Annotated in this window: 113 protein-coding genes and 2 tRNA genes (2 of these 115 only partly in view); 58 read left to right on the forward strand and 57 right to left on the reverse strand. The window is 68.8% G+C overall.

Annotated features, from left to right (window positions below):
• The 3 genes from FHX82_RS09010 to FHX82_RS09020 all read right to left on the reverse strand — a co-directional run.
• Positions 1–2,125 carry the 5' portion of a LuxR family transcriptional regulator gene (locus FHX82_RS09010; protein ID WP_145937590.1) on the reverse strand. 530 nt of this gene lie to the left of the window's left edge, so only the first 2,125 of its 2,655 coding nucleotides appear in the window; it begins with the start codon at positions 2,123–2,125; its stop codon lies off the left edge, out of view.
• Positions 2,126–2,310: 185 nt separating this feature from the next.
• Positions 2,311–2,937, reverse strand: a complete 627-nt coding sequence (locus FHX82_RS09015) for an ESX secretion-associated protein EspG (RefSeq protein WP_229880449.1) — start codon at positions 2,935–2,937, stop codon at positions 2,311–2,313.
• A gap of 100 nt (positions 2,938–3,037) precedes the next feature.
• On the reverse strand, positions 3,038–5,281 hold the full coding sequence (locus FHX82_RS09020; protein WP_145937589.1) for an ATP-binding protein: 2,244 nt from the start codon (positions 5,279–5,281) through the stop codon (positions 3,038–3,040).
• Between the two features lie 224 nt (positions 5,282–5,505).
• Between FHX82_RS09020 and FHX82_RS09025 the strand changes: the two genes are divergently transcribed.
• Positions 5,506–6,021 carry a helix-turn-helix transcriptional regulator gene (locus FHX82_RS09025; RefSeq protein WP_229880448.1) on the forward strand — a complete coding sequence of 172 codons (516 nt, stop codon included), beginning with the start codon at positions 5,506–5,508 and terminating at the stop codon, positions 6,019–6,021.
• 91 nt (positions 6,022–6,112) lie between these two features.
• Here FHX82_RS09025 and FHX82_RS09030 read toward each other — a convergent pair whose 3' ends face one another.
• Complete coding sequence (locus tag FHX82_RS09030; RefSeq protein WP_145937587.1) at positions 6,113–6,733, reverse strand: helix-turn-helix transcriptional regulator; 621 nt, start codon at positions 6,731–6,733, stop codon at positions 6,113–6,115.
• 419 nt (positions 6,734–7,152) lie between these two features.
• A complete protein-coding gene (locus tag FHX82_RS09035; protein ID WP_145937586.1) occupies positions 7,153–7,515 on the reverse strand; it encodes a hypothetical protein in 363 nt (120 codons plus the stop codon).
• Positions 7,516–7,722: 207 nt separating this feature from the next.
• Between FHX82_RS09035 and FHX82_RS09040 the strand changes: the two genes are divergently transcribed.
• The 3 genes from FHX82_RS09040 to FHX82_RS09050 are packed head-to-tail and all read left to right on the forward strand — an operon-like array spanning position 7,723 to position 9,583.
• The gene (locus FHX82_RS09040; RefSeq protein ID WP_145937585.1) at positions 7,723–8,412 is read left to right on the forward strand and encodes an arsenate reductase/protein-tyrosine-phosphatase family protein; all 690 of its coding nucleotides are present in this window, start codon (positions 7,723–7,725) and stop codon (positions 8,410–8,412) included.
• Complete coding sequence (locus tag FHX82_RS09045) at positions 8,405–8,827, forward strand: arsenate reductase ArsC (RefSeq protein WP_221215366.1); 423 nt, start codon at positions 8,405–8,407, stop codon at positions 8,825–8,827. The genes FHX82_RS09040 and FHX82_RS09045 overlap by 8 nt, the downstream gene beginning before the upstream one ends.
• Before the next feature lie 33 nt (positions 8,828–8,860).
• Positions 8,861–9,583, forward strand: a complete 723-nt coding sequence (locus tag FHX82_RS09050; protein WP_145937584.1) for an aquaporin — start codon at positions 8,861–8,863, stop codon at positions 9,581–9,583.
• A 14-nt stretch (positions 9,584–9,597) separates the two neighbouring features.
• Here the strand turns inward: FHX82_RS09050 and FHX82_RS09055 are convergent, their stop codons facing one another.
• Positions 9,598–10,437, reverse strand: a complete 840-nt coding sequence (locus tag FHX82_RS09055; RefSeq protein ID WP_229880446.1) for a helix-turn-helix domain-containing GNAT family N-acetyltransferase — start codon at positions 10,435–10,437, stop codon at positions 9,598–9,600.
• A gap of 94 nt (positions 10,438–10,531) precedes the next feature.
• Between FHX82_RS09055 and arsM the strand changes: the two genes are divergently transcribed.
• From arsM to FHX82_RS09070, 3 genes are all read left to right on the forward strand, one after another.
• On the forward strand, positions 10,532–11,296 hold the full coding sequence (gene arsM / locus FHX82_RS09060) for an arsenite methyltransferase (RefSeq protein WP_145937582.1): 765 nt from the start codon (positions 10,532–10,534) through the stop codon (positions 11,294–11,296).
• Positions 11,297–11,436: 140 nt separating this feature from the next.
• Entirely contained in the window at positions 11,437–11,658 is a 222-nt protein-coding gene (locus tag FHX82_RS09065; RefSeq protein ID WP_229880443.1) for a hypothetical protein, read from the forward strand.
• The gene (locus FHX82_RS09070) at positions 11,655–11,942 is read left to right on the forward strand and encodes a hypothetical protein (protein WP_145937581.1); all 288 of its coding nucleotides are present in this window, start codon (positions 11,655–11,657) and stop codon (positions 11,940–11,942) included. The genes FHX82_RS09065 and FHX82_RS09070 overlap by 4 nt, the downstream gene beginning before the upstream one ends.
• 90 nt (positions 11,943–12,032) lie before the next feature.
• On the opposite strand, the gene FHX82_RS09075 is transcribed toward FHX82_RS09070, so the two are convergent.
• From FHX82_RS09075 to FHX82_RS09100, 7 genes are all read right to left on the reverse strand, one after another.
• On the reverse strand, positions 12,033–12,299 hold the full coding sequence (locus FHX82_RS09075; protein WP_145937580.1) for a hypothetical protein: 267 nt from the start codon (positions 12,297–12,299) through the stop codon (positions 12,033–12,035).
• 39 nt (positions 12,300–12,338) lie between these two features.
• On the reverse strand, positions 12,339–12,566 hold the full coding sequence (locus FHX82_RS36875; RefSeq protein WP_145937579.1) for a hypothetical protein: 228 nt from the start codon (positions 12,564–12,566) through the stop codon (positions 12,339–12,341).
• A 210-nt stretch (positions 12,567–12,776) separates the two neighbouring features.
• Positions 12,777–12,849, reverse strand: a tRNA-Ala gene (locus FHX82_RS09080).
• Positions 12,850–12,904: 55 nt separating this feature from the next.
• Positions 12,905–13,711 (reverse strand): divisome protein SepX/GlpR, encoded by an 807-nt coding sequence (gene sepX, locus FHX82_RS09085; protein ID WP_145937578.1) that lies wholly within the window; start codon positions 13,709–13,711, stop codon positions 12,905–12,907.
• Between the two features lie 143 nt (positions 13,712–13,854).
• On the reverse strand, positions 13,855–14,514 hold the full coding sequence (locus tag FHX82_RS09090; protein WP_145937577.1) for a GNAT family N-acetyltransferase: 660 nt from the start codon (positions 14,512–14,514) through the stop codon (positions 13,855–13,857).
• A gap of 15 nt (positions 14,515–14,529) precedes the next feature.
• On the reverse strand, positions 14,530–15,798 hold the full coding sequence (glp, locus tag FHX82_RS09095; protein ID WP_145937576.1) for a molybdotransferase-like divisome protein Glp: 1,269 nt from the start codon (positions 15,796–15,798) through the stop codon (positions 14,530–14,532).
• Positions 15,798–16,700 (reverse strand): UTP--glucose-1-phosphate uridylyltransferase, encoded by a 903-nt coding sequence (locus FHX82_RS09100; protein ID WP_145937575.1) that lies wholly within the window; start codon positions 16,698–16,700, stop codon positions 15,798–15,800. Before FHX82_RS09100 ends, glp begins: the two co-directional genes overlap by 1 nt.
• A 24-nt stretch (positions 16,701–16,724) precedes the next feature.
• Here FHX82_RS09100 and FHX82_RS09105 point away from each other — a divergent pair, with 24 nt between their 5' ends.
• The 4 genes from FHX82_RS09105 (at position 16,725) to mscL (ending at position 18,959) form a co-directional block, all read left to right on the forward strand.
• Positions 16,725–17,318 (forward strand): 5-formyltetrahydrofolate cyclo-ligase, encoded by a 594-nt coding sequence (locus FHX82_RS09105; protein ID WP_145937574.1) that lies wholly within the window; start codon positions 16,725–16,727, stop codon positions 17,316–17,318.
• Positions 17,319–17,541: 223 nt separating this feature from the next.
• A complete protein-coding gene (locus FHX82_RS09110; RefSeq protein ID WP_145937573.1) occupies positions 17,542–17,892 on the forward strand; it encodes an FmdB family zinc ribbon protein in 351 nt (116 codons plus the stop codon).
• A 138-nt stretch (positions 17,893–18,030) separates the two neighbouring features.
• The gene (locus FHX82_RS09115; protein WP_145937572.1) at positions 18,031–18,504 is read left to right on the forward strand and encodes a hypothetical protein; all 474 of its coding nucleotides are present in this window, start codon (positions 18,031–18,033) and stop codon (positions 18,502–18,504) included.
• A 26-nt stretch (positions 18,505–18,530) separates the two neighbouring features.
• Complete coding sequence (gene mscL / locus FHX82_RS09120) at positions 18,531–18,959, forward strand: large-conductance mechanosensitive channel protein MscL (protein WP_145937571.1); 429 nt, start codon at positions 18,531–18,533, stop codon at positions 18,957–18,959.
• Positions 18,960–19,782: 823 nt separating this feature from the next.
• On the opposite strand, the gene FHX82_RS09125 is transcribed toward mscL, so the two are convergent.
• From FHX82_RS09125 to FHX82_RS09160, 8 genes are all read right to left on the reverse strand, one after another.
• Positions 19,783–19,962: a hypothetical protein gene (locus FHX82_RS09125; RefSeq protein ID WP_145937343.1), complete on the reverse strand. Its 180-nt coding sequence runs from the start codon at positions 19,960–19,962 to the stop codon at positions 19,783–19,785.
• A 6-nt stretch (positions 19,963–19,968) separates the two neighbouring features.
• A complete protein-coding gene (locus FHX82_RS09130; protein WP_091510955.1) occupies positions 19,969–20,469 on the reverse strand; it encodes a MogA/MoaB family molybdenum cofactor biosynthesis protein in 501 nt (166 codons plus the stop codon).
• A gap of 250 nt (positions 20,470–20,719) precedes the next feature.
• Positions 20,720–22,165, reverse strand: coding sequence for a S1C family serine protease (locus FHX82_RS09135; protein ID WP_145937344.1), 1,446 nt, complete (start codon positions 22,163–22,165; stop codon positions 20,720–20,722).
• A gap of 76 nt (positions 22,166–22,241) precedes the next feature.
• Positions 22,242–23,324, reverse strand: coding sequence for a galactose-1-phosphate uridylyltransferase (gene galT, locus FHX82_RS09140; RefSeq protein WP_145937345.1), 1,083 nt, complete (start codon positions 23,322–23,324; stop codon positions 22,242–22,244).
• A complete protein-coding gene (locus tag FHX82_RS09145) occupies positions 23,321–24,112 on the reverse strand; it encodes a DeoR/GlpR family DNA-binding transcription regulator (protein WP_145937385.1) in 792 nt (263 codons plus the stop codon). Before FHX82_RS09145 ends, galT begins: the two co-directional genes overlap by 4 nt.
• A 69-nt stretch (positions 24,113–24,181) precedes the next feature.
• A complete protein-coding gene (locus FHX82_RS09150; protein ID WP_183176593.1) occupies positions 24,182–25,591 on the reverse strand; it encodes a sensor histidine kinase in 1,410 nt (469 codons plus the stop codon).
• Positions 25,592–25,599: 8 nt separating this feature from the next.
• Positions 25,600–26,292: a response regulator transcription factor gene (locus FHX82_RS09155; RefSeq protein WP_145937346.1), complete on the reverse strand. Its 693-nt coding sequence runs from the start codon at positions 26,290–26,292 to the stop codon at positions 25,600–25,602.
• A 44-nt stretch (positions 26,293–26,336) separates the two neighbouring features.
• Positions 26,337–26,993: a response regulator gene (locus FHX82_RS09160; RefSeq protein ID WP_145937347.1), complete on the reverse strand. Its 657-nt coding sequence runs from the start codon at positions 26,991–26,993 to the stop codon at positions 26,337–26,339.
• A 162-nt stretch (positions 26,994–27,155) separates the two neighbouring features.
• Here FHX82_RS09160 and FHX82_RS09165 point away from each other — a divergent pair.
• The 4 genes from FHX82_RS09165 to FHX82_RS09180 all read left to right on the forward strand — a co-directional run bounded on the left by FHX82_RS09165 (position 27,156) and on the right by FHX82_RS09180 (position 30,052).
• Positions 27,156–27,228 (forward strand) — tRNA-Arg (locus FHX82_RS09165).
• 80 nt (positions 27,229–27,308) lie between these two features.
• Entirely contained in the window at positions 27,309–28,871 is a 1,563-nt protein-coding gene (locus FHX82_RS09170) for a tyrosine-type recombinase/integrase (protein WP_145937348.1), read from the forward strand.
• A 33-nt stretch (positions 28,872–28,904) separates the two neighbouring features.
• The gene (locus FHX82_RS09175) at positions 28,905–29,477 is read left to right on the forward strand and encodes a hypothetical protein (RefSeq protein ID WP_145937349.1); all 573 of its coding nucleotides are present in this window, start codon (positions 28,905–28,907) and stop codon (positions 29,475–29,477) included.
• On the forward strand, positions 29,474–30,052 hold the full coding sequence (locus FHX82_RS09180) for a hypothetical protein (RefSeq protein ID WP_145937350.1): 579 nt from the start codon (positions 29,474–29,476) through the stop codon (positions 30,050–30,052). Before FHX82_RS09175 ends, FHX82_RS09180 begins: the two co-directional genes overlap by 4 nt.
• A gap of 13 nt (positions 30,053–30,065) precedes the next feature.
• Here FHX82_RS09180 and FHX82_RS36880 read toward each other — a convergent pair whose 3' ends face one another.
• From FHX82_RS36880 to FHX82_RS09190, 3 genes are read right to left on the reverse strand one after another with little or no spacing between them, the layout of a single operon-like run.
• A complete protein-coding gene (locus FHX82_RS36880) occupies positions 30,066–30,359 on the reverse strand; it encodes a signal peptidase I (protein WP_145937387.1) in 294 nt (97 codons plus the stop codon).
• Positions 30,360–30,416: 57 nt separating this feature from the next.
• Positions 30,417–31,991 carry a helix-turn-helix domain-containing protein gene (locus FHX82_RS09185; RefSeq protein WP_145937351.1) on the reverse strand — a complete coding sequence of 525 codons (1,575 nt, stop codon included), beginning with the start codon at positions 31,989–31,991 and terminating at the stop codon, positions 30,417–30,419.
• 3 nt (positions 31,992–31,994) lie between these two features.
• The gene (locus FHX82_RS09190) at positions 31,995–32,363 is read right to left on the reverse strand and encodes an XRE family transcriptional regulator (protein WP_145937352.1); all 369 of its coding nucleotides are present in this window, start codon (positions 32,361–32,363) and stop codon (positions 31,995–31,997) included.
• Between the two features lie 309 nt (positions 32,364–32,672).
• Between FHX82_RS09190 and FHX82_RS09195 the strand changes: the two genes are divergently transcribed.
• Genes FHX82_RS09195 through FHX82_RS09215 form a run of 5 tightly spaced genes read left to right on the forward strand, consistent with a single transcriptional unit; the run spans position 32,673 to position 36,427 of the window.
• Positions 32,673–32,993, forward strand: a complete 321-nt coding sequence (locus tag FHX82_RS09195; protein ID WP_145937353.1) for a helix-turn-helix domain-containing protein — start codon at positions 32,673–32,675, stop codon at positions 32,991–32,993.
• Positions 32,990–33,355 (forward strand): WhiB family transcriptional regulator, encoded by a 366-nt coding sequence (locus tag FHX82_RS09200; protein ID WP_183176530.1) that lies wholly within the window; start codon positions 32,990–32,992, stop codon positions 33,353–33,355. The genes FHX82_RS09195 and FHX82_RS09200 overlap by 4 nt, the downstream gene beginning before the upstream one ends.
• Positions 33,352–33,678 carry a hypothetical protein gene (locus FHX82_RS09205; RefSeq protein ID WP_145937354.1) on the forward strand — a complete coding sequence of 109 codons (327 nt, stop codon included), beginning with the start codon at positions 33,352–33,354 and terminating at the stop codon, positions 33,676–33,678. The genes FHX82_RS09200 and FHX82_RS09205 overlap by 4 nt, the downstream gene beginning before the upstream one ends.
• Positions 33,675–34,355 (forward strand): hypothetical protein, encoded by a 681-nt coding sequence (locus FHX82_RS09210; protein ID WP_145937355.1) that lies wholly within the window; start codon positions 33,675–33,677, stop codon positions 34,353–34,355. The genes FHX82_RS09205 and FHX82_RS09210 overlap by 4 nt, the downstream gene beginning before the upstream one ends.
• Positions 34,352–36,427: an FtsK/SpoIIIE domain-containing protein gene (locus tag FHX82_RS09215; protein ID WP_229880440.1), complete on the forward strand. Its 2,076-nt coding sequence runs from the start codon at positions 34,352–34,354 to the stop codon at positions 36,425–36,427. Before FHX82_RS09210 ends, FHX82_RS09215 begins: the two co-directional genes overlap by 4 nt.
• Positions 36,428–36,618: 191 nt before the next feature.
• Here the strand turns inward: FHX82_RS09215 and FHX82_RS09220 are convergent, their stop codons facing one another.
• The 3 genes from FHX82_RS09220 to FHX82_RS09230 are packed head-to-tail and all read right to left on the reverse strand — an operon-like array spanning position 36,619 to position 37,621.
• A complete protein-coding gene (locus FHX82_RS09220; RefSeq protein WP_145937356.1) occupies positions 36,619–37,050 on the reverse strand; it encodes a hypothetical protein in 432 nt (143 codons plus the stop codon).
• Entirely contained in the window at positions 37,050–37,385 is a 336-nt protein-coding gene (locus tag FHX82_RS09225; RefSeq protein ID WP_145937357.1) for a hypothetical protein, read from the reverse strand. Before FHX82_RS09225 ends, FHX82_RS09220 begins: the two co-directional genes overlap by 1 nt.
• A 14-nt stretch (positions 37,386–37,399) precedes the next feature.
• Positions 37,400–37,621 carry a GntR family transcriptional regulator gene (locus FHX82_RS09230; RefSeq protein ID WP_145937390.1) on the reverse strand — a complete coding sequence of 74 codons (222 nt, stop codon included), beginning with the start codon at positions 37,619–37,621 and terminating at the stop codon, positions 37,400–37,402.
• A gap of 948 nt (positions 37,622–38,569) precedes the next feature.
• Here FHX82_RS09230 and FHX82_RS09235 point away from each other — a divergent pair.
• Positions 38,570–40,027, forward strand: coding sequence for a helix-turn-helix transcriptional regulator (locus tag FHX82_RS09235; RefSeq protein WP_145937358.1), 1,458 nt, complete (start codon positions 38,570–38,572; stop codon positions 40,025–40,027).
• Here the strand turns inward: FHX82_RS09235 and FHX82_RS09240 are convergent.
• Positions 40,000–40,860, reverse strand: a complete 861-nt coding sequence (locus tag FHX82_RS09240; RefSeq protein WP_145937359.1) for a macro domain-containing protein — start codon at positions 40,858–40,860, stop codon at positions 40,000–40,002. The genes FHX82_RS09235 and FHX82_RS09240 overlap by 28 nt on opposite strands.
• 47 nt (positions 40,861–40,907) lie before the next feature.
• A complete protein-coding gene (locus FHX82_RS09245; RefSeq protein WP_145937360.1) occupies positions 40,908–41,807 on the reverse strand; it encodes a TIR domain-containing protein in 900 nt (299 codons plus the stop codon).
• 349 nt (positions 41,808–42,156) lie between these two features.
• Between FHX82_RS09245 and FHX82_RS09250 the strand changes: the two genes are divergently transcribed.
• Complete coding sequence (locus FHX82_RS09250) at positions 42,157–42,918, forward strand: NgoMIV family type II restriction endonuclease (protein ID WP_145937361.1); 762 nt, start codon at positions 42,157–42,159, stop codon at positions 42,916–42,918.
• Positions 42,919–42,992: 74 nt separating this feature from the next.
• Here FHX82_RS09250 and FHX82_RS09255 read toward each other — a convergent pair whose 3' ends face one another.
• Complete coding sequence (locus tag FHX82_RS09255; protein ID WP_145937362.1) at positions 42,993–44,231, reverse strand: DNA cytosine methyltransferase; 1,239 nt, start codon at positions 44,229–44,231, stop codon at positions 42,993–42,995.
• 88 nt (positions 44,232–44,319) lie between these two features.
• Here FHX82_RS09255 and FHX82_RS09260 point away from each other — a divergent pair, with 88 nt between their 5' ends.
• Positions 44,320–44,808, forward strand: a complete 489-nt coding sequence (locus FHX82_RS09260; protein ID WP_373308582.1) for a very short patch repair endonuclease — start codon at positions 44,320–44,322, stop codon at positions 44,806–44,808.
• Between the two features lie 412 nt (positions 44,809–45,220).
• On the opposite strand, the gene FHX82_RS09265 is transcribed toward FHX82_RS09260, so the two are convergent.
• A complete protein-coding gene (locus FHX82_RS09265; protein WP_145937363.1) occupies positions 45,221–45,736 on the reverse strand; it encodes a hypothetical protein in 516 nt (171 codons plus the stop codon).
• Between the two features lie 466 nt (positions 45,737–46,202).
• On the opposite strand from FHX82_RS09265, the gene FHX82_RS09270 reads away from it, so the two are divergent.
• Genes FHX82_RS09270 through FHX82_RS09280 form a run of 3 tightly spaced genes read left to right on the forward strand, consistent with a single transcriptional unit; the run spans position 46,203 to position 50,145 of the window.
• A complete protein-coding gene (locus FHX82_RS09270) occupies positions 46,203–46,901 on the forward strand; it encodes a KpnI family restriction enzyme N-terminal domain-containing protein (RefSeq protein ID WP_229880437.1) in 699 nt (232 codons plus the stop codon).
• 8 nt (positions 46,902–46,909) lie between these two features.
• A complete protein-coding gene (locus FHX82_RS09275; protein ID WP_145937364.1) occupies positions 46,910–48,328 on the forward strand; it encodes a ParB N-terminal domain-containing protein in 1,419 nt (472 codons plus the stop codon).
• A complete protein-coding gene (locus FHX82_RS09280; protein ID WP_145937365.1) occupies positions 48,328–50,145 on the forward strand; it encodes a DEAD/DEAH box helicase in 1,818 nt (605 codons plus the stop codon). Before FHX82_RS09275 ends, FHX82_RS09280 begins: the two co-directional genes overlap by 1 nt.
• 74 nt (positions 50,146–50,219) lie before the next feature.
• Here FHX82_RS09280 and FHX82_RS09285 read toward each other — a convergent pair whose 3' ends face one another.
• The 8 genes from FHX82_RS09285 to valS form a co-directional block, all read right to left on the reverse strand.
• Complete coding sequence (locus FHX82_RS09285) at positions 50,220–50,726, reverse strand: DUF4232 domain-containing protein (RefSeq protein WP_145937366.1); 507 nt, start codon at positions 50,724–50,726, stop codon at positions 50,220–50,222.
• A 107-nt stretch (positions 50,727–50,833) separates the two neighbouring features.
• The gene (locus tag FHX82_RS09290) at positions 50,834–51,769 is read right to left on the reverse strand and encodes a TAXI family TRAP transporter solute-binding subunit (protein ID WP_145937367.1); all 936 of its coding nucleotides are present in this window, start codon (positions 51,767–51,769) and stop codon (positions 50,834–50,836) included.
• Positions 51,770–51,837: 68 nt separating this feature from the next.
• Complete coding sequence (locus FHX82_RS09295) at positions 51,838–53,268, reverse strand: amino acid permease (RefSeq protein ID WP_145937368.1); 1,431 nt, start codon at positions 53,266–53,268, stop codon at positions 51,838–51,840.
• Positions 53,269–53,430: 162 nt separating this feature from the next.
• Complete coding sequence (locus FHX82_RS09300; RefSeq protein ID WP_145937369.1) at positions 53,431–54,513, reverse strand: transglycosylase SLT domain-containing protein; 1,083 nt, start codon at positions 54,511–54,513, stop codon at positions 53,431–53,433.
• Positions 54,510–54,908: a hypothetical protein gene (locus FHX82_RS09305; RefSeq protein WP_145937370.1), complete on the reverse strand. Its 399-nt coding sequence runs from the start codon at positions 54,906–54,908 to the stop codon at positions 54,510–54,512. The genes FHX82_RS09300 and FHX82_RS09305 overlap by 4 nt, the downstream gene beginning before the upstream one ends.
• A 117-nt stretch (positions 54,909–55,025) precedes the next feature.
• Positions 55,026–56,159 (reverse strand): acyltransferase family protein, encoded by a 1,134-nt coding sequence (locus FHX82_RS09310; protein WP_145937371.1) that lies wholly within the window; start codon positions 56,157–56,159, stop codon positions 55,026–55,028.
• Positions 56,160–56,332: 173 nt separating this feature from the next.
• Positions 56,333–57,226 (reverse strand): NADP-dependent oxidoreductase, encoded by an 894-nt coding sequence (locus FHX82_RS09315; protein WP_145937372.1) that lies wholly within the window; start codon positions 57,224–57,226, stop codon positions 56,333–56,335.
• A 27-nt stretch (positions 57,227–57,253) separates the two neighbouring features.
• Positions 57,254–59,797, reverse strand: a complete 2,544-nt coding sequence (gene valS, locus FHX82_RS09320; RefSeq protein ID WP_145937373.1) for a valine--tRNA ligase — start codon at positions 59,795–59,797, stop codon at positions 57,254–57,256.
• A gap of 194 nt (positions 59,798–59,991) precedes the next feature.
• Here valS and FHX82_RS09325 point away from each other — a divergent pair, with 194 nt between their 5' ends.
• The 5 genes from FHX82_RS09325 to hisC are packed head-to-tail and all read left to right on the forward strand — an operon-like array spanning position 59,992 to position 63,915.
• Positions 59,992–60,954 (forward strand): thiamine pyrophosphate-dependent enzyme, encoded by a 963-nt coding sequence (locus FHX82_RS09325; protein ID WP_145937374.1) that lies wholly within the window; start codon positions 59,992–59,994, stop codon positions 60,952–60,954.
• Positions 60,947–61,930 carry an alpha-ketoacid dehydrogenase subunit beta gene (locus FHX82_RS09330; protein WP_145937375.1) on the forward strand — a complete coding sequence of 328 codons (984 nt, stop codon included), beginning with the start codon at positions 60,947–60,949 and terminating at the stop codon, positions 61,928–61,930. The genes FHX82_RS09325 and FHX82_RS09330 overlap by 8 nt, the downstream gene beginning before the upstream one ends.
• Positions 61,923–62,246 (forward strand): biotin/lipoyl-containing protein, encoded by a 324-nt coding sequence (locus tag FHX82_RS09335; RefSeq protein ID WP_145937376.1) that lies wholly within the window; start codon positions 61,923–61,925, stop codon positions 62,244–62,246. The genes FHX82_RS09330 and FHX82_RS09335 overlap by 8 nt, the downstream gene beginning before the upstream one ends.
• Entirely contained in the window at positions 62,246–62,863 is a 618-nt protein-coding gene (locus FHX82_RS09340) for an alpha/beta fold hydrolase (protein ID WP_145937377.1), read from the forward strand. Before FHX82_RS09335 ends, FHX82_RS09340 begins: the two co-directional genes overlap by 1 nt.
• 2 nt (positions 62,864–62,865) lie before the next feature.
• Positions 62,866–63,915, forward strand: coding sequence for a histidinol-phosphate transaminase (gene hisC / locus FHX82_RS09345; RefSeq protein ID WP_145937378.1), 1,050 nt, complete (start codon positions 62,866–62,868; stop codon positions 63,913–63,915).
• On the opposite strand, the gene lysA is transcribed toward hisC, so the two are convergent.
• From lysA to FHX82_RS09365, 4 genes are all read right to left on the reverse strand, one after another.
• A complete protein-coding gene (lysA, locus tag FHX82_RS09350; RefSeq protein WP_145937379.1) occupies positions 63,902–65,200 on the reverse strand; it encodes a diaminopimelate decarboxylase in 1,299 nt (432 codons plus the stop codon). The genes hisC and lysA overlap by 14 nt on opposite strands.
• Before the next feature lie 316 nt (positions 65,201–65,516).
• Complete coding sequence (locus FHX82_RS09355; RefSeq protein WP_145937380.1) at positions 65,517–65,927, reverse strand: VOC family protein; 411 nt, start codon at positions 65,925–65,927, stop codon at positions 65,517–65,519.
• Positions 65,928–65,993: 66 nt separating this feature from the next.
• Positions 65,994–66,611 carry an HNH endonuclease family protein gene (locus FHX82_RS09360; protein ID WP_373308594.1) on the reverse strand — a complete coding sequence of 206 codons (618 nt, stop codon included), beginning with the start codon at positions 66,609–66,611 and terminating at the stop codon, positions 65,994–65,996.
• Positions 66,612–66,616: 5 nt separating this feature from the next.
• Complete coding sequence (locus tag FHX82_RS09365) at positions 66,617–67,897, reverse strand: MFS transporter (RefSeq protein ID WP_229880434.1); 1,281 nt, start codon at positions 67,895–67,897, stop codon at positions 66,617–66,619.
• A gap of 143 nt (positions 67,898–68,040) precedes the next feature.
• On the opposite strand from FHX82_RS09365, the gene FHX82_RS09370 reads away from it, so the two are divergent.
• Positions 68,041–69,048 (forward strand): hypothetical protein, encoded by a 1,008-nt coding sequence (locus FHX82_RS09370; protein WP_145937382.1) that lies wholly within the window; start codon positions 68,041–68,043, stop codon positions 69,046–69,048.
• A gap of 76 nt (positions 69,049–69,124) precedes the next feature.
• On the opposite strand, the gene FHX82_RS09375 is transcribed toward FHX82_RS09370, so the two are convergent.
• Entirely contained in the window at positions 69,125–70,036 is a 912-nt protein-coding gene (locus FHX82_RS09375) for a ribonuclease Z (RefSeq protein ID WP_145937383.1), read from the reverse strand.
• A gap of 62 nt (positions 70,037–70,098) precedes the next feature.
• On the opposite strand from FHX82_RS09375, the gene FHX82_RS09380 reads away from it, so the two are divergent.
• Positions 70,099–71,022: a DUF6454 family protein gene (locus tag FHX82_RS09380; RefSeq protein ID WP_221215369.1), complete on the forward strand. Its 924-nt coding sequence runs from the start codon at positions 70,099–70,101 to the stop codon at positions 71,020–71,022.
• A gap of 117 nt (positions 71,023–71,139) precedes the next feature.
• Positions 71,140–71,694: a cysteine hydrolase family protein gene (locus FHX82_RS09385; RefSeq protein WP_145937384.1), complete on the forward strand. Its 555-nt coding sequence runs from the start codon at positions 71,140–71,142 to the stop codon at positions 71,692–71,694.
• A gap of 352 nt (positions 71,695–72,046) precedes the next feature.
• Here the strand turns inward: FHX82_RS09385 and FHX82_RS09390 are convergent, their stop codons facing one another.
• On the reverse strand, positions 72,047–72,697 hold the full coding sequence (locus FHX82_RS09390) for a rhomboid family intramembrane serine protease (RefSeq protein WP_145939359.1): 651 nt from the start codon (positions 72,695–72,697) through the stop codon (positions 72,047–72,049).
• Positions 72,698–72,790: 93 nt separating this feature from the next.
• Here FHX82_RS09390 and FHX82_RS09395 point away from each other — a divergent pair, with 93 nt between their 5' ends.
• Positions 72,791–74,293, forward strand: a complete 1,503-nt coding sequence (locus FHX82_RS09395; protein ID WP_145939358.1) for an alpha/beta hydrolase — start codon at positions 72,791–72,793, stop codon at positions 74,291–74,293.
• Positions 74,294–74,301: 8 nt separating this feature from the next.
• Here FHX82_RS09395 and FHX82_RS09400 read toward each other — a convergent pair whose 3' ends face one another.
• Entirely contained in the window at positions 74,302–75,336 is a 1,035-nt protein-coding gene (locus FHX82_RS09400) for an ABC transporter permease (RefSeq protein ID WP_145939357.1), read from the reverse strand.
• A 141-nt stretch (positions 75,337–75,477) separates the two neighbouring features.
• On the opposite strand from FHX82_RS09400, the gene FHX82_RS09405 reads away from it, so the two are divergent.
• Positions 75,478–77,157, forward strand: a complete 1,680-nt coding sequence (locus FHX82_RS09405) for an SDR family oxidoreductase (protein ID WP_183176531.1) — start codon at positions 75,478–75,480, stop codon at positions 77,155–77,157.
• Here the strand turns inward: FHX82_RS09405 and FHX82_RS09410 are convergent.
• Positions 77,150–77,614 carry a MarR family winged helix-turn-helix transcriptional regulator gene (locus FHX82_RS09410; RefSeq protein ID WP_145938274.1) on the reverse strand — a complete coding sequence of 155 codons (465 nt, stop codon included), beginning with the start codon at positions 77,612–77,614 and terminating at the stop codon, positions 77,150–77,152. The genes FHX82_RS09405 and FHX82_RS09410 overlap by 8 nt on opposite strands.
• 141 nt (positions 77,615–77,755) lie before the next feature.
• Between FHX82_RS09410 and FHX82_RS09415 the strand changes: the two genes are divergently transcribed.
• A complete protein-coding gene (locus tag FHX82_RS09415) occupies positions 77,756–78,586 on the forward strand; it encodes a phosphoribosylaminoimidazolesuccinocarboxamide synthase (protein ID WP_145938275.1) in 831 nt (276 codons plus the stop codon).
• A 57-nt stretch (positions 78,587–78,643) separates the two neighbouring features.
• Here the strand turns inward: FHX82_RS09415 and FHX82_RS09420 are convergent, their stop codons facing one another.
• Complete coding sequence (locus FHX82_RS09420) at positions 78,644–81,928, reverse strand: choice-of-anchor D domain-containing protein (RefSeq protein ID WP_183176532.1); 3,285 nt, start codon at positions 81,926–81,928, stop codon at positions 78,644–78,646.
• Between the two features lie 168 nt (positions 81,929–82,096).
• Between FHX82_RS09420 and FHX82_RS09425 the strand changes: the two genes are divergently transcribed.
• The 7 genes from FHX82_RS09425 to FHX82_RS09455 all read left to right on the forward strand — a co-directional run bounded on the left by FHX82_RS09425 (position 82,097) and on the right by FHX82_RS09455 (position 90,071).
• Entirely contained in the window at positions 82,097–82,381 is a 285-nt protein-coding gene (locus FHX82_RS09425) for a glutaredoxin family protein (RefSeq protein WP_145938277.1), read from the forward strand.
• Between the two features lie 205 nt (positions 82,382–82,586).
• The gene (locus FHX82_RS09430) at positions 82,587–83,141 is read left to right on the forward strand and encodes a hypothetical protein (RefSeq protein ID WP_145938278.1); all 555 of its coding nucleotides are present in this window, start codon (positions 82,587–82,589) and stop codon (positions 83,139–83,141) included.
• A gap of 133 nt (positions 83,142–83,274) precedes the next feature.
• Entirely contained in the window at positions 83,275–84,414 is a 1,140-nt protein-coding gene (locus FHX82_RS09435) for a CaiB/BaiF CoA transferase family protein (protein ID WP_145938279.1), read from the forward strand.
• Complete coding sequence (locus tag FHX82_RS09440) at positions 84,411–85,151, forward strand: acetoacetate decarboxylase (RefSeq protein WP_145938280.1); 741 nt, start codon at positions 84,411–84,413, stop codon at positions 85,149–85,151. Before FHX82_RS09435 ends, FHX82_RS09440 begins: the two co-directional genes overlap by 4 nt.
• Positions 85,148–86,002, forward strand: coding sequence for a 3-hydroxyacyl-CoA dehydrogenase NAD-binding domain-containing protein (locus FHX82_RS09445; protein WP_145938281.1), 855 nt, complete (start codon positions 85,148–85,150; stop codon positions 86,000–86,002). Before FHX82_RS09440 ends, FHX82_RS09445 begins: the two co-directional genes overlap by 4 nt.
• Complete coding sequence (locus FHX82_RS09450; protein ID WP_145938282.1) at positions 85,999–87,171, forward strand: acyl-CoA dehydrogenase family protein; 1,173 nt, start codon at positions 85,999–86,001, stop codon at positions 87,169–87,171. Before FHX82_RS09445 ends, FHX82_RS09450 begins: the two co-directional genes overlap by 4 nt.
• Positions 87,172–87,251: 80 nt before the next feature.
• On the forward strand, positions 87,252–90,071 hold the full coding sequence (locus FHX82_RS09455; RefSeq protein ID WP_145938283.1) for a PQQ-dependent sugar dehydrogenase: 2,820 nt from the start codon (positions 87,252–87,254) through the stop codon (positions 90,069–90,071).
• A 2-nt stretch (positions 90,072–90,073) separates the two neighbouring features.
• Here FHX82_RS09455 and FHX82_RS09460 read toward each other — a convergent pair whose 3' ends face one another.
• From FHX82_RS09460 to FHX82_RS09485, 6 genes are all read right to left on the reverse strand, one after another.
• A complete protein-coding gene (locus FHX82_RS09460) occupies positions 90,074–90,883 on the reverse strand; it encodes a MurR/RpiR family transcriptional regulator (protein WP_145938284.1) in 810 nt (269 codons plus the stop codon).
• Complete coding sequence (locus tag FHX82_RS09465) at positions 90,880–91,917, reverse strand: zinc-dependent alcohol dehydrogenase family protein (RefSeq protein ID WP_145938285.1); 1,038 nt, start codon at positions 91,915–91,917, stop codon at positions 90,880–90,882. Before FHX82_RS09465 ends, FHX82_RS09460 begins: the two co-directional genes overlap by 4 nt.
• Positions 91,918–92,059: 142 nt before the next feature.
• Positions 92,060–92,842: an LLM class flavin-dependent oxidoreductase gene (locus tag FHX82_RS09470; protein WP_145938286.1), complete on the reverse strand. Its 783-nt coding sequence runs from the start codon at positions 92,840–92,842 to the stop codon at positions 92,060–92,062.
• A 67-nt stretch (positions 92,843–92,909) separates the two neighbouring features.
• On the reverse strand, positions 92,910–93,584 hold the full coding sequence (locus tag FHX82_RS09475; RefSeq protein ID WP_145938287.1) for a metal-dependent transcriptional regulator: 675 nt from the start codon (positions 93,582–93,584) through the stop codon (positions 92,910–92,912).
• A 41-nt stretch (positions 93,585–93,625) separates the two neighbouring features.
• Positions 93,626–94,072 carry a GNAT family N-acetyltransferase gene (locus FHX82_RS09480; RefSeq protein WP_145938288.1) on the reverse strand — a complete coding sequence of 149 codons (447 nt, stop codon included), beginning with the start codon at positions 94,070–94,072 and terminating at the stop codon, positions 93,626–93,628.
• Complete coding sequence (locus tag FHX82_RS09485) at positions 94,059–95,666, reverse strand: amidohydrolase (protein ID WP_145938289.1); 1,608 nt, start codon at positions 95,664–95,666, stop codon at positions 94,059–94,061. The genes FHX82_RS09480 and FHX82_RS09485 overlap by 14 nt, the downstream gene beginning before the upstream one ends.
• A gap of 47 nt (positions 95,667–95,713) precedes the next feature.
• Here FHX82_RS09485 and FHX82_RS09490 point away from each other — a divergent pair, with 47 nt between their 5' ends.
• The 5 genes from FHX82_RS09490 (at position 95,714) to FHX82_RS09510 (ending at position 101,307) form a co-directional block, all read left to right on the forward strand.
• Complete coding sequence (locus FHX82_RS09490; protein WP_145938290.1) at positions 95,714–96,442, forward strand: enoyl-CoA hydratase/isomerase family protein; 729 nt, start codon at positions 95,714–95,716, stop codon at positions 96,440–96,442.
• Positions 96,439–97,965, forward strand: coding sequence for an ATP-dependent acyl-CoA ligase (locus tag FHX82_RS09495; protein WP_145938291.1), 1,527 nt, complete (start codon positions 96,439–96,441; stop codon positions 97,963–97,965). The genes FHX82_RS09490 and FHX82_RS09495 overlap by 4 nt, the downstream gene beginning before the upstream one ends.
• Entirely contained in the window at positions 97,956–98,585 is a 630-nt protein-coding gene (locus FHX82_RS09500; protein WP_229880431.1) for a TetR/AcrR family transcriptional regulator, read from the forward strand. Before FHX82_RS09495 ends, FHX82_RS09500 begins: the two co-directional genes overlap by 10 nt.
• Positions 98,586–98,654: 69 nt before the next feature.
• On the forward strand, positions 98,655–98,978 hold the full coding sequence (locus FHX82_RS09505) for a hypothetical protein (protein WP_145938293.1): 324 nt from the start codon (positions 98,655–98,657) through the stop codon (positions 98,976–98,978).
• A gap of 130 nt (positions 98,979–99,108) precedes the next feature.
• Complete coding sequence (locus FHX82_RS09510) at positions 99,109–101,307, forward strand: hypothetical protein (RefSeq protein WP_145938294.1); 2,199 nt, start codon at positions 99,109–99,111, stop codon at positions 101,305–101,307.
• A 55-nt stretch (positions 101,308–101,362) separates the two neighbouring features.
• Here the strand turns inward: FHX82_RS09510 and FHX82_RS09515 are convergent, their stop codons facing one another.
• Positions 101,363–102,532 carry an acyl-CoA dehydrogenase family protein gene (locus tag FHX82_RS09515; RefSeq protein ID WP_145938295.1) on the reverse strand — a complete coding sequence of 390 codons (1,170 nt, stop codon included), beginning with the start codon at positions 102,530–102,532 and terminating at the stop codon, positions 101,363–101,365.
• Between the two features lie 90 nt (positions 102,533–102,622).
• Here FHX82_RS09515 and FHX82_RS09520 point away from each other — a divergent pair, with 90 nt between their 5' ends.
• The gene (locus tag FHX82_RS09520) at positions 102,623–103,291 is read left to right on the forward strand and encodes a 4'-phosphopantetheinyl transferase family protein (RefSeq protein ID WP_145938296.1); all 669 of its coding nucleotides are present in this window, start codon (positions 102,623–102,625) and stop codon (positions 103,289–103,291) included.
• A 337-nt stretch (positions 103,292–103,628) separates the two neighbouring features.
• On the opposite strand, the gene FHX82_RS09525 is transcribed toward FHX82_RS09520, so the two are convergent.
• Together FHX82_RS09525 and mihF are read right to left on the reverse strand one after the other, a co-directional pair.
• Positions 103,629–104,747: an isochorismate synthase gene (locus FHX82_RS09525; RefSeq protein WP_183176533.1), complete on the reverse strand. Its 1,119-nt coding sequence runs from the start codon at positions 104,745–104,747 to the stop codon at positions 103,629–103,631.
• A 66-nt stretch (positions 104,748–104,813) separates the two neighbouring features.
• The gene (gene mihF / locus FHX82_RS09530) at positions 104,814–105,125 is read right to left on the reverse strand and encodes an integration host factor, actinobacterial type (protein WP_091517208.1); all 312 of its coding nucleotides are present in this window, start codon (positions 105,123–105,125) and stop codon (positions 104,814–104,816) included.
• Positions 105,126–105,387: 262 nt separating this feature from the next.
• Here mihF and FHX82_RS09535 point away from each other — a divergent pair, with 262 nt between their 5' ends.
• The 8 genes from FHX82_RS09535 to FHX82_RS09570 all read left to right on the forward strand — a co-directional run.
• Positions 105,388–107,016 carry a long-chain fatty acid--CoA ligase gene (locus FHX82_RS09535; protein WP_145938298.1) on the forward strand — a complete coding sequence of 543 codons (1,629 nt, stop codon included), beginning with the start codon at positions 105,388–105,390 and terminating at the stop codon, positions 107,014–107,016.
• The gene (locus FHX82_RS09540; RefSeq protein WP_145938302.1) at positions 107,013–107,417 is read left to right on the forward strand and encodes a PaaI family thioesterase; all 405 of its coding nucleotides are present in this window, start codon (positions 107,013–107,015) and stop codon (positions 107,415–107,417) included. Before FHX82_RS09535 ends, FHX82_RS09540 begins: the two co-directional genes overlap by 4 nt.
• A gap of 43 nt (positions 107,418–107,460) precedes the next feature.
• Positions 107,461–108,651 (forward strand): C39 family peptidase, encoded by a 1,191-nt coding sequence (locus FHX82_RS09545; protein WP_145938299.1) that lies wholly within the window; start codon positions 107,461–107,463, stop codon positions 108,649–108,651.
• Positions 108,652–108,709: 58 nt separating this feature from the next.
• A complete protein-coding gene (locus FHX82_RS09550; protein ID WP_145938300.1) occupies positions 108,710–109,810 on the forward strand; it encodes an S-(hydroxymethyl)mycothiol dehydrogenase in 1,101 nt (366 codons plus the stop codon).
• A gap of 236 nt (positions 109,811–110,046) precedes the next feature.
• The gene (locus FHX82_RS09555) at positions 110,047–110,610 is read left to right on the forward strand and encodes a TetR/AcrR family transcriptional regulator (RefSeq protein ID WP_229880425.1); all 564 of its coding nucleotides are present in this window, start codon (positions 110,047–110,049) and stop codon (positions 110,608–110,610) included.
• Between the two features lie 314 nt (positions 110,611–110,924).
• The gene (locus FHX82_RS09560) at positions 110,925–111,194 is read left to right on the forward strand and encodes a helix-turn-helix transcriptional regulator (protein ID WP_145938957.1); all 270 of its coding nucleotides are present in this window, start codon (positions 110,925–110,927) and stop codon (positions 111,192–111,194) included.
• A complete protein-coding gene (locus FHX82_RS09565) occupies positions 111,191–111,724 on the forward strand; it encodes a hypothetical protein (RefSeq protein WP_145938958.1) in 534 nt (177 codons plus the stop codon). The genes FHX82_RS09560 and FHX82_RS09565 overlap by 4 nt, the downstream gene beginning before the upstream one ends.
• A gap of 16 nt (positions 111,725–111,740) precedes the next feature.
• Positions 111,741–112,045, forward strand: the 5' portion of a protein-coding gene (locus tag FHX82_RS09570; protein WP_145938959.1) for an ABC transporter ATP-binding protein. 574 nt of this gene lie beyond the right edge of the window; only the first 305 of its 879 coding nucleotides appear in the window; it begins with the start codon at positions 111,741–111,743; its stop codon lies beyond the right edge, outside the window.

Raw genomic sequence — 112,045 nt, forward strand, 5'->3', positions numbered from 1 at the left:
CGTGGTTCCGGCCGGACTCCATGGCGATCGACGCCAGCCGCACGAGCAGCCGGGCGGCGCCGGGCTCGTCGACGCTTTCGGCGTGCACGCGGTAGGAGTTCCAGCCCTCCTCGAAGGCGCCGTCGACGTCTCCGGTGTGGTAGCGGAACCCGATCGACACCCAGGCCCGCAACGCCGGGAACACCCCGTCGTCCGGCACGGCGTCCAGCCAGTCCCGCGCCTGCCGGTCCTCCCCGCGCCACCAGCACATCTCGGCGGCGAGCAGGCGGGCGCACCGCAGCGCGAGGTCGTCGGCGCCCGGCGTGAGCCCCAGCTCGCGCGCGGCGCTGAGCGCGCTCGCCCAGTCCCCGTCGGTGTAGCCGCGGAACACGCGGTGGTAGATCGCGACGGGTCCTTCGGTGGGCGCGCGGTAGTCGGACCCGAGCACGGACTCGAAGACGGGCACCAGGTCGCGGTGGGCGCAGCCGGCTTCGACGCGCGCGGCCGACGGCCTGGGCTGGCGGGTGCGGCCGTCGAGGGCGGTGGGGGACGACCAGTGGTGCAGCCAGGTCGGCGCGAAGGCGGCCGCGACCTGGTCGAGGACGACCGGCTCGCCTGCGAACCAGCTGTCGGCGAAGGCCAGCGGGCCGTCCGGTTCGGCCGGCACGAGCGCGTCCCGGACGAACGCGGGCACCGGCTGTCCACAATGGATGGCGGAGAGCGCGGCCGCGGCGGACAGCTCGGCGCGGGCCTGGTCGTCGAAGGCCGCTTCGGCACCGGCGCGCTCGACCACCTCGGCGACGAACGCGGCGAGCCGCGCGTACCCGGCGGTGTGCACGAGCAGGCGCACGACTTCGGACTGCAGGCGCGAACGGACGGTGCCGGCTTCGCTGTGCCACCACGCGGCGTACCGGTACTCGATGTGCCGGGCGGGCTCCACGTGGATCTCGTCGTCGCGCAGCAACGCGGCCAGCTCGGGCCGGGCGGGCAGCGAGCGGCCCGCGGCGGCGACGTGCCCGGCGAGCACCGACTGGTTGCGGCCGCAGTGCTTCGCGGTGTCGAGCAGCTGGTCGGCCATCGCCCGGTGCAGCCCGCGGACCACGTCCTCGCCCGCCTGCTCGGTCACCGCGGTGCCGAGCGCGGGGCAGCGGCACCGCAGCCGCCCGGTCACATCGCTGTCGAGCACCCCGGCGAGCACGAGGCCGTCGATGGCGTGGCCGTAGTCGAGCGCCGGGAGGCCGGTCGCGTCGGCGAGCACCGGCACGTCGTCGACGCCGAACCCGGCGCCGCTCGCGCTGAGGATCACGAGGTTGCGGCCGAGCTCGCCGTACCCGGCGACGGCGGTGAGCAGTTCGTGCCCGGCGGGCAGGCCGATCGGCGCGCCCGGGTCCCGCAGGCACAGGTGGCCGCCGAGCACGACGAGCCTGCCCTGGCTACGCAATTCGGCCAAAGTGGACACCAGCGTGCCGGGGTTGCGGTAGAGGGGGCCGAGGCTGTCCTGCAGCGCGCGGCGCGCCGCGTCGTCCACCGGCTCGTGCGCGACCCGCTTGAGCAGGCTGCCGAGGTCCTCGTCGGCCAGCGGCCCCAGCTCGATCACCCGGTCGGCCAGCGCGCACAGTTCCGGCTGCTGCCCGAGCATCTCGCTGGTGCACGACGCGACGACGTAGTGCCCGGCGCGGTGCACCGGCGCGAGCGCGAGCATGGGCTGGGGGATGCGGTCGGCGTCGTCGACCACCAGCGCGACCGGCCGGTGCGCGCCAATCCGGCCGAACAGCGTGCCGAGCGCGCTGAGCAGGCAGAACTTCTGCCACGGCGAGTCGTAGCTCTCCGCGGTGCACAGCCTGCTGACGAGATCGATGGACTCGACCACCCGCGGGTCCGCGCCGATCTGCTCGAACTGCTCGCGAATCGCCCCGAGCAGGGCCTGCGCGCCGAAGAGGTCCCAGTCCGGGCACTCGGCCGTGCGCGTCACCTCCAGCACCACGAAGCCGCTTTCCCGCAGTTCGCGGCAGGTCCGCGCGAGCAGGGTGGTCTTGCCGCTGCCGGTGGCACCGCAGACGACCGTCAGCGCCGGACGCCTGCCGTCCCACCGCAGGGCTTCCAGCTCGGCCTGCCTGCCCGCCGGCTCAGTGCGCTGCCGCGCCATGTCGGACCGTCCTTCCCAGCGCGGGGTCCCGAGGGAGGCGCGATCGTAGTGAACAACCCACCAACCAGAGACTCCCGCGGCCGAAGTTAACAGCCCCGCGGGCACGGAACGGAGCGAGCCGGACAAACGACCAGAGGGGTGTGCACGAAATACTCCGGTGTGGAACGGACCCCTGTTTCCGGACGTCAGACCAGGTCGGCCTGGGTCAGGACGGCGGCGAGGCAGCGCTCGATGCTGGTGGGGTCGGCGGGTTCGACGTCCAGCGTGGACCCGTTGCGCGACAGCAGGTAGCGGCCCTCGTCGGTGTCGAGCCAGCACACCGGGGAGTCCAGCCGCCGGTCGGGCGCGGAGACCCCGAACCGGCCGCCGATGCGCGGGTTCTCGCCCGGCGTCCCGGGGCACTCCAGGGGCAGCACCCCGGCGACGGCCACGGCCAGGTCGGCCGGCGGGATCGCGGTGAGCCACAGCTCCCCGCCCGCGAGCACGGCGAGCACGCCCGTGCCCCGGCCCGCCGCCGCGAGCGCCCGCACGGGATAACCGATGTCGCCCACCACGTCGACCGCGGTGTGGTGCTCGGCGAGCAGGCCCAGCAGGTCCGCCAGCCGCGCGTCGACGACCTTCCCGCGCACGAGACCACGCTCGGCCAGCCCCCGGTAGACCTCCTCGGTGAACCACTCGCGCTGGCCGGGAGTGGGTGGCACCTCAAGCGGATAGGGCATCGACCCGAGGTCCAGCGCGCGCCAGAGCACGTCGAACTCGTCGCACGACAGGACGAAGTCGGGGGCGGCCGGCTTCGCGTCGCTGGAACCCAAGAAAGTCTCCCGGTCAAGTTTCGCGGCAATACGATTCAGTGAACACCGCCGCGCGCTCCTTCGGGCGCACCTTGCCCCATCGGCCAGGGCCGCTTTCCCGTCAGTCCGCGGGAAGCAGCGCCAGTTCGGCCAGCGCCTGCTCCCGTTGTGACCGCGCGGCCGGACTGGTCAAGCCCGCGACCGCCAGCTCCAGGCACTCCCGGGCGAGCCCGTACTCCCCGGCCCGGCGCCAGGCTTTGCCCTCGTCCAGGCACACGGCCGCGGCGTGGCTCAGGAAACCGCTGCGGTGGAAGGTCTCCCGCACCGAATGGAACGTCTCGGCCGCCTGCCGCCACTTCCCCAGCCCGCACAGGGAGTGGCCGATCTCCTCGACGACCACTCCGACCATCCACCGCCGGGTCTCCTCCGAAGCCTCGTCCCGGTGCTGCTTCGCGTCCTCCTCCAGCGCACGGTGCTCGGCGATCGCCTCTTCGTAGCGGCCCAGCGCCTGCAGCACGCGCCCCAGGCGGTTGCGCACGGAGATCTGCACCGTCCAGAACCCGAACTCCCCGGCCCCGGCACACGCCTCGCGGGTCTCTTCGAGTGCCTCCTCCAGCCGGCCGAGCCGCATCAGGGCGGCGCCGAGGTACGCGTGCGCCCAGACCTGTTCGCGCCGGTCGCCCACCTCCAGCGCGAAGGCCAGCGCTTCGCGGTGCGTGCCGAGCGCGGCCTCGCTGTCCCCCAGGCACACCTGCTGGGCCCAGCCGACGAAGTTGAACAGCACGGCCATTTCCTCGCGGTCGCCGAGCGCTTCGGCGGCCTCCGCGCCGAGCCCGAAGATCTGGTCCCACGGGCCGTGCAGCCAGCGGCTGTCGGAGTACCAGTGCATCGCCCTGGCGAGGTCGACCACCGCGCGGTGCCAGCCGAGCCGGGCCGCGACCCGCTGCGCGGCGATCCAGTTCCCGGACTCCCGGTCCAGCCATTCGGCGGCGTCGTCCTGGTTCGGGAACTGCGCGGACCCCTGGCCGTCCGGGAAGAACACCCTCGCCGCGCTGCTCGCCGTGGTCAGCAGGTGCTCCAGCACGGTGCGGGTCAGCCGGTCCCGTTCGGCGGGCTTCTCCTCGGCCTCCAGCCGCTCGCCCGCGAAGATCCGGATGAGGTCGTGGAACTGGAACCGGCCGGCGACGGCGGTGGCCTGGACCAGGTTGGCGTCGGCGAGCTCGTCGAGGTACCAGCGGACGTCCAGCTCGGACACGTCGGTCGCGACCGCGGCCACCTCGGGGCCGAAGTCCGGGCCCGGCAGCGTGGCGAGCCTGCGGAACGTCAGCCGCGCCGGCGGGGACAGCCGCCGGTAGGACATCTCGAACGCGGACCGCAGCTGCAGGTCGCCCGCCGACAGGGAGCTGAGCCGCGTGCGCTCGTCACGCAACTGGCCCACCAGGTAGGCGAGCGACCAATGCGGCCGCGTCGCCAGCCGGTTGCCCGCGATCCGCACCGCCAGCGGCAGGAAACCGCACAGCTCCACCAGTTCCGCCGCGGCGGCCGGTTCGGCGGCCACGCGCTGCGCGCCCGCGATCACCGACAGCAGGCCGACCGCGTCCTGGCTCTCCAGCGGGTCCAGCCAGAGCCAGCGGGCGGCTTCCAGCCCGGCGAGGGCCTGGCGGCAGGTGATCAGCGTCAGGCAGCCGGGGCTGGCCGCCAGCAGCGGGCGGACGTGGGCCTCGTCGACGGCGTTGTCCAGCAGCACCAGCACCCGCTTGCCCTCCAGCATCATCCGGAAGAGCGCGGTCTGCTCGGACTCCTCGACCGGGATCTGCTCCGGCGTGACCCCGAGTGCGCGCAACAGCCTGTCGAGCGCGGCGCGCGGGGTGACGGGCTGCTCGTCCATCCCGCGCAGGTCGATCCAGAAGCAGCCGTCGGGGAAGTCCTCCTGCAGCCGGTGCGCGGCCGACACCGCCAGCGTGGTCTTGCCGACGCCGGGATGGCCCACGACCGCGACGATTCCGCCGCCCCTGGCCTCGGCCCGCAGCCGGTCCAGTTCGGCCTCGCGCCCGGCGAGGTCGCGCACCTGCGGCGGCAGCGCGCACTGCGCGGCGGCCTCCGGGACACGCCCGCCGCGGCGGCGGCCCTCCTTGGCGACGGCGAGGAACGTCTCGCGCTGCTGCCCTGTCAGCCCCAACGCGTCCGCCAGAACCTCGGCGGACCGCTGCTGGGCCGCCTGGGCGCGACCGCGCTCCAGATCGCGCAGCGCGCGTACGCTCACACCCGACGTCTCGGCCAGCTGCGACTGGCTGAGACCGGCCGCGCGCCGGTGGCTCAGCAGTAGCTTCCCGAACGTCGACGACCGCTCATTTGTCTCGTCCACCACCTACTATTGAACCGGCAGAACTGGCCCGCGGAGAAGCTGCCCCCCTGACGATCTTGTTTCTTCCCGTGCTGAGGCGGTTTTCTAGGTGCATGTCGTCGCGCACTGCCTGGCCGGACAACCGTCCGACGCCCAATCAGCTCCGCCGTTCACCCATTCGAGTGAGTGTTTGCACGACGGATCCGCTCATCCGAGCGGGACTCCTCGGTGAATTCCGGAAAAGAATGGGCATCGAGCTCATCGAAGACCAGGCGGAAGCGGATGTCGTGGTGGCGGTGGCCGAAACGGGCCTGCGTGAACTGCTGACGTCCTCCAGCCGGCTCGTCCTCGTCGCGGACCAGCCGCGGCAGGCCGAACTGTGGGCCGCGATCGAGCACGGCCTCACCGTGCTCGTGCCGCGCGCGGAGGCCACGACGGCCCGGCTGCTGCGGGCGATCGGCGACGCGCACCGCGGGCGCGGCGACCTGCCCGCCGAACAGCTCGGCTCGCTCCTGCGTGGACTGGGCCGCCTGCACCAGCAGGTGCTCGCGCCGCGCGACCTCATGCTCAGCGGCCTCACGCACCGGGAAACCGATGTGCTGCGCCTGCTCGCGGATGGTCTGGACACCGCGGAGATCGCCACCAAGCTCGCGTACTCCGAGCGCACGGTGAAGAACATCCTGCACGGCATGCTGACCCGGCTCGGGCTGCGCAACCGCGTGCACGCGGTGGCACACGGGCTGCGCCACGGACTGATCTGAACCGGATGGTTCATCCACTCGGATAAAGCATCGACGACATGGAACTGCCCGGCCGGGTTTCCCGGCCGGGCAGTTTTCGTTCACGCTTCGTTCAGATGATCCCGGCACGCATCGCGTAGGCCACCGCGTGGGAACGGTTGTGCAGGCGGAGCCGGTTGGTGAGCGTGTAGATGATGTTCTTGACGGTGCGCTCGGAGTACCGCAGTTCGCGGGCGATCTCGTTGGTGTCCAAGCCGTCGGCCATCAGCCGCAGCACCTCGATCTCGCGCGGCGACAGGGAGGCCTCGTCGTCGTCCCCCTCGGCCTCGACCATCTCCTGCTGCAACCGCCTGGTGTGGGCGAGCAGCTGCCCGAGCACGTTCGGCTGGGCGTCCTCACCGGCCGCGATGGCGCGCACGCTCTGCACCAGCCGCTCGTCGGTCGCCGCGGCGCGCGGCAGGAAGGCGACCACCCTGCGCTCGACGGAGGTCAGCAGCTCGGCGCCGCCGACCTGGTCCTGCACCAGGATGACCGGGGTGGTCACGTCGGCCGCTTCGTGCAGTGCGGCCACCGCGTCAGGGGTGAGCTGGTCGAACGCCGCAACCACGACGTCGGCGTGCTCCTGGCTCGGATCCGCCACCACGACGACACCGGCCTGCGGCTCGAGACAGTTCACCAGGCCGGCGCGGGTGATCGGATCCAGCGCGCACACGCCCACTCGGACTTGCTCCACGATTTCCTCCAGCTCCGTCTACTGACGAATCAGAGTTCGGCGGTCGGTCTCCACGCGGTTCCCGGGGCTTCGGGCGGGTCGGCCACCACCGGTGGATGTGATGCTACCGGCAGGCGGGATGATTGGTGCGAGGCGGCCGCTTGTCCTACTTCACTGAACACCGTCCCGTGCCCACCGGCACATCCCTTATGGATTTCTTGAGCAGGACTTGAGGTTGGCCGCACGGTCTACAGTGCACGGTTCCACGACCGGTACCACCGTTCCCGAATGTCGCGGGCGTTAATCAGAGGAAAACAGACTCCGCCCGCGATGAAAAGCGAGGGCAATCCTTTCCGGAATGCGGAAATGTGACACTCGGGCAGCATTATGTCTCGCTCATTTGAGCGCTGCTAACTTTCAGGAGTGGATCGGCGGCGGGGTCAGTCCCAGATGCTGCCGTCGGTCCGGTCACCCTCGCGCTGGAAGACGATCTCGCGCATGGTGACGCGTGCCAGGCACTTCGACGCGGAGGCGACGTGCTGGTCCGCCGAAGCCTGGTCCCCGCGGGTCTTGCGCCGCACGGACTCGGCCGTCAGCGCCAGCGCCATCAGCAGGTCGACGTAGATCGCGCGCGCGTAGGGGCTGGCCTGCCGCACCATGCCGGGAATGAGCCGGTCGACGCACTCGTCCAGCTGCGCCGCGATGGTGAGCGCCCACTCGTCGTCGAACCAAGGCATGAGCATGCAGCCGACGGCGGTTCCCTCGAGCTCCAACGCCCTGCGCAGTTCGTCGTTCAAGGCCATCCCCTCTCCCCGCGACCCCTGCGCTTCCAGGCATAGTGCCCGGGCTACCGCTTGGCGATACCTGAAGGATTTTTCGCCTCTTCAACGGCCCAAACCTGCCCGAAAATCGCCCCCGACAGTCCAGGCGAAATCAGTTGACAACACCCTCACGCCGGCACTCACCCGCGAGCGTTGACAAGCGACATTGCCTCAATCATCATTGAGTCAATGAACGCTGACTGGTCCTCCTCGGTGCGGGAGCGGGCGCAGGTGCACGCGGCCCTGGGTGAGCCCGCACGGCTGGCGATCGTGGACCGGCTGGTGCTGGGTGACGCTTCTCCGACCGAGATCGGGCGCGAGCTGGGCTTGCCGAGCAACCTGCTGGCCCATCACGTGAAGCTGCTGGAACAGGCCGGGGTGATCGAACGGTCCCGGTCGGAGGGCGACCACCGTCGGGTCTACCTGCGCCTGCGTCTCCACGGTCTCGACGACCTGATGACGGAGGGTTTGCGCCCAGCGCCGCGGGTGGTGTTCGTCTGCACGCACAACTCGGCGCGGTCCCAGCTGGCGGCGGCGCTGTGGGCGCGGCAGAGCCCGGTGCCGGCGGCCTCGGCCGGGACTCGTCCAGCGGTGCGGGTACATCCGCGGGCGGTGGCGGTCGCGCGGAGCCACGGTCTGTCGCTGGCGTCGGCGCGCACCTCGCGTGTCGACGAGGTCCTGCACGACGGTGACCTGGTGGTCGCGGTGTGCGACAACGCGCACGAACAACTCGGTGACCGCGACCGGTTGCACTGGTCGGTCCCGGACCCGGCCCGGGTCGACACCGACGACGCCTTCGAGCAGGCGTTCCACGACATCTCCTGCCGGATCGACCGGCTGGTCCCCGTTGTCCACCTCCCTGGAGCGACCCATGGCTGACCCCGACCAGAAACCGGTGGTGCTGTTCCTCTGCGTGCACAACGCCGGGCGCAGCCAGATGGCGATGGGCTTCTTCCGGCACCTGGCCGGTGACCGGGCGCTGGCCTGGTCCGGCGGTTCCGAACCCGCTCACGAGATCAACCCGGCCGCGGTCGAGGCGATGCACGAGGTGGGCATCGACATCGCCGGCGAGTTCCCGAAGCCGTGGACCGACGAGATTGTCCGCGCGGCCGACGTGGTGATCACGATGGGCTGCGGTGACGCCTGCCCCGTCTTCCCCGGCAAGCGCTACCTGGACTGGGAACTGGCCGACCCGGCGGGCAAGAGCGTCGAGGACGTCCGCCCGGTGCGCGACGAGATCGAACGCCGTGTCCGCGGCTTGCTCGACGAACTGGGTGTGCCCGCCCTCGCCTGACCCCGGGCCACTGTGGACCTCGAAGGAGTGTTGATGGAGCAGCCGTTGCCCCGAAAGCTGGTGGCGGAGTATCTCGGCAGCCTGCTGCTGGCCGCGCTGGTGATCGGCTCGGGCATCGCCGCGCAGCGGCTTTCGCCCGGTGACACGGGCTTGCAACTGGCCGAGAACGCGGCGGCCACAGCGGCCGGGTTGTTCGCGATCATCCTGATGTTCGGACCGGTCAGCGGCGCCCATTTCAACCCCGTCGTGTCCTTCGTGGATGCCGCGTTCGGCGGACTGCCCTGGCGGCACGCGCTGGCTTACCTGCCGGCGCAGGTCGCCGGGTGCGCCAGTGGCGCGGTCCTGGCCAACCTGATGTTCGGTGCGAGCGCGGTGAGCATCAGCACCACCCACCGGGCCACCGCGGCGCACGGGCTGTCCGAGGTCGTCGCGACGATCGGGCTGATCCTGGTGATCTTCTCGCTGGCTCGGTCCGGGCGCGCCGAGCGGGCGGCGGCCGCGGTGGGCGCCTACATCGGTGCGGCGTACTGGTTCACCAGTTCCACCAGCTTCGCCAATCCCGCCATCACCATCGGCCGCATGTTCAGCGATACCTTCGCCGGCATCGCCCCGTCCTCGACGCCGATGTTCGTTGCCGCGCAAGCCATCGGCGGCGGCCTCGCGCTCCTGCTCGTCCGCGCGCTCTATCCCGGGGTGACGGCGAGCCAGGCGGCCGACGTCGTCGTGCCGCATCCGGCCGCGTCCACCAGCCGCTGACCGCGAGTGCCTGACTAGATCGCGGGCGACCGGCGCTCGACGAGTACGGTGTCGTGCCACACGCCATCGCGCTGGGCGATGCGCTCGCGGATGCCGACCGTGCGGTAACCCGCCTGGTGATGCAGGGCGACGCTGGCCCGGTTCTCGGTGAAGATCGCGGTCTGCAACGTCCACAACCCGGCCGCGTCGGCAGCCGCCACCTGCTGGTGCAGCAACGCTTTGCCGACCCCCCGGCCGCGGTGGCCATCGCCGACGTAGACCGACGTTTCCGCCACCCCGGAGTAACAGTCCCGAGTGGACACCGGCGCGGCGGCAGTCCACCCGACCACCTGTCCGTCCAGTTCGGCCACCCAGCGATGCCCGGGCAGCCATTTCGCGTCCAGCACCGCCTTGCTGGGCACCGCGGTCTCGAACGTGGCGATCCCGGTCGCGATGCCTTCGCCGTAGATCCGCCGCACCGCGGGCCAGTCCTCGGTTTCCAACGCGCGGACCACCACCTCGTCCGGCACGTCGTCCGGGCAGCAGGGGCACGGTGCGAGCAGGCCCATCACCGCATCGGCCGCGTGCGGCAGCCCGACGCAGCACGCCTGGTTGACCGTGACGATCGTGGCCGTGCCTTCCTTGCGCAGCAGCACGAAACCGACGTCGGCCAGCTTGCGCACGTGGTGCGAGCAGGTCGACTGGCTCACCCCGGCGATCTCGGTGAGCGACCCGATCGTGATCCCCTGCGGGCTGGTCGCCACCGCGTGCAACAGCCGCACCCGCACCGGCTCGGCCAGACACGCGAACCACTCCGCATAGGTCGCCGCCTCGCTCGCGGGCAACACCTGAGCCTGGGGCAACGGGATCACCATGTCCTCACTATATCGACGGACATCGATGGTTGTGTTCATCGACTCGGGTCGATACAGTCCTTTCATCGAACGCCGTCGATGAAAGGGGCTACTCGTGGCCGATCACGACCTGCGCGAAACCGTCCGCGCTCGCTACGCCGCAGCCGCGACCGCCGTCACCGGCACAGGCTGCTGCGGCCCCGCCGCGGTGGACGTCGACGACTCGTTCGGCGCCGCGTTGTACTCGACCGCCGACCGGGACCAGTTGCCGGCCGAAGCCATCGCCGCCTCACTGGGCTGCGGCAACCCCACCGCTGTCGCCGAACTCCGGGCCGGCGAACGCGTCCTGGACCTCGGCTCGGGTGGCGGCATCGACGTGCTGCTCTCTGCCCGCAGGGTCGGCCCCACCGGCAAGGCGTACGGCCTGGACATGACCGACGAGATGCTCACCCTCGCCCTGGCCAACGCCGCCAAAGCCGGTGTCACCAATGTCGAGTTCCTCAAGGGCACCATCGAGGCCATCCCACTGCCCGCCGACACGATCGACGTCGTGATCTCCAACTGCGTGATCAACCTGTCCGTCGACAAGCCCGCCGTGTTCGCCGAAACCCACCGCGTCCTCGTGCCCGGCGGCCGGATCGGTATCACCGACGTCGTCGCCGACGACCACCTCACCCCCGAGCAACGCGCCGAGCGCGGCGACTACGTCGGCTGCATCGCCGGCGCACTCACCTTCGCGGAATACCGCGCCGGCCTGGAAGCCGCCGGTTTCACGGACATCCAGGTCACCCCGACCCACCCAGTCGCCGACGGGATGCACTCCGCGATCATCCGCGCCACCAAACCCACCAGCAGCGACACGGCCACCGCCAACTCCTGAGTAACCGCTGAGACTGCGTACCGAGAGCGGGCGCGCACCATTCCCCCGGGGAGGGGAGATGGCGGCGAAATCGCGTCATGTGGAAGGGCGCCGACGCTTGCCCAGGTGTGGCTGAGCAACGAAACCAAACGCTGAACGAGGTGGCGCAGTTCGAGGTGGGCAGCCAGGTCACGTACGTGCCTGGTCAGCGGCTGGACGGTTCCCGTCGGTTGTGTCGGCGTGGGCTGGTGGCCGGTACCACCGTCTTCGACGCCTGCACCGAGACCACCTGGGTCCCCGTGCAGGTCGAGGGCTGGAGTGCTGACCGGGAGCCCGAATGGGTGCGCGCCGACAACATCATCGATGTGGTGATGCCGCGATGACCACGAGCACGAGCGGCGGGGGCGAAGACGTGACCGGAGACAAGGACACTCAAGACGACAGCTGGCTAGCCGACCAGGCACACGATGCGCTGTCGGCGATCGCGACGCTGTACGAGCAAGCCAAGGCCACGTTCACCGGGCTCGGGCACCCGGGCGAGGCCGCTGAGCAGGACACCGACGGGCCTGCAGACGCGGCAGACGCGAAACCAGCCGCGTCCGAGACCCACCCGGGCTGGTTCACGACGAAGGCCGAGGCGCCCGGCGGTCAGCCACCGTGCGAATGAGCAGCAAACGTTGATTCGATCCCGGCGCACCGGTGGCCGATGCGGCAGCGAGGCAAGCCTGAACTGCAGGCTTGCCTCGCCGGAGATGTCTCAGTATTCGACCCACAACTGGAGCGTGTCGCCCGCCGCCCTGCACTCGTAGTTGTGGTTCGGGTACTGCTGCTGGGCATCGACATTGCACTGGTAGAAGGAAGCCATGCTGTTGCTCCCCTGATACCACTTGACGAAGACCCACGTCCCAGCGGCGACGCCGCCCTCGTGCGGGTCGGTGTCGGCCTGGGCAAGCCCCGAAGTGGCGGCCACGCCACCGAACAGCGCCAGTGCGACCCCACAACCAGTTACCAGCCTACGTAACACCCGAACTCCTCTGTTCACGACAGAACATCCGGAGCTTTCCTATCCGATAGCAGCCCCGAAACACTCCAGCCAACCCGTCGACAGTGCTTCCGCCCGCGGAATCTGCCCGAAAGTTCTCACACCCGGCGCTTCTCGCGGGGACTGCCTCAAGCCGCGGCGGGTGACGAAGTAGGTGAAGCCGATTTCCTCCCGGCGCCGCTGGATTTCCTCGGCGGCAGCGGCGGGGTCGGCCGCCAGCGCCTGGGCCTTCGGACCGCGCACGGCCATCACACCGGTGTGAGCACCGACAGCGAGTGCGCTTCGCCTACTCAACCAGGCGATCTTCCACGCCCTCCAAGGTCAGCGGGTCGCAGCAACCAGCGCGGAGGGCACAAACAAAAGGACCACCCACAGTGCGGGTGGTCCTGGCTCACCTTCAGGCGTCGCAGTCCTACTTCGGCCTTCATTCAGGCACTTGTTCCAGTAAGACCCCTAGAGTGGAGCTGAGGGGAATCGAACCCCTGACCTTCTCGATGCGAACGAGACGCGCTACCAACTGCGCTACAGCCCCTTGAACTTGCTCGCAGAGCTTAGCAACCGGTGCGAAGGACCCCGCAAGGGGGTCCCTACTCCCCGACGGCCTGGCGGAACGGCAGCTGGCCCGGGTCGTCCAGCTCGTGGAACGCGGGATCCTCGTCCTCCACGTCCACGACGACCGCACGTCCCCGCAGTCGCGAGGCGGGCGACGGGCGGCGTTCGATGCCGACCAGCTCGCGCCGCGGCTCCTCGTCCACCTCGTACTCGTCCCGCTGTTCACGGCGCGGTGCCGGACGGCGTGTGCGCGTGTTGTGCAGCCGGGCGAGCCGGCGCTGGCGGATCTCGTTCTCGATCCGCACCTGCCGCCGCAGGTACGCCAGGTACGAGACCAGCGCGATGTCGATCGCGCCGTGCGCCCACCAGAGCAGTCCCATGAGGAACCCGGCGACGCCGGCGGAGGCGAGCGCCAGCAGGAGGAGGATCAGCACGACCCGCTGCCGGAACGCGTACTTCGCGCGGGCCGCGATCTCCGCGGCTTCCGGGTCAAAGCCGCCCCGACCGGGCCGATAGCGCCGCTCGCTGTCCGGGTCGTCGAAGCTTCGCCGGTAGCGCCGCTCGCCGTCGGAGTCGGGGCGACGGGACAGTTCGGGCTCGTCGTGGCTGCACGGCCGCTCGGCCTCGGCGAACTCCTCGGGCTCGGGGTCGTCGACCTGCTCCGGCTCGGACACGGCGAACTCCCCTTCCCCCTCGTCGGAGCCGATCCCGCTCCGCACCACGCGCGCGGCGAGCGCGGAGTCCGTCGTCCGCACGACGGCCTGCCGCTTGCGCGCGACCATGGGCACGAGCACGACGAGCCACGCTGCCGCAAGGGCAACAATGATCAGCGAGCTGGGCATCTCCCTCTGTCACCTCCCCCGACTTCTGCTACATACCGTCACGCTAGTCACAGGAGTAACAGATCGCAGGGAGCCACGCCGCTCGAAACGAGAAATGGGCCGACCGGATCAGGTGAAACGCGGCAGATGTGGTAACGCGGATCTCACACGTGCTCGGCGCGACCCTGCTGGACGAGCCGGTGCACGAGTCCCGGCCCCGTCTCCTCGGCCGTGATCGCGAAGCACAGGTGGTCACGCCAGTCGCCGGCCACTTCGAGATACCGCTGGAAGAGGCCCTCCTGGCGGAATCCCGCCTTGGTGAGCACGCGGATGCTCGGCTCGTTCTCCGGCCGTACCGTCGCCTCGATGCGGTGCAGCCCCCCGGAGGTCAGCGCGTGGTCCACGAGCAGGGCGACAGCCGCCGTCGCGACCCCACCGGACACCACCGTCGAGGACACCCAGTAGCCGATCCACGCGGAGCGGAGTGAGGCGCGGATCACGTTACCCACCGTGATCTGACCGGCGAACTCGCCGTCCACCGTGATGACGAACGGCAGGCACTGACCCCGCCGCGCGAGACCGCGCAGCCCCAGCCACTGCGGGGGCCAGGACCAGAAGCTGTTGCGGTCCTGCCACGGCCCGGGCGCGCTCGGCTCCCACCGTTCGATGTGCGACTGGTCGCGCAACCGGATCCGCGACCAGTCCCCCGCGTCACGCAGCCGGATGGGCCGCAGGGCGACGACTCCGCCGCGGACGCGCAGCGGACCCAACCGGGCCGGCCAACCGGGGTGGCGCGCTTCGATGTCGTACGTCGCTGCCTGCACCGGCGTATTTAACCGTCACACCCGCTGCGCGAGGAAGGTCACCCGCACCTGCTCGCCCGCAGGCACCTCGGTGAGGTCCTCGTCCACGTTCACCAGGCAGTTCGCCTCGGCGAGCGACGCGAGCAGGTGCGCGCCGGACGTGCCGAGCGGCTGCACGAGGTACTCGCCGGTGCTCTCGTCGCGCAGCAGCTGCCCCCGCAGGAAGCCGCGGCGCCCCTTCGTCGAGGCCAGCGGCGACAGCAGCCGGGCGCTCACGACTCGCCGATGCGGGTTGCGCGTGCCGCGTGCCGCCCTGATCAGCGGCCGGATGAGCACCTCGAACACGACGAGCGCACTCATCGGGTTGGCGGGCAGCAGGAACGTGGGCACCGAGTCCGGGCCGAGCCTGCCGAACCCCTGCGCCGAGCCCGGGTGCATGGCCACGCGTGTCATGTCGATGTGCCCCAGGTCGGACAGCGCGGCGTGCACCTCGTCGCCCGCCGTCCCGCCGGCCCCGCCCGCGACCACGACGACCTCGGACATCAGCAGCCTGCCCTCGACGACCTCGCGCAGCCGCTTCGGTTCGCCGGGCACGATGCCGACACGGCTCACCTCGGCACCGGCGTCCCGCGCGGCAGCGGCCAGCGCGTAGGAGTTGACGTCGTAGACCTGCCCCACCGAAGGCGTCCGGTCGACGTCGACCAGCTCGTCGCCCACCGACACGATCGACACCCGCGGCCGCGGGTAGACCAGCACCTTCGACCGGCCGACCGCGGCGAGCAGCCCCACCTGTGCCGCGCCGATCGTGTCGCCCTGCCGCACGGCGACGTCGCCGATCTGCACGTCCTCGCCGGTGCGCCGGACGTACCCGGCGGACGGGACGGACCGGTGCACGGTCACGTTCGCCGGATGCCCGTCGGTGAAGGCCGTCGGCACCACGGCGTCCGCGAGCGTCGGCAGCGGCGCGCCGGTGACCACCCGGACCGCCTGCCCCGGGTTCAGCCGGCGCGGCTGCCGCGAGCCCGCCGGGATCTCGCCCACCACCGGCAGCTGCACCGGCTCGTCCCCCGCGCTGCGCACGTCGACGCTGCGCACCGCATACCCGTCCACCGCGGCCTGGTCGAAGCCGGGCAGGGCGTGCTCCGCGACGACCTCTTCGGCGCAGAGCAGGCCCTGCGCCTCGGAGATGGCGACCCGGACCGGACGCGGCCGCACGGCCGAATCCAGTACGAGCGCCATCTGCTCGTCGACGGGACGGAACTCCTGCTCAGCGGCCTCGGGAGGCTCCGGGGTGGGCGGGGTCATCAGCCTTCGTTCTCGATTCGCTCGGCCAGCCATGTGCGCAGCGACGGGCCGTAGTCGGGGTGGTCGAGTGCGAAGTCGACCGCGGCCCGCAGGAACCCGCCGGGGTTGCCCAGGTCGTGCCTGCCGCCCCGGTGCACCACGATATGCACCGGATGTCCCTCTTCGATCAGCAGTGCCACCGCATCGGTGAGCTGGAGTTCGCCGCCCGCGCCGGGCTCGATGCGGCGCAGCGCGTCGAAGATCGCCCGGTCAAGGAGGTATCGGCCGGCCGCCGCGTAGGTCGAGGGCGCCTCCTCCGGCTTCGGCTTCTCCACCATTCCGTGCACGCGCTTGACGTCATCGTCGTCCGTATCGGTGACGTCGAACACGCCATAGGGTGAAATGTGTTCCTTCGGAATGTCAAAGGCGCACAGCACGCTGCCTCCGTGCTTCTGCCGCACCTCGGCCATCCGTTCGAGCACCCCGGCGGGCAGCACGAGGTCGTCGGGCAGCAGGACCGCGACGGCGGAGTCCTCGTCGGTCAGGTTCGGTTCGGCCTGCGCGACGGCGTGCCCCAGCCCCAGCGCCTCCTCCTGGATCGCGACCTCGACGTCGAGCAGCCCCGGCCCGCGGCGGACCTTCTCCAGCAGGTCGGTCTTGCCCTTGCGCTCGAGGTTCTCCTCCAGCTCCGGCGCGGAGCGGAAGTAGTTGACGACCGCCTCTTTGCCCGGTGAGGTGACGATCACAAGCCGCTTGGCCCCCGCCTGCGCGGCCTCGGCCGCGACGATCTCGATGCCCGGTGTGTCCACGACCGGCAGCAGCTCCTTGGGAACCGCCTTGGTCGCAGGTAGGAAGCGTGTTCCGAGTCCCGCGGCGGGGACGATCGCGGTCCGGAACGAGTGGTTGTCGAAGGCGCCCGTCATGGCGGTAAAGCCTAACCTGCGAAGATGTGTGACGGGCGGAATGACGACCTGGACAAGGGCGCCTGGCGCGCCCGCTTGAGCGCGGCCAGAGCGGCCGTCCCGGCTGCGACGCGGGACGCCGAGGCCTGGGCGCTGGCCCACGCCATCGGGGGAATGCGCCTCCCTCCCATCGTGTGTTGCTACGTCCCGTTCGGCAGCGAGCCGGGTTCGGTTGCCTTGCTCGACGTCGCCCGGCAGGCCGGCGCGCGCGTCCTGCTGCCGGTGATCCCGGCCCAGCCGGGGCCACTCGACTGGGCCGAGTACACCGGCGCGCAAACGCTTTCACCCGGCCGGGTGCGCGGCATCCTCGAACCCACCGGGCCACGCCTGGGCCCGGCGGCACTGGGCGACGCCGGGCTCGTGCTGATCCCCGCACTGGCCGTGGACTCCTCCGGCGTGCGCCTCGGCCGGGGCGCAGGCCACTACGACCGGTCGCTCGGGCACGCCGCGCCCGACGCCGCACTGGTCGCGGTGGTCCGCGACGCCGAACTCGTCGAGCGGCTCCCCGCCGAGCCCCACGACGTCCGGATGACCGCGGCCCTCACCCCGCGGCTGGGGCTGGTGCCACTGCCCCGGTGACCAACGTCTCACAGGGCACCGACATTCTCGGAGCGGCGCCGCCCGTTGTTCACAATGGGACGAACGAGCAGGCCACCGCTACCGGCGGGTTCGATCATCGGCGGAATCGTGGCGCAGCCTGGACGTGACCCCGGAAACCCCGTTTGACCTGCGGGGGAATCGCCCAGTATCGTCTAGCGTTAGCACTCTCGCGGATCGAGTGCCAATGCGCGAAGGAGCACCAGTGCCCACCTACCAGTACGCCTGCAAGGAGTGCGGCCACCAGTTCGAGGCCGTGCAGTCGTTCTCCGACGCCAGCCTGACCGAGTGCCCCCAGTGCACCGGACCGCTGCGCAAGCTCTACGGCGCCGTCGGCGTGATCTTCAAGGGCAGCGGGTTCTACCGCACCGACTCGCGTTCGGACTCGAAGTCCTCCTCGGGCTCGAGCAAGTCGCCCTCCTCGTCGAACGGTTCGGGCAACGGCGCGAGCAGCAGCTCGTCCGGCAACGGGTCGAGCAGCAAGTCGGAGTCGTCCTCGTCGTCTTCGTCGTCGTCTTCGAGCAGCTCCTCCACGGCGGCTGCGGCCGCTTCCTGACAGTCGAGTTATCCACAGGCACCCAGTTGTCCACAGGTGCTTGAAGAGGTCCTTTCCTTTCCCGCGGGCGCACTCCTAACGTCGAGGTGACGACGGCGGACCACCGCCGCCGCACCGACGGAACGGGGTGTGCCCGCGATGCGTTTCGGCACTCGCAAGTACTGGGGTCGGCTGCGTCTTTCCTTACGTAGCAGGCGTTTTCTGTTGGCTCGCCGCGCGCTCGCGTGCACGTTGCTGTTGCTCGCCGTCCTGCTCGCGGTGCGTCCACCGGCCGGTCAGGGCCCGAGTGGTGCCCGGGCGAGCCCGGCTTCCGTCCCCGTGGTACCCACAGGGTTGTCCACAGTTCCCATCCATCTGGCCGACGCGGCGGTGGCGGGTCTGCTGACGCGCGGCGCGCACGTGGATGTCGTGACGGTCGACGACCGGACGCAGAGCCGTCAGGTGCTGGCCGGCGACGCGACGGTGGTCGACGTGCGTTCGCCGCCGTCGAGCTCGAAGTTCCTCGGTTCCGGCGACAAGGGCCCGCTGGTGTTGATCGCCCTGCCCCGCGAGACGGCGACGGAGGTGGCGGCGCTGTCACTCCGGAATCCGGTAGCGGTTACCCTCCGTTAGCCAGGTTCGGCGAGGAAGGAGTGCACATGTTCAAGGGTTTCAAGGACTTCCTGATGCGGGGGAACGTCGTCGACCTCTCGGTGGCGGTGGTCATGGGCACCGCGTTCACCGCGATCGTCACGGCATTCACGAACGGCCTGATCAAGCCGCTGATCAACGCGATCGGTGGCACGGACGCCGCGAAGGGCCTGGGCTTCAACGTCCTGGGCGGGAACGACAGCACCTTCCTGGACTTCGGCGGCGTCATCAACGCGGCGATCAACTTCGTCCTCATCGCAGGGGTCGTGTACTTCATCATCGTGCTGCCGGTGAAGAAGATCCAGGAGCGCCGCAAGCGAGGCCAGGAGCCAGGCCCAGCCGAACCCACGGACGTCGAGCTGCTGATCGAGATCCGCGACCTACTCCGCGAACAGCGCGGAACCCAAAGCCCGGAGGACACGACAACCCGTTCCTGACGGGGCTCCGGCCCCGTCGGTGGCACTGGCTCCGGCACTGGCACTGCGCCCGGTCTCCGTGCTGACGCTGGCACTGGCCCTGCACCGGTCTCGCGCAAGCACTGGGCCTGCCCAGTCGCCGAATGCCCCGTGCCGCACATAACCGGCCACCGGCCACACGCCACCCACCGCCGATTGCCAAGCGTCAAGCGTCAAGCGAAGGCTGCCACCAGCCCCGGCCACCGGCCACCGGCCACCGGCCACCGGCCACCATGGCTCGCTGCCATCACCACCAGCAACCGCTTCAGCCCATCAAGGCGCCGACCACCCCGCCATCAGCGAGTCGTCACCAACTATCACCCGCACCGACCCTGTCCGCAGCCGCCACCACCGGCCCAGCCCGCAGCCCGCCACCACTGGCCCAGCCCGCAACACCACCACCGGCTACCCGCCCGCAGCCGCCACCACCGGCCGTCCGCAGCCACCACCACCGACCGCCCCAGCCGCCACCAGGGGCCGCGCCAGCCACCGACCACGGGTGGTCAGGCTCAGCCACCACATGAGGAGAACTCCACCGCTAACAATTCGCCCCAGCCACACCGCTCACCGAGCACTGGCGCGACCGTCATCCAACCGCCATACGCCAGGCCAAGGCCCGCCATCCAGCCGCGAAAGGAGCCACCACCAGCGCCCCAGCACCACACCGACACCACCGCGTCGCCATCCAGGCAGCCGCCTCAGCTTCCGGCATCGGCCACCCCAGAGCCGTCCATCCCGCACGCCCCCAGCCACCCCGCGCCAAGGCCACCCCAAGGCGACCACCACCGGCCGCCGCCCCAGCCACCTACCGGTCGTGGTGGGGCGGCCGGTTCTCCCGGTACCACCTCTCGCGGTCGTCGCCCCGTGAATCGGGGTCGCGTTCGTCCGAGGTGGTTTCCGGGAGGACCTCGCCGAAGATCGCGTCCAGCGAGCGCCGCCCCTCGGGCCGGGGCGGGCGGTCGTCGTCGCGGTTGTCGTCGGGCACCGGGGGTCAGGACTCGTCTAGGCCGGACAGCTCGTCGATCACGTACGGCACCAGCGCAGACAGCGTCGCCATCCCGTCGCGCACCGCGGCGCGCGAGCCGGCGAGGTTGACCACCAGCGTGCTGCCCGAGACGCCGACCAGGCCACGCGAAATCCCGGCGTCCACCGCGCCCGCGGCGAGGCCCGACGAGCGCAGCGCCTCGCCGATGCCGGGGATCGGCCGGTCGAGCACGCCCGCCGTCGCGTCCGGCGTCACGTCGCGCGGCGACACACCCGTGCCGCCGACCGTGATCACCAGGTCGACGCCACCGATCACGGCGGTGTTGAGCGCATTGCGGATCGCGACCGTGTCGGCGTGCACGACGACCACGCCGTCCACGATGAACCCGGCTTCCTCCAGCAGCTCCGTGACCAGGGGACCGGAGGTGTCGTCATGCTCGCCATGCGCCGCGCGGTCGTCGACGATCACCACGAGCGCGCGGCCCAGCCGCTGTGCACTGCGTTCCATGAGGCACACGTTAGCCCGTTGTTACCCCGCTCCGACGGCGCCCCACGACGTGTCGCCGGCCCCGAAGCGACCCCGGCCACGTGTCGACCAGCCGGCGGGCCAACCCCAGCCACGACACTCCCGAACCAGCCACCCGCCGCACCCGGCACCGTCCAAACCGGACCACCAAAAACGGGCTCCCAGCGGGGAAAACCGCCGGGAGCCCGTGGGTTGGTCTCGGCCGCGCCTGCGGCCGAGCGCCTGGGAAAACTCAGTTCACCTGGACCTCTTGGCCGCCGAGCGTGACCTGCACCGTGCGGCCGTCGCTCAGGGTGAACGTCACCTTGTCGTTCGGCGCCCTGGTGCGCACCGCGGCGATGAGACCGTCGGCGTCGTTGATCACCAGCGTGTCGACCTTCGTCACCACGTCGCCCGCCTTCAACCCGGCCTGTTCCGCGGGGCTGCCCGCCTGCACCGACTGGATCAGCGCGCCACCGGACTGGGCGTCACTGACTCCCGCGCCGATGTACGTCTGAGTCGCCTTGCCGGTGCTGATGATCTCCTGCGCCGTCCGCCGCGCCTGGTTGATGGGGATCGCGAAACCGATACCGGCGTTGGTCGCCTCGGACTGCTGCTGCCCGAGCCCACCCGACGACTGCGGGCTGTAGATCGCCGAGTCGATGCCGATGACCTGACCCGACAGGTTGACCAGCGGACCACCCGAGTTGCCCGGGTTGATCGCCGCGTCGGTCTGGATCGCGCTCATCACCGTGGTCTGGTCGCCGCTGTCACCGCCTGCCCGCACCGGCCGGTGCAGCGCGCTCACGATGCCCGACGTGACCGTGCCCGCCAGCTCGAACGGCGATCCGAACGCGACCACGCCCTGCCCGACCTGCAGCTGGTCGGAGTTGCCCAGCGCCACCGGCGTCAGGTTCTTCACGTTCTGCACCTTGACCACGGCGACGTCGGTCGTCGGGTCACGGCCCACGATCGACGCGGGCACCTTGGTTCCGTCCTGGAACACGGCCTGGATGCTGCCGCCGTTCGCGGCCACCTCCACGACGTGGTTGTTGGTCAGGATGTAGCCGTCGGTGGACAGCACGAAGCCCGAGCCCTCGCCCTGTTCCTGGCTGCCGGACACCACCAGCTCGACAACGCTCGGCGACACCTTCTGCGCCACCGCCTCGACGCTGCCCGACGGGGCCGCGCTGGTCTGCTGGTTCGGCACCGGCTGGTCGAGCGCGTTGTACGAGCTGCCGCCGCTGCCGGAGTTCTGCGACGCGAAGTAGCCACCCGCACCACCGGCGGCGCCGCCGACCACCAGCGCGAGCACCGCGACACCCGCGACCAGGCGTCCGGATCCCTTGCGCTGCTGGGGAACCGCGGGCTGCTGCGCAGGGTAGGTCGCCGTGCCGTACTGCGCCGTCTGCTGCTGCCCGGTCTGCGCGTACTGACCCGCCTCGTGCTGCCCGGTCTGCCCGTACTGACCCGACGCGGCCTGCGCGTACTGGCCCTGCTCGTGCTGCGCGGTCTGCTGCGGCGACGTCCAGGGGTACGCCTGCTGCCCCTGCGCCGACCACGGGCTGGGCTGCTGCTCCCCACCGAAAGACGTACCCCGCGGGGGCGTGTTCGCGTCCTCCTGCGCCGGCCGCTGCTCCGGCTGCGGATCCCGGGGGGCACCGCCGTCGTGCGGTGCGCTGGGGTCGTTCTCGGTCATGTCCTCACCATGCTGGTCGGTCCTGAGAGCTTGCTGAGCCCAAGCTGAGGTTCCAGCATGAAGTATGCCGGGTCCGCTAGGCCCCCGCCGCCCTCAGCCGCTCGGCGATCTGCTCGGGCGTGGCGTCGTTGATCCACACGCCCATGCCGGACTCCGAACCCGCCAGGTACTTCAGCTTGTCCTTCGCCCGCAGGATCGAGAACAGCTCCAGGTGCAGCCAGCCCAGCTCGCGGTCGATGCGCACCGGCGCCTGGTTCCACGCCGCGATGTAGGGCAGCGGCCGGTCGTACAACGCGTCACAGCGACCGAGCACCTGCAGGTAGACCCGGGCGAAGTCGTCCCGCTCGGCGTCGGTCAGCGCGGGGATGTCCGGGACCTGGCGGTGCGGCACGAGCAGCACGTGCACGGGCCAGCGCGCCGCGGGCGGCACGAACGCCGTCCAGTGCTCGCCTTCCGCGATGATCCGCCGCCCCGACTCCCGCTCGGCCGCGAGGACGTCGCCGAGCACGGGACGGCCGTGTTCCTCCTGGTAGGCGCGGGCGGTTTCGAGCGCCCGCCGCGTCTTCGGCGTGACGAACGGGTACGCGTAGATCTGCCCGTGCGGATGGGAAAGCGTGACGCCGATCTCCTCGCCCCTGTTCTCGAAGGGGAAGACCTGCTCGACACCGTCCAATGCGGACATCGACTCGGTGCGGTCGGCCCACGCGTCGACGACCGTGCGCACCCGTTCCGGGCTCAGCGTCGCGAAGGAGCCGTAGTGGTTGCTGGTGAAACACACGACATCGCAACGTCCCTTGCCCGGCGCCGTCGGCACGAGCCCCAGATTGTCCACACTGGACGGTTCGCCGACGACGCGCGGGGAGAACGACGGGAAGCGGTTCTCGAACACCACCACGTCGTAGTCGGACTCGGGAATCTCGCTCGGCTTCCCAGGCTTGCTCGGGCAGAGCGGGCACAGGTCGGCGGGCGGCTTGTACGTGCGGGTCTGCCGGTGCGCCGCCATCGCGACCCACTCGCCGGACAACGGGTCGCGCCGGATCTCCGAGGCGGCCGCGACCTGCGGCAGGTCCCGCGTGTCGACGGCGTCGCGCTCGTGCGGCGACTCGTCGTAGTAGATGATCTCCCTGCCGTCGGCCAGATGCCGGACCGTCCGAATCAACTTTCCTCCGCCTCGTTCACGTCGGCGACCATCAGCTCACCGACGTGTTCTGCCAGCGTCTCACGCGCCGCCGCCGGAAGCCCGTCGTCGGTCACGACGACGTCCGCCTCCTCCAGATCGGCGATCGTGGAGATGCCGACGACTCCCCATTTGGTGTGGTCGGCGAGCACGACGAACCGGCGACCCGCCTCGACGAGCGCGCGGTTGGTCTCGCTCTCGTCCAGGTTGGGTGTGGTGAACCCCGGCCCGTCGGCCATCCCGTGCACGCCGAGGAACACCTGGTCCAGGTGCAGCCGCCGCAGGCTCGCCACCGCGACACCCCCGACCAGCGCGTCCGACGGTGTGCGGACGCCGCCGGTGAGCACCACCGTCCGCTCCGGCTGACCGGCCTCACGCAGCACGTCGGCCACCCGGACGGAGTTCGTGACGATGGTCAGCCCCGGCACGGAGTCGAGCGCTCGTGCGAACGTCCACGTGGTGGTGCCCGCCGAGATGCCGATCGCCGTGCCCGGCCGGACCAGCCCGGCCGCGAGCGCGGCGATCGCCTCCTTCTGGGCCTGCTGCTGCTCGGACTTCGCCTCGAAACCGGGCTCGTCCGTGCTCTTGCCGAGGTTCGCCGTCGCGCCGCCATAGACCTTCTCGACCAGGCCCTGGCTCGCCAGCACGTCGAGGTCCCGGCGGATGGTCATGTCGGACACGCCCAGCCGCGCGACCAGCTCGCTGACCCGGACCGCCCCCGACCGCCGGGCCTCCTCCAGGATCACCGCTTGCCGCTGCCGCGCCAGCACCCCACCGCTCCCGTTGTCACTCGCCAACTACACAAAATCCTACACGAATAAACATCGTGTGGGCTTCGCTCAGGCGGGTGCTCCGGGGAGCCGGATGGTCATCAGCGCGCCGCCTTCCGGGGCGTGGCCGGCGTACACCGTGCCGCCGTGCCGTTCGGCGGCCTGCTTGACGATGGCGAGCCCGAGGCCGGAACCGGGCAGGGTGCGGGCCTCGGAGGAGCGGTAGAAGCGGTCGAACACCTTGGGCAGGTCCGCCTCGGCGATGCCGGGACCGGAGTCGGCGACCTCGATCACCGCGCTCCCGTCGCCCAGCGGCCGCATCCGGACCCGGACGGTGGACTGCGGCGGCGAGAACTTCACCGCGTTGTCCAGCAGGTTCAACACGGCCCGTTCGAGCGCGGCGTGGTCGCCGGTGAGCACCCACGGCTGCAGCTGCACGTCGAACTCGATCTCACCGGCGCGGCGGCGGGCGCGGTCCAGCGCCCGTTCGACGACCTCGACCAGGTCGACGCGCTCGAACGCGGTGCGCGGCTCGTCCTGGCGCGCCAGCTCGACCAGGTCGCCGATGAGCTGCGTCAGCTCGTCCAGCTGCGCCTTGATGTCGGTCTCGATGTCGGCCCGGTCCTGCTCGGACAGCGCGGGCGCGCCGGCGCGGCTCGCGGACAGGAGCAGTTCCAGGTTGGTGCGCAACGAGGTCAGGGGGGTGCGCAGCTCGTGCCCGGCGTCGGCGACCAGCTGTCGCTGCCGCTCCTGCGACTCCGCGACGGTGCTCAGCATCGTGTTGAAGCTGGTGGTCAACCGCGCCAGCTCGTCGTCGCCACTCACCGGAATCGGCCGGAGATCACCCGTGCGGGCGACATACTCGGTGGCCGACGTCAGCCGTTCGACGGGCCGGAGCCCAGTGCGTGCCACCGCGGTCCCGGCGAGCGCGGCGACGATGATCCCGCCACCACCGATCAGCGCGAGCACGACGGCGAGTTCCTTGAGCGTCTGCTCGGTCGGCGCGAGGGACTGGGCGAGCACGAGCGCCTGCCCGGGCGCGTACTGCAGCGCCACCACTCGCATGTCGGTCTTCACGTCGGTGCGGATGTTGTAGGTCGCGTTCCCTCGCGCGACGTCCAGTTCGGCTTGGCTGATCGGCGGGCGGCGGCCACCCGGCGGGATGAGCGGCGCCCCGTCGGAGTCGAGCACCGCGATCTGGATGTCGGTGCTGCTCAGGATCGCGCCGGGGTACTCCTGGATGCCCTGGCGCACCTGCGGCGTCTGGGCGGCGGCGACCGCGCGGACCTGCAGGTTGTCGTCGACCTGCTGGTAGAGGTTGTTGTAGACGGTGATGTAGGCGCCCATCGACACCAGCACCATCACCCCGGCCACGCACGCGGCGGCGAGAAGCGTGACGCGGGCGCGCAGCGAGATCCGCCGCCGGGGCTTGCGTTCCGGCCCGTCCCCGACGGACACGACGGGAACGGGTGCGGTCACGGTCTGGCTCACGGCGGGGTTTCCCGCAGGACGTAGCCGACCCCGCGGACGGTGTGGATCAACCGGGGTTCGCCGCCGGCCTCGGTCTTGCGGCGCAGGTAGCCGACGTAGACCTCGAGCGCGTTGCCGGATGTCGGGAAGTCGTAGCCCCAGACCTCTTCGAGGATGCGGCCGCGGGTGAGGACGTGCTTGGGGTAGGACATGAACAGTTCGAGCAGCGCGAACTCGGTGCGGGTGAGGCTGATCTCGCGGTCGCCGCGGCGGACCTCGCGGGTGCCGGGGTCGAGCGTCAGGTCGGCGAAGGTCAGCTGTTCGGCGTTGGTGTCGGACTGCCCCTCGCGGGAGGCGCGGCGCAGCAGGGCACGCAGGCGGGCGAGGAGCTCCTCGAGCGCGAACGGCTTCGGGAGGTAGTCGTCGGCGCCGGCGTCCAGACCGGACACCCGGTCGGACACCGTGTCGCGGGCCGTGAGCACGAGGATCGGCAGGTCGTCGCCGGTGCTGCGAAGGCGGCGTGCGACCTCCAGTCCGTCGAGGCGCGGCATCATGACGTCGAGGATCATCGCGTCCGGCCGGTCGTTGATCACCCGCTCGAGTGCCTGTGCGCCATCGCCGGCGAGGTCGACCTGGTAGCCGTTGAACTCCAGCGAGCGCCGGAGCGACTCCCGGACCGCCCGATCGTCGTCGACAACGAGAATGCGCATGCCGACAGTGTTACTGACGGTGCTGAGACTCGCCTAAGAAGGTGTTACACCTGGTCCAGGAGCCCGCCGCGGTAGGCGAGCAGCGCCGCCTGCACCCGGTTGGCGGCGCCGATCTTGGAGAGGACGGCGGAGACGTAGCCCTTGACGGTGGCTTCCGAGAGGTGGAGTTTGCCGCCGATTTCGGCGTTGGACAACCCTTGTCCGATGAGCGCGACCACCTCGCGTTCGCGTTCGGACAGGCTGGCCAGCAGCTTGCGCGCGGGTTGCGCGGCGCGCTGCCCCTCGCGGTGGGCGCGCACCATGCGTGCCGCGACGCCGGGGTCGAGAACGGCGCCGCCGCGAGCGAGGTCACGAACGGCGCGCAGCAGGGCGGCGGGCTCGATGTCCTTGAGGAGGAAGCCGTTGGCGCCGAGGCGCAGGGCGAGGCTGACGTATTCGTCGACGTCGAAGGTGGTGAGCATCGCCACGGTGGGGGGCGTGGGCAGGGCGAGGATCGCGCGGAGGGCGCGGATGCCGTCGTCGGGCGCGCGCATCTTGATGTCGAGCAGGACGACGTCGGGGTGGAGGCGCCGGGCGGTCTCGACGGCGGACCGCCCGTCGACGGCCTCGCCGACGACCTCGATGTCCGCCGCACCGCCCATCATGCCGCGCAGACTGGACCGGACCAACTCCTCGTCGTCGGCGAACACCAGCTTGATCAACGGACCCTCCGGCGGTTTTCGTTGGAGCGGGGTTTCCGCGTCCGATCACGGAAGGTTACCCAGTGGTAGCGCTGGAGTCGATACGCCGTTCACCCGCACCGTGCCGCCGATGGGACTCCCCTCGTGGCGGAGCCCGTGGCCCGGTAGGGTGGAGACGGGCAAGCCCTCGTAGCTCAGGGGATAGAGCACCGCTCTCCTAAAGCGGGTGTCGCAGGTTCGAATCCTGCCGGGGGCACACAGGTCAGAGGCGGTTTTCGCCGGTCAGCACGCTTGCGCGTGGTGCCGGACGTGGTGCGAACGGCGTACTCTCGCACCATGACCGCTGCTGGGAGCCGTGCTCAGAAGCGCTCGCGAGGCGAGGTAGAGAAGCTGCCGAGCGGGGCGCTCCGCGTGAAGGTCTATGCCGGTGTCGACCCGCTGAGCGGACGTCGGCACTACCTACGGGAAACCGTGCCCGCTGGGCCTCAGGCCGAGAAGGAAGCCGAGAAGGTCCGGATTCGGCTGGTCAACGAGGTCAACGAGCGTCGCAACCCGCGCACGAGTGCGACCGTGAACCAACTCATGGACCGTTACCTAGAGTTGCTGAACGTCGATACGACGACGAAGCAGCGCTACGACAGCGTGATCCGGACCCACATCCGCCCCCTGCTCGGCAAGACGCCCGTCTCCCGCCTCGACGGCGAGACCTTCGATTCCTTCTACAAGATCCTCCGAACCTGCCGAACCCATTGCGGTGGCAGGAAGTTCGTCGAACACCGCGTCGCAGGTGAGCATGACTGCACGGACAAGTGCCGTGTGCACAAGTGCAAGCCGCTGGCCGATGGCACGATCCGCAAAGTGCACTGGTGCCTGAGCGGTGCGCTCAAGGATGCGATGCGTTGGAAGTGGATTACGGTCAACCCGCTGGAGCAGGCCGATACCCCGGCTGGCGCCGTCCCCGACCCTGAACCTCCCACGCCCGAACAGGCGGCGGCAATCGTCAACGAGGCGTTCAAGGACCTCCGTTGGGGCATGTTCGTCTGGCTGGCAATGGCCACTGGCGCTCGCCGGGGCGAACTGTGCGCGTTGCGGTGGGACCGGCTGGACCTGGACAACGCGGTGATCTGGATTCGCAGCAGCATCGCCCAGGACGGCGCGAAGACCTGGGAGAAGGACACCAAGACGCATCAGCAACGCCGGATCTCTCTGGACCCCGCAACGGTCGGACTACTGCGCGCCTATCGGCAGCACTGCGAGGCGGAGGCTCAGATCGTCGGAACGGTCATCGAAAAGGCTGGCCGCGTCTTCTCCCCCTCCGTCGATCATTCGACCTGGCTTAAGCCCTCTACGGTCTCCCAGCGATACCGCCGGATGTGCGAAAAGCTCGGCTGGGACATGCACCTGCACCAGCTACGCCACTACTCGGCGACCGAACTCATCGCGTCCGGCGCCGATGTCCGCACGGTTGCCGGTCGATTGGGACACGGTGGCGGTGGGGCTACCACGTTGCGGGTGTACTCGGCATGGGTTTCTGAAGCCGATCAGAAGGCAGCGGGCAAGTTCGCTGGCCGTATGCCGCAGGCTCCTATCGTTCTCGACACTGAGGGCACTGCTCATCCAACGCTCGAACCCGAGGGTGCGAATCCCTACCAGAAGATTGCAGCCGACCTACGCGGCGCAATAACGGCTGGCGTTCTGCGCGTTGGCGGCGAGCTGCCTACGGTCACCGCCCTGGCTACCCGCTATCACGTCAGCGTCGGTACCGCGCACCGTGCGCTCGCAGAATTGAAACGCACCGGTCACGCCACAGCAACTCGTGGCCGACGTGCGGTAGTTACCGATCCATCAACAACCAAGTTCCAGGCAGAAGTTATCGACCTCAAGTTACGACAGGTGTAGAAAACTAAAGCTTGTCCGCCTAGAATCACGTGGATGTGGGACCAGCTCAAGAGCCTCGCTGACATTGCGCCCGCACTGTCTGTCAGCATCGCCTTGCTTGCCCTAGCGGTAAGCGTCTTCGGAGCGATAACAGCTCGCCGAGCATATCGGATTTCCAAAGCACAGGAAAAGCGTCGACTGCTGCCAATCGACGTTTATTTGGTCGATTCTGCCGCGTATCCACTAGATAACGGAAGGCAGCGATACGCTTTCGTATTAGAGTTATACAACCCGTCCGAGAACGCCACTTCAGTGGCATCAGCAGAACTTCATATAGGATTCAAAGAGAACACCCTGAGTTACATTCTCAAGATCCCGCCGGACAATGACCAAAACGCACCCGCCCAGCTCGCGGGAAACCAGGAAAGAATTATGATCCCAGTACGCCTAAATGCTGGCGAGACAGTCGGAGGATGGATTAGCTTTACGACACCCAACGAGAGTGTCGAATGGCATGAAATCGACTCCTACAAGATACAGCTGACTGATACGTTAAGGAGAACTACGAGCACTCAAGCCATCCTCCTGACTCAGCGTAGGATAGATTCAGATCAGGAGACCAAGTGACCAAAAAGACGTTTCGTCGCCTTAGCTACCCTAGGCTTAAAATCGTCGGAGATGCACTAATTGCGGATAAGACGGTCGGAAACGGGCGCATGATACCTGCCCTGATCGTAGATACGGCACTGCACCCGGAGATCGAACGGCTAGTTAAGATACACCAAGACACTCCCCCAGGAGACGTCAGAACCCAGTGGGCAACACGCTTCTCAACGCGACAGAAAATGCCATCCGAAATAATACTTGAACTCGACTTCCTGAAGCCGATTGAGATAAAATTCGGCGTCGCCTTCCAGATGCCCGACCAAGCGATACTTGTTGATCAAGCACTGACTTCGCGCGGGTTTTACCTACAGCCTGGCCGCGTTGGGGATCGCCTCTCCAAAACACGAGAGAACCCGAGAATTCTCGCGGAAATACCATGCGAAGGCTTCCAAGAAGCTTGGGACAAGATGTTTCCGGCGATTACCGCTGCACAGCTGCGACAACTAGGAGCTTCCAGGGCTGAATCGAAGAGACTGTCGCACCAAGTTGTTCGAGAATTACGCGAATTCGGCAGCGTCCGCCTATGGAAAAAGTAGTATCAATAACTTTTTAGACGTCGCGCGAAGGCCACCGAACCGTCATGACAACAGATTGCTCTAATGCCTCCCAGGTGTGGTCGACCCCCGCCCCCCACATCGCATAGTCACCGGGAGTGACGAATGTGGCTATGCCTTCGGTCGATTCAACCCGGAATCGCCCACTGATCAGCATCACCAGCGTGGTCCGCTGGTCATCGGACGTCCACTCCGGGCGCTTGTCGCCCTTCGGGTGTGTAGCCCACTTGACTTCGACATCCTTCGACGACCGCACCCCTTGAGACGGGTCGATGAAGTGACCGACGATCCAGCCCCGCGTGTCTGCGCCGTCTTCGACGGCGTTGCCGGTGGTGCCAGCGTTCGGTCACGTCAACTCCCATTCCACGGCCGGTAGGTTCACGCGGTGTCCGCCAAGATCGGCGAGGCGCCGGAAGCCTTGCAGCACGGCGAACAGCCCTTCGTTGCTCCACGCTACATCGGCCAGCAGGTCCGACAGGAGATCGGTGTCCAGGGTCGAGTAACGCCGTAGGTTGGACGCTTCCCAGTTCGCTTCGATCTGCCCGCCGAACCTGAGCCAGAACTCTTCATCCTCGATCACGATCAGACTGGGGAATTCGTAGTTGCCGCTCACGAGGTTCAAGCCGAAGCCGGTGCACTCCATACGCAGGCGCTCGCCTAGCGGACGTTCGAGGAGCCAGCGCATGGGTTCGGACAGCCGACTGGGGTGCATGGGATCGGCGGCGCGCTGGTCTCCGAGGGTGTTGTCCACGTCGTCGCGGCCGAACAGTTCCTCTTCCATCTCCCGGAGCAGTGTGCCGCCGAGACGCGTGTCTGCGCGCACGTCCGCGGCCGGCTGGTGGAAGCCCTTGGGGATGACGGCGAGCTGTCGGTTGGCGTTGACCACGTTGCCGGATCGCTGCTGCACCAGGATCAGGTAGTCCGCGTCACCGTGCAGGCCAGGCGGTCGAGCGATGGCACACAGGGCGAGTACGCCACCAGCGCATAGACGACCGTCGAGCTGGGTGACCGCTTCCAGGTGCGGTAGGTAGTACTCCCGGAGCGGGAGGCGGCCAGCGCCACCGTTGGTGAGGGCGTCGAGTAGCTCGCCTTCTAGTAGATCCATCGTCAGTGCGTAGTGCACGAACGGAGCGATGCCGACCGTGCCTGAGACGGCCGAGTTGACCACGCCCGTGGTCCGCAGCCGGTAGAGCGGCATGTTCACGAGCCTGGTGCCAAGTTCCAGGGTCTCGGCAAGCCTCTGGACGGCCGCATCGAGGGCCCGATCATCGAGAGCAGCAGGAGCTTCGAACGGAGCTGGGTCAAGTGTCAGGCCATCAGAACGCGCCAGCAGCGGCGCTGCAAGGTCGAGCCATTCGCCTCGGGTGAGGACAGTCGTCGCCGCGTCTTGATCGCCGAACTTCGCGCTGTAGGTGCCGTAGCCGTTCTCACCGCGTCCGTAGTAGTCGAGCAAGGCGCGCGTGACCTGTGCTTGGCTGATCTGCCCGCGACGTGCGCCGCGATCGCGCAGCCCCCGAACATCGACGTTGGCGACCTTGGCCGCGACCTTGCGTCGGCTCGTGCCTGGTTCCCATCCCGCGTGACTGTCGAGCCACTCCAGTGCCGCGCCGATGTGCGGATCGGCGCTGAGTCGTAGCTCAGCAGCCGCTCTCGCTTCGTCGTCGGCTTCTGCATCGGGAGGCACCACCGGCGTCTGACCGAGCAGTTCCGCGAAGCGGGCGCGGACCGTGGCGGACGCCCGCTCGTACGCCGTGTCCAAGAGCTGCTGCATCTCGGACTTCGGCTTGAGATCCGGCTTCTGGTGCCAGGAAGCGACAGTCCGCACACCGATCCCGAGCTGTTCGGCGAACAGCTCGTTGCTGAGCCGCAGAGCCTTCTGCAGCGCGGATGCCGTCCGCCCGGTCCACGGGTCCACCGCCATCGCTCACCGGTCCTTGGGCGACCGAGATGAGGCCAGAAGACGGATGACGGTGGCGAGCTGGTCAGCAATTCCGTCCAAGCGCTGTTCCAGGGCATCGAGCCGAGCGGAAAGATTCTGTTGAGTCAACTCATCGCGCTCGGGAGGCCGTTCTCCATGCAGAACCGATTCCAAGTGTTGAGGGTGCCAACCTAAAGCGATCGAAAGAGACTCCAGCGTGCGTGGGCTACGTTTCCGGTTCACCGTGTTCCGCTGAATTTCACGCACTATCGCCGACGAAACGTGCGACCGGGCCGCCAATTCCTGCTGTTGCCACCCGAGTTCTTTCACGCGCTCGTTGATGGCCTTTGCGACTGCGGCCCAATCCTCCGACACGTACTCCTCCGCGCTCTGCTGCAGGCGCCGAGGTTAGCGGACTAGCAACGACTTCAGCGGCATCTCACCGCGGACACTACGGCCGACTGTTATCTTATCGACTATTTCATCGATATTCTGATGAAATAGTCGACCAACAGTCCTTGCGGGACCATCGGACGTCTTCGCGGCAGGCGGCGTTGGTGCGTACGCCAACGAGCCGAAATCTTTCGAAAAACACTGAACTGCACTGGTCCTGCATTGGTTATGCATTTGACCTGCACTGGACATGCATGGTTGCAGGGCCAGATTTTTCCTTGAATCGAAGGCATGGAAAACAACAACACGGAACACCTTCGGGAAGCAGTTCCAGAACGAATCGAAAACCGATCGAATCGGCCAGCGTTTTACACGGTTCGGGAAGCGGCGAAACTCCTCCGAGTCGGACCGTCGACCCTTTACCGGATCATCCGGGATGGCGACTTCCCGGCGGTCCGGCTTCGGTCCCGCTACGTCATCCCGGCAGTCGCACTTGAGCGGCTGGTCGCGGAGGTCGACGCGACAGGAGGGGTTGTCGACCCAAGCCGGATCGCCGCTGAGCGGCGAACGGCCCGCGAGGTTGCGCGGGTCACCGGAGGTGCGCAGTGGTGAATCCGGAGGACTTCGACAGCTTCACCGACTACCTGTCGGCGCTGGCCGCCGAACTCGACCGATACGCGAACGTACCCGACGACGTGCTTGAGGGCATCGTTCGCCGCGACGGCTCGTGCATCTGGCTCTACACAACGGGAGAAGCTCCGGACTGGACGGGCGACGACCTGACGGACCGCGAGCTGGCCGCGTCCATCTGTGCCGGGTGCACGACCAAGCTGGCCTGTCTGGAGCTGGAGTTGCGCACCGCTGGTCCTTTCACCCTCGGGGTTTGGGGTGCTCTGTCCCAAGAGGACCGTCGGGATCTGTACCCGATCTGGCGCGCTCGTCGCACGGGCATGAACGGAGGTGATCAGCGATGACCTTTACGTCAACGCAAGTCCTCGTGGCCGTGGGCATCTTGCTCGGCTGGATTCTCCTGTGGCGCGTCAGCTCGTGGAAGAGGCGGCGGACGCTCGAAGCCTCCCGATCCGGTGCGCGGCTGCTGTCGCTGTTCGGCCGGGTGGTGTTCATGGCGGGATTGATCGTGGGCGTGCAGTGGGTCGTGATCGTGACCGCGCCGGACAACCACGGTCTGCTGCTGGCCGTTCTCGGGATTCCGGCGCTGTTCGCGGCGCACGGGCTGACCCGGGCGCTCACGGTCGTCGCCGTCGACGGTTCACGGGTTCGGAGTGGTCGACGATGAGCCGCGAGTGGAAAGGGGTGGCCGCCTCCGGGCGGCCACCCGCCGGCCACGCTGTTGAGCAAGTGCGCGTCCAGGTGGACCGGTTGTGCTGGACCGGAATCACGCTGGGTCTGGCGTTCACGATGACCAATGTCCAGCACTTCGCGGCGGTGGGGGCACCCACGTGGTCACTGCCGTGGCTGGCCGCCTGGCTGCTCGATCCCACCGTCTCGCTGGTGCTGATCGCGATACTGCGAGCTGAACAGGTAACTGCCCGGCGCGGCGTGCGCATGGGGCCGTGGGTTCGCAGAGCGAAGTGGTTCACCCTTGCCGCGACGTACGTCATGAACACCTGGTCATCGTTCGCGGCGGGCTCGTGGTCCGGGATCGTGCTGCACTCCGTGCCGCCACTGCTGGTGTTCACGGCCGCGGAGGCAGTCACGGATCTGCGCGAAACGTTGGTCGCCATGTCGAAGGACGACATGCCGCAGGTCGTGAACGAGAAGCGGCCGGTCCCGCGCCGCACGAGCCGGAAGCTCTTCGCGGACTACTTGGCTGAGGCTCGTGCCGCCTGGTCGCCCGAAGTCGAGGTGACGCCTGCTTGGGTCCGGCAAGTCACCGCGTGTTCGCGCGGGTTGTCGCCTCGTGTGGCGGCCGCTCTCCGTGCCGAAGCCGACGGACGGGAGGTTCAGCCGTGAACGGCAACCATGAACGCGGCGCCTTGCAACCGAAGGTGTTCGAGGCGGAGATCGTCGACGATGAACCTGTCTCTGGAGACAACCGATCGGTGCTCGGCCGGTGGTGGAACGCGCCAGGCGCCGCGCATCTCCGGGCCGTCGCGGCCTACCGGTTTCGGAAGCTGCCCCGGGACTTCTTACGCCTGGCCTGGTTCGTGCTTCGAGGTCATGGGCGCTGGATGGCCAAGGCGTGGACGTGGGCAACCTACGGCGATCTCCGGTCCGATGCTCGCCGTGCTCGCGTCTCTGGCGACGCGGAGGCACGACGGCGAGCGCAGGAGCTGATCCGCGCCGACGCCAAGGCACGGTGGGGCCGCCTGGCGATCGTGCTGCATCGAGTTGTGGTCGTCGCGGCGGTGGTGGCGCCTGTCGGGCTGGTGCTGTGGTGCGTCGACTCATGGATGACCCGCGCTGACATGTGGCCTTGGTTGGCGCAACTGCTGGACCTGATCGGTACTGCCTGGGAGGTGCTCAAGACAGTCGCATCGGCACTGCTGCTCATCGGCCCTGTCGGGTGGGTCGTCGCGGCAGCGTGGGAAGGCCGCGACAAGGAGCCGGGCGCTACCTGGCTCACACGCCCCGACCGCGATGACGCGGATTCGTGGATCGACGAGCGCATGGTGTCCAAGGCACTCGGACACCTGGGCATCGCACCACTGAACGCGTTCTTCAAGAACGGAGGCGAACTGCTCTACAGCGTCCCTGCCCGGCGGGACGGCAACGGCACCTTCGTGCAGGTCCGATTGCCGTTGGGAACGACGGCCGACATGGTGGCCGACCGGCGCGACAAGCTCGCCGCGAACCTGGGACGGGCGAAGCTGGAGACCTGGCCGACCGAGGGCGACGAAGCCGGTGTGCTGGATCTGTGGGTGGCCGACAAGGGTGCGCTCGCTGGTGGTACCGGGGACTGGCCGCTCCAATATGACGGGCAGCTCGATGTGTTCGACGGCGTGCCGTTCGGCCTGACTCAGCGGGGCATGGTCGTCAACGCGCCGTTGATCGAAGCGAACTGGTTGATCGGCGGCCGACCTGGCCAGGGCAAATCCGCGGCACTGCGCACGCTGCTGCTCGGCGCTGCGCTTGATCCGACGGCCGAGCTGTGGATCTTCGTCATGGGTGAGTCGCCGGACTTCGACCCGTTCGGGCCGCGCGCGTCTCGCTACCGGATGGGCATGGACGACGCGGTGGCGGAAGCTGCTGTGTCCGCGCTGGAGGACCTGTCGACGGAGATGGAGCGGCGCGGAAAGGTGCTCGGCGAGCAGCCCGGCCGACCGCCGAAGGTGTCGCGCAAGCTCGCGGACAAACCCGGCCTTGGCCTGCACCCGCTGGTGTGCGCGATCGACGAGTGTCACGAACTGTTCCAGCATCCCAAGTTCGGCAAGCGCGCGGCCGAACTAGCGGTACGGGTGATCAAGCGCGGCCGGAAGTACGGCATCGTGCTCCTGCTGGCGACGCAATCGCCAACGAAGGACTCGATTCCCAGGGAGGTGACACGCAACGTCTCCTGCGGCGTGGCGTTCTCGGTCGCCGACCAGATCGCCAACGACGGTCTGCTCGGCACGGGCAAGTACCGAGCGGGCATCCGAGCGACCGACCTGCGCATGAAAACCGACAGGGGAACATGCGTCGCGGTCGGCGTGACCGATGCGACGTTCGACTTGATCCGCGCGTTCTATGTGCCGTTCGAGGATGAGGTCGACATGGTGACGCCAGTGGTGGAACGCGCGCTTGCCATCCTGCGCGAGCACGGAAGGGAGATCGAGAACAGCGGACGAGCGGCTATCCAGGCGACACCGGTCGACCCCCTGACGGACGTCGCCGCCGTGATGCACGGCGAACGGCGGGTGCCCACACGGGTTGTGCTCGCTCGTCTAGCAGAGCACAACCCGGCCGAGTACGAGCGCTGGACGTTCTCGGACCTGAAGGCCGCGCTCGCCCGTCACGGCTTCGGCCCGCGTAAGTCGGGTGGCGTGCAGGTGGTCCGCGCTGAGGATGTCAGTGCGGCGCTGAGCCTGCGTGACGGTCGGGAGTAGGCAGGGAAGCGGGAGGGGCGTGGGGAGATCTCCCCACGCCCCTCCCCGTGCCTGTCTCCCTGGCGTGACCTGGGGAAATCCTCGCTAGGGAAGCGGGCAGGACAGTTAGGAGACAGCCGCATCAGGCACTCTGTGGATGGTCAGCTTGCCTGGTGCGGGGCTCCCTCCCCCTACGCCTTGCCGCCACGAGGTCAGTCAGTCGGCAGCAGCGCTGGCACGACCTTCAACAGTGCCAGCAAGCCCGTCATAGCCGTGATGACGGCATCGAGCGAGGCAAGGACGGCGGTATAGCGCGGCGTGCCTTGGTCGACTCTCGCCGCATTGTCGATGATGACACGCCGAACTGCCTGCAACTGTTCCAGCTGAACGTCAACGATCGGCGCCAGGGCAGGCGTCGTGTCCGGCGTACGTCCTACGACCACGGTCTCAGCCGCCGTGACGGCGGCCTTCAAGTCAGGTCGGGGCATGCCGTTGGCAGCAAGGGTCTTCTCGCCAAGCGAGAGTAGATGACAGCCCAGCCAAAGTAGATCGACAGTGGCTTCCTGCGCGGTTTCCTGCTTCGCGGCCAGAGGGATCGTGATGGCATCGATGACCGCGTCGAGGTGTTCCAGATCCAATGCCATCAGGACTCCCCTGGCTCGTCGCGTTCGATGGTGGGGGCGAGTCTGAGCCGACCAAAGCTCAGGACACGGACGGGCGGTTGCGGCTCAGCTAAGGGTGAATCGCGAAGTCGGTCGCTGACATGGCCTCTTACGCGCTGGCACGCCGCTTCTGCTTCTTGCAGGTCTAGATCAGGGATCTCAGCCAAAGCGCCGAGGCCCATCTCGATCAGGTAACAACCGAGCTGTGCGTATACATTGGCGGCGAACTGGCTGTCGCTTCTCATTTGCCGAAGCGGGCGAGTTTCCCGGTCAATGGCCTTGCAGAGACGGCGCATCCAGTTGGGAACTTCATTCATGGTTGGAACCTTTGTTATTTGGGCAAGGCGCCAGAAGACGCCGGAGAACGGTCGGCAATGTAAGTGCCTTTAGAACGGATAGTCTTTACTAGGCCGCGATAGCGCAGCAGCCTTGTAGCGTGTCGGGCTGTTCCAAGAGAAACGCCGTACTCGACGGCTAAACGCCGTTCGGACGGCAACGGCCTGTTCGGCGCTAGCTCACCCGACTCGATTCGCCCGGCCAGATGCTCGTACATCTGGTGGTAGAGGTACCCCTCTGCCTCGTTGGGTTGGAACTCGATCAACTGATCTCGCTGACTCGGCGCTTGGCGAACTGTCGGGGTCCACGTTGGGCCAACACCGATCGATCGGCAGGCGCGGAGGCCGCGACCGCAAGCGGTTCTTGCTCTGCTCGGCACGCTCCCGCTCGATCCGAGCCAGTAGCTGCGCAACCGGCATGCGACTCAGACGAGCACGGCGCCGTCGTCGCCAACGGACGGCAAGGACGACCAGACCGATCAGCGTCCAAGGCCCGAAGTAGACGAGCGCGACCAGCTCCAGCCGACTCATGCCGGGCCATGATCGGTTCCGCTCTGCCCTGGCTCCTCTGAGGCGCGACGGTTGAGCATTGCCCGCTCCGCCAAGGAACCATCGGTCTCCCCAAAACCGCCGGACGACTGGCGGGACCTTTGCTCGATCACTTGCACGACACGGTCAACACACCTGAAGAGCACCTCCACCGTCGTCTCAAGCTCAGCCAGCCGAGCCGAGAGGGCACCAGCGTCCGCGGTTGCCCGGCCGTCGCCGTTCGGGACCTTGAGCAAGCACGCTTCGCACGGCATGCCGCCGACCCCGTCGAGCAACTCCAGTTCGCCCGGCTCGAACTGCCGCCCGCAACACGTTCTCAAGCTTCCGCGCGGCGCGGCCCCCTTTGGAACCTCGACCAGGTGCGTCGCGCGCCTGGTCTCACCACCCTCCCCCGGCAAGGGCCGTACCAGCAGTATCTGACTCGTCACCGCAAACCACCTCGTCCTACCGATCCATGCAGCGTCATCGCGCAGACGACTCAAGCCGAGGAACAGCGGATGACACAGAGCAGGAACGTCGGACTTCTGCCGCGCAGATGTTGCACTCCGCCGATTTACCAGCGGAAACGAGCGACTCGGTTGCTACAGTGAGGACACCTGACGTGGTAGGGGGCGTGCATGAAGCGAACCGGGTTGATCGCCGCCCGTAAGGCGGCCGGTTACACGCAAGAGCAGCTCGCCGCCGCGCTCAACGTCGATCGCTCCACCGTGATCCGCTGGGAGGCTGGCGACTACTCCCCACTCCCGTACCTGCGACCGAAGCTAGCGCGGCTACTCCGGCAGACACCAGAGCAACTTCGAAGCCTCATCGACGACGACCCGGGTGCAATGCCTGGCACCCTCAGTCCGGACGTGGAAGCGGCTTGCATCTGGCTCGACGACCGCCTCAACTGGAAGCCCGGAACGAGTGCCCAACGCGTGACAGCCCGTCTGCCGAGGACGCGACGGGAGCTACCGATCCGGCAGGCCCTCCGTGCCCGCGTGGAGCGTTCCGACGTGGTTGCCGCGCTACGCGGCTACTACGGCACCGACGCCGACTACAGCCTCTACACCGCCCACTTCGGCGGTCAGGCTCTCGAAACAAGCATCCTCACGCGCCCGGAATGGCTGAACCTCGATATCCCTCTCGACGAGACCACCGACGCGTTAACCCTCGTTTCGGCAACCTCCATGCCGACCGCCGATCCCGTCCCCGAAGCTGCCCTGGAACGGCTCGCCGAAGTAGAAGCCTCTGGTGTCCGTCTCACGAACGAGCAGATTTACCGCCTACTCGAAGTGGACATTCGCGACGGCTCGATTCACGGCATTGTCGACGTGGCACCCTTCCTTGAGTACGCATTAACACTAGACCTGCTCGAAAGTGAACTTCTCGACGCACTCGCGGCCGGCAAGCCCATCAAGCCGGGCTCACTCCCACTCCGAGACCGGTACCTGCCGTCGCTCGCGTCGGTGCTCGATCTGCCTTCACGGCTCGCCGCTGGCGGTGTGCTCGCACTATGCGCCTTCAGTCACGAAACCAGCCAGCGTGATGAAGCTGACCACCTCCTACTGATTCAGGAACGCTCACACCTCGTCATCAATGCGACGAAACAGTTGACAGTGATCCCCAAAGGCTTCCATCAGCCTATGACTGACCCCCACGCTGACACGTCGCTCCGCAGCACGCTGTTCCGGGAACTCGAAGAGGAATTGTTCGGCCGCGCAGACCTCGATAACACCGTCAGCACCCCGAGAGCCGCCCTCCCGATGCACCCCCGACGGCTCTCAGAACCTATGCAGTCACTGCTGACGAAGGGGGGCTTGCGGCCCGAATGCACCGGCTTCGGTTTCAACCTTGTGAGCGGCAACTACGAGTTTGCCTGCCTCCTGACAATCGACCACGAAAACTTCTGGTCACAATACGGCGGGCACATCGAAGCGAATTGGGAAGCTAGAGGTATTCATACCTACCCGGATCGCCACCTGCGGTCGCTGGCTGGCTTACCTTCAGACAGCAAGTGGAACAATGAAGGGCTATTCGCCCTCGCCCACGGCCTCAGCCGCCTCAGTTACTTAAGTGAGCGAAGGAAGCTTTGAAGTTCGAGCATGTCGAGGCGTCGGGCGACGTCCTCTTGGACCACGATGTTGAGTCGATTTGCAACCTTTTCGTGCCGTGAGGCGAAGATGTACGACAGGGCAATGAGCCGTATCGAGTCTTGCGCAGGTAAGATTTGCGAGATACGTGACTGTCCGCCCCCGATGACAGCGATCGAAACGGGCGTCCCGTTGCCGCGCGCACCTACCTCTTTCCAGAGGTTAGTCAGGCTACGCCAAATGCCATCAACAGTTCCGCGGGCTTCGCAGCGAGCGCTCATCTCGGCATAAGCCAAGCAGAAAAACAACTTCCGCACACCACGCGATATTGTGGCAACAGTTCCAATCTCGTACCGAACCTGCTTACCGGGCTTTTGATCGGCTTCATCGAATTGACCAATGGGTGTAGCGCTCCTCAGAGCCACCGCGAGGGCGTTATCAAGTTCACTTCGATCGTTTTCGTAGACTCTGGTCAGAAGCTGACCCTGCACTCCATGTTGATCGATGATATTAGGGATCTCGGTGTCGAAGGTGTTTGCCATTCCGATAACAATGTGACCGTCCTGGGCGAAAAGGTCACCCTCGACAATGCGAATCTCGGTATTGGGCGTGTCGTAACTCTGCCATACGGGACGCGGCCATGCCCTCATGATTCCGTAACAAATCGAGACAACCGCAGCCACTACAAGCAGAAGGCCACCAATTGGCGCTAGGGAGTCAGGGATCAGCGCGTCAGTGATACCTGCCAAAACGGCAAAGAAACCGATTCCAGCGAAGGTATGTGTCCCGAACGCAGCCCAGAAGGTACGCCTAACAAGATCATTCTTGACGGTCACCCTCGTGCTCCCTATGCATGCGTGTACCGTCTACAACTCGACCATTGTCAGTCCCTCATGCCGTTGTCGACATGAACATGGACTTTGTCAAACTCGTCCGGAATGTCCCAGGTCCTGAGTTCGAACGCTCGCTGCTCGTCTTTCGCCAGGCCGAAAATCGTTCCGGTTGCGGATCCAACGATTCGTCGGTCGAGATAGAAGGTGCCCTTCAGGACGAGGGTGAGCGCACTCGGTTCCCTGTTGGTGATTTCGCCATGGACCACGAGCGGTGAGCGGCTTTTGAGATTGACATTGAAGTTGGCGAGGATCACCTGCCAGCTTCCAGCATTGCTCGTGAATTCGATCTGCCCAGCTTCGCTGACAGTATTGCGCGGCCTATCGCCTGACGCTGGCGGCGTGGCTGTCGAGACCGGTGCGGTTGACGTGTTAGCCGGCGGTATGAGTGAGCCAGCTGTATACCAATCCTTGTCTTCCAAGTTCACGTCGCAGCCGATGGCCGCGAGGCGATGAGCCAAGGTGTGGCGAGCTTCCGGCGAGTCGTTGAGCTGCACTCGGTACAAGCCATCGATGTCAGTAAACTTTCGGACTTTCCCAAACTCGACGAGCACTGTGTGTTCGGGAAACCGGCCAAGTGCCATGCCAGCTTCGAAAAGTACGTTGGGACGCGCTTGACCTGCTGACTGAGTCTCGGGGTCGTGCTCGTCATCGGCGAGTTCACGCTTGAGATACACGACGTCATCCGGGGTGAGTAGAACAAGGAACGCACGGTCCGCTCGGATGGCTTTGTCAACGACCTGGTTGATTGATGGCGCGCCACCGCCCGCTTCCCTGAGGGCCCTGTCCCAGGAGACCGGGGAGAGACCGACTGCTCGAAGGAAGTGAAACACTTCGCGACGAGCGCGCTCGTCACGGCCGTGAATGACGAAGATCGTGGTACCCAGGCTCACGCTCGAAGTGTCTCACTCGTGATGTGGCGGGGGAGCGATGGCTCAGTGCGGCGTGTCGGCCAGCGCAGGTGCAGCCTGTCGGACGCGCTGCTCAGCGCGCGGCCACCGTTTCGTGGTGCAAGTCGTGGTGCGAAAAGCTGGCACGAGCGGCTCTAGTGGGTCGTGGTGCGATGCTCGCGACGCCAAACTCGCAGCTAGAAAGCCGATGGACGCCGGAATACCCCCCTCCTAAAGCGGGTGTCGCAGGTTCGAATCCTGCCGGGGGCACACAGAGCGGGACGGGTTGGGCATCCGCCGGCCGGGCTCCGCGGCTTGATCGACGATCAAGCCTTCTGGTTGAGTGACAGTCGTGACTGCAGCGTTCGCTACCAGGCTGGTCGGCTGGAAAAGGAGCAAGAAGAACAAGCTCAACTGGGCCTTGGTGCCGAACAGCGCCGACGCGGACAGCGCCGAATCGCTCCGTCTGGCCGCCAGCGTGCTGGACGCTCTAGGCGTCCCATCAGGCACACCGTCCGCTGTTCCCGCAAACCCGGGGGCTCCTCTCGAGCAACTGGTCCAGGAAGACCTGCAAGCTCAACTGCCCTGCCTCGATTCCCGTCGCCATTGGCAAGTCAGAAACGGGGGGCTCATCACCGAGTTCGTCCAGTATGCCCATTTGAAGGAAGTCGACGCACTGGTCCGGGCCAACCCAGAACTGCGGGTAACAATTGGCCGCGACTACTTGATCAAACCCGATGTGACCGTAGCTCTACTGGACCTGAATGTGCTGGGTTCACCGGCATTCCTGCACGCTGCGGTTTCCTGCAAATGGACCATCCGCTCCGATCGAGTTCAGAACATCCGCCACGAGTATGGCCAGATGGTCCGGCATCGCCGCGGGCGCCAACCCCACCTGGTGGCCGTGACAGCCGAGCCCTTGCCAAGCCGCTTAGCCTCAATAGCCCGGGGAACAGGTGAGGTCGACGCCGTATATCACATTCTATACGACCACCTGGCCACAGCCGTCGCTTCAACGGCAAACGAAGAGCAGAAGGCCGCTTGGGACGAATGCGTGGGCCAGCAGCGGATCCTTCCGTACAGCGCGCTCGGCGAGACGCTCGCCAGGTGGTGATAGCAGCAACCATCGACTTCATAGCAACGCGCTGACGACTTGCTGCCAGCCCGCAAGAGCGAAGCTCGAATGGTTCAACTGATGCGTGCGCGGTGCTTCAGAAACAAGTCGTGCCGCCCATGGTCTTCCTGCCCCACGAACGCCTTGAATTTGCCAAGTTTGTACGCCGTCTTGGAGCCTGCACTCTCGATCTCAACTTCGAAGTCCCGGCTCAGCAGCCCGATACGCCTTTCAAGTTCAGCAGCGTCGTCGAGGGCAACCGCCTTCATGAGGCGTTCCGAAGTCATGAACCCTTCCGCCGACCGAAGCACCTTGTAGACAGGGTCGTACTCCGTGGTCTCGACGTGCCTGGGCTGCCCCTCTTGCCGAAGTGCCCGCAGAATCGCCGATCCAACTGCGTGCGCTACCGGAGGCGGGAACGCATTACCGATCTGCCGGTACCGGGACGTCTTGCGCCCAGTGAATTCCCACGGATAGTCCTTGGACCAGCCTTGGATACGCGCCACCATCTGGCACGTCAGCTTGGGAGCGAAGTCGACGGGGTGGCCCGGAGTCGGAGGAGCGTCCGCGAGTCCGAGCGCATCGACCCCCATCTCTGCCCAGGCCCGCTTCGCGCGAGTGGGCCCGAGATCTGCTCCACCGTGCTTCTTGGAACCGCCGACAATGGTGGGCGCGATTTTGTTCGCTTTCTTCGCCCATGCCTGCGCGCCGGGCCATTCCCCCGATGCCATCAGGTCAACCAGCGTCTCGCCGACCGTTAGCGGTGCCTTCGATGGCTCTGGCCAGTGGAAATACGGGGCGTAATCCGGCTTGAGGGCGACAAGGATGAATCTTGGCCGAAGCTGGGGGACTCCAAAGTCTGAGGCCTGCAGTAGACGCCATTCTGCGATGTAGCCGAGCTGCACGAGACGGTCAAGGACATGCTGGCGGTAACCAGCAAAGCGCGGCATGCTCAGACCGCGGACGTTCTCGAGTAGCAGCGCATCTGGCTGCACCACAGCAACCTGCTCCACAGCCCACGCGAACAGGTCGCGCTCGTCATTCGCGCCCAGCTGCTTGCCGGCAATGGAGAACGGAGGACACGGGACCCCGCCGGCCAGCAGAGACACACCCTGATAGTCGTGAGGACGCCAAACCGAAGGGTCCGCGACGTCACCTTCGGCGATCTTCCACCCTGAGCGGTTGGCCCGCAGGGTGTTGCAGGCATTCTCGTCCAGTTCCACGGCGAGCGCGTGCTCAAAACCCGCCTTGTCCAGCCCCAGGGCCTGGCCGCCGGCGCCGGCGCAGATCTCGACTACGTCGAACGTGGTCATCGATGCTCCTCTCCGTCTGCGCCACCCGGGATCATGCAGGTATCTTGCCTGATGCAGGAGCACAGTCGGCCGATTGGTGTGGTGAAGCGTGTCGGAGGGCGACGGCAGCAACCGGAGACCAGATGACTCCGCGCAGCAGCAGTACCCGGAAGCGCTGAACGAGGGCCGCTCACGCAACATGCGGGCAAACCGGCGGTCGGACACCAAGCCGGAAGTCGCACTGCGCCGGGAGTTGCATCGCCTCGGCTACCGCTATCGCAAAGACCACCGGCTGGACCTGCCTGCCGGTGTTCGCGTGCGTCCCGACATCGTCTTCACCAGGCGCAAGGTGGCCGTGTTCGTCGACGGGTGCTTCTGGCACGTGTGCCCGGAGCACGGCCGGGAACCGACGCGCAACGAGTGGTACTGGAGTCCCAAACTACGGCGGAACGTCGAACGGGACCAGTTGGCCAACACTGCTCTTGCCGACGCAGGCTGGCAGGTCGTACGCATCTGGGAACACGAAGACATACATAGTGCAGTCGTGCGCGTACTGGATGTTGTCGAACATGGGTTCGATGATACCGGTCAAGGCTGACAATCGCGGGACGCTGCCACCACTTCCACAACGAAGGCCATCCTGTGGGTGACATTCGCAGCACGGACGCCCCCGATGACTGGCCATGGCGGGAGCCCCCCAGCAGCAGGTCGATCCCGGCAACGGACGCCAGACGCAGATGTGCTTCGGATGAGCGGCCTTGGTCGCAAGGTTGACGCAGGTGGACTCCGGGCGAACCCCTCCCTCGGCGTCGGCCAGCTACGCGATCGGCGTGTTCCAGCCGGCCTTCCCCGGCAATCCGTCAGCTCACCCGCTGCAACAGCCGACCACTGGTTGCTGGCCGCCCGGACGGTTACATGAACTGCCGACGGGGCACTGATCCGGTCTGGACGCCTCGGGAGGTGCGTCGGTCCCGCAAGTTCGCCCCTGGACCAGTGCTCGTTTCGTGACCTCAGCCCACGGCCATGCGAAGAACGGCAGTAGCGTCTCGAGTCGATCCCAAGTCCAGGAGCGCGATCGTAAGCCCCATCACATCCTTCTCGGGTTGCTCCCGGCCGAACAGCCGAATCAGGGTGTCAGCAAGAGCGTGCTCCCCTTGCTGCCGGAAGGACGTTATACAGGCAGCGTTCTGAGCGGGGCTCATCAGCTGAGGGGCCTCTCGCAGGAGACCTAGCGCTTCCTCGTGCGCCCCGTTGCGCATCCGGCCGACTGCCCGCGAGACGAGCTGCGCCGCCGCGAAGTCGAAACTGATGCCCTGCCGGTCCCCTTCGAGCGGGGGGACCGGCAATGGAGCAGCTGACCCACGCAGGGCAGCAAGTTGCTTCAAGCCGGCCATCTCCGCACGAAGTTCCCCCAGTTGCTTCAGGTACCCCGAACATTTCGGGCAGGAGGTCTGCTTCGCCACCTCCCGAAGCTGTATCAGCTGGTCAAGGCTGATGCCGACGTTGTCCGTTCCCGCATCCTCCACTGCAGCCCTGTGCAGCGCCCGGAGGAACTGCTCTGGCGGAACGTGCTGAGCATTGCGGTAACGAGACAGGGACGGCGGCTGAACCCCTGGGTGCCCCGCCAAGCTCAGCCGTTCTCCGATGTCAGGGCCGGTCAGAGCCGCCCCCTTGCCAGGCAGCTTCAACAGCCTGCACAACTCGACAACGGCATGGGCTATCGCCCGTCTCTCGCTTGACGGGCCGTCCTTGACGCTGATGACTCCACCCCCTGGATCGGCAGACAGTGCATTTCCAGCTAATCACATCGGTCAAGCACGATTGTTGCCTTTTCCGGGGAAATTGCTTTTCCAGCGACAATCTTGCGTGTCGCTGGACTTTTCGCGGCGCCGGGTATGAAGTGGATTGCCGAGGGGGATCACAGCGCATCTCCCGTTGCGCTCTACTGGGTACGGCGTCCACCAGGCGCCGGTTGGCACGAAGGAGTTCGCGATGCTGCCTTCTTGGCAGGACAAAGAGCGGTACGGAAGCATGATCCGGGCCGCGCTGTGGCTCGAGGCAGAAGTGGGGGAAGGCGCTGTGTTCACCAAGGCGCGGCTGCGGGAAGCCTTCCCCGACGTGGCCCAGATCGACCGGCGGCTCCGCGACCTCCGTGACTACGGGTGGCAGATCGACACCTCACGGGAAGACCCGTCCCTGAAACAAGAGGAACAGCGGTACGTGAAGATGGGGGCTCCGGTGTGGCTGCCGGGGCAGGCGAAGGCCAAGCCGAAGGCCGCGCTGACCGCAGCCCAACGCACGCGCGTCCTGGTTGCCGACAGCTTCTTGTGCCGCTCCTGCGGCATCGCTGCTGGCGATCCGTATGGCGAGGACGGCATCGCCAGGGCGCAACTCGACGTTGCCCGGCGCGAGGTTCTCCTGCCCAACGGGACGGTTGAGGTGCAACTGGTCACTGAATGCAATCGTTGCCGGGTGGGAGGCCGCGGACGAAAAGCCGACGTCAACGAGATGATCAGCAAGCTGAAAGCCCTGAGCCCGCTGGAACAGGACATCTTCGCCGGCTGGGTGAAGGCTGACCGCCGCAAGCGCAACCAGCTCGAACAGCTGTGGGGCTCCTACCGGACGTTGCCGGCCGAGTCGCGCGACCTGATCAAGCAAGCCATGGGCAACAGCGACGCAAATCAGAAGTGAGGTCGACGGTGCGAGAATTTCCGCCCCCGCCACGCGCGGACGAGATAGGCGAACTCATCAGGAAGCGGCTGGCCGAGGTGCGGAACTCGGCCGGCACGCGGGAAACCGTGACGGTCGAATGGAACAATCAGCCACTGCACGTCGATGTGATCGACCTTCCGCTCGCTGACGTGTACTTCAATCCGGCCACTCACCGCATCCGCGCACAGAGAAGCCATGATCCGGTACGGGACCAGGCTCTGGACGAGGACCCCTACAGTCCCGAAAGTCAGGACTACCTGAAGTTCCTCCTGCAGGCTGACCCCGCAAATCCGGGAAGCCGCGATCCCGAGTTCGATAAGCTGAAGGAAAGCCTGAAAGATTTCGGGCAGAATGATCCAGGCTTGATCACGCATAACGCAATCTTGGTGAATGGCAACACGCGTGCCGCAGCGCTCCGGGAGATCGGAGCGCAATCGATTCGGGTGGGAGTTCTGCCGGAGTCATTCACCTGGGCTGACATCAACGCGGTTGAACTCGCACTACAACTGGTGCGCGACTACAAGAGAGAGTACTCCTACATCAACCGGCTACTGGCGATGGAGGAGCAAGCCGCCCTGGGTCTCAGCAAGGAGACCATTGCAAAGAAATTCAGGATAAAAACTGCAACCTACGACCAGGAACGTTGGATCCTCAGCGCGATCCGGGAACAGATCGAACGCAGCAAGGGTGAGCACGGCGCCACACTGCGGCTCATCGATTACGAACAGCATCAGGAGAAGCTCAAGGAGCTGCACCGCGCCTACGTCAAACTGGAAACAACAACTCCAGACCAAGCGGAGGCATTCAAAGAACTTCGCATGGCAGCCATCATGCTCGGGTTTTCGAAGACTGACGTCCGGCTGATCGAGGATAATTTTCACGAGCAGTATCTCGCCGACCGCTTGCCCGGCGATGTAGCCGGTACCAGCAGCAATGATGAGCCGGTCACCGTACCCGGACTCGGAGTCTCGCTTCCCAGCATTTCTTCCGCAGTGGCCGACGCACGTGCATTGAACAACGCAGTCCTTCGCGTGAAAGCCGTGGTTAACGATACCGACGCTCAAGTGCCAGACGAGGAGAAGCGGCACTGCCAGGAGGTCTTGTCGGCTTACGAGAAGGCATTTGACGATGCATTCGAAAAGGCTGGGCGTGATGCACGGGTGCGCAAACGCAAGCAACTCGCACCGGCACGGCTCACGGACGCATGCGCTCACATCGACCAGTGCACCGTCGAACTGGTGCAGGCTCGCGCGTCCCGCACCTTGGACGAGGAAGCCTTCGACGAGGCGGTGCTCAAGCTGCGGGAAAGCATGAGGAAATTGGCCCAGCAAGCGAGCCGCGGGATTCCAGCACCAGGCGATGGGGTCTCTTGGCTTCTCGAAGCTGCCGCGGTTGAAGGAAACTGATGACGAGCAGCACGGATGGGACAACCCTGCACCTCGACTTCGACGAGACCCGCACGAGGGTGGTTCTCCGCACGGTGGCACGGTACCGGGCTGAACTCGTTCAGCTGGCCGGCCGCTTCCGGACGGGTACCCAGCTCGGCCCGCTAGCGGTGGCGGTCGACCTTGAGGATCTCCTGGCAGGACTTGTCGCCATCAGCTCCTGGCCGGATCACAGCGGCGTGCAGTGGTCCTCCGAACTGGCAGAGCTGGTGCGGGGAAACCTCGAGGATGCAGCCGCCGTCAAATCCCGGCTCGGCTCCGCCGAGGAGCCCAGCACGTTCGCCGCGGAGGATGTCCCGTTCTTACTCGGCGACGACTGGACGGGCGAACTGCGTGAATTCCAGCGGCGAGATATCGCTAAACTACTATCCCTGCAGCATGGCGCAAACTTCAGCGTTCCTGGCGCAGGAAAGACCCGGGTAGCGCTGGCCATCTACGCAGCGCAAAAGACAGCTGGAAAAGTGAAGCGGCTCCTCGTTGTCTGCCCCAAATCCGCCTACGAGTCGTGGCAGTTTGAGACCGGTGAATGCTTTCGCACCCCTCTGCGGACACACATCTTGGAGCGATCACTCGACGGATGGGCCGAGGTTCTGATCATCAACTACGAGCGGCTAGAACGTTCGCTCGGCACGCTGGCCACCTGGCTTAAGGCCGCACCGTCGATGATCATCCTCGACGAGGCGCACCGGATGAAGCTCGGTGCACGGGGGACTTACGGTGCGGCCTGCATGGCACTCGGACCACTCGCCCGACGGCGGCTCATCCTCACCGGCACACCCGCACCCAATGGCGCGAAAGATCTGGAAAGCCTGCTCGGTTTCGTATGGCCGGGGCACGGTCACCGGACTGTTGCTTCCGCAGTGGCCGGCGGTGACCTCGCCTATGCGAGCACCGTATTGCGCCCGTTGTTCAGCCGCACAACGAAACAGGAACTGGGGCTCCCACCCATGGAGCCAAAAATCCGCTACGTGGACATGCCACCACTTCACGGAGAAATTTATGCTTCACTTGTGGGTAAGCTAGCAGGCGCTACCGATCGCGACGATCTCAGCTCACTGGGCAAGACAGCGCTCCGCCTCCTGATGGCCGCGATCAGCCCAGCCCTTCTGCTCGAAGGAGCAACCCGGCACGAACCACTCGCGTACCAACTGCCACCACTCGAGATCCCAAAGGGTGACTCCCTCTACTCTCTGATGCAGAACCTGCCCAGCTACGAATTCTCGCCCAAGTTTGCCGAAACCGCTGCAATAATCGCGGAAAACGCAAGCATGGGTCGCAAGACACTGGTCTGGACTACGTTCGTCCGCAGCTTGCTGACGTTGCAGAAACTACTCGGAGCGTATCAGCCCGCGGTCATCTATGGTGGAACCGCTGATCGATACGAAGAGTTGCAGAAATTCCGTGAAAATCCTGACTGCTTGGTACTGATTTCGAATCCTGCGACCTTGGGAGAAGGTATCAGCCTCCATCAGGTCTGCCACGACGCGGTTTATGTCGACCGGGACTTCATGGCTGGCCGCTTCCTGCAAAGCCTCGATCGCATCCATCGCCTCGGTCTGGCAGCCGGTACCGAAACCAGAGTTACAGTGCTCGCGGTGAGCAACACCATCGATGAGGTCGTCGCGATGCGCCTCGATCAGAAGCTCGAGTTCATGGCGAAAGTTCTAGACGACCCTTCCGTACAGCAGCTGTCCGATCTTGAAGAGGAGCCGTCTGTGGCCAGTGGGCTGGACACAAGCGATGCACAGGCTCTGCTGAAGCACCTAAGAAGAGGCTGACGGCGAGGGTTACCTCCTACAGGACCGTGCCCCGCCGCGACGGGGCGTGGCGGGGCACCGGGTCGTGGGTCTGCTCAGGCGGCCGGGGCGACCGCCGTCACCTCGACGACGTCGCCCTTCAGCGGGGCGCCTTCGGGCCACTCGACGGTCGTCGAAAAGGCCTGAGCGCTGGGGAGGTTCAGGTTCAGTGCGCTGGGCACCGCGGTGACCGGGGCGGCTGCTTCCTGCAGGAGGTACGACACGGCCGGGTGGGTGGCCGTCAGGTTCACCGTTGCCGGGGTGGCGGCCGGGGCGTCCGGGACCACCGTCACGTTCACGGCGGTGTTGTGGCCCGTCATGAAGGTCACCGCCGTGGGGATGCCCTCCAGTTTGCAGTTCGTGGTCGGCGACGCGGCCGTGTAGGTGATCGCATAGCCCTCCTGGCCCGCGGACACCGTGGAGTCCCGGGTGACCGCGATGTGCACGTCAGCGATACCGCACGGCTGGTCCGACGGTGACGCGCCGGCCGTGCCGCTCGTCACCAGCAGGCCACCCGCGACCAGTCCGACGACAGCGCCTGCGGCGATGGTGTGCTTGATCATCGTTCCTCCTCCGTTCGCTTACACCCCTGGAGATGCCCGAGACGCCGCCGAGGATGCGTGGCAGTGGTATGGACCGCACGGACGCAACCTTCCTGCGCGCCGGACGTCTACAGCTCGCGTCCGATGGAACGGAAATAGGATTTGGCGCCCTCGTGCAGGGGAACGGGTGCGGTGTCCGCCCCGCTGCGGGAGTCGATCGCCCACGCGGCCGGGCTCGCCGCGATCAGTGCGGAACGGCCGTCGAACACCGCGCGCGTCAAAGCGGCCGCCACGTCGTTCGGCATTCTCGTTGTGGCCATGAGGAAGTTCGGCACGAGCAGCGTGGGCACGGCGTCCGGATTGGTGTACGTGTAGGCCGGAATCTCCCCCGGCTCGTACTCCGGATACCGGTCCACCACACCCGAAGCCACGTCGCCGAGGGGAACGAGACGCGCCGCGCCCCCACGCAGGAGCGCGCTGATCTGTCCCGTCGGCAGACCGCCCGACCAGAAGAGCGCGTCGAGAGAACCCCTTGCCAGCGCGTCGATCGACTGGTCGATGGACAACCGCTGCGCGTCCACGTCACGGTCGGCGTCGAGCCCCGCGCCTTCGAGTACCCGTCGGGCCACAAGGTCCACACCGGACTCTTCGGAGCCCACGGAAACCCTGCAACCACGCAAATCCGCGACCGTCGCAAGACCGGAGTTGGAGGACGTGACCACGTGCACGTAGTCGAAGTGCATCCGCGACAGCGCGCGCAACGGGGAAGCCGCACGCGCCACCGCTTCGTCGGCCGCGACGAAACCCACGTCGGCGCGTTCTTCCAGCAGGCGCGTGACGTTCTGGCCCGAGCCCGCGCTCAGCTGCACGGCGGGCCGTTCGATTTTCAGCTGGTCGGTCCACGTGCCCGCCAGCGCGAGCGCCAGCTGGTTGTAGACGGCGCCGGGACTGCCGCTGGTGATGGCCAGCGGCACCGGTCCGAAGTCGGGACCGCACGCGGTGAGCGCGAGCCCGGCGAGCGAACCCCCGGCGAGCTTCAGTGCGGTACGGCGAGTGGCTCCCATGCGCTCCTCCTCCGAGGATCAGGGAAGGCGCGGCGCCGCGTCGGGATCGCGGCGCCGCGCGGGTCTGCTCAGAGCGGACTGTTCTCGGCGAGCGCCCGGACCCGCCGCCGGACGGCGAACCAGCCCGCCACGAGCAGCACGGCGATCGCCGGCAGGCCGTAGATGAGGATCTTGCCGGTGTCCCCGGCGAACCAGCTCATGGCCAGCACGAACACGAGGAAACCGAGCGTGGCGTAGTTCGTGTACGGCGCCCCGGGAAGCCGGAAGGCCGGCCGTTCGAACTCACCGCGTTTCGCCTTCCGCACCATCGCCAGGTGGCTGATGATGATCATCGACCACATTCCGACGATGCCGACGGCCGAGAACTCGAGCGCGACCTCGAAGGCTTCCCCCGGCACGAACAGGTTGAGCACCACGCCGAGCGCGTAGACCGCCGCGGTCAGCAGAACACCGCCGTACGGCACGCCGCTCTTGCTCATGCGCGCGGTGAACTTCGGTGCCGAACCGGCGATCGCGAGCGACCGAAGGATGCGGCCGGTGCCGTAGAGGCCGGAGTTCACACTGGACAGTGCCGCGGTGAGCACGATGATGTCCATGACCCCGCCGGCGCCGGGCACGCCCAGCTTCGACAGGAACGTCACGAACGGGCTTTCGCCGGCCTTGTAGTCCGTCCACGGCACCAGCATCACCAGCAGCAGCACCGAACCGACGTAGAAGATGCCGATGCGCCAAGCGATCGAGCGCACGGCCCTCGGGATCACCTTGCGGGCATCGCCGGTTTCGCCGGAAGCCACACCGATCACTTCGAGGCCCGCGTAGGCGAACACGACGCCCTGCAGGATCAGCAGCGCGGGCAGGATCCCGGCGGGGAAGAGGCCTCCGTGGTCGAAAACGAGGCTGGGGCCGGTCACGTTCCCGTCGACGTGCTGGCGGCTGACCAGCACCACGATCGCGGTGATCATGAACCCGACGAGCGCGACGACCTTGATGGCGGAGAACCAGAACTCCAGCTCGCCGAAGATCTTCACCGACACCAGGTTCACCACGAGGATGAACGCGAGCGCGATGAGCGCGGGAATCCACTGCTGCAGGTTCGGCCAGAAGAACTGCGTGTACTTCGCGACCGCCGTGACATCGGCGATCCCGGCCGTGGCCCAGTTCAGGAAGTACATCCAGCCCGCGAAGAACGCGGACCGCTCACCGAGGAACTCGCGCGAGTACGACACGAAAGACCCCGACGACGGGCGGTACATGACCAGCTCGCCCATCGCGCGGACGACGAACAACGCGAACACACCGGCGACGGCGTACACGATGGCCAGCGCGGGGCCCGCACTGTGGAGTCTCGAACCGGCGCCCAGGAACAGGCCGGTGCCGATGGCGCCACCGATCGCGATCATCTGGACCTGACGGTTCTTCAGTCCCTTGTGGTACCCGGAATCCTCCAGTGTGATCGAATCGCCGGGAGGGAGCGGTGCCTGGGTCGTGACCTGCGTCATGAAAAGCAATGGTGTGCCCCGGATCACCCGGGCACAACGGCGCTCCGGCAAGCTTGATGATCATTTGAGAAACCGGTGACCCGAGTAATTTCCCCTGTGCGCACGGCGAAATCCGCGAGAGCGGCAGTGCCCTCGCGGATTCGTATGTCCTTTTTGGACGATCTAGTAACCCTGGTAGGCCCCGCCGTGCGCCATGGACTGCAGCCCGGGCACGTTGTCGATCGAGCCGTAGCGGTCGATGGAGTACTGCACCCCGGCGATGATGTTGTCCACCGGGTTGTAGATGTTGTCGTGGCCCGGCAGCTTGTGCGCCTCGAACGTCGAGTCGATGCACTGCATGAGCCCCTTGGACGGGTGCCCGGCGGCCGCGTTCGAGTCCCACAGGTTGATCGCGTTCGGGTCGCCGCCCGACTCGTGCTCGATGATCGCCCAGATGGCGGGGATGTCCGCCTCGGACACGTTGACGCCGGCGGCCTGGAGCTCCTTGATGGCCTCTTCGATCCACTGCTCGACGTCGCCGGGCGGCCTGGTCGTCGGCGGGCCACCGCTCGTGACGACCGTCCGTGTCCCGCCCACCGCGGAAGTGGCCGACGTCCGGTGGCGGACCTGGGTCACCGGTGCCGCGATCGGCTTGACCCCCGAGAACTCCCCGCCTGGGTCCTGGCCGATGAGCTGGCGGCTGCGGTTGATCAGGTCGTTGGCCTGCGACAGCATCTCGTCGACGTCCGCGCCCGCCGCCTTCGCGGTGGCCGCGTTCTGATCCGCCGCCGCGGTGAGGATGGCTTCCGGCGTCTTCGCCGGTGTCGTGGCCCCCAGCACCCCGCGGTCCACCATGTCCTGCTGGGCGAGCGCCTTGTTCGCGGCGGCCACGGCGTCGGTGCTGACCTTGTCCATCTGGGTCCTGGCGGCGTGCACGCGGCCGGTGACGGCGGTCCGGAGGCCGGTGAGCTGGTCCTGCAGCGAGGTCAGCTCGTCGGCGGCGGAGCCCAGCCGGTCACGCAGCTTCTTGCCGGCGTCGCCGAGCTCGTCGACGTGCCCGTAGAAGTGGTCGGCGGTCTCGCCTCGCCAGGCTCCGTCCCGCAGTGGTGCGGTGGCGGCGTTCAGTTCCGTCGTGTGCTCGTCGAGCCGCTTCGCGGTGCCGCGGAAGTTGTCGGCGGCGCTCTGGAGGAGTTCGGGCCGCACCTCGTCGAGCCGGCCGGCCTTGGTCTCGACGTCCGCCCATTCCGGCGGGATCAGGTTGATCATTGCGCATCGTCGAACTGGGCGTCGCTCAGCACCGGCTGAGCGGATGAGATCTCCGGTACGGCGGCCGCATCCAGGGTCGCCTTCGGCGTGGTCGCGGCGGCGCGGGTGACCACGTGGGCGCCGTGGGTGTCCACCTCCTGCACCGAGGTGGTGAACTTCGTCAGCGTCGTCGCGAGCCGTTCCATGTGCTCGGTCGCGTGGCCGAGTTCGTCGTGCACCCCGGCGTGGAAGGCCGTGAGGTCGCGGTGCGCGTCGCTGCCCGCGTCGAGCGTGCCGAAGGGTGTGGCCGAGCCGGCACCGTCCCCGACGAGCCGCTGCGAGTCCTCGAACGCGTCGCGCAACGCCCCGAGCCGTTTGGCTGCGGCCTGGATCGCCGGAATGTCGTAGTGCACCACGGCTCACCACCTCCCAAGGTCATGCCGTCTGCCCGGAGCATGCCCGACGGCGGGCACGGGGTGGGCGAAACGACGTGCTGAGGTGGATATCGGAGGAGAAACCTTCGCGGACGGCGGTCAGCCCGGCGTGAGGGCGTGGCGCTTGCGCCGGATGAACGGTCGTTCGAACCACCGGTAGCTCACCGCGGCGAGCGCCAGTGTCACCAGGACGACCGCCACTGCCAGGCCCAGCAGCGCCACCATGCCCGGCTCGTCGGACAGGAGGCGTTTGCCCAGCTCCAGCACGGGCCGGTGGCCGACGTACACGCCGTAGGAGATCAGCCCGACCCACGCCAGCGGGCGCCACGACAGCAGGCGCGAACCGCCCAGCGCACACAGCACGATGGCGCCGGTGAGGGCGGCGATCAGCGAGTACCCCCAGATCCAGGCGAGCTGGCGCGGGAACGCGATCGGGAAGTGCAGATTGCCCCCGAGCGGTCCTTCCCGCTGCAGGACTCCGACCAGCTCGACCACGCACACCCCCGCCGTCAGACCCGCGGTCAGCCACAGCCACCGGACCGGGCGGCCCAGCTTCGCGCGCACCTCGGGCAACGCGGTCAGCGCGCCGATGGCGAACGCGTCCAGGTAGGTCGTGGGCAGCTCGTACGTGGCGACCACCAGGTGATCGTGGTCGAAACCCGCCCCGGCCAGCACCAACCCGACCAGCAACCGGATGACGGGAGCACCGACCGCGAGCACGACCACCGTCCGCACGAACGCCCGCCGCGACAGCAGCAGCGCCAGCGCGGCCCACAGCAGGTACAGCTGCACCTCGACGGCGAGCGACCACAGGTGGTCGTAGAGGTTGTTGTCGACGTACCCCGGCGTCACCGGACGCAAGTTGTAGGTCCACGTCCACAGGAAGGGCAGATCGCCCGCAAGGTTCTTCGGCCCGTGCTTCACCAGCGCAAGTCCGGTCAGCGCCGCGCACGCGAGCAGGTACAACGGCGCCAGCCGCAGGGCACGGTTGCGCAGGAAGTTCCCGAGATCCGCTTTACGGTTCCCGGTGCGGCGTTCGAGCAGGATCCGGGTGATGAAATGCCCGCTGAGCACGAAGAACACCGGGACGCCGAGCCATCCGAACGGCAGCACCCCGGTGTGAAAGGCGACCACGGCGAGCACCGCGAGCCCGCGCAACCCGTCCAGCGCTCGCGAATGCCCTGGGCTGCGCGGGACGGCTCTCAGCGGCGGGGACAGTTCGGGGGCAGCCATCGGCGACCTCCTCCGGATGGGGGACCAGGTGGGGAGATCGGCGACAGTACCGCTGACACGCCGCCAAGGAAGGGGAATCCGGGAACTGAGCCGAAACCGTGGTGCGAAATGTCCGGAATGGACGAGAAAGCGCTCCACTGGCCTACTTCGACGAAGTCCTGACCGACCCGCTGTCAGGCGACCTCGATCGTGATCTTGCCTCGCGCGTGCCCCGTCTCGCTGAGGCGCAGGGCTTCCGCGACCTCGTCCAGCCGGTACGACCTCGCGTGCTGGATCCGCAGATCGCCCGCCTCGTGGGTGTTCGCGAGCTCCCGCAACACCTCGATCGTCTGCGTTGCCTCCCCGGAGAAGCGCACGCCGTGCGACTCCGCGTCCGGGTCCGCGATCGTCAGCACCCGGTCAGCCGAACCGGTGAGCTCCACCGAGTCCGCGAGGGCGCCCCGGCCCGCCGTGTCGAACACCGCGTTCACCTTCGGCGTCACCGCCCGCACCCGCTCCACGAGACCCGGGCCGTACCGCACCGCCGTCGCGCCCAGGGACTCCACGTACGACAGCGCCTGCTCGCTCGCCGTGCCGATCACCGTGATCCCCCGGTGCACCGCCAGTTGCGTCGCCAGCGAACCGACCGCTCCGCTCGCCCCGTGGACCAACAGCACGTCGGGAGGCACCACCGCCAGCTCCCGCAGCCCGCGCACCGCCGCTTCACCCGTGACGGGCAACGACGCCGCGTCCTGCCACGACATCCCCGGCGGCTTCGGCAGCACCGTGCCCGCCAGCGCGTACTCCGCATACGCCCCGCCGATGGCCCAGCCGAAGACCTCGTCCCCGACCGACAGCTCCACCCCGGGCCCGACCGCGTCCACCACGCCGGCCAGCTCCTGGCCGAGCCCGCGCGGGCGCTCCAGCGCACCGCCGAACAACCCGGACCGGATCTTCCAGTCGACCGGGTTCACCCCGGCGACCCGCACCGCCACCCGGACCTGGCCCTCCCCGGGCTCGGGCAGCGGCACGTCCGCCAGCCGCAACACCTCGGGACCGCCGTATTCGGAGAACCGCACCGCACGCATGCGGTCAGTCTGCCCGAGAACCGCGGCTCACACCTCCGCGAGCCGGACCTCGATGCGCAGTTCCTCACCCTCCGGTGTGAACTCCAGCTCCTCGACGTTCCCCGCCGCCCGCAGGTCGCCGCCGATGGTGCTCAGCGTCTCGACCTGACCGGCGGGCCCGGCGATGCGCACGGCCTCGACCGGCGACCGCATCGAGCGCTTCGCGTCGCTCTTCGCCTTGCGGATCGCGCTGATCGCCGTGCTGGCCAGTGCGATCACGTCCGGCGACCCGTCGACCGCGCCGCTCGGCGTCGGCCACTCCGCGGTGTGCACCGAACCCTCGTGCCACCACGACCACGCCTCCTCCGTGCAGTACGGCAGGAACGGCGCGAACAGCCGCTGCAGCGACGACAGCGCCCGGCGCAGCGCGAGCCGCGCCGACTGGGTGGCCGCGCCACCGTCCTCGGCGTACGCGCGCTGCTTGATCAGCTCAAGGTAGTCGTCGCAGAAGAACCAGAAGAACCGCTCGATGCGCTCGATCGCCGTGGTGTACTCGAACTGTTCCAGCGCCTCGGTGGCCTGGCGCACCACGTCGTCGAGCGCGGCCAGCATCGCCTGGTCCAGCGCCTCGGTGATGCGCGCGTCCGAAGCGGGCTCGGGGAAACCGAGCGCGAACTTGCTGGCGTTGAGCAGCTTCGTGGCCAGTCGGCGGCCGATCTTCATCTGCCCCTGGTCGAACGCCGTGTCCGTGCCCGGGCGGCCGTTCGCGGCCCAGTAGCGCACCGCGTCCGGGCTGAACTGCTCCAGCAGCCCCACCGGCGTGACGACGTTGCCCTTGGACTTGCTCATCTTCTTGCGGTCCGGGTCGAGGATCCAGCCCGAGATCGCCGCGTGGTACCAGGGCAGTGTGCCGTTCTCCAGCTGCGCGCGCAGCACGGTGGCGAACAGCCAGGTGCGGATGATGTCGTGTGCCTGCGGGCGCAGGTCCATCGGGAACGTCTGCGCGAACAGCTCCGGGTCCTCCTCCCAGCCGCACACGATCTGCGGCGTCAGCGAGGAGGTGGCCCACGTGTCCATGACGTCAGGGTCGCCGGTGAAGCCGTTCGGCTGGTCCCGCTGCTCGGCGGTGAACCCGGGCGGGCAGTCCGACGACGGGTCGATCGGCAGCATGTCCTCGGTGGGCAGGATCGGCGCGGTGTAGTCCGGCTCGCCGTTCTCGTCGACCGGGTACCAGACCGGGAACGGCACGCCGAAGAACCGCTGGCGGCTGACCAGCCAGTCGCTGTTGAGGCCGCGGACCCAGTCGTCGTAGCGGGCCTTCATGTACGCCGGGTGCCACTGCAGCTCGGCGCCGCGGCGCAGCATGACGTCCTGGTGCTCCATCGAGCGGATGAACCACTGCCTGCTGGACACGATCTCCAGCGGCTTGTCGCCCTTCTCGTAGAACTTCACCGGGCGCACGACCTTGCGCGGCTCGCCGTCGAGGTCGCCGCTCTCGCGCAGCATCCCGACGACGCGCTCACGTGCCGTGTGGACGGTGGCGCCGGCCAGCTCCGCGTACGCCTTGCGGCCCGCCTCGTTGTCCAGCCCCGCCGGCGGCTCGGGCAGGATGCGCCCGTCGCGGCCGATGATCGTGCGCGTGGCCAGCTTCAGCTCGCGCCACCACTGCACGTCGGTGAGGTCACCGAAGGTGCAGCACATCGCGATACCGGCGCCGCGGTCCATCTCGGCCGCCGCGTGCGCGACCACCGGCACCTCGACGCCGAACACCGGTGACGTGACCGTCTGCCCGAACAGGTCCTGGTAGCGCTCGTCGTCCGGGTGCGCGATCAGCGCGACACACGCGGGCAGCAGCTCCGGCCGGGTGGTCTCGATGTACACCGGCGTGCCGTCGGGCTTGTGGAACGCGATGCGGTGCCACGCGCCCGCGTGCTCGCGGTCCTCCAGCTCGGCCTGCGCGACCGCGGTGCGGAACCCGACGTCCCACAGGGTCGGCGCCTCGGACTGGTACGCCTCGCCCCGCTTGAGCAGCCGCAGGAACGCCCGCTGCGACACGCGCTGGGTGCGGCGGCTGATCGTGGTGTACGTGCGCGACCAGTCGACCGACAGCCCGAGCCGCCGCCAGGTGTCCTCGAACGCCTTCTCGTCCTCCGCGGTCAGCAGCTCGCACAGCTCGATGAAGTTGCGGCGCGACACGTCCTGGACCGGGCGCTCACCCTTCTTGACCATCGGCTCGGGCGCGACGAAGTTCGGGTCGTACGGCAGCGACGGCTCGCAGCGCACGCCGTAGTAGTTCTGCACGCGGCGCTCGGTGGGCAGGCCGTTGTCGTCCCAGCCCATCGGGTAGAAGACGTGCTTGCCGCGCATGCGCTGGAAGCGGGCGACGATGTCGGTGTGCGTGTAGGAGAAGACGTGGCCCACGTGCAGGGAGCCGCTGACGGTGGGCGGCGGGGTGTCGATGGAGAACACCGCGGCCCGGTCCCCGGGGGGCTGGAACCGGTAGACGCCGGCCTGCTCCCACTGGTCCGCCCACTTGGCATCCAGACCGTCCAGCACTGGCCGGTCAGGCACGTTCGGCGTGGTCTCGGACACGCGTTTTGCCACCTCATCTACTGCTTGACACGGGGGGTGTGTTTCTGGAAACAGCTTAACGGGGCAGGTCCACGCAGTTTCAGGCTAGGCAACTTGTCCAGCCAGTACCTGCGAACCTTGCTCAGATCGAGCAGATTGACCAGCAAAAATACGCACTCTTGCCCAGCACATCGGCAGTCGATCAGTCTTTCTGCATGGACCTGACCGAGCTCTACCGCCTGATGCTGGTCACCCGCCGGCTCGACGAGGAGGCCATCGCCCTGCAACGGCAGGGCGTGCTGCCCGGCTACGCCCCCATGAAGGGCCAGGAAGCCGCGCAGGTGGGCAGTGCCGCGGCACTCGACCGCAACCGCGACTTCGGTTTCCCCAACTACCGCGACCTCGGCGCCGCCGTCGCGCTGGGCGTCGACCTGGTCGGCTACCTCGCCACGCACCTCGGCGTGTGGCACGGCGGCCTCTACGACCCGCGGGCGTCGCGCCTCGCGCCGTTCAACGCCGTCGTCGGCGGCCCGGTGCCGCACGCCGTGGGCTGGGCGATGGGCGCGAAGCTCGACGACACGCGCGGGGTCGCGCTCACGTGGTTCGGCGACGGCGCCAGCTCGCAGGGCGACGTGCACGAGGCGATGAACTTCGCCGCCGTCTCCCGGCTGCCCGTCGTCTTCTTCTGCCAGAACAACGGCTGGGCCATCTCGGTGCCCACCGAGCGCCAGGTCGCCGGTGGCTCGGTCGCCGCGCGGGCCGCGGGCTACGGCATCGAAGGCGTCCGCGTCGACGGCAACGACGTGCTGGCCGTGCACGAGGCGACCGTCGAGGCCGTCGAGCGCGCCCGCGACGGCGGCGGGCCGACCGTGATCGAGGCGATGACCTACCGGATGGGTCCGCACTCGACGTCCGACGACCCCGGCCGCTACCGCACGCTCGAAGAAGAGCAGAAGTGGGCCGAGCGCGATCCGCTCATCCGCGCGGCGGCGCAGCTGCCCCCGGAGACGCTGGCGCTGGCCGAAAAGCACGCGACCGAGGTCGTCCGGCAGGTCCGGGATGGCCTGCAGGCGCTGGAACAACGGCCCGGCGAGGAGCTGTTCTCGTTCGTCTACCGCGAACCGACCCAGGCGCTGCTCGACCAGCAGCGCGCGTGGCAGGAGGCCGTCGATGCCTGAGTACTCCCTCCAGCAGGCGCTGAACCTGGCGCTGCAGCACGCCTGCGAGGACGACGACCGCGTGCTGATCTTCGGCGAGGACGTCGGCGGGCTCGGCGGTGTCTTCCGGGTCACCGACGGGCTGCAGGCGAAGTTCGGCGAGCAGCGCGTGTTCGACACCCCGCTGGCCGAGTCGGCGATCATGGGCATGGCGGTCGGGCTGGCGATGGCGGGCTGGCGGCCGGTGCCGGAGATCCAGTTCGACGGCTTCGCCTATCCCGCGATCGACCAGATCGTGAACCAGGTCGCGCGGATGCACTACCGCAGCCGCGGCACGCTCAGCATGCCGATCACCCTGCGGCTGCCCAGTTTCGGCGGCATCCGCGCGCCCGAGCACCACGGCGAGAGCCTCGAAGCGCTCTTCGCGCACGTGCCGGGGCTGAAGGTCGTGTCGCCGTCCTCGCCGAGCGAGGGCTACCACCTGCTGATGCAGGCGATCGCCGATCCGGACCCGGTGATCTTCATGGAGCCGAAGTCCCGGTACTGGCACAAGGAGTCGTTCGAGCCGACGGCGTTCGCCCCGCCGGTCGGCACCAGCCGGATCGTGCGCCGCGGCAAGCACGCGACGCTCGTGGCGTGGGGCGCGATGGTCGCGCGCTGCCTGCAGGTCGCCGAGCTGGCCGCGGAGGACGGCGTCGAGCTGGAGGTGCTGGACCTGCGCTGGCTCAAGCCGATCGACGCCGCCGGCCTCGCCGAGTCGGTGTCGCGGACACGCCGCGCCGTCGTCGTGCACGAGGCGCCACTGACCGCCGGGCTCGGCGCGGAGGTGGCCACGTTGATCACCGAACGCTGCTTCGGCGAGCTGCGCGCGCCCGTGCAGCGCGTGACCGGGTTCGACGTGCCCTACCCGTCCGGCGACCTCGAAGACGAGTACCTGCCCAGCATCGACCGCATCCTGACCGGGGTGCAGACCACACTGGAGTACCGCCGTGGCTGAAGTGACCTTTCCCCTGCCCGACCTCGGTGAGGGCCTGATCAGCGCGAAGGTGCTGGAGTGGCTGGTCGCCGAGGGCGACTGGGTCGAGCGCAACGCGCCGCTGGTGGAGCTGGAGACCACGAAGGCGGCGGTGGAGATCCCGTCGCCGCAGTCGGGCCGGGTCGCGCGGCTGCACGTGGCCGACGGCGGCGAACTGTCCGTCGGGGACCCGCTGGTGACGTTCACCGTGGACGACGACCAGGCCGGGATCGTCGGCACCGTGCCGCAGGAGCGGAAGCCGAAGCGCCGCGTGCGCCTGTCGCTGCCGGAGGACTGATGTACGCGACCGCCGAAGACGGCACGAAGCTCTGGTACGAAAGCGCTTCCGGCCCGCGCCCGGTGTTGCTGGTACACGGGTTCGCCTCGGACAGCCGTCGCATGTGGACGGACACGGGCTGGCTGCGCGCGCTGGAGGGCACCGGGTACGTCGCCGTGGACCTGCGGGGGCACGGGCAGAGCGGCAGGCCCTCGGACGGCTACACCCCGGAGAACCTCGCCCGCGACCTGGTGGTGGTGCTGGACGCCGCTGAGCTGTCAGTTGTGGACGTCGTGAGCTACTCGATGGGCGGGATCGTCGCCTGGGAACTCGCGAAACTCGGACGGGTCCGCCGGATGGTGCTCGGCGGCATCGGCAGGCGGCCGGCGTCGCGTGAGGACCTGTTGCGGGTCAAGGAACTGCTCGGTGGCGACGATCTCGGCGCTTGCGTCGACGGGATGGCGGGTGCCCGCCTCACGGGCGAAGCCCCGGTGCCGGTCCTGTTCGCCGCCGGGGAGGAGGACGAGTTCGCCGCCGACGCGCCCGAGCCGTTCGTGTCACTGGGCAAGCGCAACCACTTCAACGCCGTGTCGAGCCGCCTGTTCAAGCAGGCCGCACTGGAGTTCTTCGGGAGCTGACGATGTATCCGCGTCTCCGCGCCGCACTCGACGACATCCCCGCCTACGTGCCCGGCAAGTCCGGCGCCGGACTGGTGAAGCTGTCCAGCAACGAGAACCCGTTCCCGCCACTGCCTGGCGTGCTGGAACGGGCGACCGCGGCGGCGGCCACCATGCACCGCTACCCCGACCTCGCGGCCACCGAGCTGACCGCTGAGCTGGCGGAGTTCCTGTCGGTGCCGCCGGAGTACATCGCCGTCGGCACCGGCAGTGTCGGTGTGCTGCAACAGGTCGTGCAGTCGGTCGCCAGCGTCGGCGACGAGGTGGTGTACCCGTGGCGGTCGTTCGAGGCGTACCCGATCACCACGCGCATCGCCGGCGCGTCGGTGGTGGAGGTGCCGCTCGATCCCGCGGCGCGACTCGACCTCGGCGCCCTCGCGGACGCGATCACGGAGCGGACCACGCTCGTGCTCGTGTGCTCGCCGAACAACCCGACCGGGCCCGCGGTGCGGCGCGACGAGTTCGCGGCGTTCCTCGCCCGCGTGCCCGAGGACGTGCTCGTGGTGCTCGACGAAGCGTACGTCGAGTTCGTCCGGGATCCCGAGGCCGTGAACGGGCTCGACTTCCTCGCCGCGCACCCGAACCTGTGCCTGCTGCGCACGTTCTCCAAGGCGTACGGGCTGGCGGGGCTGCGGATCGGGTACGCGGTCGCGCACGAACCGGTCACGGCGGCGATCCGCAAGTGCGCGGTGCCGTTCGGGGTCTCCACGATCGCGCAGCTGGCCGCGATCGAGTCACTGCACAGCCAGGACGCGATGCGCGAGCGGGTGGACGCGGTGGTCGCCGAACGGGAACGCGTCCGCGGCGCGCTGCTCGCGCAGGGCTGGGCGGTGCCGGAGACCGAGGCGAACTTCGTGTGGCTGCCCACCGGTGCCCGCACGGCCGAGTTCGCGGCCGGGTGCCGTGAGTCGGGGCTGCTCGTGCGGCCGTTCGCGGACGACGGCTGCCGGGTCAGCATCGGCGGGCCCGAGGAGAACGACCTGTTCCTCGCGGCCGCGCTCATGCTGGCATGAGGTCGCGGCGCAGCAGGTCCTCCTCGGTCTCGCGGCGCACCAGCACGGTGGTGCGGCCGTCGCGGACGCCGATCAGCGGCGGGCGGCCGACGAGGTTGTAGTTCGACGCGAGCGCCTGGTGGTAGGCGCCGGTGACCGGCACGGCGAGCAGGTCACCGGCGTGCACGTCATCCGGCAGCGGCCCGTTCCGGGCGAGCACGTCGCCCGCTTCGCAGTGCCTGCCGACGACGGTCACTTCGCGGCGCGGAGCACGCGTGTGGCGCCCGACGAGCCTCGCGGTGTAGCGGGCGCCGTACAGCGCCGGACGCGGGTTGTCGCTCATCCCGCCGTCCACCGCGACGAACCCCGGCTTCACCGCGGCCACGCGGTACAGCGTGATTCCGGCGTTGGCGACAATGGCACGGCCGGGCTCGATCACCAGGTGTGGCAAGGGAATCCGGCGTCGTTCGCACTCGTGGTGCAGCGTCGCCCGCACGCGGTGTGCGAAGCCGGTGAGGTCGAACCGCGGTTCGCCGGGGCAGTACGGCGCCGCGAACCCGCCGCCGAGGTCGAGCTGCGCGATGGGCACGCCGAGGTCGAGCAGCTTGCGCAGGGCTTCCTCGTAGACGTTGACGCGGGTGATCTGCGACCCGAGGTGGCAGTGCAGCCCGGCGAACCGCAGGCCCGGTTCGGCCTCCACGCGCCGCACGGCCTCGGGCACGGCGTCGAGCGGGAAGCCGAACTTCTGCCCCTCGACGCCGGTGGTGATCGCCGGGTGCGTGTGCGCGTCCACGCCCGGGGTCACGCGGATCAACACGGGCTGCGCGGTGGCCAGCGCCGCCAGCTGGGTGATCTCGTCGAACGAGTCGAGCACGATCCGGCTCACCCCGTACGCCAGCGCGGCCTTGTGGTCCTCGGGGGTTTTCACGTTGCCGTGCAACAGGATCCGCTCGGCGGGGAAGCCGGCGGTGCGTGCCGCGGCCAGTTCTCCTGCCGAGCAGACGTCCAGCGAGAGCCCTTCGTCGGCGAGCCAGCGGAACACCGACCGGCACGGCAGGGACTTGCCCGCGAACGCCACCTCGGCCTCCGGCAGCGCGGCCAGGAACGCCCGCGCGCGGCGGCGGACCTCGGTCTCGTCGAGCACCTGGCAGGGCGTGCCGAAGCGGTTCGCCAGCTCCCTGAGCGAAACTCCGCCCACTTCCAGGTCGCCTCCCAGGCCCAGACGGGTGCTCCCGGGCCACAGGTCCTTCTCCAGCGGCGGCTCACCACACGCACCCACGCTCGGCAGCAACTCGGCCAGTGTCACGATCTCCTCCTTCGACTGCGGGACCGAAGTCCACTCCAGCCGCGTGACCAGGCACGGGAGCGCGGGGCACACGCCGCCCTGACGCCGGGGAGGCGGATCTTGCCGGGTTCTTGACGCCGTGGGTGACCCCCGTCATGCTCCGCACCGCTTGGGCTACGGACATGCCTCCGGACGGCGTCGACGACCTGGACCGGGCCCTGCTCCGGTTGCTGGGCTCCGTGCAGGGCGTTTCGGACCAGACGGTGGCCAAGCGGACGTGGCCGCGACGCGGCGGTCGCCGCCGGGACGGCCCCCTCGGCCGCCCCGGCGAACGCCGTCACTGCGCCTGGACGTGGTCCGGGTCCATCCAGTTGACCTCCCAGATGTGCCCGTCGAGGTCGGTGAAGCTGCGGCCGTACATGAAGCCCATGTCCATCGGCTCGTTGTTGACCGCGCCGCCCGCCGCCAGTGCCTTGTCGACGAGCGTGTCGACCTCCTCGCGGGTCTCCGCGGACAGGCACGTGATGGACTCGGTGGCCGTGGTGGCGTCGACGATCGTCTTCTTCGTGAAGTTCTTGAAGAACGGCTCGGTCAGCAGCATCACGTAGATGTGCTCGCTGATCACGACGCAGCCGGCGTTCTCATCGGTGAACTGGGGGTTGTTCCTGAAGCCCAGCTCCGCGAAGAACGCGAGCGACCTGGTCAGGTCCTTGACGGGCAGGTTCACGAAGATCATCTTGGCGGCCATGGGGGTCTCCTTCCGGTTCTGTTGATCGGGTAGACCCGCGCCGCCGCGAAAACTCATCGCTGCCGTTCAGCAGTAGTTGAGCATGTCCGTGAGCGCGCTCTTCTCCGCGGCGGTGACCGTGAGCTGGTAGTAGTGCTTGACCGTGATCCAGTCGGTCGCGTAGGCGCACCAGTCGGACTTGAGCGGCGGCTTCCACTCGTCGGGCGCCTTGTCGCCCTTGGCCTGGTTGACGTTGTCGGTCACCGCCCGCAGCTGCGGGCGGGTCAGGTCGTTCGCGAACTCCTTGCGGTGGTCGGTGGTCCACTTCGCGGCGCCGCTCTCCCACGCCTGCCCGAGCGGCACGGTGTGGTCGATGTCCACGTCCGACGCCTTGGTCCACGTCGCGCCGTCGTACGGGCTGAACCACGTGCCCGAGGTGGGGCGGCACTGCGAGTCGGTCTGCACGTTCTTGCCGTCGCGCTTGAGCACCGTCTCGCGCGTGTCACATTCTCCCGAAACCGTGGCCCAGTGCGGAAACTTCTCACGTGAGTAGCCGCCCATCCCGCTGCGCGCCTGCACCACGAGCTGGCTCAGCTCCACCCCCGCCGGTGCCGCGTTCGACGGCGGAGTGGGCTGCGTGCCGAACGCCCCCGGCTGGCAGGCCGTGACCAGCAACGCCGTCACCGCGGCGAGTGGCAACCAGATCTTCTTCACCGCACACCTTCCGGAGCCCGGACCGGGAGCACGACGGCCAGCCCGGCGAGGAGGACGAGGACGATTCCGGCCATGCCCGCGCGCTGCGAGCCGAACAGGCCGATGAAGCCGCTGAACGCCAGCGGCCCGAGGAAAGACACCGCGCGCCCGGTGGTCGCGTACAACCCGAACGCCTCCCCTTCCCGCTCCGGCTCGACGATGCGGGCGAGGAACGTGCGGCTCGCGGACTGCGCGGGCCCGACGAACGCCGTCAGCGCGAGCCCGCACACCCAGAACGTCGCCTTGCCCGGCAGCACCACGAGCGCGACACCCAGCACCACCAGCGCGATGAGCGAGGCGACGATCACCTTCTTCGGCCCCACGCTGTCGTCGAGCCTGCCGCCGGCGAGCGCGCCCAGCCCGGCGACGAGGTTCGCGGCGATCGCGAAGACGACCACCTCGGTGGAGCTGAACCCGAACGTGCCCGCGGCGACGACCCCGCCGAACGTGAAGATCGCGGCCAGCCCGTCGCGGTAGACCGCGCTCGCTGCGAGAAACCACAGCGTCTGCCGTTCGCTGCGCCACATCCGCCCGATGCGCTTGCCGAGCACGACGTAGCTGGCGAAGAAGTTGTGCCGCAGCTTGTCCCCGGACGCCGGCGCCTCGGGCACGGCCAGGAACAGCGGGATCGCGAAGACGGCGAACCACACCGCGCAGAACAGCGCCACGATGCGGATGTTGAGCCCGCCCGCCGACGTCACGCCAAACAACCCGACGTCCGGTTGCACGAACGCGAACAGCACCACGGTCAGCGCGATGAGGCCGCCGAAGTAGCCCATGGACCAGCCGAAGCCGGACACCTTGCCGACGTTCTCCTTCGTGGAGACCTGGACGAGCATCGCGTTGTAGTTCACCGAGGCGAACTCGGAGAAAACGCTTCCCACGGTCACCAGGACGATGCCGAGCAGCAGGTAGGACGGCTCGTCGCGGACGAAGAACAGGCCCGCCATGCTCAGCACCACGATGGCGCTGTGCACGCCGAGCAGGAGCTTCCGCCGTCCGCCGGCGTCGCTGCGTTGCCCGGTGACGGGTGCGAGGAGCGCGACGCACACGCCCGCGATGGTCAGCCCGACGCCGAGGTCGGCGGAGCCGCTGTCCGGGTCGGGGGCGACGGCCTTCGTCAGGTACACGGTGAAGACGAAGGTCAGGATGATGGCGTTGAACGCCGAGGAGCCCCAGTCCCAGAGCGCCCAGCTGATCACGCGACGCCGCGCGGGCGCCTGTCCGGCCAAGGTCACGGCGCACATGACACCCCACGACCCGCCCCATGATCAAGGCGGGGTGCCTCCTTGCCCCTTGACTGGTCCGTAGGGCGTCTGCACACTGAGTTCACTGAACGGCACAGCGGTTTCAAACAGTTCCTCCAGTGCTAGGAGACGTGATGGCAGTCGGTTTCCGGTCCTTCCTGCGAGTCGCACCCGGACAGGCGCTGCTCGACACCGTCATCGAGCACCTGGGCCGGTGGCTGGCGAGCAAGGAGATCCACCTCGATGCCGACCGGGCGGGGCAGTACGTGCTCGACCACGACGACCTGGTGACGGTCCTGCGGGACCACGTCGAGGGCGGTCAGCTGTACCGCTGGCGCCGGCAGCACCCGGACGCGCAGCCTCGGGACGTCTGGCGCACCACGATCACCGTGCTGGAGCTGCCCGACGAGCCGGGCTGGATCTGGACGGAGATCGAGACGAGGGACGACTGCCCCGCGCTCGGGGAGGCCCCGTTCAACCGGTGCATGTCGGTGCCGAGCGTGCTGCGCGGCCTGCTGGCGGAGATCGAGGCGCTGGACGGGCGCACGGAGATCGCACCCAGTCCGCAGTGGGTGACGCTCGGCCACCTGCCCGATCTGATGGACTACCTGGCCGACGAAACCCGCCGCGGGCCGGTATACATGATCAGTCAGGGCCAGCAGCCGCGGGACGAGTTCGAGCGCTGGGCGCGGGAGGTCACCTGGCACCTCGTCGGGATGGGGAGCGCTTTCCTTCTCGACCCCGCGGTGGAGCTGGGGTTCAACGAGATGGTGGGCTCGGGTCTCGCCGTGCCGCCGGGCACCATGCGCACCTACCTGCCCGAGGTCGACCTGGACAACCCGGAAGACCCGTTGCGCCACCGGATCCTGGGCCGGACCAGGATCGTCGGCACGGACACCCGCCGCCTGGCCCGGATGCTGGGCCGGGCAGAACGCGACCGTGCCGCGAAGATGCCCATCCCGGAGGACGCGAGGGCGCTGATCCAGCCCTACGAACCCACCCAGCTGCCGGCCATGTCGTGGCGTGAGCAGCAGCGACGGCTACTGGAACTGCAAGCGGAGGTCGACCGCCTGCGCGAAGCCCTGACCACCCGCCCGCACCTGCACGTGGCCGGGCTGCAGGAGCACCTGACGGCCTCGTAACGGGGCACCCGGCCCTCCCCGCCCCGACAACGCGGTCAGCGATCGGGGCGGGAGAGGGCCGCCAACTTCGCGGGGTTCACCGCCGGGGCACGCTCACCCGGCTCAGATCCGCCGCCACCACGACGTCCCCGCCGAAGACCTCCCTGGCCTCCTCGTAGAACTTCGTCGGGTCGTCGTAGCGCTGCGAAAAGTGCGTCAACACCAGCTTCCGCACCCGGCTCTCCGCAGCCACCTGCGCCGCCTGCCGAGCCGTCAAATGCCCGTACTCGCTCGCCAACCGCTCGTCCTCGGCGAGGAACGTCGACTCGATCACCAGCAGATCCGCCCGATCCGCCAGCTCGTACACGGCGTCGCACAGGCGCGTGTCCATGACGAACGCGAAGCGCTGGCCCTGGCGCACCACGCTGACCTGCTCGACGGCCACGGTCCGGCTGCCCACCCGCAGCGAGCCCGTCCGCTGCAGCTCGCCGATCTCGGGGCCCGTGACGCCGAACCGCGCGAGCAGCTCCGGCATCATCCGCCGTCCGTCCGGTTCCACCAGCCGGTAGCCGAACGACTCCACCGGATGGTCCAGTCGTTTCGCCACCAGCTCACCGAACTCGCCCCGCGCCAGGACGCCGTCGCCGTGCACCGGTTCCTCGACGATCTCCGCCGTTTCGTGGAAGACGCTCGCGTGCCGCAGCCGGTCGAAGAACTCCTGTCCGGACGCGGGGTAGTGCGCGTGCACGGGATGCCGCACGCCGTCGAGCGACAGGCGTTGCACCACCCCGGGCAGGCCGAGGCAGTGGTCGCCGTGGAAGTGGGTCAGGCAGATGCGGGTGATCGACGACGCGGAGACACCGGCGAACAGCATCTGGCGCTGGGTGCCCTCGCCGGGGTCGAACAGGAACCCCTCGGCGTCCCAGCGCAGGAGGTAGCCGTTGTGGTTGCGGTCGCGGCCGGGGACCTGGCTCGCGGTCCCCAGCACCACCAGTTCTCGGACGGACACCCGACCGACCCTAGCCCGTCGGGGTTCACCGGGCGTTCAGCTGCCGCTGCTGTACTCCCGCCGTGATCCGGAAGCGCCTTCTCGCCGCCGCTGTGCTGACTCTCGCCGCGACCGCCCTCACCGCCGGTTCCTCGGCGGCGGGACCGTCCACACGCGACGGTGACCCGGCGCGGCTGCTCGCCTCGGTGAGCCGGAGCACGACGTGGACGCAGACGTCGGCGGTACCGCTGAAGTTCGAGACGTACCACCCGCAGGGCATGGTCCGGGTGGGCGACCACTACTTCATGACGTCCGTCGAGGTGCTGTCCGCGCCCGTCAAGTGCGACCCGGCGTGCGACGGCTACGACCGCACTCCCGGCGCGGGCGTGGGGCACCTCTTCGAGTTCGACGCGCGGGGCAACCTGCTGCGCGACCTGCACCTGGGCGCCGGCACCGTCTACCACCCTGGCGGCTTCGACTACGACGGCCGTTACCTGTGGGTGCCCGTCGCCGAGTACCGCCCGAACAGCCGCGCGACGATCTACCGCATCGACCCGGTGACGTTCGCCGTGCAGCCGTTCCTGCAGGTCCCCGACCACATCGGCGGGGTCGTGCACGACGTGGCGAACAACCGGTTCCTCGGCCTGAACTGGGGTGCGCGGACCTTCTACGTGTGGGGCCCGTCCGGTCAGCTGCAGCGGAAGACGGCGAACCCCGAGCAGTTCGTCGACTTCCAGGACTGTCACTACCTCCAGTACGCGAAGGCCGTGTGCGGCGGCGTGGCGAGCCTGGCCGTCGGGTCGGCGTCCGTGCAGCTCGGCGGGCTCTCGCTGCTCGACCTGCACTCCCTGGACGCGGTGAACACCGTGCCGCTGACGGGGCTGACACCGGCGGGCAACTCGATCACGCGCAACCCGGTGTGGCTCGCGACGGAGGGCGGTTCCCTCACGCTGCAGGTGGTTCCGGACGACGACCAGTCCGTGCTGTACACGTATCGGGCCGGCTGACCCGGGAATCAGGACAGGCGTCCTATCACTCTTTCGGGAACCGGTTCCTCTCGGACGTCGAAACTGTCGGTGGGTGGGGTTAGCGTCTCGGGCAACAGGAACCAGCCAGGGGGAGACATGACCACACTGCAGAACCGCCCGAACACCGCGCTTCTCGTCGTCGACGTGCAGAACGGCGCCGTCGCCGGGGCCCACGCACGCGATGCCGTGGTGGAGAACATCGCGAATCTCGTCGACAGGGCGAGACAGGAGGGGGTGCCCGTCGTCTGGGTGCAGCACTCGGACGAGGAGCTCGCCAGGGGCAGCGACGAGTGGCGGATCGTGCCGGAGCTGGCGCCGGCCGAGTCGGAACCGTTGGTGGAGAAGCAGTACGGGGACGCGTTCGACGACACGGACCTGGAAGACGTCCTGGCGAGGCTCGCCGTCGGACATCTGGTGGTGACGGGCGCGGAGACGGACGCGTGTATCCGCTCCACCCTCCACGGCGCCGTGGTGCGAGGCTACGACGCCACCCTGGTCGGCGACGCCCACACCACCGGCGACCGCACGCGATGGGGCGCGCCACCGCCGGAGCAGGTCATCGCGCACACCAACCTGTACTGGAAGTACCACACGTCGCCAGGCCGAAGGGCGACCACGGTGCCGACGAAGGAGGTCGACTTCGGGGGCTGAGTCTCGGGGGTTTCTCGGCCGGGGTGGTGACGACGTCCGGGTGGGTTGGGTCGGGCTGGCTTGGTCCGGACCGGGCTGAGTCGGGGCGGCCCGGAGCGCTCCGGGCTGGGCCGGTCGAGGCTGAGTTGTTCCGGACTAAGCCGGACCACCCGAACCGGCTTAGTCCGGAACAGGCATCTCAAGGCTGGGCGGCTCCGGCCTGAGCTTGATCCAGGCTGGGCAGGGCAGGTCGGGGCTGAACCGCCCCGAGCTGAGCCGGACCGCGCCGGACTGATTTGGTCCGGGGCGGGTCGGTCGGGGCTGGGCCACCTCGGGCGGCCACTCAGCACCGGGCCGCCGCACCCCACTCCCGTCACGGCTGGTCCAGCAGAGTCGTCGGCTGCTCGGTCACCGGCAGTGCTTTCGAGCGGCGTTCGCGGAACAGCCAGCCGCCGAGGACGCCTGCTGCGAAGCCGAACAGGTGGGCCTGCCAGCCGATGCCTTCGCCCGCCGGGATGAGCAGGGAGAACTGGTAGGCGAAGCACAGTGCCATCACCAGGCCGATCACGACGTCGATCAGCCTGCGGTCGAACACGCCCCGCACGATGATGTAGCCGAAATAGCCGAACACGACCCCGCTGGCGCCCGCGCCGACCGTGCCCGCGCCGGCGGTGAACCACGCGCCCAGCCCGCTGACCACCACGATCAGCGCGCTCACCCCGAGGAACTTCTTCACCCCGCGGTACGCCGCGAGGAAACCGAAGATGAACAGCGGCCCGGAGTTGCCCTCGATGTGCGCCCAGCTGAAATGGAGGAAAGGAGCACTGAAGATCTCGGGCAGCGAGCCGACCTCGCGCGCCCGGATGCCGTAGTCGAAACTCAGCTCGTAGCCGAACGCCGCGTTCACGATCTGCACCAGCCACAGCACGGCCAGGATCGCGACCATGACCCACAGTGCCTTGCGGGCCTCGGCGAGCAGGGCTTCGGCCTCCTCGCCGCGCGGCAGGGACGGGCGGTCGGGCATCGCGGCCTCCGTTTTCGTTTGCGCACAAGGGTAACGGACATTTCCTACTTCCGGCGGGTCCCGGCCGCCGGAACGGGCGCTAGTGTGCGTCGCGTGAAGCGTCTCGTCGCACTGGCGGTGTCCGCACTGACCGCGGCTTCGATCGTGACGGCGGCCCCGGCCGCGGTGGCGGCGACGGAGCCGATCACGTGGGGTCCCTGCACGGACCCGACCCTCGTCGCGGCCGGCGGCGAATGCGGCTACCTGTCGGTACCGCTCGACTACGACCACCCGGACGGCGCGAAGATCCAGCTCGCCGTGGGCCGGATCAAGCACAAGGTGCCCGACTCGCAGTACCAGGGCGTCATGCTCACCAACCCCGGTGGCCCTGGTGGTTCCGGGCTGTACTTGGCCGCCCGCGGCTCGAAGCTGCCGAACCACGCCGGCGACGCCTACGACTGGATCGGCTTCGACCCGCGCGGCGTCGGCTCCAGCAAGCCCGCGCTGTCCTGCGACCCGAACTACATGGACTACAACCGGCCGAACTACCTGCCGGTCACCCGGCAGCTGGAGCAGACCTGGCTCCAGCGCTCGAAGTCCTACGCCGACGCGTGCGCGCAGAAGAACGACCTCGCGCTCCTGCAGCACATGAAGACCGTCGACACGGTCAGGGACATGGACTCGATCCGGGCCGCGCTCGGTGTGCAGCAGGCGAGCTTCTACGGCTACTCCTACGGCACGTACCTCGGCCAGGTGTACGGCACGCTGTTCCCGAACCGGATCCGGCGGATGGTGCTCGACAGCACCGTCGACCCGCGATACGTCTTCTACCAGGCGAACCTGAACCAGGACATCGGCTTCGACCGCAACATCCACATCTGGTTCGACTGGGTCGCGAAGTACGACTCCGTGTACCACCTGGGCACCACGGGCGCGGCGGTCGAGCGCGTGTTCGACGAGCAGCTGGCCAAGCTGTCGTTCCAGCCCGCGGGCGGCGTGATCGGCCCGGACGAGTGGATCGACGTGTTCCAGCAGGCGTCGTATTACCAGCTGCGCTGGCCGACGCTCGGTGACGCGTTCGCGAAGTTCGTCAACCAGGGCGACTGGCAGACGATGAAGACGCTGTTCGAGACCTACGGCGGCCGCGGCGACGACAACGGGTACGCCGTGTACCTCGCGGTGCAGTGCACGGACGTGCAGTGGCCGACGAGCTGGAACCAGTGGCGCGCCGACAACTGGCGCACGTTCACGAAGGCGCCGTACTTCACCTGGCAGAACGCCTGGTACAACGCGCCGTGCCTGTACTGGCCGGCGAAGGCGGGCAAGCCGGTGAACGTGGACGGCCGGGGCGTGCCGAGCGTGCTGATGATCGACGAGACCCTCGACGCGCCGACGCCGTACGAGGGCAGCATCGAGGTGCGCAAGCGGTTCCCCGGCGCGGTGCTGATCGCCGAGCCGGGCGGCACGAGCCACGCGATCACGCCCCGCGGCAACGCCTGCGTCGACGACAAGATCGCGGACTACCTGCTGACCGGCGACCTGCCCGCACGGAAACCGGGCAACCGCGCCGACGCCCTCTGCGACCCGCTACCCCAGCCGGTCCCGGCCACCTCCTGACCGCGACCTCACAACTCGTGCTTCGCGTGGCGGCCCTCGGGCTCCGGTGGCTGCCGCGCGATCCGCTGGAGGCGCAGGGCCGACGCCACGAACGTCACCAGCAACCCCGCGACGCCCCAGACCACGATCACCAGCAGGGGCCGCTGGGTCGCGTGCCCGTCGAAGTAGACGAAGTTGCGCAGCGCCTCGGTGCCGGCGCCGTTCGGCAGGGCGCCCCCGATCGCGCGCCAGAACGTCGGCAGCAGCTCGGCCTGGTAGGCGCCGCCCGCGCTCGGGTTGCCCAGGATCACGAAGATCAGCACCGTGAGGCCGACGCCGAGCACCCCGAGCAGCACCTGGAAGGCCATCGTCACCGTCGCGGCGGCGAACGTGAGCAGCGCGCCGATCCACCACAGCGCGAAGAAGTGCCCGGTGAGCGCGTGCAGCCACTGGTCGAGAACGAGCGCGCCGCCCAGACCGGACACGACGGCGTACGGGACCATCGCCCCGAGCCTGATCACCGTGCGGCGCAGCGTCGCGGGCCGGGCACCGCGGGCGATACCCAGCGCGGCGGCCGCGAGATAACCGCCGACGAGCCAGCCCACCACCGCGTAGAACCCGGTCAGGGCACGCGCGTCACCCGCCTCGGGGGCGACGAGGTCCACCGTGCGCACGCTGCGTCCCTGCGAAGCCTCGACCTGCGTGAGTACCTGTTCGACCGCGGTGGCGAGCGCGGGCCCGCCCGCCGACGCGACGAGCAGGGTGTCGGTGGTGCTACCCGCGTCGAACACCAGCCCGGCGGTCAGCTCGCGGTCGAGGATGCGCTGCCGTGCGGCCCTCTCGCTCGTGACCGTCCGCGCGTCGAGCGGCGCGCCGGGCAACCCGTTCAGGCTGTCGACCGTCGCATGTGGACCGACGACGCCGAGCGTCACCCGGCTGGGCGTCGGGCTGTGGAAAGCGCCCACATAGGACAGTATGAAACCGAGCTGCAGCAAGAGAACCCCGATCACCAGCAGAACCGTGCGGGGCGGGATGGCGTCACTCAGCCGTTCCTCCGTGCTCATCCGCGAACCCTAAGAGCGCACCGGGGCAACCGCTATTCGACGGCGCCCCCGTCCCACGGAAGCGTGGCGCACACCGGAGCCACCCCTTGACTGTTACTCGCGGTCACAGATAAGTTCGGTCGGCCTCGAGGAGGAGGGGACATGCGGACAGTGATCTCCGGCGGCGTCCGGCTGGCTGTGTTCGAAGAAGGGCCCCGGGACGCGCCGACCGTGGTGCTGGTGCACGGCTACCCCGACACGCACGCGGTGTGGGACGACGTCGCCGCGGCGCTCGCCAGCCGCTTCCACGTCGTGCGGTACGACGTGCGCGGCGCGGGCCGGTCCGACGTTCCGCGTGGCACCGCCGCGTACCGGCTGGAGCACCTGAAGAACGACCTCTTCGCCGTCCTCGACGCGGTCAGCCCGGACGCGCCCGTGCACCTCGTCGCGCACGACTGGGGTTCGCTCCAGTCCTGGGAAGCCGTCACCGAGCCCGGCGCGCACACACGCATCGCGTCGTACACCTCGATCTCCGGCCCCTGCCTCGACCACGTCGCGCACTGGATGCGCCGCCCCCTGACCCCGCGGCGCCTCAAGCAGGTCGTCACGCAGCAGCTGCACTCCTGGTACATCCTCGCGTTCCACGTCCCCGTGCTCCCCGAGCTGCTGTGGCGCACCGTCGTCGCGAAGCGCTGGCCGCACCTGCTCCGCCGCGTGGAGAACGTCCCGCCCCGCCCCGGCCACCCCGCGCCCACCTTGCCGTCGGACGCGGTGCACGGCCTCGCGCTCTACCGCGCCAACTTCCGCGAGCGCATGAGCCGCCCGCGTCGCCGTACGACGCAAGTGCCCGTGCAGGTCGTCATGCCGGTGCACGACCACTACGTGAGCCCCGCGCTGGCCGAGGGCCTGGAGCGCTGGACCGACAAGCTGTGGCGCCGCCGCCTCTACGCCGGGCACTGGTCCGCGCTGCTCCGCGACGGGGCGCAGGTCGCGCGCATGGTCACCGAGCTGGTCGACCACGTCGGCGGCGCGCCCGAGTCCCGCGGGCTCGCCAAGGCGCGTGGCGTGGACAGGCCGCTGGTCGTGGTCACCGGTGCCGGCAGCGGCATCGGTCGCGCGACCGCGCGGGCGTTCGCCGCGACCGGGGCCGAGGTCGTCGTGTGCGACCTCGACGAGGAGAAGGCGCGGGAAACCGGCGGGCACGCCTACCGGGTCGACGTCTCCGACGAAGCCGCGATGCGGAAGTTCGCCGAGGACGTGGTGGCGCGCCACGGCGTGCCGGACGTCGTGGTGAACAACGCCGGTATCGGACATTCCGGCACCTTCCTCGCCACAACCACCGAGGAGTGGCGGCGGGTGCTGGACGTCAACCTGTGGGGCGTCATCCACGGCTGCCGGATCTTCGGCGAGCTGATGGCCGAACGCGGCGAGGGCGGGCACATCGTGAACGTGGCGTCCGCGGCCGGTTACCTGCCGTCGAAGTCGCTCGCCGCCTACTCGACGAGCAAGGCCGCCGTGCTGATGCTGTCGGACGTGCTGCGCGCCGAGGTCGGCGCACGGGGCATCGGCGTCTCGGCGATCTGCCCGGGGTTCGTGACCACGAACATCACGCGCACCACCACGTTCTCCGGGCTGACCGCCGAGGAGCAGGAACGCAAGCGCGCGGACGCGACCCGCGCCTACCGGCGGCGGAACTTCGCCCCCGAGAAGGTGGCGGCCGAGATCGTGCGCGCGGTGGCCACTGGCAAGCCGAAGGTGCCCGTCACACCCGAGGCGAAGGCCGGGCTGGTCCTCGCCCGCCTGTCTCCAGCGGCGCTGCGCGCGGCCGGGAGGCTCATGTAGCGCCGGGGCCGCACAGCGCGCGGAACACCTTGTCGCTCAACCGGCCCAGTTCGAGGAACTCGTCCTCGGTGAGCGCCTCGCCGATGGCGCGCTGCACCGCGTCGCCGTAGCCGGGCTGCACGCGTTCGAGGAACTCCGCGCCCTCCGCGGTCAGCACCGCGTACAGCCCGCGGCGGTCGACCGGGTGTTGTTCGCGCCGCACGAAGCCGAGGCCCGCGAGCCGGGTGATCCGGTAGTTCAGCCTGCTGCCCGGCGAGAACAGCACCGACGCCAGCTCACCCATGCGTAGCCGGCCGCCTGCGTTCCGCAACCGCGACAGGATTTCGTACTCCGCGTGCGAGATGCCCGCGGCGTCGTGCAGATGCCGTTCCACCACCCGCTCGACGAGTGTGTGGGCCCCCAGGAAGCTCACCCACGCCTGCCGCCGCCTGCCGGTGAGCCACGAACCGTCCGCCATGCCGCGAAAGAATATCCCCTTTTCGTGCTTCCCTCACGGTTCGTTTTCCGGTGCACCCGACGTCCACAATGGACGATTACCGGCTGCCGGAGCACGGCACCTAGGATGGGCGGGACCAGGCAGAACGACGAGGACGGGGACATGGAGCACATTCACGCGGGCAAGGTGCGGGACCTCTACCGCGACGGCGAGGACATCCTGCTCGTCGCGTCCGACCGGATCTCGGTCTACGACGTGACGCTGCCCACCCCGATCCCCGGCAAGGGCGCGCTGCTCACGCAGCTGTCGAACTGGTGGTTCGAGCACTTCCGCGACGTCGTGCCCAACCACGTGCGGTCGGTCACCGACGTGCCCGCCGAGTTCGCGGGCCGCGCCATCCGCTGCCGCCCGCTGAAGATGGTGCAGGTCGAGTGCATCGCGCGCGGCTACCTCGCCGGGATGGGCCTGCGCGAGTACCAGAAGTACGGCACGGTGTCCGGGGTCGCGCTGCCGCCCGGGCTCGAAGAGGGCAGCAAGCTGCCCGAGCCGATCTTCACGCCGACCACCAAGGCCAGCGAGGGGCACGACGAGTTCATCACGTTCGACGACGTCGTGAACCAGGAGGGCCGCGCGACCGCCGAGCGGCTGCGCGAGCTGACGCTGGAGATCTACCGCCGCGGCGCCGAGCACGCGGCGAACCAGGGCATCCTCGTCGCCGACACGAAGCTCGAGTTCGGCTGGGACTCCGACGGCGTCCTCACCCTCGGCGACGAGGTGCTGACGTCTGATTCCTCCCGGTTCTGGCCCGCGGACGAGTGGGAGCCGGGCCGGCCGCAGTACGCGTTCGACAAGCAGTTCGTCCGCGACTGGGCGGCGGGCACCGGCTGGGACAAGACGCCACCCGGCCCGGAGGTCCCGGCGGACATCGTCGAGGCCACCCGTCGCCGCTACGCCGAGGCCTACGAGCGCATCACCGGCAACACCTGGCAGTAGACAGAAAACCGCCGCCACTGTCCATTCCGGACAGTGGCGGCGGTTTTTGCGGTCGACTCAGCGGTAGGTCACCTGGATCGAACCGTTCGAGAACAGGAACGTGATCGAGCCGTGCTGGAAGTCGTTCCGGCGGCCGCCGGTGACGGCGTACTCGTCGCTGGTCGGGTAGCCCAGCGCGCTGCGCTCCCAGCCCATCGACGACCACTGCTGCCGGATCGCCCCGTAGATGGCGTGCGCGCCCGTCGACGGCGTCCAGTACACCGAGCCCTGCTTGCTGAAGTGGTTGTACTTCCCCACTCCGTCGGGCGTGGTCGACTCGTCCGTCGTCGGGTAGCCGAGCGGGCCGGCTTCCCAGCCCGTGGCCGCCCACCGGTCGCGGATGGCACCCTGGATCGACCACGCGCCGTTGCCCGGTGACCAGTAGATCGACGCGCCGTCCGCCCGCGAGAAGTGGTTGTACTTCCCGACGCCGTCGGGCGTGGTCAGCTCGTCCGTGGTCGGGTAGCCCTGCGGCCCCAGCTCCCAGCCCATCGCCGCCCACTTCGAGCGGATCGCGCCCTGGATGTAGTGCGCGCCGCTGTTCGGCGACCAGTAGATCGAGGCGCCGTCGAACCGCGAGAAGTGGTTGTAGCGGCCGATGCCGTCGGGCGTGGTCAGCTCGTCGGTCGTCGGGTAGCCGAGCGAGCCGCCGGGACCGCCCGTCGCCTTGTACTTGGTGAGGATGTCGCCGTGCACCGCGTGGGCGCCCGTCGCCGCGGACCAGTAGATCGAGCCGCCGCGGAAGTCCTGCGCCTTGCCGCCGCCGGCGGTGTCGTACTCGCCCGACACCGGGTCGCTCAGGTACGAGCCACGGGCGCCGCCGAGCTGGTTGTAGTAGTCGGTGATCGGGTCGGTGTTGCCCTGCAGCGTCACGTACTGGGCCGAGCCGCCGTCGTCGGCGGTGACCTCGTAGGTCGCGGTCGCGGGATAGGCGTCGGTGGGCGTGAAGCTCACCTTCACCTGGACCGAGTCACCTGGCGAGATCGGCAGGTTCTCCGCGAGCTGGTCCTTGCTGGCGACCGAGAAGACCCCTGCGGGCGCCTTGGCCTTGTAGATCTTCATCCCGACCGTGCCGGTGTTCTCCACGCTGAACGACAGGGTCGCCGTCTGCCCGACCGGAACGGTGTGGAAGTCGAGCACCGAGGGATCCAGCGTCAGCTGCGCCTGACCGGTGAGCGCGGTCCCGCTGATGGGCACCGTCACGGAACCCTGGTCGCCGGTCACCACCAGCTGCGCGGGGTTCGGCTTTCCGGTGTCGCTACCGACGGTGGGCTCGTAGTGCACCGTGATCGTCGTCGAGGCGCCCGCGCCGAGCACGGTCCCCGTCGCCGGGGCGTTGACGATGCTGTACGGGGCGTCGGGCAGCGTCAGACCGGTGATCGTCTCGGCCGTCGTGCCGGTGTTGAGGATGTTGACGCCCAGCTCCTTGGCCGCGCCGGTGCGCACCGGGCCGAAGTCGAGCGACGACGGTGTCGAGCCCAACCCGGGTTGCGTGCCCTGGCCGTGCAGGTCCATCGCCGTGGTGCCCGCGCTCGTGGTGAACGTCAGGCTGCCCGTGGCCCCGCCCCACGTCGTGGGCGTGTAGCTGATCGGCACGCTCAGCGTCTGGCCCTTCGTCAGCGTGACCGGGGTGGTCAGCGACGTGGCGAAGGGCGCCTCGGCGCTGGCGCTGTTGACGGTCAGGTTGCTGTTCGCGGTGACCGTGACGGTGGCGTTCCCGGTGGTCCCGACGGCCGTCGACCCGAAGTCGTACGGCTTGGTCGCCAGGGGCGCCGTGGTGGGACGGCCGAAGCCGAGGATCTTGCCGTCGCGGGTGCCGACGTACACGCGGCCGTTGTCGGTGGCGGGCACCGAGAACTTCACCGCGGTGCCGATCGGCGCCGAGTACCGCATCTTGAGCACACCGCCGACGGGCACCGGGTCGTACGCGCGCAGCTGCGCGTTCTCCCCGCCGGGGCCGGTGCTGTAGACGACCCACACGAGCGCGGAGCCCGAGGTGGTGCCGGTGGAGGTGACGACGGGCGAGCCCGAGGTGTAGCCGAAGTTGTCGCTGGTCGTGCCGACGGAGGTCAGCGACGGGCCGGACGAGGAGTACTTCAGCGCCCGCAGGGGCCCGTTGCTGCCGACGACGTAGACGTAACCCCCGTCGCCGCCCCAGAACCCGGGCCTGCCCCAGACACCCTGGAACGGGCCGGTCATGCCGACCACGGCGTCGTCGCCGTTCGCGCCCTGCGCCGAGCCGCCGAGGTGGTCGGCGTCGAGCAGGTAGATGCGGCCGTCCTTGCCGACCTGCACCACCAGGTGCGGGTGCGCGCTGGTGCCGAAGTTCGCGGGCAGCGCCATCGGGCCGCCCGAGCCGAGGTCGGCGTCGTCCTGGTTGAGCTTCGTGCTGTCGTGGGGGCTGAAGAAGCTCTGCGCGGTCAGCGAACCGTCGGAGTTCACGGCCAGCCGCACGACGGACTCGCCGAGCGTGGCTGGCGGGGTGTCGCCGGGGCCCGCGGGCGGGGCGATGCCGTTGCCGGTCGCGACGATGATGCGGCCGGAGCCGTCGGACACCAGGCCGGAGCCCGCCTGCCAGATCCCGCCCTCGTCGGAGACGCCGGCCTCGGTGGCCCACATAGTGGTCTGGACGCCGGTCGAGGCGTTGACGCCGACGACGTAGCCGACGTACGGCGTGTAGTCGCAGTGGCTCGCGAACCCGGCGTAGACGACGCCGTCGAGCAGCAGCAGGCCGGGGCGCTGCATCGCGGTCATCGGGTTGAACGGCACGTTCGGGTTGTTGGTCGGCGCGCCTTTGATCGTGGTCGGGAAGCCGCTGCGCTCGGCGCCGGTCTTGGCGTCCAGCGCGTGCAGGTACCAGTGCGGGTGCTGCGGGTCGGGCCCGTCGTTGACCTTCGAGGTCAGGTAGACGGTGCCGGTCGACGGGTCGTACACCGGCGTGGCGGTGACGCCGATGTTCGGCACGAGGTCACCGCAGCTGACGGTGGACACCGGCCACGCGGGGCCGAGGTCGAGCTTCCACTTCTGGCTGCCGGTGACGGCGTCGAGGCCGTAGACCTTGTTGTTCTCCGTCGCGGCGATCACCACGCCGTTCGCGACGACGGGCTGGGCGTAGACCTGCCCGTCCACGGTCGCGGAGAACAGCTGGCCGAAGTCGTTCGCGCTCACCTGGGAGGGGACGAGGCCCGGTTCGTTGTCGTCCCAGCCGGTGCGCAGCGTGTCGTGGGCCGCGGTCGTTTCGTCCGCCAGTGCGGCCGGTGCAAGCGCGCCACCGACGAGAATTGAAATGACGGAAAGTAACAAAATCCGGGCAGCATAACTAGTCCGGATGAACAAAGAAGCCTCCCAGCGCACCGAAGCGGTACATGATCGCGTCTCCCCGCGACTATCCATTCGCTACTTCACCCGTTCGTGTTACGGCTCAAGATCACGAAGGGGTTACGATCGACGGCGAATGGCTAACCTGGAGCCATGACCACTGCGCACGGAAGTGCTGTCGAGTTCTACTGGCGGCCCGGCTGCGGGTTCTGCATGATGCTGCGGGCCCACCTGGAGCGGGCGGGGTTGCCGCTGCACGAGGTCAACATCTGGGATGACCCCGAGGCCGCGGCGCGGGTCCGCGCGGCGGCGGACGGGAACGAGACGGTGCCCACGGTGTTCGTCGGCCCGGCCGCGATGGTCAACCCGGACATCGACCAGGTGCTCGCCGCGGTCCGCGAGCACGCGCCCGAGCTGCTGGACCGTACCAACCAGTAGGTACGCCGGGCGCGGGCGGAACTTGCTGTCGGACAAGCAACTGTGCGGCGCCGGTTGCGGATCGTCGCGAAAACCCGCACCGGAAGCCTCTTCCCGATACTTTCCGTGATTTCCCGCCCTTTTTTCGACCCCGCGCCCTCATCGGCCGCAGACCTGCGCTAGAAAGATCCCAGCGCTCTCTCCCTTCGTTCGAAAGGCATGTCCGGTGAACGACGAAGTGTCGGTGGCCGAGCTCCTCGAACGAGAGGGCTGGGGCGAGCCGCCCAGCAAGCCGAACGGCCGGATGCGGGTGGTCGCCGTGATGCTCGCGGTGGTGCTCGGCTGCGGCATCGCCGCCCTCCTCGTCCACTTCGGATCCCAGAGCACGCAGGCGGACGGCACGCTGTTCCAGCTGCCCCACGGCCCCACCGGCGGCCTCGCCGGCGGCGGCGTGCCCGCGGAACCGCCCAGCGGTACGGAGACCACCGCCGGGAACACCACGGTCGTCGTCACCAACGTGTCCGAGGTGCAGGGCACCGGCTCGGACGGGATTCCCTGGCACCACTGGACGCCGATCACCGAGGGTGCCAGCGTCGTCACCACCACGGACCAGCCGCAGCCCGGTCAGTCCCAGCAGGACCCGGGAGCGCCCTCGCTGACCACCACGCCCACCACCACGTCGCCGGCCGGTGGCCCGTCGAGCAGCGCGCCGCACTCGACCACCAGCACACCGCCGAAGACCTCGCAGTCGTGCATTCTCGGCGTCCTGATCTGCTGGTGATTTCGAACAACATCACGAATTCGGTGTGACCGCTGCGGTCACACCATTGTTGTCCCATCGATCATTCCGTTCCCCCGCCTTTCGGCCTAGCTTCGTAGGTGAAGCGAGAAACGAAAGTGCGAGGAGGCACGAAATGAGCGGCCCCTTGGCCGGAATCCGGGTCATCGATCTGTCGACCGTGGTGATGGGCCCCTACGCCGCGCAGATACTGGGCGACCTCGGCGCGGACGTGGTGAAGATCGAGTCGCCGGGTGACACCGTGCGCGTCGGCACCTACCAGCGCACACCCGGCATGACCCCGCTGTCGCTCGCCGTGAACCGCAACAAGCGCAGCGTGGCGCTCAACCTGAAGGACGACGAGCAGCGCGCGCAGGCCCTCCGGCTGATCGACAGCGCCGACGCCCTGATCACCAACATGCGCCCCGGCGCGCTGGCCCGCCTCGGGCTGACCTACGAGCACGTCGCCGAGCGCAACCCGAAGCTGGTGTACGCGCACGCCCAGGGCTTCCGCAGCGACTCCCCACAGGCCGGCAACGCCGCCTACGACGAGACCATCCAGGCGTCCTCCGGGCTGGTCGACCTCACCAACCGGGCCATCGGCAAGCCCGTCTACCTGCCGACCATCCTCGGCGACAAGGTCTCCGCGCTCACCATCGTCTACTCGGTGCTCGCCGCGCTGCTGCACCAGCGGAAGACCGGCGAGGGGCAGTACGTCGAGGTCCCGATGACCGACACGATGATCGCGTTCAACCTGGTCGAGCACCTCGCCGGGCACACGTTCGAGCCGCCCACCGGGCGCACCGGCTTCGCGCTGTCGATGAGCGAGGGCCACCAGGCGGTGCCCACCAAGGACGGGCTGGCCTGCGTGATCCCGTACAACCCGCAGAACTTCCGCGACTTCTTCACCGCCGCGGGCCGGCCGGACCTGGCCGAGGACCCGCGCGTGAACGGCGACCACATCGACTCCGCCGACGCCGGCGGCCTGCACGAGCTGATCGAGGAGTGCTCGCCGACGCTGACCACCGACGAGTGGGCCGAGGTCTGCGCCAAGCACAGCATCCCGTTCGCGCCGGTGCTGGAGCTGGACTGCGCGGAAGACGACCCGTACGTGGCGGCTGGTGGCCTGATCCAGCGGGTAGCTCACCCCACCGAGGGCCCGATCAAGACCGTCGGCATCCCGGTGCGCTTCTCCGCGACCCCGGCGTCGATCCGGCGGCTGCCCTCGCTGCCCGGTCAGGACACCGAAGAAGTGCTGAAGGAGCTGGACGCATGAAAGCCGAAGACGTCCGACGCCGGCTGTCGACGCCGCTGACCGGACCGGCCTTCCCGCCGATGAGCCCCCGGTTCACCGACCGCGAGTACCTCAACATCGTGTACCGCACGGATCCGGAGGCGTTGCGGGCGGCGGTGCCGGAGCCGCTGGAGGTCGGCGAACCGCTGGTGCGCTTCGAGGTCATGCGCATGGGTGATGTGACCGGCTACGGCCCGTACACCGAGGCCGGGCAGGCGATCCAGGTGAGCTTCGAGGGCGAGCGGGGCGAGTACCTGCACGCGATGTACCTCGACAACTTCGCCGCCACCGCCTCGGGCCGCGAGGTCAGCGCCTATCCGAAGACCATCGGCTCGCCGCGGCTGTTCGTCGAGCACGGCGCGCTGGTCGGCACGCTGGACTACGGCAGCCAGCGGGTCGCCACCGCGACCATGGGCTACCGGCACCAGCCGCTGGACCTTGCCGAGGCCAAGGCGCAGATCACCGTGCCGACGTTCATGCTCAAGATCATCCCGGGCTACTCGGGCGCGCCGCGGGTGTCCGAGCTGGTGCGCACGGAGATCACCGACATCACCGTCAAGGGCGCGTGGACCGGCCCGGCGCGGCTGCAGCTGTTCGAGCACGTGCTCGCCCCGCTCGCCGACCTGCCGGTGCTGGAGGTCGTCTCGGCCAGCCACATCCTCACCGACCTGACGCTCGCGCCGGTGACACCCGTGCACAACTACCTGGAGTCGCAATGAGAATCGCCGTCATCGGGGCCGGCACGATCGGCCTGTCCTGGACGAAGCTGTTCGCCGAGCACGGCCACGACGTGCGGGTCAGCGACCCGCGCCCCGACCTCGCCGAGGTCCTGCGTGAGTTCGACCCGGCCCGCGTGCGAGCGGCGGCCGACGTCGCGGAGGCCGTGCGGGACGCGGACGTGGTGCAGGAGAACGGGCCGGAGAACCTGGCGTTCAAGAAGGACCTGTTCGCCGCGCTGGTCGAGCAGGCGCCGTCACACGCGTTGCTGCTCAGCTCGTCGAGCGCGATCCCGTCGAGCGAGTTCGCGCCCGAGGACGGCTCGCGTGTCCTCATTGGACACCCGTTCAACCCGCCGCACGTCGTGCCGTTGGTGGAGGTCGTACCCGGCGAGCGCACGTCGGAGGACTCGATTCGGCGGGCGGTCGAGTTCTACCGCTCGCTGGGGCGCGTGCCGGTCGTGGAGCGCAAGGAGGTGCCCGGGTTCGTCGGCAACCGGCTGCAGGCCGCGTTGCAGCGCGAAGCGGTTTCCCTGGTGCAGCAAGGAGTTGTCACGCCGGACGAGCTGGACACCGTGATGGTCAACTCGCTCGGCCTGCGCTGGGCGGCCGTCGGCCCGTTCCTCGGCTCGCACCTGGGCGGCGGCCCCGGCGGCTACCGCCACCTCACCGAGCACATCGGCTCGTCGATGCACGCCATGCGGGTCGGCGAACCGGACACCAGTCCCGAGGCGACCGAGAAGGTCGTCCAGGCCGTCGAGCGGGCGTACGGCGACAAGTCCTACGCCGAGCTCGCGCGGGAGCGGGACCGCAAGCAGATCGCCATCCTTTCCGTTACGGGAGAACAGAAATGACCACCGCCGACTTCTACGGCTACGAGGACCTGCTGCCCGAGGAGGAGCGCAAGATCCTCTGCAAGGCACGGGACTTCATGACCACCGAGGTCAAGCCGCTCGTCAACGAGTACTGGGCCAAGGGCGAGTTCCCGCGCGAGCTGATCGGGAAGTTCCGCGAGCTGGGCCTCGCGGGCGTGGCGTACGAGGGCTACGGCGACCCGCTGCAGCGCGGCAGCCACCTGCTCACCGGTATGCTCGCGATGGAGTACAGCCGCATCGACCCTTCCGTGGCAACGTTCTTCGGTGTCCACAACGGACTCGCGATGTACAGCGTGTATGCCGGCGGCGACCAGGAGCAGCGTGACCGGTGGCTGCCCGCCATGGCGGCGATGGACAAGATCGGCGCGTTCGCGATGACCGAGCCGCTCGGCGGTTCCGACGTCGCGGGCGGTATGCGCACCACCGCCAAGCGCGAGGGCGACACGTGGGTGCTGAACGGCGCGAAGCGCTGGATCGGCAACGCCACCTTCGCCGACCTCATCGTGGTGTGGGCGCGCGACGTGGACGACAACAAGGTCAAGGGCTTCGTCGTCGAGAAGGGCACGCCCGGCTTCTCGCCGGTCAAGATCGAGCACAAGATCGCGTTCCGCATCGTCGAGAACGCCGAGATCACCCTCACCGACGTGCGCGTGCCGGAGGCCAACCGGCTGCGGAACATCAACGGTTTCCGCGACGTCGCCGAGATCCTGCGCGCGACCCGTGGCGGCGTGGCGTGGCAGGCGCTGGGCGTGATGATCGGCGCCTACGAGCTCGCGCTCGCGTACGCCAAGGAGCGCAAGCAGTTCGGCCGTCCCATCGCGGGGTTCCAGCTGGTGCAGGACCTGCTCGTGAAGAGCCTGGGCAACATCACCGCGTCCTGGGGCATGCTCGTGCAGCTGGCCCGGCTGCAGGACTCCGGCGTGTTCCGCGACGAGCAGTCGTCGCTGGCGAAGGCTTTCGTCACCTCGCGCATGCGCGAGGTCGTGGCCTGGTGCCGGGAGATCTTCGGCGGCAACGGGATCGTGCTCGACTACGACATCGCACGGTTCTTCGCCGACGCGGAGGCGATCTACTCGTTCGAGGGCACGCGCGAGATGAACACGTTGATCGTCGGAAAGTCAATAACCGGCGAAAGTGCCTTCGTCTGAGTCAGATCACAACATCGTAACTCCACGCAACAAAATCCCCCTTCCAGGCGAAAACGTACATACGCCTAGGAGGGGGATTTATGTTCGCTCGGTGGTGGAAACGGCTCTTACCCACGTTCGTCGTCACCCTGTTGGTCGGACTGGGCCTCGTGGCCATCCCGGCCAGTGCGGCGCCGGCGCTGCCGTCCGGTTTCGTGATTCGTGAACAGGACACCGGGCAGGCCCCCTACGACCTGACCGACTTCGCCTACCTGCCCGACGGCAGCGTGTTCACCACGGGCAAGAGCGGCAAGGTCACCTGGATCTCGCCGGCCGGCGCCACCCGGACGCTGGCGACCCTGTCGGTCCGCAGCGACGGCGACCTCGGCCTCGTCGGTCTCGCCGTCGCGCCCGACTACGCCACGACGCACGCCATCTACCTGGTGCGCGCCGTGCCGGTGACCGGCGGCACGAACTTCCGCCTCGCCCGCTGGACGGTCACCGGCTCCCCGGAACCGACCGCGCTGAGCGGCGAGCAGGTGCTGCTGGAGACGCCCGTCGACTACAACGTTCACGGCATGACCGGCATCGTCGCCGCGGCCGACGGCACGCTGTGGCTGTCCATCGGCGACAGCTCCGACTTCCATCCGGGCGTCTACGACCAACGAGCCCTGCGCGCCCTCGACGTGAACTCGCTCTACGGCAAGATCCTGCACCTGACCGCCGCCGGCGCGGGCGTCCCGTCGAACCCGTACTACCAGGCGGGCAGCCCGGACTCGGTGCGCAGCAAGGTGTTCGCGAGCGGCTTCCGCAGCCCGTTCCGGCTGGCGCTGGACCCGAGCAGCGGCCTGCCGGTGGTCGGCGACGTCGGCTGGGACACGTGGGAGGAGCTGGACATCGTCCAGCCGGGCCGCAACTACGCGTGGCCGTGCTGGGAGGGCAACCACCCGACCGGGTACGCGACCCAGTATCCCGCGCAGTGCGGCGGCATCGCCAACACCGCGCCGATCTGGGAGTACCACCACGGCGGGGGCTCCGACCAGGGCAACAGCATCACCGCCGGTTTCGTCTACACCGGCGCGAGCTACCCGGCCGAGTACAAGGGCACGTACTTCTTCGGTGACTACCAGGGCGGCAAGATCTGGACGCTCAGGTACGACAGCACCGGCAAGCTGACACAGGCACCGCAAAACCCCGCGTGGGCCACGGACATCGGCGGCCCGGTGGAGTTCGACGCCGCGCCCAACGGTGACGTCGTGTACGCCGACCTGACGTCCGGGAAGCTCAAGCGGATAACGTATCAACAGGGCAACACGGCACCCATCGCCGCGGCGACGAGCACCACCGACGCCGCCACCCGCACCGTCACGTTCGACGGCTCGGGTTCGCTGGACTACGACGGCGACCAGCTCACGTACGAGTGGAACTTCGGCGACGGCACCAGCGGCACCGGCAAGACCGTCACGCACACCTACGCGGCGGGCACCGACCGCTTCACGGCGACGCTGACCGTGCGGGACCCGCTGGGCGCGACCGGCACCACCACGCTCACGGTCGCACCCTCGAACCGCTCCCCGCAGCTGACCCTCACCGCGCCCCGGGACGACACCTTCGCGGTCGGCGAGTCGATCACGTTGTCCGCCGACGCAACGGACGCCGAGGACGGCGACCTCGTGGTGGACTGGACCAGTCGCGAGCTGCACTGCCCGGACGAGGCGACGTGCCACTCGCACCCCGGCGTCGGCGCCACCGGTGCGACCTTCACTGCGCCGTTCCCCGACCACCCCGACACGCGATACCTGATCACCGCGACGGTGACCGACAGCGCGGGCGTGGTCGCGCAGCAGACGTACACCGCCTGGCCCCGGCAGCACCGGCTCACGCTGACGTCGAACGTGCCCGCGTCGCTGCAGATCCCGTCGGAGAACAACGCGAACACCGCGCTGGTCACCGAGGGCGTCACGCTCGACGTGAACGCCGCGGCGACGGCCAGCGACGGCGCCTCCACGTTCACCGCTTGGGCCGACGGCCCGGCCGACCGCGTACGCACGCTGAAGATGCCCGCGTCGGACACCACGTTGTCGGCGGTCTACGCCACGGCCATCGAGCAGCGGTACAACTCCGACGCGGCCCTGCGGCAGACCCTCGGTGCGCCGACCGCGCCCGAGGTGTCCGACGGCGGCGTGCGGTACCGGGTGTACGAGCACGGCCGGTTGTACTGGTCCGCGCAGACCGGGGTGCACCTGGTGCACGGCGACATCCTCACCAAGTACCTCGCGCTCGGCGGGCACGCGAAGTTCGGCGCGCCCACCACCGACGAAACGTCCACTCCGGACGGTTCGGGTCGCTACAACCACTTCGTCGGCACCCCGGCCACCGGCACGGCGTCGGTGTACTGGACGCCGGGCTCGGGCGCGCACGGGATCTGGGGCGCCATCCGGGAGAAGTGGACGGCGTTGAACCGCGAGCAGGGGCCGATGGGCTACCCGACGACGGACGAGTCGACCACGCCCGACGGCGTCGGGAAGTACAACCACTTCACCAAGGCCGCGTCGATCTACTGGACTCCCGCGAACGGCGCGCACGGCGTGTGGGGCGACATCCGGAAGGTCTGGCAGGCGCTCGGCTGGGAGACCGGGCCGATGGGTTATCCGGTTACGGACGAGCTGACCACGCCGGACGGCGTCGGGCGGTACAACCACTTCGACAAGGCGGCGTCGATCTACTTCTCGCCGGCGACGGGCGCGCACGAGGTGTACGGCGCGATCCGGGCGCGGTGGTCGGCGCTGGGCTGGGAGCGGTCATACCTGGGCTACCCGCGGTCGGGCGAGTTCGGCTTCGACGGCGGGCGGCGCAACGACTTCCAGTTCGGCTACATCCAGTGGTATCCGAACGGGACGGTCGTCGACCGGCGCTGGTGACCCTAGTAGTAGAAACCGAACTGCGGCAGGTCGTCCTCCGGCGCGGAGTTCCCGCGCCGGAGGGCGACCTCCCTCGCGAGCGCCTGCGCGAGCGCGGCGAGCGCGGTCAGCGAACGGGTCCCGCCCACCCCGGTGACCTCGGCGAACAGGGCAGCGTGCGCGTACTCGACCAGCGGTGAGGCGGCGTTGTCGGTCAGCGCGACCACCGGCACGCCGCGCTCCTTCGCGTACTCCACGGCGCGCACGGTGTCGGCGGCGTAGCGGCGCACGGACACCGCGACCAGGACGCCGGTGACGCGCGGCAACTCGTCGACGAGACACGCGCCGAACTGCCGGGCACGCAGACCGCGGGCGAGCAGGGCGGCGACGGGCGCGGAGCCACGCAGGCCCAGCACGTGCACGTCGTCGGCGTCCGCGAGCAGCGCGACGGCGTGCAGCCAGGAGGCGCGGTCGAGGCGGCCGAAGGTGCGGGCGAGGTTGGTCTGTTCCTGTTCGAGGGTCGCCGACAGCAGGCCGCCCGGCGGTTCGACGGGTTCGTCGGTGCGGCGGGCGACCTGGGCCTGTTCGGCGAGCCACACGCGGCACAGCTCCATCAGGTCGGGGTAGCCGGAGAGGCCGAGCGAGTTGGCGAAGCGGGTGATGGAGGACTCGTTCACCTCGACCAGCCGCGCGGCCTCGGTGATGCCGCGGTGGGCGGTGCCCTCCGGATCGGCCAGCACCAGGTGCGCGATCCGCCGCTGCCCCGCGGCCAGCTTCGGCAACCGGCCGCGGAGTAGCTCGGTCAGTTCCTGGTAACTGCCCGGCGGGGTCACGGTCTCGGCAGCTCCACGACGGTGACCCCGGCGCGGGGTGCGACGGGCTGGTCCATTTCGGCCAGTGCGGCCGGGGCCTCGTCGAGGGAGATGCGCCTGCCCACGAGCTGTCCGAGGTCGAGACGGGACACGAGGTCGAGCATCGCCGGGTACTCGTGGGCCTGGAGGCCGTGGCTGCCGAGGATGCGCAGCTCGTCGGCGATCACGCGGTGCATGGGAATCGGCGGAACGCCCTGCCCGGGTGGCATGAGCCCGACCTGCACGTGCCGCCCGCGCTTGCGCAGGCTCGCCACGGACGCGGCGCACGTGCTGGGCAACCCGACGCAGTCCAGCGACAGGTGCGCGCCCCCGCCGGTGATCTCGCGGACCTCGTCGGCGGGGTCGGCGCTCTGCACGGTGGCCTCGGCGCCGAGCCGCTTGGCGAGCGCGAGCGCGTCGGCGGAGAGGTCCACGGCCACCACCCGCGCCCCGGCGGCGACCGCCAGCAGGACCGCGGAGATCCCCGCGCCGCCACACCCGTGCACGGCGACCCACTCACCCGCGGCGAGTTCCCCTTGCCGCAGCACCGCGCGGAAGGCCGTCCCGAAGCGACACCCGAGCGCGGCGGCGGTCACGGAGTCGAGGTGGTGCGGCAACGGCACGAGGTTCACGTCGGCGTGGTCGAGCGCGACGAACTCGGCGAACGATCCCCAGCCGGTGAAGCCGGGCTGGAACTGGTGGTCACAGATCTGCTCGTTACCGCTCGCGCACTGCGGACAGGCTCCGCACGCACAGACGAACGGCACGGTCACCCGCTCCCCGACCCGCCTGGTCCGAACCCGCTCCCCCACGGCGACGACGGTCCCGGCGAGCTCGTGCCCGGGCACGTGCGGGAGCCGAACGTCCTCGTCGTGCCCCCGCCAGGCATGCCAGTCACTACGGCAAACCCCGGTCGCCGCCACGGCCACCACCACACCATCGGGGGTGGGCTCGGGATCAGGCACCACCTCGACGGAGGGCAACGCCCCGAACTCGGAGAACACGACAGCACGCACCGGTCCACGATACGTGGCAGGGGAAGCGAAGCAACCCAACCCGACCATGCTGCCAAGGTGAGATCGGTGCCGTCGCGCGCGAGCCGTGGTCCGGTAGGGCACGGACTTGACCGGGCGCTGGGAGGCCTGGGCGTGTGCCGGGCTATTTCAGATGGGCTATCACCTTTGCGAACTGCTCCATGAAACCCGAGTTCACTGTGATGTAGCTGATTCCCAAGGTCTTTCTCCAGTGTCGCAGCCTCTCTGCGCCTTCTTCTGCTGTGCCCGGTAGGACTGTCATCGCGCCCGCTGCCACCAACTCCGCCAGTCCGACTCCCGTGAAGCGTTCCAACCAGGGGGCTGGTTCGTTTCCCACTGCCAGGAGGTTTGCGGCCAGTTCGATGTTCCGGTCGCGCAGGCTGTCCACATAGGACACTGCTTCCGCCTCCGTAGTGCGGGGCTGCCAGGCCATCGTCACTGTGTCCGCGTTCTTCGCTGCCAGTGCGAGCATCTTCGGGCCGCCTGCGGCTAACAACAAAGGCGGGTGGTCCGATTGGCCGCGGAGGAATTCCACCGTTTCCGCGAGATGCGTGAACCGGCCTTTCCAGGGGCCTCCTAGTTCTCTCACCTTGGCGGCTGCGGCCGGGCGGCCGGTGCCCAGACCCAGCTCGAAACGGCCGCCGGTGAACTGGTGCAACGACCTCGCCTGCCAGGCCAGCAAACGTCGATCGCGGAACTTCTCCACCGCCACGAAAGTGCCGACGTGCAGGCGCGTGGTGACGGCCGCCGCCGCGGGGAGGACTGTGAACGGGTCCAGCTCCAGCTGCGGGTCGGGTGAAAGCAGGGTGTCGAAACCCAGGTCTTCGGCTCGGCGGGCCAGGTTCGTCCACGTTTTCACATCAGCGCCAGTACCCACGACGCCGAAACGGAAAGGGCGCTCGGTCATGCATTGAGCATGGGCCGCCGGAAGCGGAACGACATCCGCCCGGAGGCGGCAGGTCCGGCTACGCGCCTCAGAGTACGGCGACGCTCAATGCCTGCGCGATTTCCTTGCCCAGCGCGTGCGTGGTGTCGCCGACCTTAACCACCAGCGGGCCGCCGAACGGCTGGCGTTCGACGACCTCGATGCGCTCCCCGATGCCGATCTCGTGATCGGCGAGGTACCTGAGCATGTTCGGGTCGGTGTCCCACACCCGCACGATCTGGCCCACCGCCCCGGGCTCCAGCTCGTCCAGCAACCGCGTCGGCAGCTCCTCGACGCTACCGTCGACCGCCGGGATCGGGTCGCCGTGCGGGTCGCGCACCGGGTGCCCCAGCTTCGCCGAGATGCGCTCGATCAGCCTGTCCGACACCGCGTGCTCCAGTGCGTCCGCCTCCGCGTGCACCTCGTCCCACGTGTAGCCCAGCTCCTGCACCAGGTACGTCTCGATCAACCGGTGCCGCCGCAGCACGCCCCTCGCCAGCAGCAGGCCCGCCGAGGTCAGGTCGATCCCCCGGTACGGGACGTGCTCGACGAGCCCCTGCTGCGAGAGCTTCGTGACCATGCCCGACGCCGACGACGGGCTGACCGACAGCCTGCCCGCCAGCGACGTGTTGGTGACCGCCTCGCCACGCTCCACCAGGCCGTAGATCACCCTGATGTAGTCCTCGATCGAGGACGACGAGGAGCGATTGGGACTGTCAGGCATGTCTCAACTCTACGACGTACCACCCGCTTAGTGAGCGTGACCTAACTCCGGGCCGACCACCGGTACCTGATCCACCCCGGCACCGGCTCCGCCCCGAGCTGCGCGTAGAACGCCGCCGCCCGGTCGTTGCCCTCCTGCATGTCCCACTCGATCCGGCCCGTCGTGCGCGCCCGCAACGCGCTCAGCAGCTCCCGCCCGAGACCACCGCGCCGGTGCTCCGGCCGGATGTACAGATCGTCCAGCCAGATCCCGGGCTGCGCCTCCCACGTGGAGAAGTTCCACGAGCAGAACGCCATCCCCGCGACCGTGCCCGGCTGTTCCGGCGGCTCGGCCACCAGCACCCACGCCTTCGGGTCCGGCCCGAACAGGTGCTTGGTCATCTCGGTGCGGTCGAGCGACACGCTGTCGTTGCCCTCGAACCGGGCGTGCTCCTCGATGAGCGCGCAGATCTCCTCGATGTCGGTGACTTCGGCGTCACGGACGGGCATCGGTCGTTCCCCTCTCGTAGACCAGTTCGCCGCCGACGACGGTCGCCAGCACGCGCACGTCGTCGAGGCTCGGTTCGTCGGTCGGATCCGCGGACAGCACCGCGAGGTCCGCGAGCTTTCCGATCTCCAGAGTGCCCACTTCCCGCTCCCGAAACGCCGCGTACGCCGATCCGTACGTGTACGCGCGCAACGCCTCACGCGGTGTGATCCGCTCGGCGGCGCCCAGCAGGTGACCGCCGGACGTACGCCGCCGCACCATGTCCGCCAGGCCCAGCAGCGGCGCCCCGTTCACCACCGGCCGGTCGGAACTGCCCGGCAGCACGCAGCCCGCGTCGAGGAACGACCGGAGCCGGTAGCACCAGCTTTCCCGCTCCGGCCCCAGCGCGGCCACCATCCCGTCGCCGATCTCGTGTACGAACCGCCCCTGCGGCACCGGCACCAGCCCCAGCTCCGCGATGCGGGCCAGCTGCGCGGGCGACACCACCGCGGCGTGCTCGATGCGGTGCCGGGCGTCCTGGCGCGGATGGGCCTTCAGCGCCGCCTCGTACGCGTCGAGGACCACCGAGATCGCGCGGTCGCCGATGGCGTGCGTCGCGATCTGCCAGCCCGCCGCGTGCGCGCGCAGGATCGTTTCGGCCAGTTCCTCCTCGGGCTGCTGGAAGTAGCCGCGGTTGCCGGGGTCGTTCGCGAAGTCCTCGTGCATCGCGGCGGTGCGCCCGATCAGCGACCCGTCCGCGAACAGCTTCATCGGCCCGATCCGCAGCCACTCGTCGCCGAGCCCGCTACGCAACCCCAGGTCCAGCCCGAACCCCGCCCCGTGCGGCAGGTCGTGCAGCATCGCCGAGGACACCATCAGCGTCGTGCGCACGCGCAGCACCCCGCGGTCACGGGCCTGCTGGTACGCCAGCACCTCCGCCGGGCTCTCGCCGACCAGCCCGCCGCCGACGCCGGCCTCCTGCACGCTCGTGATGCCCTCGGCCAGGAACCGCTCACCCGCCCGGTCGATGGCCCTGACCAGGGTGTCCAGCGGCGTCGGGTAGATCAGCGGCCGGAGCAGGAGCTGGGCCTGCTCACGCAGCAGCCCGGTGGGCGAGCCGTGCTCGTCGAGCACCACGTCACCGCCGACGGGCACGTTCGCCAGGTCGAGCTGCGCGAGCACGTTCGAGCTGACCACCACCATGTGCCCGGACGTGTGCTTGAGCCGCACGAAGTGGTCCGGCGCCACGCGGTCGAGCCCGTGCCGCGTCGGATGGCCGCCGACCAGCCGGTTCTGGTCGTAGCCGCTGCCGACGATCCACTCGCCGGGCGGCACCTCGCGGGCGCGCTCGGCGATCGCGTCGTACACCTCGTCGACGTGCTGGCACCCGCCCAGCGCCACCTCGTCGAGGCTCATCCCGTACCAGGCCAGGTGGTTGTGCGCGTCGTGGAAACCGGGCACGACGACGGCGCCGCCCAGGTCGACCCGTCGCGGCGTCGACAGCGACTCGGCGTCCTCGCCGAGCGCGACGATCCGCCCGTGCAGCGCGGCCACCGCGGACGTCCACCCACTGCCGGTGAACACCCGCGCGTTCTCGTACACGGCATCGACCTTCACACCGAAGACTCTATCGATCGATCGATCGGCTCGCTAGGCTCTGCGACATGAGCTGCGTGGAAGTCGAGATCGACGCCGTCGCCCAGGTGCGCCTGAACCGGCCGGAGCGGCTGAACGCCGTGTCCCCCGCCCTGGTCGACGACCTGCTCGCCGCGCTGGACGCGGTCGCCCGCTCCGACGCGCGGGCCGTCGTCCTCTCCGGTCGCGGCCGCGCCTTCTGCGCCGGGCACGACCTCAAGGAGCCGCCCGCCGAAGGAGACTCCCGCGCCCGGCTCGAACGCCTCCAGGACGTGACCCGCCGCCTGCGTGCGCTCCGCCAGCCGGTGATCGCCGCCGTGCACGGTTACGCGATCGGCGCCGGCGCGGAGTTCGCACTGGGCTGCGACCTGATCCTCGCGGCGGAGGACGCCGTGTTCGCCTTCCCCGAGGCCGGGCTGGGCCTCAGCGTCACCGGAGCCGCCTCGCGGCTGTTGCCGCAGCTCGTCGGCCCGCTCAAGGCGAAGGAGCTCCTCCTGCTCGGCGAGCGCGTTCCGGCGGCGGAGGCCCGGCGACTCGGCCTGGTCAACGCCGTTGTGCCCGACGTGCACGCCAAAGCGACGGAGTGGGCCGAGCGCGTCGCCGGGCATCCCGCGGGCTCGGTCGCGCTGGCCAAGCGCGCGCTCGACGCCGGGATCGACGTCGAGGCGGCGCTCGAACTGGAGGTCAGCCACGCGCTCGTCACCGAGCACACGCCGGAGGTGGCGCGCTCGGCCGAGGCGTTCCGGAGTCGCGGATGAGCCCGCTCGACGAGATCGACGACCTCGCCACGCTCGTGCGCAGGGCCGCCGGGCAGTGGCCGGACAAGCCCGCGTGGATCTTCGACGAGACGGGCGAGCACGTCACGTTCGCCGAGGTGGAGCGGCGCAGCACGCGGTTCGCCCTCGCGTTCCTCGAACTCGGCCTCCGGCCGGGTGAGCGCGTCGCGGTGATGCTGCGCAACCAGCCGGAGTTCCCGCTGCTGTGGCTCGCGCTCGCGAAGCTCGGCGCGGTGCTCGTGCCGGTCAACACGAACTACCGCGAGTTCGACGGCGCCCACGTGCTGCGCCACTCCGGCGCCCGCTTCGCCGTCGCCGCACCGGAGTTCGTCGACCTGCTGAGCCGGATCGCGCCGGATACGAAGGTCGAGCGCGTGCTGACCGTCGGCGACCTGCGCGCCGAGTCGATTGCCGCCGCCCGCTTCGAGGTCGTCGGCGAGCAGCCTGTGAACATCCAGTACACGTCGGGTACCACCGGCGCCCCCAAGGGCTGCGTGCTGCCGCACCGCTACTGGCTCACGCTCGCCCGTGGCCTGGTCGCCGACTTCCCCGCGGTGTCCCCCGACGACACCATCCTGACCGCGCAGCCGTTCCACTACATCGATCCACAGTGGAACGTCGCGTTGGGACTGGCCGCGGGCGCGACACTCGTCGTGCTCGACCGGTTCCACCCCTCGACGTTCTGGGCGAAGGTGCGCGAACACGGCGTGACGTGGTTCTACTGCCTGGGCCTGATGCCGACGCTCCTGCTGCGCCAGCCGGAGTCCCCGGCCGACCGCGAGCACCGCGTCCGCGCGATCAGCGCCTCCGCGATCCCCCGTGACCTGCACGCCCAGCTGGAGGAACGCTGGGGAGTGCCGTGGTACGAGGCGTTCGGCATGACCGAGACCGGTGGCGACATCCGGGTGTCCGAGGCCGACCACGACGAGCTGGTGGGCACCGGTTGCATCGGCAGGCCGACGCGAGACCGCGAGGCGATGGTCGTCGACGACGAGGGCCGTCCCGTTCCGCGCGGGGAGACCGGCGAGCTCGTGCTGCGTGGGATCGGCCTGATGCACGGCTACCACGACGATCCCGAAGCGACCGCGAAAGCCTTCCGCGGTGGCTGGTTCCACACCGGTGACCTGGCGACAATGGACAGTCGCGGGCGCGTCTTCTACGTCGGCCGCACGAAGGACATGATCCGCCGCAGCGGGGAGAACATCTCGGCCGACGAGGTCGAGCGCGCGCTGCTGCTGCATCCCGCCGTCGAACTGGCCGCGGTGGTGGCCGTGCCCGACGAGCTGCGCGGGGAAGAGGTCAAGGTGTTCATCGTCCTGCGCGGGGAAGCGACCCCGGACGAGCTGGCGGAGTTCTGCACCACCAAGCTCGCCTACTTCAAGGTGCCCCGCTACTGGGCCGTCGCCGACACCCTGCCGCGCACGCCGTCCGAGCGCGTGGCGAAGGGCGAGCTGCGCGACTCTCCGTTGCCGACCTATGACCGTGTGCGGCAGGCGTGGCTGTGAGCACCGAGGAACGCGTGCGGCACGCGGCGGTGCGGTTGTTCGCGGAAAAGGGTTTCCACGGCACCGGCATCCGCGAACTGGCGCAGGAGGCCGGAATCTCGTCGGCGAGCCTGTACCACTACATGGGCACCAAGGAGGACCTGCTCGTCGCGATCATGCGCGAGTGCCTCGACCGCCTGCTGCGCGGGGCACGGCAGGCCGTCGACGGCGTGGCCGACCCGCGGCGGCGGCTCGCGTCCCTGGTCTCGCTGCACGTGCTCGTCCACGCCCGTCAGCCCGCCGAAACCCGCGTGGTGGACAACGAAGTACCAGCGCTTTCCGAATCCGCCCGGAAGGAGGTCGTGGGCCTGCGCGACCAGTACGAACAGCTGTGGGCGGACGCCATCGACGACGGCCTGCGGCACCGGGTGTTCACCGTCGCCGAACCCACCGTGACCAGGCTCGCACTGCTCGAAATGTGCAGCGGCGTCGCACGGTGGTACTCCCCGCGTGGCCCGTTGGATTTGGACCGCCTCGCGGGCCATTACGCCTGCTTGGCGCTGCGCATGCTCGGCAGCGCGGACGACGAGTGCCCGCAGGCGGTCGAAACTGCCCGGATGGTGGTCTCCCGCGTGTGGTGAACACCCCTTCAACTGGGGATTCGGGGTCATTACCTTGCCGACGCGGCTCATCTGAGGGACCCTCGAAACGTGAGTGAGCAAACGATCCATCTGGAACTGAACGAGTCCGGCCTCGCTCCGGAGCTCCCGGTTCCGTCAAACCCTCGCGATCAGGTCCAGGACGTGCCTTATCGTCCCGTGGAGTTCCGTGACGACGACCTGCCGTCGGCATTGGAGCGATGCGCGGCCTGGCTGCGCAGCGCACAGGAGTGGCTGGGCGAGCCGCTCGACGTGCTGGCCATTCACCTCGACTACGACGATCGGGAAGGCGCGCCCTACTACGACGTCAAGTTGCTCTGCAACGAGGAGGACCTGGCCGGAGCGCCCCTCGCCATCAAAGCCCAGGGCAAGTAGTCCGAAACGCCACCCGAGAAGGGGTGCTCCCGTCCTGGGAGCACCCCTTCCGGGGTTGAACGCGCCCTCGTAAGCTAGCCGCGTTTTCCCGGAACCACTCGCGGCCTGCCGCCGGAACGGAAGGGCGGCGATGCGCGCTCGGACCCCCGTGGCCTGGGGCGTCGTGCTCCTCGCCTGGCTCGGCGCGCACCTGGCCACCGGCACCCCGTGGCCCGAGCTCGCCCAGTGGGCGCTCGCCGTGGTGCCGGGGGTGCTGTTGCCCGGCTTCGCGCTCGTCCGCGCCGCCCGCCCGGCGCCCGCCCCGCTGGTCGAGGACGTGGCGTGGGCCGCGGTCGCGGGCTGCCTGGTGGCGATGGCCGGCTGGGCGCTCGACGTGGTCCTGCCGTGGGCGCCGCCGCCGTGGCTCGTGGGCCCGGTGTGCACGGCGGTCCTGCTGGCGTTCGGCCGCACGCGGCGGCGGGTCCTGGCCCGGCCCGCGCCCGGCTGGGGCACCGGCGCGAACCTGTGGCTCGCGGGCGCGCTGCTGGTCGCGGTGGCCTGGATGACCACCGACTACCTGCGCTACAACCCGCTCGACCCCGGCCCCGGCGGGCACACGTACTACTACGACACGATCTTCCAGGTCGCCGTCACGGGCGAAATGCGGCACACGCTGTGGCCCACCTATCCGCTGGTGCACGGCGAGCCCTACTCGTACCACTGGTTCCTGCACGCGATCACCGCGCACCTGACCACCGGCACCGGCGTGGACCCGTTCGACGCGCTGCTGCGGCTCGTGCCGACCACGCTGTTCCCGGCGGTCGTCCTGCTCTCGGCCGTCGTCGCGCGGCGCGTGGCGGACAGCGTGCGGGCCGGCGTCGTGTGCGCGGGGCTGCTCACGGTGACCGGCGCCACGGTGGCCACCGTGTGGTCGACCGACGGCCAGGCACCGCTCATGATCCAGTCGTACTGGGCGTCCTCGCTCACGTCGGAGTTCGGGTGGCTGCCCACGGTCGCGGTGGCGGGGTGCGTGGTCGCGGTGCTCCGGCGCTCGGCGGCGGACTCGGCGGTGCCCGTCGCGTTGCTCGTGCCGCTGGTGCTGCTCGCGGCGGGGGCGAAGTCGGCGGACCTGGCGGTGCTGCTCGGCGGCACCGTGCTGGCGTTCTGCGTCCTGGTGGTCCGTCGCAAGTGGACGGCCATGCCTCGGGTGGTAGGGGTGAACCTGTTGCTGGGCGGGGTTTTGCTCGTCGCCCGGCTCACGATGTACGGCGGCGGCGAGTACGGGCTGCAGGTCGCGCCGCTGGGCGCGCTCCGGCAGACGGCGCGCCAGACGTTCCCCGGTGCCGTGACGCCGAGCGGCAGCGATCTGTTCCTGGCGCAGCCGCACGTGCCGCTCGTGCCCCTGCTCGCCGCGGCGGTGCTGTACCTGCTGCCGCTGCTGCCCCGCCTGGCCGGGTTCGTGCCCCTGCTGCGGCGGCGGCCGCTCGACCCCACGATGTGGATCTTCCTCGGCTCGACGATCGCCGGGCTCGGCGCGATGCTGGTGTTCCGGCAGCCGGGGAACTCGAACATCTACTTCCTCGTCGCCGCCTATCCGGTCGGGCTGATCGGCTCGGCGTGGGGCGTCAACACGCTGCGCTGGACTCCGGCGAGGGTCGCGGGCGGCCTGGCCATCGGGCTGGGCCTGACGCTGGTCGTCGCCTGGCTCTCGGGGACGCACCCGCCGAAGTCGATCACCGGCTGGCTGTTGCCGCTCGGGGTGGTCGCGGTGGCCCTCGTGCTGCTCGCGGGCGTGTGGCGCCGGGCCGCGGTCGTCATGTTCGCGGTGCTCGGCACGGGTCTGCTGTCGACGGGCCTGTACCTGACGCAGACGTCGACGCAGCCGAGCTACAACAAGGCCGTCACACAGGCTGAGGGCCTTCCGGTGACGCGCGACGAGCTGGCCGCCGGCCGCTGGCTGGACCAGCACGCGGGCGCGGACGACGTGCTCGCGGTGAACCGGGTGTGCACCCAGCAGTCACCGGACGTGTGCACGGCGAAGCTGTTCGACCTGGGGGCGTTCGCGCAGCTGGAGGTGGACGTCGGGGGCTGGGCGTACGCGGTGCGGAACCTGGACTCGGCGTGGCACAGCACAGTCTGGTACGCCGACCAGCCGTTCTGGGACCAGCAGCGGCTGGACGAGGAGCTGGCGGCCTTCCGCACCCCGTCGCCGCAAACGCTTGCGGCACTGTCCGCGCGGGGCGTCCGGTGGCTGGTGGCCGACACCCGCGCGCCCGTGGACGTGGCGGGCCTCGACGCGCTGGCGCCCCGGGCGCTGACCCTGCCCACGGTGATCGTCTGGCGTTGGTAGGACAACGCCCCCTCGCCGAAGGGGGACGGCGAGGGGGCGTTGCGGTTCGTGGGCGTCAGCCGAGGATGCCGCTGACCTTCACGTGGCCCTTGAGCAGGTTCCGCGCGATGGTGCGGCGCTGGATCTCGTCGGTGCCCTCGTAGATGCGCAGCAGGCGCAGCTCGCGGTACCAGCGCTCCACCGGCAGCTCGCGGGTGTAGCCCATGCCGCCGTGGATCTGCAGGACGCGGTCGACGATCTCGTTCGCCTTCTGGCCGCCGTACAGCTTCGCGATCGACTGCGCGTGCCGCGAGTCGATGCCCTGGTCGACCTGCCACGCCGCGTGCAGCACCAGCCAGCGCAGCGCCTCCAGCTCGACGCCGGAGTCCGCGATCATCCACTGGATCGCCTGCCGCTCGGCGATGGGCGCGCCGAACGTGTGCCGCGTGTTGGCGTGGTCGATCGCCATCTGCAGCAGCCGCTCGCAGGAGCCGATCGCGTGCGCGGGCAGGATGTAGCGGCCGCGGCCGATCCACTGCATGGCCAGCTCGAAGCCCTTGCCGACCTCGCCGAGGATCTGCGTCTCGGGCACGCGCACGTCCTGGAAGATCAGCGACGCCGGGCCCCACTCGCCCATGGTGTCGATGTACTCGGACTTCCAGCCCATCTCACGGTCGACGAGGAAGCACGTGACGCCGCCGTTCGCGCCCTTCTCGGGGTCGGTGACCGCGAAGACCATCACGAAGTCGGCCTCGTTGCCACCGGTGATGAAGGTCTTCTCGCCGTTGATGATCCAGTCCGCGCCGTCCTTGCGCGCGGAGGTCCGGATGGCCTTCGCGTCGGACCCGGCGCCCGGCTCGGTGATCGCGAAGCACGACTTGCGGTCCCCGGCGATCGTCGGCAGGAGGTAACGCTCCTTCTGCTCGTCGTTCGCGTGGAACAGGATGTTGTCCGCCGCGCCGCCGAACCGGAACGGGACGAACGTGCGGCCCAGCTCGGCCTCCAGCAGCGCCGTCATCACCGCGGACAGGCCCATGCCGCCGTACTCTTCGGGCGTCTGGATGCCCCAGAACCCGGACTGCTTCGCCTTGAGCTGCAGTTCTCGGAGTTCGTCGGCGGTGACGCCCGGCTGCCCGGCGCGCTCGCGGCGGAGCACCTCCTGCTCCATCGGCATCAGCTCTCGCTGCACGAAGGTGCGCACCCAGTCACGCACCTCGCGCTCTTCCGTGCTCAGGGTGAAGTCCATCGGGTGCCTCTCCACGGGGTTACTAAGCGCTTGCTTACCCTCCAGGCTAGCGCACGTGGCGGAGGGGGAAAACCCGGTAGGTTGGGGTTCGTGATCGAGTGCGCGATCTGGTGGGCAGCGCCGCTGCCGAACGATCCGGAGTACCTCACGCTGCTGGACGAGCCCGAGCAGGGGAGGCATCGGGCGTACCGGCTGGAGATCGACCAGCGCCGTTTCCTGACGGGCCGCGTGATGGCCAAGACGGTGCTCGGCGAGCGCCTGGGGTTGTCGGCGCAGGAGGTCCGCTTCGACGCGACGTGCGACGACTGCGGAAAGCCCCACGGCAAGCCGAGGATCAAGGGTGTGGAATTCTCGATTTCTCATTCGGGCGACCGAATCGGCCTGGCGGTGACCACGGCCCCGGTGGGCCTGGACGTCGAGACGGAGAATCGCAAAGCGGACGATTCGCTGATTTCCTATGCTCTGAACGAGGCGGAGCAGAAGGCATTGAACGGCCTCTCCGCCGCGGAACGAGCAAGCGCTTTCTTCCAGTACTGGACAAGGAAGGAAGCGTTGATGAAGGCCACCGGCAAGGGCCTGAAAATCCCCTTGCAAAGCATCACCCTGGACGGCGCACGCCTGGCAGCCTCCACCCACGCGGCACTGAACCCGAACTCGACCTGGCTACAGGACCTGACCCCAGGCGAAGGCTACCGAGCAGCAGTAGCAATCCTGACCACAGAAAACGTGACAACGACAGAAACAAACTGGCACCCATAGCAACCCCCGCCCGCCAACCTCACCCGCCGACGAAAGCCGCCCGGCACACGCCCAGGCCTCCCCCGTCCCCGATCCCCAGCTGCATTAGCGGTTGGCTCACCGGGTCAAGGGTCGCGCAGCGATCGCGAAGCGACGCCGAAGGCGCTCTTGACGCGGTGAGCCAACCGTTAAACGATCAAGGGGAAGGGGCGGGGGTGGCCGGGCGGAACGAGGGCGCCCAGCGCCCGGTCAAGTCCGCACCCAAGCCGACCACGGCTCACGCGCGAAGGCGCGCCTCAAAGTGATGGTCCTGAATCAGGCGACGGGATGATCACCCAACTCTCGGGGTCTTGGTTCCCTACAACTCCAACCCCATCGCCCTCAGCAATGTCTGGAACTTCGCCGAGGTCTCGTCCAGTTCCGCCTTCGGGTCGGACGCCGGGACGATCCCGCCGCCCGCGTACAGCCGCAGCGAGGACTCCGCCACCTCGGCGCACCGGATGGACACCGCCCACTCGCCGTCGCCCGCGGAGTCCATCCAGCCGACCGCCCCGGCGTAGTACCCGCGGTCGAACGGTTCCAGCTCGCTCACCAACCGCCGCGCGGCTTCCGTCGGGGTGCCGCAGATCGCGGGCGTCGGGTGGAGCGCCGCCGCCAGGTGCAGGGCCGTGATGTCCCTGTCCGCGAGCTCACCCGTCACGACCGTGCCCAGGTGCCACATCGTGGGCGTCGAGACCAGGGACGGCTCGCGCGGCACGTCCAGCGAACGGCAGAACGGGCGCAGCGTCTCGACGATCGCCTCCGTCAGCACCGCGTGCTCCAGGTGGTCCTTGCGCGACGACGCCAGGGCCTCAGCGTTCTCCCGGTCCGTCACCGGATCCGCCGAACGGGGGGCCGAACCGGCGTGCGGGTGCGAGACCACCTGGTTCCCGACGCGCGAGAGCAGCAGCTCCGGCGTGGCTCCGACGAGCGTCCGCCCGCCGGGGAGGCCCGCCGCGAACGTGTAGGCCCCGGCCTTGTCCTTGGCCAGGTTGTGCAGGATCGCCTGCACCGGCACCTCGTCCTCGAAGTCGAGGTCCAGCGCACGGGCCAGGACGACCTTCCGCAGCCCGCCGTCCTTGAGGATCTTGATCGCGCTCGCCACGGCCTCCGCGTGCCGCACCGGCTCGGGCACGGCGCGCACGGCGACCGGCGCGCCGATGTCCTTGTGTCGGGCAGGGGCCGCCGGGCCCGCGACCTGCACGTTCTCCGGGAGCACCAGGTGACCGGGCGTGCCCGCCGTGTCGAACGGCAGCACCCCCACGGCCAGTGACCCGGGCGCCAGCGCGGCGGGGACGGCTTCACTCAGGGACGCGACGTCGGTTTCGGTGAAGGTCCGGCGGGCACCGGTCCCGAGGATCGTGCGCCGGGAGGTGCCGAAGTAGAAGTCTCCGGGCGTGTAGTCCGCGAGCAGCTGGTTGGCGTCCACACAACCCATTGTGGGCGCACTTCGGTGGGCACGTGGCTGCGAGTGCGTCGAGTCACGTGCCCACCGGCGCCTGGCTTACTTGAGCGCGTCGATCAGCGCTTCGCGCTGGCGCTCGCCGAGACCGGCCGCGCGGCGGTCCGGGTCGATGCCGGCCTGCTCCAGCAGGGCGGCCACCTTGACGGCGCCGAGACCGGGCACGGCCTTGAGCAGCTGCGTGACCTTCGTCTTGCCGATGGTCTTGTCCTCCTTGGCCTTCAGCAGCACCTTGTCGATGCTCTGCTGGCCCGACTTGATGGAGGCGAGCAGCTCGGAACGCGCCTTGCGAGCCTCAGCCGCCTTGGCCAGAGCTTCCGCACGCTGCTCCGGGGTCAACGTAGGCAGAGCCAACGTACTAGTCCTTCCTCTATCGGATGTCCGCTCTCGCGGCGACGGCCGGGCACCCAGCTGGTGCTTGCACGAGCAAGCGCTGGCCAGGCCGTCTGGTCCACGCGCCCAGTAAACGCCACCTGGGCCGATGCCGCGAAGTCGACACGCAGTGTCTCGCCCGGTCGGGGAGGGGTCGGCGGTTGTGGCGAGCGGGCCGACACACCACTTAGAGTTCGACGCAACCGCAGTTCACCGTCGAACCGAGCCGCCCGGGAGTAGCACGATGCTCAGCACGATGCAGGACGGACACCTCTCCATCGGCACCTTGTTGCGCCACGCCACCAAGGTGCACGCGACCAGCGAAATCGTCACCTGGACGGGTTCCGGGACGCGCCGGGAAACCTTCGCCGACCTGGGCAAGCACGCGGCGCGGCTGGCGAACGCGCTGCGGTCCCTCGGTGTCACAGGAGATCAGCGCGTCGGCACCTTCATGTGGAACAACGCGGAGCACATGGCCGCCTACGCGGCGATCCCGGCGATGGGCGCGGTGCTGCACACGCTCAACATCCGCCTGTTCCCCGAGCAGCTCGTGTTCGTCGCGAACCACGCCGAGGACCACGTCGTGCTGGTGGACGGAACGCTGGTGCCGCTGTTCGCGAAGCAGCTGCCGCACCTGAAGACCGTGCGCCACGTGATCGTCGCGAACGGTGACGTCTCGACGCTGCAGGCGCCGGAGGGCGTCGAGGTGCACTCCTACGACGAGCTGCTGGCGAGCCAGCCGGACACCTTCGATTGGCCGGACGTGGACGAGCGGTCCGCGGCCGCGATGTGTTACACGTCGGGCACGACCGGTGACCCGAAGGGCGTCGCCTACTCGCACCGGTCGCTGTGGCTGCACTCGATGCAGGTCTGCATGACCGACAGCATGCGGCTCGCCGAAAGCGACAAGGCGCTCGCGATCGTGCCGATGTTCCACGCGATGTCGTGGGGCCTGCCGTACGCGGCGCTGATGATCGGCGCGTCGCTCGTGATGCCGGACCGGTTCCTGCAGCCCGAGCCGATCGCGCAGATCCTCGCCGCGGAGAAGCCGACGTTCGCGGCCGCGGTGCCGACGATCTGGCAGGGCCTGCTGCAGTACCTCGACGCGAACCCGCAGGACGTCTCGCACCTGCGCGAGGTGGTCGTGGGCGGGTCGGCCGCGCCGCCGTCGCTGATGCACGCGTTCGAGGAGCGCTACGGCGTGCCGGTGCTGCACGCGTGGGGCATGACCGAGACGTCGCCGCTGGGCAGCGTCGCGCGCCCGCCGCACACCGCGACCGGCGAGCAGGTGTGGGCCTACCGCTACACGCAGGGCCGCTTCCCGGCCTCGGTGTCCGCGCGCCTGATCAGCGAGTCGGGCGAGGAACTGCCGTGGGACGACGAGTCCGTGGGCGAACTGGAGGTGCAGGGGCCGTGGATCGCGGCGTCGTACCACGGCGGCTCGGCGGTGGACCCGGAGAAGTTCCACGACGGCTGGCTGCGCACGGGCGACGTGGGCAAGATCAGCCCGGACGGCTTCCTCACCCTCACCGACCGGTCGAAGGACGTCATCAAGTCCGGCGGCGAGTGGATCTCGTCGGTGGACCTGGAGAACGCCGTGATGGGACACCCGGCGGTGGCCGAGGCCGCGGTGATCGGCGTGCCGGACGAGAAGTGGGACGAGCGCCCGCTGGTGGCCGTCGTGCTGCGCCAGGGTCAGCAGGTGACCGCCGCGGAGCTGCGGGAGTTCCTCGCGGACAAGGTGGCGAAGTGGCAGCTGCCGGAGCACTGGTCGTTCATCGAGGAGGTCCCCAAGACGAGCGTCGGCAAGTTCGACAAGAAGCGCCTGCGCGCGATGAACTCCGACGGCAAGCTGGATGTGACGCACTTCTGATGGACGCCGAGGGGACCGCACTGTTCCACCAGACGATGCCGTTCACCGAGCGGCTGGGCGTGGAGGTGCTCGAACACGCTCCCGAGGTCGTGCGTTCCCGCCTGGCGTGGGAGGAGTCCCTCTGCACGCTGGGCGGGGTCCTGCACGGCGGGGTGCTCATGTCGCTCGCGGACGCCACCGCGGCGGTGTGCGCCTTCCTCAACCTGCCGGACGGGGCGAAGGGCACCACGACGATCGAGTCGAAGACCAACTTCCTGCGTGCCGTCCGGAGCGGCCACGCCACGGCGACCTCGCGCCCGTTGCACACGGGCCGCACGGTGGTCGTGGTCGAAACGGAGATCCGGGACGACGCGGACAAGCTGGTCGCGAAGGTGACGCAGACGCAGGCAGTACTTTCGTAAGCAATCTCTTGGCGAACCGGTCGGGCAGCGGGAAAATCCCTTGATGACCCGTAGGCGCGCCAGGAACTTGCTCATCCTGCCGGCGGTCGCGATCATGGCGACGGTGACCGCACTGCCAGCCGGCGCCGCGACGGCGCGCGCCGGTGACGAAGCCATCAGCTACCACGAGTGGTCCGGCCCGCAGGCCCACCCCGCGGGCCGGACCACCTTCGACGGCCGGACGTACGAGTACGCACAGTGGACCTCGCCGGAGTACCGGCCGGGCTTCAGCGCGACGCAGCTCGTCGCATCGTGGAACGCGCAGACGCCGCCGCACACGTGGCTCCAGGTCGAGGCGCAGGGCGAGACCGGCACGGGCACCGAGACGGCCTGGTACGTGATGGGCCGCTGGGCGAGTGACGACAGCGAGTTCCACCGCACGAGCGTCGACGGCCAGGACGACGCGAACGCCCGCGTCGACGTGGACACGCTGGTGACCAAGCCGGGCGTCACGCTGCGGTCGTACCGGCTGCGCCTGACCCTGTACCGCGAGCCGGGCGCGCGGCCGGCGTCCGTGCGGTCGCTGGGCGCGATGGTGTCGAACGTGCCCGACCGGTTCGAGGTGCCGACGTCCCCGCCGGGCCGGGCGGCGGGCATCGAGCTGCCCGTGTCGCCGTACGCCCAGAACCTCCACAAAGGACACTTCCCGGAGTACGGCGGTGGCGGCGAGAACTGGTGCAGCCCCACCGCGACCGAGATGGTCGTCGAGTACTGGGGGCGGCGCCCGAGCGAGCAGCAGCTGTCCTGGATCCCCGCCGACTACCCCGACCGCACGGTGGACTACGCGGCCCGCGGCACCTACGACTACGCCTACGAGGGCACCGGCAACTGGCCGTTCAACACCGCGTACGCCGCGGAATTCGGGCTGCGCGGGCACATCACGCGCCTGCACTCGCTCACCGACGTCGAGAACTACATCGCGCGCGGCATCCCGGTGATCACGTCGATGTCGTTCCGCGCGGACGAGCTCGACAACGCGGGCTACGGCACGGCGGGGCACATCATGGTGGTCATCGGGTTCACCGCGAACGGCGACGTGATCGTCAACGACCCGGCGGCGAGCAGCAACGCCAACGTGCGGACGGTGTACAAGCGGGCCCAGTTCGAAAACGTCTGGCAGCGCACCAAGCGCTACAACGCCGACGGCACGGTGGCCGGCGGCCCCGGCGGGATCGCGTACATCATCACCCCCTGATCCCACCGCTTCTGTGGCAAGCTGCGTTAGGAGCGAACAGCGAGGAGGGTGGTCGCAGATGCCGCACGAGGTACCGGGAGTCGTGTCCCGCGCCAAGGGTGAACCGGTCTCGCTCGAGACGGTTCTCGTGCCGGACCCGGGTCCCGGCGAAGCGGTCGTGGCGGTGAAGGCGTGCGGGGTCTGCCACACCGACATGCACTACCGCGACGGCGGCATCAACGACGAGTACCCGTTCCTGCTGGGCCACGAGGCCGCCGGGTACGTCGAGCAGGTCGGGGAAGGCGTGACGGACCTGCGGCCGGGCGACTACGTGATCCTGAACTGGCGCGCGGTGTGCGGCGTCTGCCGGGCGTGCCGCCGTGGCAAGCCGTGGTACTGCTTCGACACCCACAACGCGGCACAGGCGATGACGCTGGCCGACGGCACGAAACTGACGCCGGCGCTGGGCATCGGCGCCTTCCTGGAGAAGACGCTCGTGCACGCCGGACAGTGCACGAAGGTCGATCCCGCCGCGGAACCGGCCGTCGCGGGGCTACTCGGCTGCGGCGTGATGGCGGGCATCGGCGCGGCGATCAACACCGGTGCGGTCGGCCGCGGCGACACCGTCGCGGTCATCGGCTGCGGTGGGGTGGGTGACGCGGCGATCGCCGGTTCGCGACTGGCGGGCGCGCGCACGATCCTCGCCATCGACACCGACGACCGAAAGCTGGAGTGGGCCAAGGGGTTCGGCGCCACGCACACGTTCAACTCGCGCGGCAGGTCACGGGACGAGGTCGTCGAGGCGATCCAGGACGTCACGGACTCGTTCGGCGCGGACGTGGTGATCGACGCCGTCGGCCGCCCGGAGACGTGGCAGCAGGCGTTCTACGGGCGCGACCTCGCGGGCACCGTGGTGCTGGTCGGCGTGCCGACGCCCGACATGCGGCTGAACGACATGCCGCTCGTCGACTTCTTCTCGCGCGGTGGTTCGCTCAAGTCGTCGTGGTACGGCGACTGCCTGCCCTCGCGGGACTTCCCGATGCTGGTGGATCTGTACCTGCAGGGCCGGTTGCCGCTGGAGAAGTTCGTGACCGAGCGCATCCGGGTGGACGGGGTGGAGCACGCCTTCGAGCGGATGCACCGGGGCGAGGTGCTGCGCAGCGTGGTGGAGTTCGGCTGATTTCCGTTACGCCGGTTGAACGTTGTTCTCCCGCCCGCACTTCGCAAGGGTGCCGTGATCGTCTAGTATCGCGCGCCTGAAACGTGAAGAGGGCACGGTGACACATGGAAGATGACGGTCACACTGCGTTCGGACAGTACCACCAGCTATCTTCCGAAAACTCCGGGGGGAATGCACGTTCATCTGCACGCGCATCCAGTCTTGCGAATGCACGTGCCCGGCAGACCACCGCTCGGGTGAGCGACGACGTGTTGCTCGACGCGGCCAGACAGTGCGTGCTCGCCGTCGGGTTGCGGCGCGCGACACTGGCGGAGATCGCCCGTACGGCGAAGGTCAGCCGGATGACGCTCTACCGGCGGTTTCCGGATGTGCGAAGTGTGTTGTCCGCGCTGATGACACGGGAGTTCGGTGCGCTGCTGCACCGCGCGAACTCGGAGGGGGCCGGTGCGCCGACGGCGCGCCAGCGCCTGGTGCGCAGCGCGGTGGCCGCGGTGCGCCTGCTCAACGCCGACGATCTGATGCGCACGGTCATCGACATCGACACGGAGTTGCTGCTGCCGTACATAGTGGACCGACTCGGTGGGACACAACGGGTCGGCGAGCAGGTGGTGCGGCAGCACCTGGAGGCGGGCCGCACGGACGGCTCCATCCGGGCAGGCGACCTGCCGGCCCAGGCGCGGGCGGTGTTGCTCGTGGTCCAGTCCTTCGTGCTGTCCCTGCGCGCGGCGACGCGGGACCTGGACCCGAAGGCGCTGCTCACCGAGATGGCACACCACCTGGACGCGGCGCTGCGCCCTTGAGGTAGGGGCGGGTGGCGTGGCTGTTGCGTGGTGTCGCCACGCAACAGCCACGCCACCGCACACGTCACCGCCGCGCACACCACCCCGCTCACACCATCGCCCCCGCGCACGCGCACGTCACCGCCACGCGCATACCACGGCCTCCGCCGCGCGCCTCCGCCACTGACATCGCCTCCGCCACTCGCATCGCCATCCGTGTGCGCCTCCGCCTCCCCGCCACCAGGTGCACCTCCGCTCCTCCCCTCCCCACCTGCCAATCCCACCCGCATCCAAACCACTTGCCAATCCGTTGGGTTTTTGCAACAGTACGTTGTATGAGTCCGGTGAGACGTGGCAAAGAGCTGCCGATCTACAACCGGCTCCAGGTGCTGCGGGCGGAGCGCGGGATGAGCCGCGCGGCGCTGGCGGAGGCCGTCGAGGTGAATCCGCAGACGATCGGCGCCCTGGAGCGCGGTGACCACTACCCGAGCCTCGACCTGGCCCTGCGCCTTTGCGACGTGTTCGGGCTGCCGGTGGAAGCGGTGTTCAACCGGCAGCCGTTCGCGCCACTGTCCACACAGGTCTACGGCAAGGGGGAGGCATGACCGTGGCGGGAGGTGTGCTCACGCGAGGCTGGGACGTGTTCCTGGCCCACCTCGAGGAACGGGAGCGCCGACGGGCGCGCCGGTTGCCGGGCTGGCGCACGCGAAAACACCGGAGGGCGTTGACGGTCCTCCTGGTGGTCGCGAGCCTGGTGATGATCGTGGGCGCGCTGTGCTACCGGCGAGACGACATCGCGTTGTTCGCCGTGCTCTGGATCGGCGGGTACATCGCCTGGATGGTCCCGTTCGCGTTGCTGCGCATCCTCACGGGCAGGATGTCCAGCTCCTTCAACGCGAACCTCGACGAGCGCGAGCGCGACTGGCGGCACCGCGTCAGCTACGCCGGCTACCAGGTGCTCGCCCTGCTGATGGTCGTCGCGATGCTCTACCTCATCGGGATCGCCCGGCAGCCCGACGCGGCGCTGCGCGGTGCCTTCATGTTGTGCTCGCTGCTGTTGCTCGGCTGTTCCGTGCCCACCGTCCTGCTCGGCTGGACGCTGCCCGACGACGTTGCGGAGGATTCCGTTGAGTGACCTGGAAATCGACTGACTGTCCAAACGCTACGGCAACAAGGTGGCGTTGGACGGGGTGTCGTTCGACGTGCGGGCCGGGGAGCTGTTCGGCTTCGTCGGGAGCAACGGCGCCGGGAAGACCACCACCATGCGCATCGTGCTCGGGGTACTCGCCGCCGACTCCGGTGAGGTCCGGTTCGACGGCAGGCCGATCACCGCGGAGGTGCGCACGCGCATCGGGTACATGCCCGAGGAACGCGGGCTGTACCCGAAGATGAAGGTGCTCGACCAGCTCGTGTACCTCGCCGAGCTGCACGGGATGAGCAACGGGCGGGCCCACCG

This window comes from Amycolatopsis bartoniae (assembly GCF_014191255.1).
In the GTDB taxonomy this organism is placed as follows: Bacteria; Actinomycetota; Actinomycetes; order Mycobacteriales; family Pseudonocardiaceae; genus Amycolatopsis_E; species Amycolatopsis_E bartoniae.

What these genes read in the sequence shown, in the direction of transcription:
- FHX82_RS09175 (WP_145937349.1), top strand. Translation starts at nt 28,905, where the DNA reads ATGTGGGACCAGCTCAAGAGCCTCGCTGACATTGCGCCCGCACTGTCT.
- FHX82_RS09055 (WP_229880446.1), bottom strand. Translation starts at nt 10,437, where the DNA reads ATGGTGATCCCGTTGCCCCAGGCTCAGGTGTTGCCCGCGAGCGAGGCG.
- FHX82_RS09325 (WP_145937374.1), top strand. Translation starts at nt 59,992, where the DNA reads ATGGACCTGACCGAGCTCTACCGCCTGATGCTGGTCACCCGCCGGCTC.
- FHX82_RS36875 (WP_145937579.1), bottom strand. Translation starts at nt 12,566, where the DNA reads ATGGCCGTGCGCGGTCCGAAGGCCCAGGCGCTGGCGGCCGACCCCGCC.
- FHX82_RS09310 (WP_145937371.1), bottom strand. Translation starts at nt 56,159, where the DNA reads ATGGCTGCCCCCGAACTGTCCCCGCCGCTGAGAGCCGTCCCGCGCAGC.
- FHX82_RS09070 (WP_145937581.1), top strand. Translation starts at nt 11,655, where the DNA reads ATGACCACGAGCACGAGCGGCGGGGGCGAAGACGTGACCGGAGACAAG.
- FHX82_RS09515 (WP_145938295.1), bottom strand. Translation starts at nt 102,532, where the DNA reads ATGGACTTCACCCTGAGCACGGAAGAGCGCGAGGTGCGTGACTGGGTG.
- FHX82_RS09280 (WP_145937365.1), top strand. Translation starts at nt 48,328, where the DNA reads ATGACGAGCAGCACGGATGGGACAACCCTGCACCTCGACTTCGACGAG.
- FHX82_RS09550 (WP_145938300.1), top strand. Translation starts at nt 108,710, where the DNA reads ATGCCGCACGAGGTACCGGGAGTCGTGTCCCGCGCCAAGGGTGAACCG.
- FHX82_RS09040 (WP_145937585.1), top strand. Translation starts at nt 7,723, where the DNA reads ATGAACGCTGACTGGTCCTCCTCGGTGCGGGAGCGGGCGCAGGTGCAC.
- glp (WP_145937576.1), bottom strand. Translation starts at nt 15,798, where the DNA reads ATGACCCCGCCCACCCCGGAGCCTCCCGAGGCCGCTGAGCAGGAGTTC.
- FHX82_RS09050 (WP_145937584.1), top strand. Translation starts at nt 8,861, where the DNA reads ATGGAGCAGCCGTTGCCCCGAAAGCTGGTGGCGGAGTATCTCGGCAGC.
- FHX82_RS09195 (WP_145937353.1), top strand. Translation starts at nt 32,673, where the DNA reads ATGGAAAACAACAACACGGAACACCTTCGGGAAGCAGTTCCAGAACGA.
- FHX82_RS09330 (WP_145937375.1), top strand. Translation starts at nt 60,947, where the DNA reads ATGCCTGAGTACTCCCTCCAGCAGGCGCTGAACCTGGCGCTGCAGCAC.
- FHX82_RS09255 (WP_145937362.1), bottom strand. Translation starts at nt 44,231, where the DNA reads ATGACCACGTTCGACGTAGTCGAGATCTGCGCCGGCGCCGGCGGCCAG.
- FHX82_RS09105 (WP_145937574.1), top strand. Translation starts at nt 16,725, where the DNA reads ATGTGTGACGGGCGGAATGACGACCTGGACAAGGGCGCCTGGCGCGCC.
- FHX82_RS09425 (WP_145938277.1), top strand. Translation starts at nt 82,097, where the DNA reads ATGACCACTGCGCACGGAAGTGCTGTCGAGTTCTACTGGCGGCCCGGC.
- FHX82_RS09385 (WP_145937384.1), top strand. Translation starts at nt 71,140, where the DNA reads ATGACCACACTGCAGAACCGCCCGAACACCGCGCTTCTCGTCGTCGAC.
- FHX82_RS09415 (WP_145938275.1), top strand. Translation starts at nt 77,756, where the DNA reads ATGGAGCACATTCACGCGGGCAAGGTGCGGGACCTCTACCGCGACGGC.
- FHX82_RS09235 (WP_145937358.1), top strand. Translation starts at nt 38,570, where the DNA reads ATGAAGCGAACCGGGTTGATCGCCGCCCGTAAGGCGGCCGGTTACACG.
- FHX82_RS09170 (WP_145937348.1), top strand. Translation starts at nt 27,309, where the DNA reads ATGACCGCTGCTGGGAGCCGTGCTCAGAAGCGCTCGCGAGGCGAGGTA.
- FHX82_RS09205 (WP_145937354.1), top strand. Translation starts at nt 33,352, where the DNA reads ATGACCTTTACGTCAACGCAAGTCCTCGTGGCCGTGGGCATCTTGCTC.
- FHX82_RS09130 (WP_091510955.1), bottom strand. Translation starts at nt 20,469, where the DNA reads ATGGAACGCAGTGCACAGCGGCTGGGCCGCGCGCTCGTGGTGATCGTC.
- FHX82_RS09270 (WP_229880437.1), top strand. Translation starts at nt 46,203, where the DNA reads ATGCTGCCTTCTTGGCAGGACAAAGAGCGGTACGGAAGCATGATCCGG.
- sepX (WP_145937578.1), bottom strand. Translation starts at nt 13,711, where the DNA reads ATGCCCAGCTCGCTGATCATTGTTGCCCTTGCGGCAGCGTGGCTCGTC.
- FHX82_RS09390 (WP_145939359.1), bottom strand. Translation starts at nt 72,697, where the DNA reads ATGCCCGACCGCCCGTCCCTGCCGCGCGGCGAGGAGGCCGAAGCCCTG.
- FHX82_RS09455 (WP_145938283.1), top strand. Translation starts at nt 87,252, where the DNA reads ATGTTCGCTCGGTGGTGGAAACGGCTCTTACCCACGTTCGTCGTCACC.
- FHX82_RS09490 (WP_145938290.1), top strand. Translation starts at nt 95,714, where the DNA reads ATGAGCTGCGTGGAAGTCGAGATCGACGCCGTCGCCCAGGTGCGCCTG.
- FHX82_RS09220 (WP_145937356.1), bottom strand. Translation starts at nt 37,050, where the DNA reads ATGGCATTGGATCTGGAACACCTCGACGCGGTCATCGATGCCATCACG.
- FHX82_RS09405 (WP_183176531.1), top strand. Translation starts at nt 75,478, where the DNA reads ATGCGGACAGTGATCTCCGGCGGCGTCCGGCTGGCTGTGTTCGAAGAA.
- mscL (WP_145937571.1), top strand. Translation starts at nt 18,531, where the DNA reads ATGTTCAAGGGTTTCAAGGACTTCCTGATGCGGGGGAACGTCGTCGAC.
- FHX82_RS09410 (WP_145938274.1), bottom strand. Translation starts at nt 77,614, where the DNA reads ATGGCGGACGGTTCGTGGCTCACCGGCAGGCGGCGGCAGGCGTGGGTG.
- FHX82_RS09115 (WP_145937572.1), top strand. Translation starts at nt 18,031, where the DNA reads ATGCGTTTCGGCACTCGCAAGTACTGGGGTCGGCTGCGTCTTTCCTTA.
- FHX82_RS09295 (WP_145937368.1), bottom strand. Translation starts at nt 53,268, where the DNA reads ATGACGCAGGTCACGACCCAGGCACCGCTCCCTCCCGGCGATTCGATC.
- FHX82_RS09135 (WP_145937344.1), bottom strand. Translation starts at nt 22,165, where the DNA reads ATGACCGAGAACGACCCCAGCGCACCGCACGACGGCGGTGCCCCCCGG.
- FHX82_RS09445 (WP_145938281.1), top strand. Translation starts at nt 85,148, where the DNA reads ATGAGAATCGCCGTCATCGGGGCCGGCACGATCGGCCTGTCCTGGACG.
- FHX82_RS09025 (WP_229880448.1), top strand. Translation starts at nt 5,506, where the DNA reads ATGGGCATCGAGCTCATCGAAGACCAGGCGGAAGCGGATGTCGTGGTG.
- FHX82_RS09545 (WP_145938299.1), top strand. Translation starts at nt 107,461, where the DNA reads ATGACCCGTAGGCGCGCCAGGAACTTGCTCATCCTGCCGGCGGTCGCG.
- FHX82_RS09475 (WP_145938287.1), bottom strand. Translation starts at nt 93,584, where the DNA reads ATGCCTGACAGTCCCAATCGCTCCTCGTCGTCCTCGATCGAGGACTAC.
- FHX82_RS09400 (WP_145939357.1), bottom strand. Translation starts at nt 75,336, where the DNA reads ATGAGCACGGAGGAACGGCTGAGTGACGCCATCCCGCCCCGCACGGTT.
- FHX82_RS09480 (WP_145938288.1), bottom strand. Translation starts at nt 94,072, where the DNA reads ATGCCCGTCCGTGACGCCGAAGTCACCGACATCGAGGAGATCTGCGCG.
- FHX82_RS09035 (WP_145937586.1), bottom strand. Translation starts at nt 7,515, where the DNA reads ATGGCCTTGAACGACGAACTGCGCAGGGCGTTGGAGCTCGAGGGAACC.
- FHX82_RS09290 (WP_145937367.1), bottom strand. Translation starts at nt 51,769, where the DNA reads ATGGGAGCCACTCGCCGTACCGCACTGAAGCTCGCCGGGGGTTCGCTC.
- FHX82_RS09370 (WP_145937382.1), top strand. Translation starts at nt 68,041, where the DNA reads ATGGCAGTCGGTTTCCGGTCCTTCCTGCGAGTCGCACCCGGACAGGCG.
- FHX82_RS09435 (WP_145938279.1), top strand. Translation starts at nt 83,275, where the DNA reads ATGAGCGGCCCCTTGGCCGGAATCCGGGTCATCGATCTGTCGACCGTG.
- FHX82_RS09560 (WP_145938957.1), top strand. Translation starts at nt 110,925, where the DNA reads ATGAGTCCGGTGAGACGTGGCAAAGAGCTGCCGATCTACAACCGGCTC.
- FHX82_RS09525 (WP_183176533.1), bottom strand. Translation starts at nt 104,747, where the DNA reads ATGGGTTGTGTGGACGCCAACCAGCTGCTCGCGGACTACACGCCCGGA.
- FHX82_RS09535 (WP_145938298.1), top strand. Translation starts at nt 105,388, where the DNA reads ATGCTCAGCACGATGCAGGACGGACACCTCTCCATCGGCACCTTGTTG.
- FHX82_RS09230 (WP_145937390.1), bottom strand. Translation starts at nt 37,621, where the DNA reads ATGTACGAGCATCTGGCCGGGCGAATCGAGTCGGGTGAGCTAGCGCCG.
- FHX82_RS09495 (WP_145938291.1), top strand. Translation starts at nt 96,439, where the DNA reads ATGAGCCCGCTCGACGAGATCGACGACCTCGCCACGCTCGTGCGCAGG.
- FHX82_RS09355 (WP_145937380.1), bottom strand. Translation starts at nt 65,927, where the DNA reads ATGGCCGCCAAGATGATCTTCGTGAACCTGCCCGTCAAGGACCTGACC.
- FHX82_RS09450 (WP_145938282.1), top strand. Translation starts at nt 85,999, where the DNA reads ATGACCACCGCCGACTTCTACGGCTACGAGGACCTGCTGCCCGAGGAG.
- FHX82_RS09315 (WP_145937372.1), bottom strand. Translation starts at nt 57,226, where the DNA reads ATGCGTGCGGTGCGGTTCTCCGAATACGGCGGTCCCGAGGTGTTGCGG.
- hisC (WP_145937378.1), top strand. Translation starts at nt 62,866, where the DNA reads ATGTATCCGCGTCTCCGCGCCGCACTCGACGACATCCCCGCCTACGTG.
- FHX82_RS09510 (WP_145938294.1), top strand. Translation starts at nt 99,109, where the DNA reads ATGCGCGCTCGGACCCCCGTGGCCTGGGGCGTCGTGCTCCTCGCCTGG.
- FHX82_RS09155 (WP_145937346.1), bottom strand. Translation starts at nt 26,292, where the DNA reads ATGCGCATTCTCGTTGTCGACGACGATCGGGCGGTCCGGGAGTCGCTC.
- FHX82_RS09285 (WP_145937366.1), bottom strand. Translation starts at nt 50,726, where the DNA reads ATGATCAAGCACACCATCGCCGCAGGCGCTGTCGTCGGACTGGTCGCG.
- FHX82_RS09225 (WP_145937357.1), bottom strand. Translation starts at nt 37,385, where the DNA reads ATGAATGAAGTTCCCAACTGGATGCGCCGTCTCTGCAAGGCCATTGAC.
- FHX82_RS09300 (WP_145937369.1), bottom strand. Translation starts at nt 54,513, where the DNA reads ATGATCAACCTGATCCCGCCGGAATGGGCGGACGTCGAGACCAAGGCC.
- FHX82_RS09100 (WP_145937575.1), bottom strand. Translation starts at nt 16,700, where the DNA reads ATGACGGGCGCCTTCGACAACCACTCGTTCCGGACCGCGATCGTCCCC.
- FHX82_RS09045 (WP_221215366.1), top strand. Translation starts at nt 8,405, where the DNA reads ATGGCTGACCCCGACCAGAAACCGGTGGTGCTGTTCCTCTGCGTGCAC.
- FHX82_RS09340 (WP_145937377.1), top strand. Translation starts at nt 62,246, where the DNA reads ATGTACGCGACCGCCGAAGACGGCACGAAGCTCTGGTACGAAAGCGCT.
- FHX82_RS09565 (WP_145938958.1), top strand. Translation starts at nt 111,191, where the DNA reads ATGACCGTGGCGGGAGGTGTGCTCACGCGAGGCTGGGACGTGTTCCTG.
- FHX82_RS09210 (WP_145937355.1), top strand. Translation starts at nt 33,675, where the DNA reads ATGAGCCGCGAGTGGAAAGGGGTGGCCGCCTCCGGGCGGCCACCCGCC.
- FHX82_RS09185 (WP_145937351.1), bottom strand. Translation starts at nt 31,991, where the DNA reads ATGGCGGTGGACCCGTGGACCGGGCGGACGGCATCCGCGCTGCAGAAG.
- FHX82_RS09440 (WP_145938280.1), top strand. Translation starts at nt 84,411, where the DNA reads ATGAAAGCCGAAGACGTCCGACGCCGGCTGTCGACGCCGCTGACCGGA.
- FHX82_RS09470 (WP_145938286.1), bottom strand. Translation starts at nt 92,842, where the DNA reads ATGACCGAGCGCCCTTTCCGTTTCGGCGTCGTGGGTACTGGCGCTGAT.